The following is a 113,925-nucleotide window of genomic DNA, read 5'->3' on the forward strand; positions in this document are numbered from 1 at the left end:
TCCGCGTACTGGGCGTACGCGGGCGATCCCGACAACGCGGCGAGGCGCCGTGCCAGGCGTCGCGGGGCAGGCGGGACTTTCGAAACACGCCCTAGCCGTCCTCGCGCGTCGGGCGTACGGCGCTTACGCCGCACCCCCGGCGCGCCACCGCCAACAGGCCCGAAGCACCCCGCACGCCTGGCGTGGCCCCGCTGTGGCGGGCCACGCTGGGCCGGGGGGTGGACCGGGGGATGGCGATGCGCGGGAAATGGTCCGTGGGGGTGGCGGGCGCCCTGCAGGCGCTGCTCGTGGCTCTGCTGACGGGCTGCGGGCAGCCACCCGGATCCACGGGCGGCCAGGAGCGGGGCGGTGCCCCGGTCTCCGCGCGGCCCTCCGGTCACGGCGCGGTGTTCCTCGGCGTGGGCGAGTGCAGTTCCTTCGGCACGACGAGCTTCACCGAGGTGGCGTGCTCCGGCGGACGGGCGGCGGCCCGGGTGATCGCCCGCCGCGACGGCCGGCCCGGCGACGGCCCGCCCTGCCCGCTGGACACCGACTTCGTCCTGCACGTCGGCGCCCAGCCGGCCGCCCCCGGCCAGGAGGGCGGCGCGATCCCGCAGGGCTATGCCTGCATGCGCAATCTTCAGCCGCCGCACCCCGGCGCCCCCGGCGGCGGGGGCGGTCCGCGCACCGTCGTCGGCGACTGCCTCTACGGCTCCGGCCGCGGCCAGGTCCGGGAGACCGCGTGCGACGGCACGGGCGGGCAGAAGCCGGAGTACCGGGTGACGCGGGCGGTGCGCAGCCGCGACCAGTGCCCCGCGTCGACCGCCCTGTACGTCCGGCTGGGCGGCGACGAACCGGTGGGCTGCGCCCGGAAACTGTGACTCCGGGCGCAGCCCACCTGTGGGTCAGCGCCGCTCGATCAGCGCGTGCGGATCAGCGCGTGCGGATCAGCGCGTGCGGATCAGCGCGTCACGGCCTGAGCGCGGGCTCGCGCTCCACGTCCCGCACGTCCAGCTTGGCGTCGAAGCCGGCCAGCGGCTTGGCCACCGACGGGTTCGACTGGACCGCCGGGGTGGCGACTCCGGCCCACTCGAGGATCCTGGCCGTGGCGAGTGCCTTCTCGTCCGGCACGAGACCGGCCACGTTCGCCCCGTGGTTCATGCCGGGCGCCGTGAAGACGTAGGAGTCCCGCGCCCCGTTGCCGAGGCGGAACGGCTCCGCGCCCCACGGGTCGTTCTGCCCGTAGACGAAGAGCATGTGGTTCGCGTGCCGGCGCACCCAGGTGTCCACGTCACGCATCGCCGACGGCTGGAACCTCATCGGGATGGACCGCGGCACGAAGTTGCGCGGCGACTGGTAGCCGTAGCGGATCAGCTCCTTCTCGATGTACGGGAAGTGGATGGTCGGCGCGCCCAGCTCCGTACCCGCCTGGTAGTAGTACGGCGTGTAGGGCTCAAGGCCCTGGTCGGTGTAGAAGGAGAACTCGGAGATGTCGTCGACGGAGTCCCAGATCTGCTGGTCGGTGGCGTCCTCGGCGTCAGCCGGGATCGTGTCGCAGTCCTCCAGCCCGCCGTACTGCCAAAAGCCCCACACGTAGTCGAGGACGACGGCCTCGTACGCCTTGTCGAGGCTGCCGACGGTGGTGAAGGTGTAGCCCTTGTCGGCGGCTTCCTGGGCGTACTTGTCCTTCAGCCGCTCCCGGCGCACCAGCGCCTCCCGCTGCACCCCGTTCAGCCGGTCGCGGCACTCCTCGGTGCCGACGGTGGCGAAGAAGCGGTCGTAGGCGGAGTCCTCCTTGTTGACCACGTCGTTGGGGGCGACGTAGGCGACCACGCCGTCCATGTCCTGGGGGTAGAAGCGCTCGTAGTAGGTGGCCGTCATGCCGCCCTTGGAGGCGCCGGTGGCGATCCAGTTGTGGGTGTAGAGCGGCTTCAGGGCCTGGAAGATACGGTGCTGGTCGCTGGCGGCCTGCCAGATGTCGAGCTTGGACCAGTCGGCCGGGGACGGCCGGGACGGGGTGAAGAAGCGGTACTCCATGGAGACCTGGTTGCCGTCCACGATCTGGGTGGGCTCGCGGCGGCCCGGGTTCGTGGAGACGTGGTAGCCGCCGGTGTGGAAGACCGTCGGGCGGTCGACTCCCTTGTGCATCACGGTGATCCGCTGCTGGAAGGTGCCCTTCGACGGATCGTGGTGGTCGACCGGCTGGGTGTAGTTGAGGACGAAGAAGCGGTAGCCGGCGTAGGGCTTCTCCTGGATCAGGCTCATGCCCGGAATGGCCAGGAGCTGGTTCAGGATGTCGGTTTCCGTGCTGTTTGCGGTGCCGTTCGTGGCCTCCGGCGATGGGGGTACCCCCTGCTCGAGCGGAGCCGAGAGCTTGGGGGACGCGGTGGCCGCCCCCGCCGTGCCCAGCGTGCCGATGGACACCGTGAGCGCGAGCAGCCATCTGAGCGCCTTGCGCATGCACCCTCCCTGTGAAACAGATGTTCGCCGGAAGCTATCGGAGCAACTCGGATGCACACCAGGGGAGATGGGGAATTCCCTGCACGGATCCCGGGATTCAGCAGAGGATCCAGCCGCTGCCCACCAACTGCGATCCCACCGATCCGGCGACCCGCACGCACCGGTGGCCGGCGTGCACGGTGACCGGGCCGGCATGCCGGGAGTAGCGGCCCTTGTCGGTGACCGGGCGGTTGCCGCGGGCCTGCACGGTGACCGACATCGGCCGCTTGGTGCCGGGCTTCTTCGCTACGGTGAGGGCGCAGACGTAGCCGTCGCGCTTGTGGACGTGGACGGTGCCGGTGGCGAAGGGGAGCGTCCTGACCTCGCGGCCGGAGCAGGCGGCGGCTGCCGCCCGGGCGGTGCCGGGCGCGGCGAACGCCAGCAGCACCGCCCCGGTCAGCACGGCCACGACCGGCGCCCGCCTCCGGCGCATCGCACCACTGTCCACGGTCCCCCCTGACGGCAGCGTACAAGCGTACGGATGTACGGACGCGGCCCGTGGGCCGGATGGTTGCGCCCGCAGGCTCAGCGTGACGCGCTGACCGGCTCCTCCGTCTCCGGCGCGCCGACGAACGTCCGCCACAGCTCGGCGTACCGCCCGTCGCGGGCCAGCAGTTCCTCGTGCGTGCCGTCCTCGGCGACCCGGCCGTGGTCCATCACCACCACCCGGTCGGCGCGGGCGGCCGTCGTGAGCCGGTGGGCGACCACCAGCGTCGTACGGCGGCCCGCGAGCCGGTCGGTGGCCTGGTTGACCTGTGCCTCGGTGGCCAGGTCGAGCGCGGCGGTCGCCTCGTCGAGGAGCAGGACGTCGGGGTCGACGAGTTCGGCGCGGGCCAGCGCGATCAGCTGGCGCTGGCCGGCCGACAGGTTGCGTCCGCGCTCGGCGACCTCGTGCAGGTAGCCGCCCTCCAGGGTCGCGATCATCTCGTGCGCGCCGACCGCGCGCGCGGCGGCCTCCACTTCGGAGTCGGTGGCGTCGGGACGGCCGTAGGCGATGGCGTCGCGGACGGTGCCCGGGAAGAGGTACGCCTCCTGCGGCACGACCCCGAGCCGGTGCCGGTACGCGGTGAGGTCCAGCGCCCTGAGGTCCGTGCCGTCGACGGTCACCCGGCCGCCGGTCGGGTCGTAGAACCGGGCCACCAGCTTCACCAGGGTCGACTTGCCCGCGCCGGTCTCGCCCACGAAGGCGACGGTCTGCCCGGCCGGGATACGCAGGTCGACGCCGGTGAGTGCCGCTTCGCCCTCGTCGGCGGCGCCGTACCGGAAGTGCACGTCCTCGAAGGCGATCTCGCCGCGCAGGCCGGGCACGTCGAGGGGCTCGGCGGCGGACTTCGTGGACGTCGGCTCCCGGAGCAGTTCCTGGATGCGGCCCAGGGAGACGGTCGCCTGCTGGTAGCCGTCGAAGACCTGGGAGAGCTGCTGGACGGGCGCGAAGAACAGGTCGATGTAGAGCAGGTACGCCACCAGGGCGCCCGTGGTCAGCGTGGGCGCCTCCACCCGGCCCGCGCCCGCGATCAGCACCGAGGCCGCCGCGACCGAGGACAGGAACTGCACGAACGGGAAGTAGACCGAGATCAGCCGCTGGCCCCGGATCCGCGCCTGGCGGTAGCCGTCGCTGCGCCCGGCGAACCGCCGCCCGCCGTCCCGTTCGCGCCGGAAGGCCTGCACGATCCGCAGTCCGGCCACCGACTCCTGGAGGTCGGCGTTGACCACCGCCACCCGCTCACGGGCGAGTTCGTACGCCTTCACGCTCGCCCGGCGGAAGAAGAACGTGGCGACGGCCAGCGGCGGCAGCGTCGCGAAGACGACCAGCGCCAGCTCTACGTCGATCACCAGCAGGGCGACCATGATGCCGAAGAAGGTGACGACCGAGACGAACGCCGTGACCAGACCGGTCTGCAGGAACGTCGACAGCGCGTCCACGTCCGTGGTCATCCGGGTCATGATCCGGCCGGTCAGCTCGCGCTCGTAGTAGTCCAGGCCGAGCCGCTGGAGCTGGGCGAAGATCTTCAGGCGCAGCGAGTACAGCACCCGCTCCCCGATCCGCCCGGTCATCCGGGTCTCGCCGATCTGCGCCGACCACTGCACCAGCACGGCGAGCAGGGCGAGCAGCGAGGCCGCCCAGACGGCTCCCAGGGCCATCCGTGTGACGCCCTGGTCGATGCCGTGCCGGATCAGGATCGGCAGCAGCAGGCCCATGCCGGCGTCCACGGCGACGAGGCCGAGGCTGACCAGGAGCGGCAGGCCGAAGCCGCGCAGCAGGCGGCGCAGGCCGTAGGAGACCTCCGGGCGGACGGCCCGCCGCTCGTCGATGTCGGGGATGTCGGTCGCCGGCGGCAGCGCCGCGACCTGGGCGAGCAGTTCGGGGGTGGCGGGCATGCCGGCCATCGCCGTGTCCCGGGGCTCACGCTCCCCCGCCCACAACCTGGGCGTGATGCCGCGCTCGGCGTCGAACTCGGCGTCCAGCTCCGCACGGACGGAGATGTCCTCCGGGGGAGCGGCGGGCTGGGCGTGGCCCGGCGAGACGCCGCCGAGCTCGTCGGGGTCGGTGAGCAGGCTGCGGTAGAGGGCCGACCGCTCCTGGAGCTCGTCGTGGGTGCCGATGTCGGCGAGGCGGCCCTGGTCGAGGACGGCGATGCGGTCGGCGAGGTTCAGGGTGGAGCGGCGGTGGGCGATGAGGAGGGTGGTACGGCCCTCCATGACCTGCGCCAGGGCCTCGTGGATCTCGTGCTCGACGCGGGCGTCCACGGCCGAGGTGGCGTCGTCCAGGACGAGCAGGCGCGGGTCGGTGAGGATCGCGCGGGCCAGTGCGATGCGCTGGCGCTGGCCGCCGGAGAGGGTCAGACCGTGCTCGCCGACCTTGGTGTCGTAGCCCTCGGGCAGCTCGGCGACGAAGCGGTCGGCCTGGGCGGCGCGTGCGGCGGCCTCGATCTGCTCCCGGGTGGCGTCCGGGCGGCCGTAGGCGATGTTGGCGCGCACGGTGTCGGAGAACAGGAAGGAGTCCTCGGGCACCAGGCCGATCGCGGCCCTGAGCGAGTCCAGGGTCAGCTCGCGCACGTCGTGGCCGCCGACGAGGACGGCGCCGTGGGTGACGTCGTAGAAGCGGGGCAGCAGCAGGGAGACCGTGGACTTGCCGGAGCCGGAGGAGCCGACGACGGCCAGGGTCTCGCCGGGGCGGATCTCGAAGGACAGCCCCTGGAGGACGGGCCGGCCGTCCGCGTAGCCGAACGAGACGTCGTCGAATTCGACGGTGGCGGGCGCTTCGGCGGGCAGCTCCCTGGTGCCCCCGGTCAGGGTGGGCTCCGTGTCGATCAACTCCAGGACGCGTTCGGTGCCGGCCCTGGCCTGCTGCCCGACCGTGAGCACCACGGCGAGCATGCGGACCGGGCCGACGAGCTGGGCGAGATAGGCGGAGAAGGCGACGAACGTGCCCAGCGTGATGTGCCCGCGCACGGCGAGCCACCCGCCGAGGGCCAGCATGGCGACCTGGCCGAGCGCGGGGACGGCCTGGAGCGCGGGGGTGAACCTGGAGTTCAGCCGGATGGTGCGCAGCCGCCCGGCGAACAGCCTGCGGCCGACCTCGCGCAGCTTGGCGGTCTCCTGCTCCTCCTGTCCGAACCCCTTCACCACGCGTACGCCGCTCACCGCGCCGTCGACCACGCCGGCGACGGCGGCGGCCTGCGCCTGGGCGTACCAGGTGGCGGGGTGGAGCTTGGTGCGGCTGCGCCGGGCGATCCAGCCGAGGGCCGGGGCGACGGCGAGGGCGACCAGGGTCAGCGGCAGCGACAGCCAGGCCATGATCACCAGGGAGATCAGGAAGAGCAGTACGTTGCCGATGGTCATCGGCAGCATGAAGAGCAGACCCTGGATCAGCTGGAGGTCGCTGGTGGCCCGGCCGACCACCTGGCCGGTGGACAACTCGTCCTGGCGTCTGCCGTCGAGCCGGGTGATCGTCTCGTACATCTCCGTCCGCAGGTCGTGCTGGACGTCGAGGGCGAGCCGTCCGCCGTAGTAGCGGCGGATGTAGGTGAGGACGTAGACGACGAGCGCGGCGGCGATCAGGGCGCCCGCCCAGGGGACCATACGGCGGCTGTGGTCGCCGATCACGTCGTCGATGATCACCTTGGTGATCAGCGGCACCAGCGCCGTGACGGCCATGCCGGCCAGCGAGGCTCCGAGGGCGAGGACGACGTCCTTCGGGTAACGCCAGGCGTACCCGGCCAGTCTCCGCGCCCACCCCGGCTGCGCTGCCACGTCGGTGCCTCCCTCAAGACCTGATCTTCCGGAAGACACCAACGCTGGCGGCGGCGGATTTCATCCCTCCATGACGGCGCGCCCGGCGGCGCGGGGGTCACCCGCTCGGCGGGACCGCCACGAAAGCCTCCCTGGGCGTGGTGGTCGGCGTGTAGCGCACGGTGTTCGTCGTCGTGGGGACGAGGTCCTTGTGGATGACCTTGGCGATGTTCTGGATGGTGGTGACGCCGTAGTTCATGGTGCTGTTGTCCTGTGTCAGCACGGTGATCATGTAGTCGCGGCCGGCGCCGTTGAAGGTGCCGACGCTGTGCACCCGCCAGCCGTGGGTGGAGCGCGACAGCCATCCGTTCTTGACGTGCACGGCGACGGAGGACGGCGCCCCTGCGGGCGTGCCCCAGCGCTGGGAGGAGACGACCTGGCCCATGAGCTTGAGGATGTAGGCGCGGGAGTTGTCGCTCAGCACGGAGTTCTTCGCCGTGATCAGTCCGAGCAGCTTCTGCTCGTCGCGCACGGTGATCTGGGTCAGGCCCCAGTAGCCGTTCGCGCCGGGCTTGGTCTGGGTCATGCCGGCCGCGGTCAGGAAGCCCTTGACCTTCGTCACGCCCAGCTGCCTCCACAGGGTGGAGGTGGCGTTGTTGTCCGACTTGGTGATCATTGCTTTGGCGAGCGTGGACTCGCGCGTGGTGAGGTAGCGGTTGTGCTTCTTGGCGTCCCACAGCAGGGTGGCGAGGACGGTGACCTTGACCACGCTCGCCGAGTCGTAGGCGGTCGACTGCCTCAGCGTGCAGGTCGTGTTGGTGCCGCGGTCGCGCAGACCGACGGCGATGGTGCCCTTGCGGCCCTTCATGGCCGCGGTGATGTCCTTCTGCAACTTGGCTGCCAGGCCCGCCTTGCCGGACGTGCAGCTGACCGTGGGTGCGGCGGCCGCGGCAGGCGTCGCGGCGGCCACGCAGGGAATCAGCATCCCGGCGCCCACGCCCGCCGCGAGCACTCTGGCGCGTCGGGTTATCCAGTGAGTCATGCCCAGTTGACGTGCGAAGTGCGGCGGATGGTTGTGCGAGTTGGCGGAGATTTGACCCGCCGTTACCCACCCAGCGGTAGCCACGGCGGATCCCCCCTCCCTCGGCACACTGGTCGCCTTGACCGCAGGGTGTGTGGATATCACGTGGTTCATAGGCGAGTTGCCGCACCACTCTGGGCAGAAATCAGGCATGCCCGATCAGATGCCAAGCGATCACTTCGCGTCCGGACGCCTCCTCGCGGCGCTGTGGACGCTGCGCCTCCTCGGCGGCGATGGGGGAACCCCACCCGAACAGGACGGCTTCCTGGCGAAGAAGGTGCCCGCGGCGCTGCTGCGGGAAGAACTGGGGTCCCTGACGGACCACCTCTTCGCGGCGAAGAGCCGGGGCGGCGACCGCTGGGAGGCGGCCGTGAAGGTGTTCCGCGAGATACCGGACCTGCTTCCGTCGAAGAAGCTGCCGAGCACCACCATGGGTCCCGACGAACAGACGGCGTTCGCGAAGGGATACGCCAAGCAGCGTTCCCTGCACGCCAAGGAGTTCGGTCGGCTCCTGGAAACGTGACCATGCGATTCACCGGAGGCCGCCGACCAGCCGTCGCGCCCCCTCACCCGGGCGGGCCCGCGTCACGCAGGCCGAAGCAGCGGCGCTCCTTCTCCCGTACCAGACAGGCGCTGACGCCGTCCGGTCCGGCGCGGCCGAGGGCGATCATGGGGGTGGAGAGGGAACCCTTCGCGTCGTACTCGTCCTTGACCTCTGCCGACAGCGGAGCATGGCCCGGCATGCGGATCTCGACCCGATCGCCGACCTCCCCCAGGTCGATACGGGCCCACACGGCATGGCAGGCGGCACCGTGCCGGATCTTGACCACGGTCCGTCCGGGGAAGGCCTGCTGTCGAAGCGTCGTCGGCGGGGGTGTGACGTCGCACCCGTAACTCTCGGGGTTCTTGCCCGTGCAACCGCCGCCCTCACAGCCCGGCGACGCCGGGACCGTCAGGGCGGACGTCGCCGGAGAACCGCCCCGCTGCCAGTGACCGGCTCCGAAGGCACCGGCGGCGACGAGCGCTGCCGCGACAGCGACGGCGGCCAGACCGCAGAGCCCTCCGACGACCAACTCCCGGTGCACGCGCGGGTGTGGGAGCCGGCGAGCCGCGTGACCGGTCGCCTCGGACGCGGCGCCAAGGGACGCCGACGGGGCTGCGGCGCCGTCCTCAGCGGGCCCGGCGGTGTGGTCTCCCAAGGGCTGGGCGGTGCCGCTCTTCATGGGCCCGGCCTCCGCAGGGTCCGGAGGTGACGCCGGGCGGGGCACGGGGAGTTCGGCTCGGGCGGTCGGCGGTGCGGGCCGCGGCGGACGCCCGGCACGCCCGCTCCACACGGCCTCGGCCAGCTCCCACAGAGCCAGCGGTCTGCCGGGATCCTCACCCGCCAGGGCGCACAGCGCCTCGACGGCCTGTCGGGGCGGGACCGTCTTGCCGTTGAGGTAACGCTCCCAGGAAGACTTGCTGTACTGCGTCTTGTCCGCCAGTCCGGCCAGGCTCAGGCCGGTCCGGGCGCGCAGGCCGCGCAGGGTCCCGGCCAGCCGGTCGCATTCCAGGTGCCGGTCACCGGGCGTCATGCCGCAGCGCTCCCCAGGTGTCCTCGCCGATCACCCCGTCCACGACGATGTGCGCGTCCCGCTGCAGCCGCTCCACCGCACGCTCGGTGCCGCTGCCGAAGGCCCCGTCGGCGAGCCCCGGCGAGAAGCCGTGGTGCCGCAGCAGGCACTGCGCCTCGACGACGGGCCACTGCACGGATCCCATGCCGATCAGCTCCGTTCGGGTGTTGCTGTAACCGGCGTACAGCAGACCGTCCTTGTCCCTCCGGACCGAGCACGAGTAGTCCTTGCCCGCCTGGAACACGAACGGGTGCCCGACCTGATCCGTGACGGAACTCCCCGCCGCGACCGTCGGCCGGTCCCGCGCCCCGCCGTCGTCCCAGGGGGCGGCCACCAGCAGCGCGGTCAGGGCCGACAGGGCCGTGACGGACGCCGCCGCCAGGACCGCCACCCACGACCGCCGACCGCTCCCCGGCTCGCCGTCCCGCGTGTCCTTCCCGACGTCGGCCGGCTCCTCCGGCTCCTCGGGCCTCTCCGCCTCCTTGCTCCGTGTGTCCCCTACGGCGCCGCCCAGCGCCGCCGCGGCCACCTCGTGCAGGGCCAGCAGCCGGCCGGGGTCGGCGGCACAGGCGCGGGCGAAGGCGGCCACGGCCCGCTGGGGAGGCAGGGCCCGGCCGTTGAGGTACCGGTCCCAGGAGGAACGGCTGTACCCGGTTCTGGCGGCCAGTGCCTGCAGGCTGAGACCGCTGTGGTCCTTGACCCGGCGAAGTTGCAGGACCAGTTGGCGCATCCTCGGGTCGAGCGAGGTCGGCAGTTGCTTCCAAGGAGACATGTCCCCCACATCTCTTCCGTTTGCTAGCAACTCCTTACCGAAGATGCGGTGGGTTCTCGCTCCGGTTCCCCGGCGCCGTCCCCCGAAAGGGTGCTTTCAGCCGCCGCCCGGTGTGGCTCGCGTCCCGCCACTGCCTCGTCCTACGGCACGTCCCCGCAGGTCAGGCCGTGGGACGTCCCACGTGGGCAGCATTCCGGCTGCGGTTGTGGCCCGCCCTCGCGGCCGGCGGGCAATGTCGGTGGTGCACGGCGGGGCGGCGCGTTCGTCCGACGCGGCCCCCGCCCGGCATCGACAACCGACCCCAGCAAGGAAACGGGGAGCACCCATGACCATCGGCGCAACGCACAAGTCCCTCGGGATCGGTGTCGCCACGCTCGCCCTCCTGGGCGGCGTGGCCACCGCCGGCACGGCCCACGCGACCGGGAGCGTCACCACCCACTCCACCACGGCCGCGGCGCAGAAGTGCACGTACACGAAGAGCCTCGGCTACTACTGCGGCTACTACAAGGGCAACGGCACCGTCCGCAAGGGCAGCAAGGGCAACGCGGTACGGGAGGTCCAGGCGCTGATCAACCAGACGACCTCGTACAAGCCCAAGCTCAAGGTCGACGGCGACTTCGGCAAGAACACCAAGGCCGCCGTGATCTGGTTCCAGAAGAAGTACCACGTCAAGCCGTACGACGGCATCGTCGGCAAGAAGACGTGGAAGGAGCTGCGCCTGAAGTAGAGCCCTCCGAGGCGGGTGTGCCGTCCTCTCAGCCCAGGTGCGTGGGCGCGAACATCCGCAGCACCGCCGGGAGGACGACCACCGAGGGCCCCGGCTCGGAAAGGGCCTTCGCCAGGTCGGCCGCCAGGGTCTCGGGGGTCGTGCGGACGCCCGGGACGCCGAAGGACTCGGCCAGGGCCACGTAGTCGGGGCGGGTGAGCTCCGTCGCCGTGGCCTGGCCGAAGGCGTCGGTCATGTACTCGCGGAGGATGCCGTAGCCGCCGTCGTCGACGATCAGCCAGGTGACGTCGAGGTCGTACTGGCGGGCGGTGGCCAGTTCCGCGATCGAGTACAGCGCGCCACCGTCGCCCGACACCGCCAGGACCGGGCGGGTGCGGTCCGCGGCCGCGGCTCCCAGCGCCGCCGGGAAGCCGTAGCCGAGGCCACCGGCGCCCTGGGCCGAGTGCATGGCGTTCGGGGACTTCGCGTCGAAGGCCGACCAGGCCCAGTACGCCAGGATCGTCATGTCCCAGAAGGACGGGGAGCCGATGGGCAGGGCGCGGCGGACGGACGCCAGCACATGCTGTTCCAGGGCGAGTTCCTGCGCGGCTATCCGGTCGCGGACCTTGCCCAGCACCTCGCGTACGCGGTCGGCGGCGCCCTCGTCCGCGCGCTCCTCCACCGTCTCCAGCAGGGCCTGGAGCGCCAGGCGGGCGTCGGCGTGGATGCCGAGCGCCGGGTGGTTGGACTCCAGCTTGCCGAGGTCGGCCTCGATCTGGATCAAGCGGCCGCGCGGCTTGAACGTGTGGTAGTTGGAGGAGAGTTCGCCGAGGCCGGAGCCGATGACGAGCAGGACGTCGGCGTCCTCCAGGAAGTCCGTCGTGTGCCGGTCCTCCAGCCAGGACTGGAGGGACAGCGGGTGCTCCCAGGGGAAGGCGCCCTTGCCGCCGAAGGTCGTGACGACCGGCGCGTTCAGCCGCTCCGCAAGCGCCAGCAGCTCGCCGGAAGCGTCGGCGCGGACCACTCCCCCACCCGCGATGATCGCCGGGCGAGCGGCCCTCGACAGCACGTCGGCCGCCACCGCGGTGAGTTCGGGACGCGGGACCAGCTTCTCCGGGGTCGCGTCCAGCGCCGTCACCACCGGCAGGCTCGTCCGGTCCAGCAGCACGTCCTGCGGGATCTCCACCCAAACGGGCCCGTGCGGGACCGTCAGCGCCGACTTCCAGGCGGCCGCGATCGCGGAGGGGATCTGGGACTGGGTGCGGACCGTGTGGACCGACTTCACCACGCCGCGGAAGGAGGCGGCCTGGTCGGGCAGTTCGTGCAGGTAGCCGTGGCGGCCGCCGCCGAGCCCCGCCCTCGGGATCTGGCTGCTGATGGCCAGGACGGGGGCCGAGGCCGCCGCCGCCTCCTGGAGCGCGGCCAGCGAGGTCAGCGCTCCCGGTCCGGTCGACAGCAGCAGCGGTGCGGCCTCGCCGGTGATCCGGCCGTACGCGTCGGCGGCGAAGCCCGCGTTGTTCTCCACCCGCAAGCCGACGTACGCGAGGTCCGAGCGGCGCAGCGCGTCGAACATGCCGAGGGCGTGCTGGCCGGGCAGGCCGAAGACGGTCGTCGCGCCCAGCCCGGCCAGGGTCTCCACGACCAGGTCTCCGCCGTTGCGGCCAGTTGTCACGCGGCGCGAAGCACCTCCATGAGGGGTGGCGGCCGGGCGACGGGAGGGCGGATTGAGCGCGGCCCCCGTCTGCGCGGGTGTCGGGCGGAGAACCAGGTCGTGGTCGTGCGTCACTTCGCTTACGCGTCCTTCCGGGCCGCCGCGATCTGGCGGGTCATGATCGTGGTCAGTTCGTACGCCGTGTGGGAGGCGGCCACCGAGGTGATCTCGGCGTGGTCGTACGCCGGAGCCACCTCGACGACGTCGGCGGAGACCAGGTTGCAGGACGCCAGGCCGCGCAGGATCTCCAGCAGTTCGCGGGAGGTCATGCCGCCCGCCTCGGGGGTGCCGGTGCCGGGCGCGTGCGCGGGGTCGAGGCAGTCGATGTCGATGGAGATGTACAGCGGGCGGTCGCCGATGCGCTGCCGCAACTGGTCGGCCACCTCGTCGGCGCCACGGCGGTAGACGTCGGCCGAGGTGACGATGCCGAAGCCCATCTTCTCGTCGTCGCTGAGGTCCTGCTTGCCGTACAGCGGGCCCCGGGTACCGACGTGGGAGAGTGCCTCCGTGTCGAGGATGCCCTCCTCCACCGCCCGCCGGAACGGGGTGCCGTGCGTGTACTCGGCGCCGAAGTAGGTGTCCCAGGTGTCGAGATGGGCGTCGAAGTGGAGCAGCGCGACCGGGCCGTGCTTCTTGGCGACGGACCGCAGCAGCGGCAGCGCGATGGTGTGGTCGCCACCGAGAGTCATCAACCGGGCGCCGGTGCCGAGGAGTTCGTCGGCTGCGGCCTCGATGGTCTCGACGGCCTCGTTGATGTTGAACGGGTTCACGGCGATGTCGCCGCCGTCCGCGACCTGGGCGAGCGCGAACGGGGAGGCGTCCTGCGCCGGGTTGTAGGGGCGCAGCAGCCGGGACGCCTCACGGATGGCGTTGCCGCCGAAGCGGGCGCCCGGCCGGTACGAGACGCCGGAGTCGAACGGCACGCCCACCACGGCGACGTCGGTGGTGCCCACCTCGTCGAGGCGGGGCAGCCGGGCGAAGGTCGCGGGGCCGGCGTACCGCGGGACGCGGGAGGAGTCGACGGGACCGCGGGGCGTCTCGGTGCTGCTCATACTGAAATGCCTTCTTTCTTGCGCTTCGTCGCGTATGTGATGGCTCGTGATCGACTCTACTGGTGAGCGGGGGCCGGTTCGGAGGCGAGTTCGGGAGTGCGCCCGGCGAGCCGCTCGCGCCAGGCGGCGAGGACGGCCTCGTCGGTCGGCTTCGTCGCCAGGGAGACGACGACGTAGGCGGCCAGGGAGGACAACAGGCCGTAGTAGACGGGCTCGTTGGCGAGGATGCCGAAGGCCGCCATGAGGCCGATGACCGCGGCGCCGCCGACGATCACGGAGGCGAGGGCGCCCTGCGCGGTGCCGCGCTTCCACAGCAGCCCGCCGAGGATCGGCACGAGGAGCCCGCCGACGAGCAGGTTGTAGGCGACGGTCAGGGCCTCGACGACGTTGTTGAGCGCGATGGCGGTGCAGATCACGCCGACGCCCATGATCAGGATGAAGGCGCGGTTGCCCTTGACCTCGTCGTGCGCTTCCCCGTCACGGTGGACGACGCCGCGCAGCCGGGACCAGATGTCGTTGTTGGCGACGGTGGCGCAGGCGATCAGCGCGCCGGAGGAGGTGGACATCACCGCGGCCAGGGCGGCGGCGAGCACCAGGCCGCGAATACCGATGGGCAGGTCGTCCTTGACGATGGTGGCGAAGGCGTCGTCGGCGCTGCCGAGCTTGGGGTAGAGCACCTTGGCGGCGGTGCCGATGACCGCGCCGGCGATCGCGTAGACCAGGCAGTAGGTGCCGGCGACGGTGCCGCCCCACTTGGCGGTGGTGTCGCTGCGGGCGGTGAACACGCGCTGCCAGATGTCCTGGCCGATGAGCATGCCGAAGGTGTAGATCAGGACGTACGTGAAGATCGTCTCGCCGCCGATGCCCAGCGGGTCGAAGTAGGAGGTCGGCAGCTTGGCCTTCATCTCGCTGAAGCCGCCCGCCTTGACGACGGCGATGGGCAGCAGCAGGAGCAGCACGCCGATCGTCTTGACCACGAACTGCACCATGTCGGTCAGCGTGATGGACCACATGCCGCCGAGGGTGGAGTAGGCGACGACGATCGTGCCGCCAAGGATGATCGCGACGGTGCGGTTCAGGTCGAACAGGACGTCGAAGATCGTGGCGTACGCGATGGTGGAGGTCACCGCCAGCATCAGGGTGTACGCCCACATCACCACGCCCGAGATGACGCCCGCCCGGCCGCCGTAGCGCAGGTCGAGCATCTCGGAGACGGTGTAGACCTTCAGTCGGGCGATGCGGGCGGAGAAGAACACCGACAGGGCCAGCAGGCCGAGGCCGATGGTGAACACCATCCAGGCGCCGGAGAGGCCGTACTTGTAGCCGAGGCCGACGCCGCCGATGGTGGACGCGCCGCCGAGGACGATCGCCGCCATGGTGCCGGAGTACATCGCGGGGCCCAGGCGGCGGCCCGCGACCAGGAACTCGCTCTTGGACCTGGCACGGCGCATACCCCACCAGCCCATGGCCAGCATGCCGGCGAGATAGACGACGATCACTGTGTAGTCGACGGCCATGTGGGGCCCTCCTTCGCGCACATCCGGGTGGCGGTGTCGTGCAGATATTCGGGGTCGTGCAGATATGTGGGGGTTGGGCGTCGGCAAGGGCTCGCGGGGACATCGCCCGTACCCGTGGCTGCCGGTCTGCCTTGACACTAGGTGGCCGAAAAGCGACTGCGAAGTGTACTTTTCATCCATTCGAGTCGCGGCGGTATGGAAGGAATGCACATCATGCCGGACGCATCCGTGTCAGTGGCCCCGGCGGTCCCACCGACCCCACCGATCCCGCTGTCCGCGCTGCTGGCCCGGGAGGACCTCGCGCTGCGCCCGATCGCCGGCCCGGCCGACCGGGACACCGTGATCCACTGGGCGCACACCTCGGAGATGGCCGACCCCTACCCGTACCTGCTGGGCGGCGAACTGCTGCTGACGGCCGGCGTCCACGTCACCCCGGCGGACGCCACCGGTCCGTACTTCGACACCTACGTCTCCCGGGTGGCGGCGGCGGGCGGCGCGGCCATCGGCTTCGGTCTGGCTCCGGTGCACGACACGATGCCGCGCACCCTGGTGGCGGCCTGCGAGGCCCACGGCCTGCCGCTGCTGGAGGTCCCGCCGCAGACCACCTTCTCCGGCGTCGCCCGCGCCGTCTGGCAACTGATGGCCCAGGCCCGGCTGGCCGAACTGCGCCGCGTCACGGAGGCTCAGCAGAGCCTGGCGGCCGCATCCTCGCGCCCCGACCCCGTCCCCTCGGTCCTGCGCCAGCTGGCCCAGCGCCTGACCGGCTGGGCGGCCCTGTACGGCCCGGACGGCACGGAGATCGCCTCGGCGGGTCGGGCCCCGCACGACATCGCCCGCCAGGCGCTCGCCCACCTGACGGACGTGGTGCGCCCGGCCCCGGCGACCACGACGCCGACGACCACGACCCCGCCGGGCGCGGCCGTCCGGACGCCCCCGACCCCGACCGGCCGGCCCGCCACCGCAGCCGCCTCCGTCGCCCGGACCGCGCCCTCCTCCGCCACCGACACCGTGGCCGGCAGCCATCTCGCCGCCTACGCGCTCGGGACCGGGCAGGGTTTCGTGCTCGGGGTGGCCTCGCCGCGCCGTGAACCGGGGGACCACACCATCGCCTCCGTGGCCGCTGTGCTGCTCTCGCTGCTCACCGGGGAGCACCGCAGCGGTACGGGGGCGGCCCGGTCCTCGGCGCTGGTGCGGGTGCTGCTGGGCGCGGCGCCCGAGGAGGTGGCGCCACTGCTCGGGACCGGACAGTGGGTCGTCGTGCACGCGCGGCCGGACACCCAGGCGGCCGACTCCGTGGCCGCCTCCGCGCTCGGCGCCACGCTGGGCTCGGCCCTGGTCGACCTCACCGACGGGGTCGTACGGGCCCTCCTGCCCGCCGAGCGGGAGCCGGGACCCCAGCCCGGCTGGGCCCTCGGGGTGAGCACCGCCGTCGGCCCCGGCGACTGGGCGACGGCCGACGCCCAGGCGGCCCGCGCCCTGGCCCGTGCCCGCGCCACCCGCACCCCTCTGGTCGGCCACGGCACCCGCCCCGGTCTGACCGACCTGCTCCCGCGGGACGAGGCAGACGCCCACGCCCAGGCGCTGCTCGCCCCGCTCGGCGCGGCTCCCGCGCTCACCGGGACGCTGCGCACCTGGCTGTCCCTGCACGGCAGTTGGGACCGCACCGCGGTCGCCCTGTCCGTGCACCGCAACACCGTCCGCCAGCGCATCGCCCGCTGCGGCGCCCTCCTCGGCGCCGACCTGGATGACCCCGACGTCCGCATGGAGCTGTGGTTCGCCCTGCGGCGGGCGTGACCCGCGTCCCAGCGGCCGGGACACCGGCGACGCGGGCAGAGCGCTGCTCCACAATGGGAGCCATGCCGATATCCGGGACACCCAGCCGCGCCGAGCTCGTCGACCACCTCGTGAAGACCCGTATCGCCGGGGACGTCGCCACCCCTCGCGAGAACAACCTCTCCCACTACCGCAAGCTCGCGAACGGCGACCGCCACTTCTGGCTCGGTCTGGAGCTCGGCGACCGCTGGAGTGACGAGCAGGACGTGCTGGCGGTGATGGCGGAGCGCGTCGGCGTCAACGACGACCCGGAGCACCGCTACGGCCAGGACACCATCGACCCCGAGCTGACCGTCGACGCGCTGGAGCGGATGGCGGGCCGGCTGCGCAAGGCGGCCGACAGCCGTCAGCGGGTGCTGTTCGCCACCGGTCACCCCGGTGGCCTGCTCGACGTGCACCGCGCCACCGCCGCCGCCCTGCGCGCCGCCGGCTGCGAGATCGTGGTGATCCCGGACGGGCTCCAGACGGACGAGGGTTACGTCATGCAGTTCGCGGACGTGGCCGTCCTGGAACACGGCGCCACGCTGTGGCACACCCACTCCGGCGAGCCGATGCGGGCGATCCTCACCGGACTGGAGCGCGAGGGCCGCCCGCTGCCCGACCTGGTCGTCGCCGACCACGGCTGGGCGGGATACGCCGGGCAGCACGGAGTGGACTCGGTCGGCTACGCCGACTGCAACGACCCGGCCCTCTTCGTCGCCGAGGCCGAGGGAACCGTCCAGGTGACCGTGCCGCTCGACGACCACGTGGTCAGCCCCCGGTACTACGACCCGATGACGGCGTACCTGCTGGACCGGGCGGGCCTGGGCTACTAGGGCCTGTCGTCACATTCCCGTCGTCGCCCGAAGGGCGGCCCCACGGCGTCTGGTGCGTGCTCTGGGGGTCCCCTGCTCGGAGAGCTTGGGGGTGTGCCGGGCGGAGGTCCTCGCACCGGACGCCGCTCCTTGACGGGCGAACGTTGCCTGCCGCGGCAATACAACTAGGGCGTGTTTCGAAAGTAGCGCCGTCCGCCCGGAGGGCGGGCCCCGCGGCGTCCGGTGCGGTGCATCGCAAGGCGGAGGGTCGTCCGCGTACTGGGCGTACGCGGGCGATCCCGACAACGCGGCGAGGCGCCGTGCCAGGCGTCGCGGGGCAGGCGGGACTTTCGAAACACGCCCTAGTAGGGCGGCGACACGTCCGGGGACCGGGGCACGCGGACCACGCCCTCCTGGATCACCGAGATCGCCAGCCGGCCGTCCTGGGTGTAGATGCGGGCCTGGCCGAGGCCGCGCCCGCCGTGCGCGGAGGGGGACTCCTGGTCGTAAAGCAGCCACTCGTCGGCCCGGAACGGCCGGTGGAACCACATCGCGTGGTCCAGCGAGGCCCCGACCACGTCGCCGACCGCCCAGCCGCCGCGGCCGTGCGCGAGCAGCACGGAGTCCAGCAGCGTCATGTCGGAGACGTAGGTGGCGAGGACGACGTGCAGGAGCGGTTCGTCGATGTCGCCGTCGAGCTTGCCGTTGGCCCGGAACCACACCTGGGAGTGCGGCTCGCGCGGCTCGCCGAACCTGCCGTACGGCGGCTCGTCGGCGTAGCGCAGGTCGACGGCCTCGCGGGCCTCCAGGAACCGCTCCGCGACCTGGCGCGGAAGGTGGTCGTAGCCGCGCATCCGCTCCTGCGAGGTGGGCAGGGTCTCCGGGTCCGGGGCGGACGGCATGGGCGCCTGGTGGTCCAGGCCCTCCTCGTACGTCTGGAAGGACGCCGAGAGGTGGAAGACGGGCTGCCCGTGCTGGACCGCGACGACCCGCCGGGTGGTGAAGGAGCGGCCGTCGCGGATGCGGTCCACGGTGTAGACGATGGGCGCGCCCGGGTCTCCGGGGCGCAGGAAGTACGCGTGCAGCGAGTGCGCGTGCCGGTCCTCGGGGACCGTGCGCCCGGCGGCGACCAGCGCCTGCGCCGCGACCTGCCCGCCGAAGACGCGCGGGACGACCGCGTAGCGGGACTGGCCGCGGAAGATGTCCCGCTCGATCCGCTCCAGGTCGAGCAGATCGAGCAGGGACCGAAGTGCTGGGTTCATGCGGCGGCCGGCCCTTACAGACCCATGTCCTTGGCGATGATCGACTTCATGATCTCGCTGGTGCCGCCGTAGATGCGATTGACGCGGTTGTCCGCGTACAGGCGGGCGATGGGGTACTCGTTCATGTAGCCGTAGCCGCCGTGCAGTTGGAGGCAGCGGTCGATGACCCGGTGGGCGACCTCGGTGCAAAACAGCTTGGCGGAGGCGGCCTCGGCGGGGGTGAGCTCACCGGCGTCGAGGGCCTCCAGCGCGCGGTCGGCGACGGCCTGCGCCGCGTCCACCTCGGCCTGGCAGGCGGCCAGCTCGAACTTGGTGTTCTGGAAGTGGGCGACCGGCTTGCCGAAGACAGTGCGCTCCCGCACGTACTGCTTGGCGAACCGGACGGCGGCACTGGCCTGCGCGTAGGCGCCGAAGGCGATGCCCCACCGCTCGGAGGGCAGGTTGGCGCCGAGGTAGGAGAAGCCCTTGTTCTCCTCGCCGAGCAGGTCCTCGACCGGGACCTCGACGTCGGCGAACGCCAGCTCGGCGGTGTCGGAGGCCTTCAGGCCCAGCTTGTCGAGCTTGCGGCCCACCGAGTAGCCCTCGGACCGGGTGTCCACGGCGAACAGGGAGATGCCGTGGCGGCGGTCCTCGGCCGTCGGGGCGGCGGTGCGGGCGCAGACGATGACCCTGTCGGCGTGGACGCCGCCGGTGATGAAGGTCTTGGCACCGTTGAGGACGTAGTGCGTGCCGTCCTCGCTCAGCCGGGCGGTGGTCTTCATGCCGGCGAGGTCGGAGCCGGTGCCGGGCTCGGTCATCGCGATGGCCCACATCTCCTCGCCGGAGACGAACTTGGGCAGGTAACGCTTCTTCTGCTCGTCGGTGGCGAGCATCTTGAGGTAGGGCAGCGCGAGCAGGACGTGGACGCCGGAGCCGCCGAAGGTGACGCCCGCGCGGGCGGTCTCCTCGTACTGCACGGCCTCGAACCGGTGCGTCTGGAGTCCGGCGCCGCCGTACTCCTCGGGGACGTTGATGCCGAACAGGCCGAGCTCGGCGAGCCTGTGGTAGAACTCGCGCGGGACCTGGCCGGCGGCGCACCACTCGTCGTAGACCGGTACGACCTCGGCCTCGACGAAGGCGCGGAGGGTCTCCCGGAACGCCTCGTGATCCTCGCTGAACACCGTACGGCGCACGCCGCCACCTCCACAGACCCGGACTGTCTAAGCGCTTGCTCACACCAACGTACCGGCGAGTACGCGACGTCGTAAAGAGCAGCACGGGTAACGCAGGTCACGCGGACGGAGGGGAGAACGGGAAGGGGGACGGAGGCGGGGCGCGAGCCCCCGCCTCCGTCAGGGCCGCGGGGAACTGCCCGACCGACCCCCACGAACCCGCAGCCGACAACGGGGGCCCGGGGGCGAAGTCACCCGGGACGGGAAGGGCAGGGGCGGCGGGGGCGAAACCGAACGTCACGTCCCGGGGCACGGGACACAGCCCCGTCACAAGCCGGGACGCACCCACGAACCGGCGCTCAGCCCGCCGCGGGCGCCGACGCAAACGCCCCCCGAGCCATCCGATGCAACAACTCCGCCGTGGCCCCCCGCCCCGGCAGGGACCCGGCCCGCCCCAGATGCGGCGTGGAGTTCAGCAACCCGAACACCGAGTGCACGGCCGACCGCGCGGCCGGCTCGGCGAGATCCGGATGGACCTGGCGGACCACCTCCACCCACAGCTCGACGTACTGCCGCTGAAGCTGGCGCACCAGTTTGCGGTCACTGTCCCGCAGGCGGTCCAGCTCCCGGTCGTGCAAGGTGATGAGGGGACGGTCGTCGAGCGCGAAGTCGATGTGCCCCTCGATGAGGGAGTCGAGCACCGCCTCCGGTCCGGCCACCCCGTCGGCCTCGGCCAGACGCCGCTTCGCCCCCGTCAGGAGCTGACCGCTGATGCCGACCAGCAGCTCCGCGAGCATCGCGTCCTTGCCCGCGAAGTGCCGGTACAGACCCGGCCCGCTGATACCCACGGCGGCGCCTATCTCGTCGACGCCGACACCGTGGAACCCGCGTTCGGCGAAGAGCCGCGCGGCTTCCTTGAGGATCTGCTCGCGGCGGGTGGGGGCGTCGGTTCGCGTGGCCATGGAAGTAATTCTAGACAGGGAGGTTAGCGCTCGTTAACCTGGAGGGAAACGCGTTAACGCTCATTAACAGTCGGGCGCACCGCCACAGGGTGAGGGGACCGCAAGGATGCACGAGGCACCGGAGCTGACGAGCGCGGCCGATCCCGCGTCGGAGGCCTGGCGGGCCAACGAACAGGCACACCGCGCGCTCGCCGACGAGCTGCGCGGCAAGCTCGCCGCCGCACGGCTCGGCGGCGGCGAGAAGGCGCGCGCCCGGCACACCGCGCGCGGGAAGCTGCTGCCGCGCGATCGCGTGGACACCCTCCTCGACGCCGGGTCGCCCTTCCTGGAGCTGGCACCGCTGGCCGCCGACGGGATGTACGAGGGTCAGGCCCCGGCCGCCGGAGTCATCGCCGGTATCGGACGGGTCAGCGGCCGCGAGTGCGTGATCGTCGCCAACGACGCCACCGTCAAGGGCGGGACCTACTACCCGATGACGGTGAAGAAGCACCTGCGGGCCCAGGAGGTGGCCCTGGAGAACCGCCTGCCCTGCCTGTACCTGGTCGACTCCGGCGGCGCCTTCCTGCCCATGCAGGACGAGGTCTTCCCCGACCGGGAGCACTTCGGGCGGATCTTCTACAACCAGGCCCGGATGTCGGGCGCCGGGATCCCGCAGATCGCCGCCGTCCTCGGCTCCTGCACGGCCGGCGGGGCCTACGTCCCGGCGATGAGCGACGAGGCCGTGATCGTTCGCAACCAGGGCACGATCTTCCTGGGCGGGCCACCGCTGGTGAAGGCGGCCACCGGCGAGGTCGTGACCGCCGAGGAGCTCGGCGGTGGCGAGGTGCACTCCCGGATCTCCGGCGTCACCGACCACCTCGCCGAGGACGACGCCCACGCCCTGCGCATCGTGCGGAACATCGTGGCGACCCTCCCCGCGCGCGGCACCCTGCCCTGGCAGGTCACCGAGGCGGTCGAACCCAAGGTCGACCCCTCCGGGCTGTACGGCGCGGTGCCCGCCGACCCCCGCACCCCCTACGACGTCCGCGAGATCATCGCGCGCGTGGTCGACGGCTCCCGCTTCGCCGAGTTCAAGGCCGAGTTCGGGCAGACCCTCGTCACCGGCTTCGCCCGGATCCACGGCCACCCGGTCGGGATCGTCGCCAACAACGGCATCCTGTTCTCCGAGTCCGCCCAGAAGGGCGCCCACTTCATCGAGCTGTGCGACCAGCGCGGGATCCCGCTGCTGTTCCTGCAGAACATCTCGGGCTTCATGGTGGGCAAGGACTACGAGGCGGGCGGCATCGCCAAGCACGGCGCCAAGATGGTCACCGCGGTCGCCTGCACCCGCGTGCCCAAGCTGACCGTCGTGGTCGGCGGTTCGTACGGCGCGGGCAACTACTCCATGTGCGGCCGGGCCTACTCCCCCCGCTTCCTGTGGATGTGGCCGAACGCCAAGATCTCCGTCATGGGCGGCGAGCAGGCCGCCTCCGTGCTCGCCACCGTCAAGCGGGACCAGCTCGAAGCACGCGGCGAGGAGTGGCCGGCGCAGGACGAGGAGTCCTTCAAGGCGCCCATCCGCGCCCAGTACGAGCACCAGGGCAACGCCTACTACGCCACCGCCCGCCTCTGGGACGACGGCGTGATCGACCCGCTGGAGACCCGCCAGGTGCTGGGCCTGGCCCTGACCGCGTGCGCCAACGCCCCGCTGGGTGAGCCCCAGTTCGGCGTCTTCCGGATGTGAGGGGGGACCTCGTGACGATGTTCGAAACGGTTCTGGTGGCCAATCGGGGCGAGATCGCCGTCCGGGTCATCCGTACGCTCCGCGCGCTCGGCGTGCGCTCGGTGGCCGTCTTCTCCGACGCCGACGCCGGCGCCCGGCACGTCCGGGAGGCCGACACGGCGGTACGGATCGGCCCGGCACCCGCGGCCGAGAGCTATCTGTCCGTCGAGCGGATCCTGGAGGCCGCCGCCCGCACCGGCGCGCAGGCCGTCCACCCCGGGTACGGCTTCCTCGCGGAGAACGCCGGCTTCGCGCGCGCCTGCGAGGAGGCCGGGCTGGTCTTCATCGGCCCTCCGGCGGACGCGATCTCCCTCATGGGCGACAAGATCCGCGCCAAGGAGACGGTGAAGGCGGCCGGAGTGCCGGTCGTCCCCGGCTCCAGCGGCTCCGGGCTCACCGACGGTCAGCTCGCCGACGCCGCCCGCGGGATCGGCATGCCGGTGCTGCTGAAGCCGTCCGCCGGCGGCGGCGGCAAGGGCATGCGGCTGGTGCGGGACGCCGGCCTGATCGAGGAGGAGATCGCGGCCGCCCGCCGTGAGGCCCGTGCCTCCTTCGGCGACGACACCCTCCTGGTCGAGCGCTGGGTCGACCACCCCCGGCACATCGAGATCCAGGTCCTGGCCGACGGGCACGGCAACGTGGTGCACCTCGGCGAGCGCGAGTGCTCCCTGCAGCGCCGCCACCAGAAGATCGTCGAGGAGGCGCCGAGCGTTCTCCTCGACGAGGAGACCCGGGCCGCGATGGGCGAGGCCGCGGTCCAGGCGGCCCGCTCCTGCGGGTACCGGGGCGCGGGCACGGTGGAGTTCATCGTCCCCGGCGGGGACCCGGCGTCGTACTTCTTCATGGAGATGAACACCCGCCTCCAGGTGGAGCACCCGGTCACCGAGCTGATCACGGGCCTGGACCTGGTGGAGTGGCAGCTGCGGGTGGCGGCGGGCGAGCCGCTGGCGTTCGCCCAGGAGGACATCCGGCTGACCGGTCACGCGATCGAGGCCCGCCTGTGCGCGGAGGACCCGGCACGCGGGTTCCTGCCCTCGGGCGGCACGGTGCTCGGGCTGCGCGAGCCGCAGGGAGACGGGGTGCGCACCGACTCCGGGCTCAGCGAGGGCACGGAGGTCGGCAGCCTGTACGACCCGATGCTGTCCAAAGCGATCGCTTACGGCCCGGACCGGGCCACCGCGCTCAGGAAACTGCGGGCGGCCCTCGCCGGGACGGTCACGCTGGGCGTGCAGACCAACGCCGGGTTCCTGCGCCGGCTGCTGGCCCACCCGGCCGTCGTGGCAGGCGAGTTGGACACCGGGCTGGTGGAGCGGGTGGCGGACGAGCTGATCGCCGCGGAGGTGCCGGAGGAGGTCTACGAGGCCGCCGCGGCGGTACGGCTGGAGGACCTGCGTCCGAGAGGCGGGGGCTGGACCGACCCGTTCTCCGTGCCGAGCGGCTGGCGGCTGGGCGGGGAGCCGAAGCCGATGGCGTTCCCGCTGCGAGTGACGGGACTCGAACCCGTCACTCATCAGGCCCGCGGCACCCACACCGTCACCGACGACACGGTGTCCGTCACTCTCGACGGCGTCCGCCACACCTTCCACCGCGTCGCCGACTGGCTCGCCCGCGACGGCGACGCCTGGCACGTGCGCGACCACGACCCGGTGGCCGCCTCCCTCAGCCGCGCGGCCCACTCCGGCGCCGACTCGCTCACCGCCCCCATGCCGGGCACGGTCACGGTGGTGAAGGTCGCGGTCGGCGACGAGGTGGCCGCTGGGCAGAGCCTGCTGGTGGTCGAGGCGATGAAGATGGAGCACGTCATCTGCGCGCCGCACGCCGGCACCGTCACCGAACTGGACGTCACCCCGGGCACGACGGTCGCCATGGACCAGGTCCTGGCGGTCATCGCCCCCGCCGAGACAGCCCCGGCCGAAACCGCGCCCGTGGAGGAGGAGCCGGTATGAGCACCCCGGACGGCATGAGCACCTCGGACACCGGCCTCCCGATGGTGGTCCCGGCCCCCGACCTGCCCGCGCGGGTCAGGATCCACGAGGTCGGGCCGCGCGACGGACTGCAGAACGAGAAGGCGACCGTGCCGACCGAGGTCAAGGCGGAGTTCATCCGCCGCCTCGCCGACGCGGGCCTGACGACCGTGGAGGCCACCAGCTTCGTCCACCCGAAGTGGGTTCCCCAACTGGCGGACGCGGAGGCGCTCTTCCCGCAGGTCAAGGATCTGAAGGGGGTGCGTCTGCCGGTCCTCGTGCCCAATACGCGCGGACTGGAGCGCGCGCTCGCCCTGGGGGCGGACCGCATCGCCGTCTTCGCCAGCGCCACCGAGTCCTTCGCCAAGGCCAACCTCAACCGCACGGTGGAGGAGTCGCTCGCGGTCTTCGAGCCGGTCGTGGCCCGCGCGAAGGAGGAGGGCGCCCATGTCCGCGGCTATGTCTCCATGTGCTTCGGCGACCCCTGGGAGGGCGCCGTCCCGCTCCACCAGGTCGCCCATGTGTGCAGGGCGCTGCTGGACATGGGCTGCGACGAGCTGAGCCTCGGGGACACGATCGGCGTCGCCACCCCGGGACACGTCCTGGAACTGCTGGCCACGCTCAACGAGCAGCACGTGCCGACCTCCGCGCTCGGCGTGCACTTCCACGACACCTACGGCCAGGCCCTCGCCAACACCCTGGCCGCCCTCCAGCACGGCGTCACCACCGTCGACGCCTCCGCGGGCGGCCTCGGCGGCTGCCCGTACGCCAAGTCCGCCACCGGCAACCTCGCCACCGAGGACCTCGTGTGGATGCTGCGGGGTCTCGGCATCGAGACCGGAGTCGACCTCGGCCGCCTGACCGCCACCAGCGCGTGGATGGCCGATCAGCTGGGCCGCCCCAGCCCTTCCCGCACCCTCCGTGCCCTCTCCCACAAGGAGCAGTGATCGACGATGAACCACCGTCTCTCCCCCGAGCTGGAGGAACTCCGCCGTACGGTGGAGCAGTTCGCCCACGACGTAGTCGCCCCGAAGATCGGCGACTTCTACGAGCGGCACGAGTTCCCGTACGAGATCGTCCGGGAGATGGGCCGTATGGGTCTGTTCGGGCTGCCGTTCCCGGAGGAGTACGGCGGCATGGGCGGCGACTACCTGGCGCTGGGCATCGCGCTGGAGGAGCTGGCCCGGGTGGACTCCTCGGTCGCCATCACGCTGGAGGCCGGGGTCTCGCTCGGCGCCATGCCGGTCCACCTCTTCGGCACCGAGGAGCAGAAGCGCGAGTGGCTGCCGCGGCTGTGCTCCGGCGAGATACTGGGCGCCTTCGGCCTCACCGAGCCCGACGGCGGCTCGGACGCGGGCGCGACGCGCACGACGGCCCGGCTGGACCCGGACACCGACGAGTGGGTGATCAACGGCACCAAGTGCTTCATCACCAACTCGGGCACGGACATCACCGGGCTGGTGACGGTGACGGCGGTGACCGGCCGCAAGCCCGACGGGCGCCCGCGGATCTCCGCGATCATCGTCCCCTCCGGCACGCCCGGCTTCACGGTGGCGCCCGCCTACTCGAAGGTCGGCTGGAACGCCTCCGACACCCGTGAGCTGTCCTTCGCGGACGTCCGCGTGCCGGCGGCGAACCTGCTGGGCGAGGAGGGCCGCGGTTACGCGCAGTTCCTGCGGATCCTCGACGAGGGCCGGATCGCCATCGCGGCGCTGGCGACCGGGCTGGCGCAGGGCTGTGTGGACGAGTCGGTGAAGTACGCCAAGGAGCGCCACTCCTTCGGCAAGCCCATCGGCTCCAACCAGGCCATCCAGTTCAAGATCGCCGACATGGAGATGAAGGCCCACACCTCCCGCCTCGCCTGGCGCGACGCCGCCTACCGCCTGGTGGCCGGCGAGCCCTTCAAGAAGGAGGCCGCCCTCGCCAAGCTCTACTCCTCGACGATCGCCGTCGACAACGCCCGCGACGCCACGCAGATCCACGGCGGCTACGGCTTCATGAACGAGTATCCGGTGGCCCGCATGTGGCGCGACTCCAAGATCCTCGAGATCGGCGAGGGCACGAGCGAGGTGCAGCGGATGCTGATCGCGAGGGAGCTCGGCCTGACGAGCTGACGCCCCGTCAGCGCACGGGCCGCCGACCGGCACGGACACGGCGGCCCGCCCCGCCGACCGACACGGACGCGGCGGCCCCCCTGGACAGGAACTGAGGTTAGGCTAACCTACCTTCGAACCTGTCCGGCGGGCGCTCCGCCCCGTTCGAAAGCAGTCACACCCATGCCCAACGCCCGTGCCACCCACCTCTCCCGCCGCGGCATCCTCGCCGCGGGCGGCGCCCTCGGCCTCGGCGCCGTGCTCGCAGCCTGCGGTGACGACGAGGCGAAAGACGGCGGCTCGGGCGGCAAGGCGGCGGCCGGCGCGTCCGGCCCCTGGTCCTTCAAGGACGACCGCGGGCAGACCGTGAAGGCCGACAAGGCCCCCTCGCGCATCGTCGCCTTCATCGGGGTCGCCGCCGCGCTGCACGACTACGGTGTCCGGGTCGAGGGCGTCTTCGGCCCGACGACGACCAAGGACGGCAAGGCCGATGTGCAGGCCGGCGACATGGACGTCAGCAAGGTGACGGTGTTCGGCAACGAGTGGGGCCAGTTCAACATCGAGAAGTACGCGTCCCTCGCCCCCGACCTGCTCGTCTCCACCATGTTCGACGACGCGGGCACCCTCTGGTACGTCCCGGAGGAGTCGAAGAGGAAGATCCTCGCCGTCGGCGCCCCCACCGTCGGGATCTCCGTCCACGACCGGCAGCTGACGGAGCCGCTGCAGCGCATGCTTGCGCTGGCCAAGTCGCTCGGCGCGGACGTCACCGGCGACAACGTGAAGCAGGCCAGGAAGCGGTTCGAGGACGCGGCCGCCCGGCTGCGCGCCGCCGCCCGGTCGAAGCCGGACATCAAGGTGCTGGCGGGCTCCGCGAGCCAGGACCTGTTCTACGTCTCCGGCACCAACCTCTCCATCGACCTGGAGTACTTCAAGGCCCTCGGCGTGAACTTCGTCGAGCCCCCGGAGAGCGCCAAGAAGCAGGGCGGCGGCTGGTACGAGTCCCTGAGCTGGGAGAACGCCGACAAGTACGCCGCGGACATCATCATGATGGACAACCGCACCTCGGCCATCCAGCCCGCCGACATCACCCAGGGCACCTGGAAGAAGCTCCCCGCGGTCAGGGCGAACCAGGTCATCGCCCGCGATCCCGAGCCGATCCTGTCGTACGACAAGTGCGCCCCGCTGCTCGAGGACCTCGCGAAGGCCATCGAGACGGCGAAGAAGGTCGCCTGACCCGACCCGCCCCGCACACGCACCACCCCCCACACACACAAGCACCCTGACGATGACTCAGGAGCACCCATGACGACGGCCGTGGCCGCCCCGTTCCGCTTCTTCTCCCTCCAGGTCGTACGGACGAGGCGGCTCGGCCCGTCTCTCGTCCGGATCACGTTCGCGGGACCCGAGCTGCACGCCTTCCACTCCGACGGACGCGACCAGTCCCTCTCCCTGTTCCTGCCGCACCCGGGCCAGTCCGAGCCGGTGGTGCCGCTCGAACTCGGCTGCGGGTCCCCCCGCTCGAGCGAAGCCGAGAGTGGGGGAGGCTGGTGGCAGGGATGGCGCGAACTCCCCGACGACGTACGGGCGGTGATGCGCTCGTACACCCTGCGCTCCCTGCGCCGTGGACCCGACGAGATCGACATCGACTTCGCCCTGCACGGCATGGAGCCCGGCGCCGCGGTGCCCGCCGGCCCCGCCTCCCGCTGGGCCGCCCGTGCCACGCCGGGCGACCGCGTCCTGCTGCTCGGCCCGGTGGTCGCGGACAACCGGGCGATCCGCTTCCGCCCGCCCGAGGACACCGATCTGGTGGTGATGTGGGGCGACGAGACCGCCGTGCCCGCGGCGACCGCGATCCTGGAGTCGCTGCCGGCCGGCACGCGGGTGCGCGCCTGGCTGGAGGTGGGGCACGCGGGTGACGTCCAGGACGTGGCGACCGACGCCCACGCCGAGGTCACCTGGCTGGTGCGTGACCCGGGCCGTCCGGAGCGGTCCCCGATGGCGCTCGACGCCCTTCGCGGCGCCCAATTCCCCGCCGGTGCGCGGCCGTACGTCTGGCTCGCGGGAGAGTCCGGGAGCGTCCGGGCGCTGCGCCGGCACTTCGTCGGCCAGCGCGGGACCGACCGGCGCCGCGTCACCTTCGTGGGCTACTGGCGGCACGGTCTGAGCGAGGAGCAGTTGCGCGCGCAGGAGTGACACCGGTCATGGCAGGGGCGACACTCGGTCGATCGATTAGGTTAGGCTAACCTAAGTTGACCGGGCGAACGGTGCCGCTTTCCCGTCCCGCACGGACCGTCCCCACCTCACCGGAGGACCCCCCACATGCGCTCACACCTGCTCAATGACCTGACCGCGGAGCACTACCGGCGGTCCGTGAAAGAAGGAGTGGAGCGGGTGGCCGCCCGACTGGCCACCACCGACCGGCCGTTCACGGGCGTGACCGCCGACGTCCTGGCCCCCCGCATCGAGCGGATCGACCTGGACCGGCCGCTGAACGACACCACGGCGGCCCTCGACGAGCTGGAGGAGGTCTACCTCCAGGACGCCGTCTACTTCCACCACCCCCGCTACCTCGCCCACCTCAACTGCCCGGTCGTCATCCCGGCGGTGCTCGGCGAGGCCGTTCTGTCCGCCGTCAACTCCTCCCTCGACACCTGGGACCAGTCGGCGGGCGGCACCCTGATCGAGCGCAAGCTCATCGACTGGACGGCCGCCCGCATCGGCCTCGGCACCGACGCCGACGGCGTGTTCACCTCCGGCGGAACCCAGTCCAACCTCCAGGCGCTGCTGCTGGCCCGCGAGGAGGCCGCGAGCGGCGCCCTGTCCGAACTGCGGATCCTCACCTCCGAGGCGAGCCACTTCAGTGTGCGCAAGTCCGCGCGACTGCTCGGCCTGGGACCCGAGTCGGTGGTCTGCGTCCCGGTCGACCACGACAAGCGCATGCAGACCCTCGCGCTCGCCCACGAACTGGAGCGCTGCCGCCGCGACGGACTGGTCCCGATGGCCGTGGTCGCCACCGCCGGCACCACCGACTTCGGCTCCATCGACCCGCTGCCCGAGATCGCCGGACTGTGCGAACGGTTCGGCACCTGGCTGCACGTCGACGCGGCCTACGGCGGTGGCCTGCTGGTCTCCCCCACCCGGCGCGAGCTGCTTGCCGGCATCGCACGCGCCGACTCGGTCACCGTCGACTACCACAAGTCCTTCTTCCAGCCGGTGAGTTCCTCCGCCGTGCTGGTCCGGGACGCCTCGGTCCTGCGGCACGCCACCTATCACGCGGACTACCTCAACCCGCGTCGCGCGGTGACCGAGCGCATCCCCAACCAGGTCGACAAGTCCCTACAGACCACCCGCCGCTTCGACGCCCTCAAACTGTGGATGACCCTGCGCGTGATGGGCGCCGACGGCATCGGACAGCTCTTCGACGAGGTGTGCGACCTGGCCGCCGCGGGCTGGAAGCTGCTCGCCGCCGACCCGCGCTTCGACGTCGTCGTCGAGCCGGCGCTGTCCACCCTGGTCTTCCGCTACATCCCGGCGGGCGTCACCGACCCGGCCGAGATCGACCGCGCCAACCTCTACGCCCGCAAGGCCCTGTTCGCCTCCGGCGCCGCCGCGGTCGCGGGCACCAAGGTCGCCGGCCGCCACCACCTGAAGTTCACCCTGCTCAACCCCGAGACCACGACCGGCGACCTCACCGCCGTCCTCGACCTGATCGCCGGCCACGCCGAGCAGTACCTGGGAGAGTCCCTTGACCGCGCGTCCTGAAGCGACCGAAACCCCCGAAGACCCCGAGGTCCCGGAACGGCCCCGGACCGCCTACGACTTCGTGGGCATCGGCCTGGGCCCCTTCAACCTCGGCCTGGCCTGCCTCGCCGAGCCGATCTCCGAACTGAACGGCGTCTTTCTGGAGTCCAAGCCCGACTTCGAGTGGCACTCGGGCATGTTCCTCGACGGCGCCCACCTGCAGACCCCGTTCATGTCGGACCTGGTCACCCTGGCCGACCCGACCTCCCCGTTCTCCTTCCTCAACTACCTGAAGGAGAAGGGGCGCCTGTACTCGTTCTACATCCGGGAGAACTTCTACCCGCTGCGCGTCGAGTACGACGACTACTGCCGCTGGGCGGCGTCCCGGCTGAGCAGCGTCCGCTTCGGCACGACGGTCACCGAGGTGACGTACGACGAGGGCGACGAGCTGTACACCGTGCGGACGCACAGCGAAGACGCGTACCGCGCCCGCCGCCTGGTGCTCGGCACGGGCACGCCCCCGTACCTCCCCGAGGCCTGCCGCGACCTGCCCGGCGACTTGCTGCACAACTCCAGCTATCTGGAGCACAGGGCGGCGCTCCAGCGCAAGGAGTCGATCACGCTGGTCGGCAGCGGCCAGTCCGCCGCCGAGATCTACCTCGACCTGCTCGGCGAGATCGACGTCCACGGCTACCGGCTGAACTGGGTCACCCGCTCCCCGCGCTTCTTCCCGCTGGAGTACACCAAGCTCACGCTGGAGATGACCTCCCCGGAGTACATCGACTACTACCACGCGCTGCCGGAGCAGACCCGCTACCGCCTCACCGAGCAGCAGAAGGGCCTGTTCAAGGGCATCGACGGCACTCTGATCGACGAGATCTTCGACCTGCTCTACCAGAAGAACCTCAGCGGCCCGGTCCCCACCCGCCTGCTCACCAACTCCGCGCTCACCGGGGCGACCCACCGCGACGGCGCGTACACCCTCACCTTCCGTCAGCAGGAGCAGGGAAAGGACTTCGAACTGCGCTCCGACGGCCTGGTCCTGGCCACCGGCTACCGGTACACGGAACCGGAGTTCCTGAAGCCGATCCGGGACCGGCTGCGCTACGACTCCCACGGCAACCACGACATCGGCCGCGACTACGCCATCGACGTCACCGGCCGGGGCGTCTTCCTCCAGAACGCCGGCGTGCACACCCACAGCATCACCAGCCCCGACCTGGGCATGGGCGCGTACCGCAACAGCTGCATCATCCGCGAGCTGCTCGGCACCGAGCACTACCCGGTCGAGAAGACCATCGCTTTCCAGGAGTTCGCCGTATGACCTTCACGATCCGTCCGCTCGACCCGCTGAAGGACGCCGAGCTGCTGCACGGCTGGGTCACCCACCCCAAGGCGACGTTCTGGATGATGCAGGACGCGAAGCTCACGGACGTCGAACGCGCCTACATGGAGATCGCCGCCGACCGCCGCCACGACGCCTTCCTCGGCCTGCACGACGGCGAGCCCGCCTTCCTGATGGAGAGGTACGACCCGGCCCACCGCGAGCTGGTGGGGCTGTACGAGCCGGAACCGGGGGACGTCGGCATGCACTTCCTGGTCGCGCCGACCGACACACCCGTGCACGGGTTCACCCGGGCCGTGCTCACCGCCGTGATGCGGCACCTGTTCGAGGATCCGGCGACGCGCCGGGTCGTGGTGGAGCCCGACGTGCGCAACACGGCCGTGCGGGCGCTGAACACGGCCGTCGGGTTCGTGCCGGAGCGCGAGATCCGGAAACCCGAGAAGACGGCGCTGCTGAGCTTCTGCACCCGGGAGCAGTTCACCGCGGCGACGGGGGTGACGGCATGATCCTCGCCGACGCCGTGTCCCACCTCTCCCCGGAGCGCTGGGAGACCGCCAACCGCCTGCTCATACGCAAGGCGCTCGCCGAGTTCACCCACGAGCGGCTGCTCGCTCCCCGGCCGGACGGCGACCACTACGTCGTCCACACCGACGACGGCCGCACCCACTACCGCTTCACCGCCGTCCGCCGCGCCCTCGACCACTGGCAGGTGGACCCGGACTCGATCACCCGCCGGCGTGACGGCGTCGAACTGCCGCCGGCCGCACTGGACTTCTTCATCGAGTGCAAGGCGTCGCTGGGGCTGAGCGACGAGATCCTCCCGATCTACCTGGAGGAGATCTCCTCCACCCTGGCGAGCACCTGCTACAAGCTCGCCAAGCCGCGGGTCACCTCCGCCGAGCTGGCGAAGGGCTCCTTCCAGGACATCGAGAGCGGCATGACCGAGGGCCACCCCTGCTTCGTCGCCAACAACGGGCGGCTCGGCTTCGGGGTCCACGAGTACCTGTCGTACGCCCCCGAGACCGCGAGCCCCGTCCGGCTGGTGTGGGTGGCCGCGCACCGCTCACGGGCGGCGTTCACGGCAGGCGTCGGCATCGAGTACGAGGCCTTCCTGCGCGAGGAGCTGGGTCCGGAGACCGTCGAGCGCCTCCACGCCCGGCTCACCGGCCAGGGCCTCGACCCCGCCGACTACCTGCTCATGCCCGTCCACCCCTGGCAGTGGCGGAACAAGCTCACCGTCACCTTCGCCGCCGAGATCGCCCGCCGGCACCTGGTCTGCCTGGGCGAGGGCGACGACGAGTACCTGGCCCAGCAGTCCATCCGGACCTTCTTCAACCGCACGAACCCGCACCGGCACTACGTCAAGACGGCGCTGTCCGTGCTCAACATGGGCTTCATGCGTGGACTGTCGGCCGCGTACATGGAGGCCACCCCGGCCATCAACGACTGGCTGGCCCAGCTCATCGCCGACGACCCGGTGCTGAAGGCGACCGGCCTGACGATCATCCGCGAGCGGGCGGCCGTCGGCTACCGGCACCTGGAGTACGAGGAGGCGACGGACCGCTACTCGCCGTACCGGAAGATGCTGGCCGCGCTGTGGCGCGAGAGTCCGGTGCCCTCGCTGCGCGACGGCGAGTCCCTGGCCACCATGGCCTCGCTGCTGCACGTGGACCACGAGGGCGCGTCCTTCGCGGGTGCGCTGATCGAGCGCTCCGGGCTGTCCCCGAGGCAGTGGCTGCGCGGCTGTCTGCGCGCCTACCTCACTCCGCTCCTGCACAGCTTCTACGCCTACGACCTGGTGTTCATGCCGCACGGCGAGAACGTGATCCTGGTGCTGGAGGACGGCGAGGTGCGGCGGGCGATCTTCAAGGACATCGCCGAGGAGATCGCGGTGCTGGACCCGGACGCCGCGCTGCCGCCCCAGGTGCGGCGGATCCGGGTGGATGTCCCGGAGGACAAGAAGCTGCTGTCCCTCTTCACGGACGTCTTCGACTGTTTCTTCCGCTTCCTGGCCGCGGGCCTCGCCACCGAGGGGATCCTGGAGGAGGACGACTTCTGGCGGACGGTCGCCGAGGTGGTCCGCGAGTACCAGGAGTCGGTGCCCGAACTCGCCGGGAAGTTCCGCCAGTACGACCTGTTCGCCCCCGAGTTCCCGCTGTCCTGCCTCAACCGCCTCCAGCTGCGGAACAACCGGCAGATGGTGGACCTAGCGGACCCCTCCGGAGCGCTCCAGCTGGTCGGGACCCTGCGCAACCCCCTCGCGGGGCGTTGAGCCCCCACCCAGACGGACGGGCACCCCGGAGTACGGTCCTCCGGGGTGCCCGTCAGCGCATCGGCCCGAGTCCCGCCCGACGGGCGACAGGACCTGACCGGACCTATTGCGCGGGCCAGGGCACCTGTGGGGAGCGGTAGTACCCGATCCCGAGCGCGTCCCAGCGCGGCGCCTGGGCCGCGAGGCGCGCCTTGTAGGTGTCCCAGTCGTGCGTGGCCGCGGGCGACCAGCCGAGTTCGGCGACGCCGGGCAGCCGGGGGAAGGCCATGGTGTCGATGTGGGCGGAGGTGGACAGGGTCTCCGACCACAGCGGGGCCTCGACACCGCGGATCGCGGAGGCGGGCGCGCCCGGCACGTAGCTGCCCGGATCCCAGTCGTAGGACCGCCGCACCTCGACGTAGCCGGCCCAGGCCAGTCCGAGCGGGGTGTCCTTGGTGTACTTCATGTCGAGGTACGCCCGGTCGGCCGGGGACAGGATCAGCCCGGTGCCGTTCTGCGCGGCCTGCGCGACCTGGGCCTTCTCCGCCGCGCTGGTGGAGTCGAGGCCCCAGTACTGGGCGAGCGCGCCCTTGGCCGGCGTGGCACCGGTCAGCTGGTGCCAGCCGATCACCGTCTTGCCGTACTCGGCGACGATCGGCTGCACCCGGTCCATGAACTTCACATAGTCCTCGTGGCTCGTGGAGTGCGCCTCGTCACCGCCGATGTGCAGGTACCGGCCGGGGGTGAGGGCGGCCAGCTCGCGGATGACGTCGTCCACGAAGTCGTACGTGATCTCCTTGGACACGCACAGCGAGCTGAACCCGACCTTGGTGCCGGTGTACAGCGGGGGTGCCACCCCGTCGCAGTTCAGCTCCGCGTAGGAGGCGAGGGCCGCGTTGGTGTGGCCGGGCATGTCGATCTCGGGCACGACCTCCAGATGGCGGGAGGCGGCGTAGCGGACGATCTCCTTGTAGTCGGCCTTGGTGTAGTGGCCGCCCGCGCCGCCGCCGACCTGCGTCGAGCCGCCGTGGGTCGCCAGGCGCGGCCAGGAGTCGATGGCGATGCGCCAGCCCTGGTCGTCGCTCAGGTGCAGATGCAGCTTGTTGATCTTGTAGAGGGCGAGTTCGTCGATGTAGCGCTTGACCTGCGCGACGGTGAAGAAGTGCCGGGAGACGTCGAGCATGGCGCCCCGGTAGGCGTAGCGCGGGCTGTCCTGGATGGTGCCGCCGGCGACCAGCCACGGGCCCGGCTGCACGGACTTCCTCTCGACGGCCGGGGGCAGCAGCTGCCGCAGGGTCTGCACACCGTGGAAGAGGCCGGCCGGCTCCCGGGCGCTGATCGTCACCCCGCTCGCCGCGCTGTCCAGCCGGTAGCCCTCGGCGCCGTACGACCCCTGGGCCAGCCGCAGGCGGATGCCGCCGTGGCCCTGTGTGGTCAGCGGCAGGCGGTAGCCGGTGGAGGGCCGCAGGATGTCCGCGAGGTACTCGCCCACCTGGCGCGCCTCACGGGAGTCGTCGACGCGGATGCGGGTGCCCGCCGTGATGCGGTACGGGGTTCCGCCCGCGTGGACGGAGGCGGGGGCCGGGACCACCTGGCCCAGCGGCGTCGCGGCCTGCGCGGACGCCGCATTGCCGGCGGGCGCGGCGCCCACGGCGAAGGCCCCGGCGGCCGCCACGAGCAGCAGCGAACCCAGGGCTCGGGTCGTCCTGGGCATCCGGATTCTGGGGGGAGTCGTGCTGTGGTGCCGTCTCACATGCGCTCCCTTCGTTCGGTTCGGGGACTCGAGGAGCCCCGTCCGTATAGACCACTCTCCCGCAAATGCGGTGAAACAATCTCCCCATGACGGAAATCACACAGAGCGACGGCACCTGGGTCCTGGACGGCGACGCCCTGAGACTGACCCCGGGACGGGACAAGAACGTCGGTCTGCTGCGCCGCACCCTGGGTGAGATCCGCGTACCGCTCGCCGCTCTGGCGGGCGTCTCGTTCGAGCAGGGCAAGCGGGCGGGGAGACTCAGGCTGCGGCTGCGCGACGGCGCCGATCCGCTGCTGCACGCGACCGGGGGCCGGCTGGCCGAGCCGCACGACCCCTATCAGCTGCTCGTGGAGTCCGAGCGCCACGGGGTCGCCGAATACTTCGTCGACGTGGTCCGTGACGCCCTGCGGCTGGAGCAGGTGTCCTCCGGCCCGGTGACGGAGTACCTGCTGCCCGGCCCCGCGCTGCCGCTGTCGGTGTCGGCCGGGGACGGCACGGCGAGCTTCGACGGCGAGCGGGTGCGTCTGGAGTGGAACTGGAAGACGGAGGACGCCAAGGCCGCGGGCGGGGCCCGCACGCTCGCGCTCACCGACATCACCGCGGTGGAGTGGCTGCCCGCCGCCGGGCTGGAGAACGGCTGCCTGCGCCTCACGGTGCGGGGCGCGCCCGCCGACGTCCCGCCCAAGCACGACCCGAACGCCGTGGAGCTGTGGGGCTTCAAGAAGGACCCGCTGATGGCGCTGGTCGCGGCGGCCGTGCAGGCCCGGCTGCCGCATCCGGCCGCACCCGCGGACGGGGCCGTGTGCGGCGGGTCCGCGCCGGTGGAGGCCGCGGCCCCCGACCGGAGCGCGGACGGCACCGAGGAGGACCACGACGCCCTGCTGCGGCGGCTGCGCGAGCTGGGCGATCTGCACCGCACGGGCGTGCTGACCGACGAGGAGTTCACCCTGGCCAAGAAGGCGGTCCTCAGACGCATGTGACAACCGTCCGGGCGACACCGCGTCCCGCCCCCCGCCCAACCCCACCGACACCCCCTGCCCGAAATCGGGCAGGTTTCTTGCGAAAGCCCGCCCGTTACTCCAGAATCCACCGGGTGCACGACGAACTTGTTGATCACCTGACACGGTCCACGCCCCTGAACCGGGGCGAGGCACTACGGGTGGTCCAGGACGTGCTCGCCTACTTCGACGAGACGACCGAGGAGTTCGTCCGTCGCCGCCACCGCGAGTTGCAGGCCCAGGGCCTGGTGAACGCGGAGATCTTCGAACGGATCGGGGCGGACCTGAAGTACCGCGCGGTGGCACCGCCGGAACTCTCCCTCCGGCAGCTGCGCCGGATCGTCTACGGCTGAGGGGTACCTGTACATGTGCGGAATCGTCGGATACATCGGGAAGCGTGACGTCGCGCCGCTGCTCCTGGAAGGCCTTCAGCGCCTGGAGTACCGCGGCTACGACTCCGCGGGCATCGCCGTCACCTCGCCGAAGACGGCCGGCCTGAAGATGGTCAAGGCCAAGGGCCGGGTCCGCGACCTGGAGGCCAAGGTCCCGGCGCGCTTCAAGGGCACCACCGGCATCGCCCACACCCGCTGGGCCACCCACGGCGCCCCCTCCGACGTGAACGCCCACCCGCACATGTCGGCCGACAACAAGGTCGCCGTCGTGCACAACGGCATCATCGACAACGCCTCCGACCTGCGCCGCAAGCTTCAGGCGGACGGCGTGGAGTTCCTCTCCGAGACCGACACCGAGGTACTCACCCACCTCATCGCCCACTCCGAGGCCGAGACGCTGGAGGAGAAGGTCCGCGCCGCCGTCCGCATGGTCGAGGGCACCTACGGCATCGCCGTCCTGCACGCCGACTTCCCCGACCGCATCGTGGTGGCCCGCAACGGCTCGCCGGTCGTGCTCGGCATCGGCGAGAAGGAGATGTTCGTCGCCTCCGACATCGCCGCGCTGGTCACCCACACCCGGCAGATAGTCACCCTCGACGACGGCGAGATGGCCACCCTCAAGGCCGACGACTTCCGTACGTACACCACCGAGGGCACCCGGACCACCGCCGAGCCGACCACCGTGGAGTGGGAGGCCGCCTCCTACGACATGGGCGGCCACGACACCTACATGCACAAGGAGATCCACGAGCAGGCCGAGGCCGTGGACCGGGTGCTGCGCGGCCGGATCGACGACCGGTTCGCCACCGTGCACCTCGGCGGCATCAACCTCGACGCCCGCGAGGCGCGCGCGGTGCGCCGGGTGAAGATCCTCGGCTGCGGCACCTCGTACCACGCGGGCATGATCGGCGCCCAGATGATCGAGGAGCTGGCCCGCATCCCCGCCGACGCCGAGCCGGCCTCCGAGTTCCGCTACCGCAACGCGGTGGTCGACCCCGACACGCTGTACGTCGCGGTCTCCCAGTCCGGTGAGACGTACGACGTGCTGGCGGCCGTGCAGGAACTCAAGCGCAAGGGCGCGCGGGTGCTCGGCGTCGTCAACGTGGTGGGCTCCGCCATCGCCCGCGAGGCGGACGGCGGCATCTACGTCCACGCCGGGCCCGAGGTCTGCGTGGTGTCCACCAAGTGCTTCACCAACACCTGCGTCGCCTTCGCGCTGCTCGCCCTGCACCTGGGCCGCATCCGCGACCTGTCGGTGCGCGACGGCAAACGGATCATCGAGGGCCTGCGCAAGCTGCCGACGCAGATCTCCGAGATCATGAAGCAGGAGGAGGAGATCGAGCGGCTGGCCCGGGACTACGCCGACGCCCGCTCGATGCTCTTCATCGGCCGGGTCCGGGGCTACCCGGTGGCCCGTGAGGCCTCCCTGAAGCTCAAGGAGGTCTCCTACATCCACGCCGAGGCCTACCCGGCCTCCGAGCTCAAGCACGGCCCGCTGGCGCTGATCGAGCCCGCCCTGCCGACGGTGGCGATCGTGCCGGACGACGACCTGCTGGAGAAGAACCGCGCGGCCATGGAGGAGATCAAGGCCCGCAGCGGCAGGATCCTCGCCGTCGCCCACCAGGAGCAGGAGAAGGCCGACCAGACGATCGTCGTGCCCAAGAACGAGGACGAACTGGATCCCATCCTCATGGGCATCCCCCTCCAACTGCTCGCCTACCACACGGCATTGACCCTGGGCCGGGACATCGACAAGCCCAGGAACCTCGCCAAGTCGGTAACGGTGGAGTAACAGGGCGCCCCGAAGGGGCGCACAAGGGGCGCGGGGAACTGCGCGACCAGCCCCAACGCACCCGCACAGGCAAAACAACAAAACGGACCCCCACGTGTGCCACCCATCACGCGGGGGTCCGTTTTCATCCGCCGGGGAGCAACCCCCCGGCCTGCGCAGCTAACCGGTGGCCGTCACCCCCCGGCCGGCAGCGCGTCGCGGAAGTTCCGTGGGCCAGTGGGCGAGAGCCGCCGTCGCCGCGTACCAGGCGACCGCGCCCGCCGCCACGGCGAACCAGCCGCCCACCTTCGCCAGGCCGCCGTTGTCGGCGAAGCGCGCGATGGCGAGCAGTACCAGGGAGACGAAGAACAGCCCGTAGGTGCCCTGCCCGAGTACGTCGCCGCCGGCGAGCGTCAACGTCAGGGCCACGAGGGCGAACAGGAGCAGGAAGAGCCCCGCGCCGTTGCCGGAGACCTGGTTGCCGGCCGAGACGGCCCAGGTGAACCAGAGGGCGCCGAGCGCGCAGTAGGCCGTACCGGTCGCTGTGTCGCGATCACGGAAGGCCAGCAGTCCGGCGACGAACAGCGCGACGCCGCCCACATAGTGAGCGAGCGTCACCGAGTCGTTCGCCGTCACTCCGTTGATGACTTCGGTGTACCCGAGGCCGAAGGCCAGCAGGGTGACACCGAGGGCGAGTCGGCCGAGGATGGTGGTCGTGGTGCTTCCCGCAGAGACGTCGTTGGCCACGGCAAGCTCCCTTCATGCCTGCGCAGTTGTGCGGTGACCGGTATATGCCCTTCACAAAGGCACAAACACCTCTACGTGCGAGTAGTTTCGCGGAAAGTACACGGGCCGGAGAGGGAAGTCGGCCGACGTGGGCCCGGCTGGGCGGAACCGGCTAAGGGATGACGACGACCGGCCGCTGCGCACGCTTGGCGAGCCGGCCGGCGACCGAGCCGAACAGGCGCCCCACGAGCCCGTGCGTGGAGCCGACGACGATCGCGTCGGCCTCGTACTCCTTGCCGACCTCTTCGAGCTCGTGGCAGATGTCGCCGCCGCGCTCGACGAGGATCCACGACACCTCCGCCAGATACTCCGCGCAAGCCAGTTCGAGACCGAGGACCTCGGTGCGGTGGTCCGGCACGTCGACGAAGACGGGGGGCTCGCAGCCCGCCCACACCGTGGTGGGCAGCCGGTTGGCGACGTGCACGATGATCAGGCCCGAGTGGGTGCGCTGCGCCATGCCGATCGCGTAGGCGAGGGCGCGCTCGCTGGAGGTGGATCCGTCGAAGCCGACGACGACGCCGTGCTTGAACGCCGGATCGCAGGGATGGCGTGGTTCTTGCGCCGCCAGGGGATCGGCCGCCGTGGGGTCGGCGACCGGTCGCTTGCGGTCCGCGGGTTCGAAGAATTCGTGACCGGCCATGGCTGTCTCGGCGTTGTGATCCTTTGTCGGGGACGACAGTCTGCGGCGAAGCTGTGTCCGGGAATGGTCTTCCCGTCCCCATACCCCCAAGGGTACGGCGGCACGCCTCCTTAGCCCAGATCCCGCGCACTCTCCGTGGCGGTTCACCGGAGCATGCACGAGCCACGCCCGTAACGCAATGGTTGCTGCCCCGTACAGGCGGTTTGTACGGGATTCACTTTCCGCGACGGGCGGTGTCGCGGTAGCGGCGGGGCACCACCGGGCGCCCACGCCGAACCCGCGCCGGCGCCGCACAGTGACCGACCGATCGAACAGGCGTTGAACCCGGAGAACCGCCGCCGTAGGGAGCACGCCGTGTCCGGACCCCGTACCGTCCCCGACCGACGCCCGTCCCCCGCACACGACACCGCACTGGGCATCGCACAGGAGACCGGGCAGGGCGCCGCGGGGGACACCGCGGGCGAGGTGGTGCGCTGGGCCGTCTTCAGTTGCGCGCTCGTCCCCGCGGTCCTGCTCTGGTACGGCACGTCGTTCGCCGGCGCCGTCGGCGCCGCCCTGGGTCTCGCGGCCGTCACCGGGGCCTGCCGCGTCCTGCTGCGCCACTCCGAGCGCGAGGCGGCCCGGCTGCGCGCCGAGGAGCTCGCCCCGCACCGCGGCCACCACCGAAGGACGGGGACCGGAGCGCACCGGGGCGGTCGGCACCCGGGCGGAACGGCACCGGTCGGCTGACCGGTTTCTGCGCACACGACCGTAGCTTTTCAGCCAACTTCTCGTATCCGTGCATTCCCCGGCCGAAGCACCCCTCACCCACCGTTCCACCTGCACGGAAAGGGCCTCCGCGGCACCGCGCACCCTACGGGGATTGGCCACCGCGACAAGGCGCACTTCCCTGCGCGCTCCCCGAGTGCAACGCTTCGTGATCGAATGCTTCACGCCAAGTTGCCATGTCGACAATGTGCCGGGTGACGAACTGGTCAACACGGCACGGCGGGACGCAGTAGATTCGATCTTGACTGTCTTACGGCGGGGGACTCGTGCAGGACCGAGGGGAAACGTGCAGGAGCGACACAACCGAGGAGCCGCGACCACCGAGGGGGGCTTAGCAGTATGAGCCACGACTCCACTGCCGCGCCGGAAACCGCGGCCCGGAAGCTTTCCGGGCGACGCCGCAAGGAGATCGTCGCGGTGCTGCTGTTCAGCGGCGGCCCCATCTTCGAGAGTTCCATACCGTTGTCGGTGTTCGGGGTTGACCGCCAGGACGCCGGAGTACCGCGCTACCGACTGCTGGTGTGCGGCGGCGAGGAAGGCCCGCTGCGGACCACAGGGGGCCTGGAACTCACCACACCGCACGGCCTGGAGGCGATCTCACGCGCGGGCACGGTCGTCGTACCGGCCTGGCGCTCGATCACCTCGCCGCCGCCGGAGGAGGCGCTCGACGCGCTGCGCCGGGCGCACGAGGAGGGCGCCCGCATCGTGGGCCTGTGCACCGGGGCGTTCGTACTCGCCGCGGCGGGCCTGCTGGACGGCCGGCCGGCGACCACGCACTGGATGTACGCGCCGACGCTGGCCAAGCGCTATCCGTCGGTGCACGTGGATCCCAGAGAGCTGTTCGTCGACGACGGCGACGTGCTGACGTCGGCGGGTACGGCGGCCGGGATCGACCTGTGCCTGCACATCGTGCGCTCGGACCACGGCAACGAGGCGGCGGGCGCGCTGGCCCGGCGGCTGGTGGTCCCGCCTCGCCGGAGCGGAGGCCAGGAACGCTACCTGGACCGCTCTTTACCCGAGGAGATCGGCGCCGACCCGCTCGCCGAGGTCGTCGCCTGGGCGCTGGAGCACCTCCACGAGCAGTTCGACGTGGAGACGCTGGCGGCGCGGGCGTACATGAGCCGGCGCACGTTCGACCGCCGCTTCCGCTCCCTGACCGGGAGCGCGCCGCTGCAGTGGCTGATCACCCAGCGGGTGCTCCAGGCGCAGCGGCTGCTGGAGACGTCCGACTACTCGGTCGACGAGGTGGCGGGCCGCTGCGGCTTCCGCTCCCCCGTGGCACTGCGCGGCCACTTCCGGCGGCAGCTGGGCTCGTCCCCGGCGGCGTACCGGGCGGCCTACCGGGCGCGGCGGCCGCAGAACGAGCGGCAGGGCGACGGTGACCTCCCCTCGGGGACGGCCGGCGTGCCGGGCGGCCCGGGACCGCACTCCGCGGCTGCCTCGGCCGGTCCGGCGTCGGCGCCGCCCTCCTTCCATCCGGAGGGCCAGGTGCCCCACCAGGCCCGCCGCACGGCGGCCCTGTCGGCGAGCGTTCCGGGCCAGCGCGGCGGCTCCTGACCCACGACGGGCGGGCGGACGGGCCTCCTGGTCCCGTCCGCCCGCCCGTCCCGGCCCCGGCCGGTGTCCGGCAAGGGCGCAGCACGGCCGGTCCGGGCCGCGGCGGGGCGCCGTAAGGTGAGACACATGAACGATCGCATGGTGTGGATCGACTGCGAGATGACCGGCCTCTCGCTGTCCGACGACGCGCTCATCGAGGTGGCCGCCCTCGTCACCGACTCCGAGCTGAACGTACTCGGCGAGGGAGTCGACATCGTCATCCGGCCGCCGGACTCGGCGCTGGAGACGATGCCGGAGGTGGTGCGTGAGATGCACACCGCGTCCGGCCTGCTCGCCGAGCTGGCCGGCGGCACGACGCTCAAGGACGCCGAGGAGCAGGTCCTGGCCTACGTACGGGAGTACGTCAAGGAGCCCGGCAAGGCCCCCTTGTGCGGAAACTCGGTCGGCACCGACCGCGGCTTCCTGCTGCGCGACATGCCGACGCTGGAGGGCTATCTCCACTACCGGATCGTGGACGTGTCCTCGATCAAGGAGCTGGCCCGGCGCTGGTACCCGCGGACGTACTTCAACAGCCCGGAGAAGAACGGCAACCACCGCGCCCTGGCCGACATCCGCGAGTCCATCGCGGAGTTGCGCTACTACCGCGAGGCCGTCTTCGTGCCGCAGCCCGGTCCCGACTCCGACACCGCCAAGGCGATCGCGGCGAAGCACGTCCTGCCCGCTCAGCAGGCATAGCGGGGGTCTCGCGAAGGGGCGCCGCGAAACCCGTGCGCGAGCACCCCTTCGGACCCTGTAGACTTCTTCTCGGCCGGTCGGGGAAACCACCAAGTCCCCTGTGACCGGTCATGGTGGGTGTAGCTCAGCTGGTAGAGCACCTGGTTGTGGTCCAGGATGCCGCGGGTTCGAGTCCCGTCACTCACCCTCTGAGAGGGAGCCCCTCACTTGCGGAAGCGCTTGTGAGGGGCTTTTCCCGTTCCCTGGCCTGACCGAACGACGGCCCGCGCCGTCTCGTGCTCCGGCTCCGGCTCCGGCTCCGGCTCCGGCTCCGGCTCCGGCTCCGGCTCCGGCTCCGGCTCCGACCCAGATATCCATGAACAGGCGGCAGCGCAGGCCGTAGCGCACGGCCTGGCCCGCCGCCAGGCAGCCGAGGCCGAGAGCGGCCGCGGCCGCACGCTGCCGGGCCGTGCGGCCGACGGCGAGGCCTCGCAGCGGCCATGCTGGGCGACGCCGCGCGGGTGAAGGCGCTGCTCCGGGCCGGCGCCGATCCGGAGGGTGCGGACGGCGAGGACACCACCCCGGTGTACACGGTGTCCGTTCAGGGAGAAGCCGAGATCGCGCGCCTGCTTCTCGCGGCCGGGGCCTGCCCGGACGCCGAGAGCGGGCACGGATCGGAGGGCACGCCCCTGTGCGCGGCCGCCTGCTGGGGGCACACCGAGACCGTGCGCGAACTGCTGACGCACGGTGCCGACCCGAATCTTCGTGAGGATCACGGCACGGGCCGCTCTGCCCTGGAGTGGGCGGTCAACGAGGCCCATTGCGAAACCGTCGCCCTTCTCATCGCGGCGGGAGCCACCCTCCACGGCGGGCCGGGGCCGGCTACGACGACGTCCGCACCACCAGTTCCGTAGGCAGCACGAGTTGCCGCCGCTCCAGCTCCCTGGACACCGCCGGGCGGCGGTCGGCGATCTCGGTCAGCAGGAGGTCGATCATCGCGCGGCCCATCTCCTCGATGGGCTGGCGGACGCTGGTCAGGGGCGGATCCATGTGGCGGGCGATGGCGGAGTCGTCGTAGCCGACGAGAGCCACGTCGTCGGGGATGCGGCGGCCCGCCTCGCGAAGCACCTGGCGGGCACCGGCCGCCGTGACGTCCGAGGCGGCGAAGACGGCGTCCAGGTCGGGACGGTGCTCCAGCAGGCGCGTCATCGCCCGGCGGCCGCCGGCCTCGGTGAAGTCCCCCTGGGCCACGAGGAGTTCGTCGACCTCCTGGCCCGCGTCCCGCAGGGCTTCGCGGTAGCCGTCGACGCGGCGCTGGGCGCCGTAGACGTCCATGTGGCCGGTGATGTGGGCGATGGTGCGGCGGCCGCGGGCCAGCAGGTGCTCCACGGCGGAACGGGCGCCGCCGTAGTTGTCGGAGTCCACCGAGGTCAGGGTCTCGCCCGCCGACCGCGGACCGCTGATCACGGCCGGAATCTCCAGCTGGGCCAGCATGTCCGGCAGCGGGTCGTCCGCGTGCACCGAGACCAGCAGGACGCCGTCGACCCGGTGCGCCGCCAGGTACTGGGCCAGCCGCTGCCGCTCCCGGTCGCTGCCGGCGAAGATCAGCAGCAACTGCATCTCCGTGTCCGACAGTCCGGCGCCGACACCCCGCAGCATGTCCGAGAAGTACGGCTCGGCGAAGAAGCGGGTCTCGGGCTCGGGCACGACGAGGGCGATCGCGTCGGTGCGGTTGGCGGCGAGGGCGCGGGCGGCTGTGTTGGGGACATAGCCGAGTTCGGCGACCGCCGCCTCGACGGCGGCCCGGGTGGCGTCGCTGACCCGGGGCGAGCCGTTGATCACCCGCGAGACGGTGCCGCGGCCGACGCCGGCCCGCGCGGCGACCTCTTCGAGGGTCGGCCGACCGCCGCTCCGGCCCCGCGCTCCGTGGCCTGTCATTGGCTCCGCCCTTCCGCCGTCGAAACCGCCTTGGCCTGGAATCTAACAGTCTCCCGAGCGCGGACGCCGTGACCGGGGGCCGCCGGGGCGGCCCCCGGGGACGGAGCGGCTCCGCATGCCCGGGGCGAAAACCCGGGGCGAAAACCTTCCCCTCCCGCGTCAGCTAACAGGCCGATAACCGAACGCATTTGTCCTCGCTCACACCCTTGACACCCCCGCTCGGACCCGCGACTCTTCAACCCATCACCTGTGGGAGCGCTCCCACAGTACCTGACACATACACAACCCGCACGTTCCCCGCCCGAGCCGCAGCGAGTACAAAACGGGTCCCACATGCAGTTGGCCGGGGGGTCGGCACGTCAGGGCAACAGGAGGACGCAATGCGAGCACCTTTCCTCCCCCATTCTCGGCTTCGCTCGAGTGGGGGGACCCCCATCGCCCGCAAGGCGGTGGTCCTGGCGGCAGCCGCGTCGCTCGGCGCCGGGCTGCTGGCCGGCTGCGCCAACGACAGCGGAGACAAGTCCGGCTCGTCCGACGGCGGCGGCAACGGCGGCGGTGGCAAGGTCACGATCAAAATGGGGCTCTTCGGCACCATGGGCTTCAAGGAGGCCGGCCTCTACGCCGAGTACGAGAAGCTGCACCCCGACATCAAGATCCAGGAGAACGTCACCGAGCGCAACGAGAACTACTACCCGGCGCTCGTCAACCACCTCACCACCAACAGCGGCCTGATGGACGTCCAGGCCGTCGAGGTCGGCAACATCGCCGAGGTCGTCGCCACCCAGGCGGACAAGTTCGAGGACCTCTCCAAGGCCTCGGGCGTGGACAAGGGCAACTGGCTGGACTGGAAGTGGCAGCAGGCCACCACCAGGGACAACCAGACCATCGGCCTCGGCACCGACATCGGCCCGATGGCGATCTGCTACCGCAAGGACCTCTTCGAGCAGGCCGGTCTGCCCACCGACCGCGAGGCGGTCGGCAAGCTGTGGGCGGGCGACTGGAACAAGTTCGTCACGGCGGGCGAGACGTTCAGGAAGAAGGCGCCCAAGGGCACCTACTTCATGGACTCCCCCGGCGGTCTGATCAACGCGATCCTCAGCAGTGAGAAGGAGCGGTTCTACGACGCCTCCGGCAACGTCGTCTACAAGACGAACCCCGCCGTCAAGGCCGCCTTCGACCTGACCGCCAAGGCCGCCCAGGAGGGACTGGTCCAGTCGCAGACGCAGTTCCAGCCGGCCTGGGACCAGACGATCGCGAACAACAAGTTCGCCACCGTCGCCTGCCCGCCGTGGATGCTCGGCACCATCAAGGGCAAGTCGAAGCCGGACGCGGCCGGCAAGTGGGACGTGGCCGTGCCGCCCAAGGGCGGCAACTGGGGCGGTTCCTTCCTGGCCGTGCCCAAGAGCGGCAAGCACGTGAAGGAGGCGACGGCGTTCATCACCTGGCTGACGGCTCCCGAGCAGCAGGCGAAGCTGTTCGCCGTCCAGGGCAGCTTCCCGAGCGCGCCGGGCGCCTACTCCATGCCGTCGGTGACCGACGCGAAGAACGAGATGACCGGTGACGCGCCCATCGGCCAGATCTTCGCGGAGGCCGCCAAGTCCATCCCGGTCCAGACGATCGGCCCGAAGGACCAGATCGTCCAGCAGGGCCTGACGGACAACGGGGTCATCTTGGTGACCAAGGGCAAGTCCCCGGAGGCAGCTTGGGCCACGGCCACCAAGACCATCGACAACAACCTGGAGAATTGACCCCTCCCCCGACCGGAAGCAAGGGAATTCCTGGCTCACGCCGCTCGGCCACTCAGCAAGTGATCGAGTCTTACGCGATCAACACCAGCCGGGCTGGAACCAGCCCGGTCCACATCGACATCAAGGACCCAGCCGCATGCCTGGTTCTCGCAACGCATCGAGCACAGTTCACCCGATCGTGTGGACGACCCCCGGGCCCCGGTCTGAAGGCCGCCACCTACTCGGAGACATCAGGTGACCGGAACGGCACCCCGGCACGACACCGCCGCGCCCCCCGGGAAGGAGGGGGGCGCGGCCCCGGGCCGCCCGGCGGGGACCGAGACCGCCGACGCGGAGCACCGGCGCCGGGCGCGGCTGTCCCGCCGCTGGCAGCGGGACATGCGGTGGAGCCCGTACGCGTTCGTCTCGCCGTTCTTCCTGCTGTTCGTCGCCTTCGGGCTGTTCCCGCTCCTCTACACGGCGTGGGCCTCGCTGCACACGGTGGAGCTGACGGCGCCGACCGACATGGAGTGGGCGGGGCTGCGCAACTACACCCGGATCTTCGACGACGACTTCTTCTGGAACGCGGCGAAGAACACCCTGACCATCGGCATCATCTCCACGGTCCCGCAACTGCTGATGGCGATGGGCCTGGCGCACATCCTGAACTACCGGCTGCGCGCCTCGACCTTCTACCGGGTCGCGATGCTCGCGCCGTACGCGACCTCGATCGCCGCCGCATCCCTGGTCTTCGTGCTGCTCTTCGGGCGCGACTACGGCATGATCAACTGGGTGCTGCACTCGGTCGGCTTCGACCACGTCGACTGGCAGAACGACAAGTGGCCCTCCCGGACAGCCGTCTCCACGATCATCATCTGGCGCTGGACGGGCTACAACGCGCTGATCTACCTCGCGGCGATGCAGGCCATCCCGAACGACCTGTACGAGTCGGCGGCCCTGGACGGCGCCAACCGGTTCCGGCAGTTCTTCCACGTCACACTGCCGCAGCTGCGTCCGACCATCCTGTTCACCGCCGTGGTGTCGACCATCGGCGCCGGCCAGGTCTTCGGCGAGCCGCTGCTGTTCGACGCCAACAAGGGCGCCTCCGGCGGTGCCGAGCACCAGTTCCAGACGCTGGGTCTCTACCTGTACGAGCAGGGCTGGGTGAACCAGCACCTGGGCCGGGCCTCCGCGATCGCCTGGACGATGTTCCTGATCCTGATCGTGATCGGCGTGGTCAACTACGTCATCTCGCGCCGGCTGCGCGCCAGTGGTTAAGGAGTACCGGCCGTGACGACGACCCTGACCGAACCCGAGACCCCGACCGCCGCGCCGCGCCGGGCGCGCCGGCCCAAGGCCGCCCGCGCCGGCGGGCAGCTGCATGCCGGCCCGATCGCGTACGTGATCCTGGCACTGTTCACCATCGGATCGCTGTTCCCGCTGGTGTGGACGGCGATCGCCGCGTCCCGGGACAACAACCGGCTGGCGCGGACCCCGCCGCCCTTCTGGTTCGGCTCGAACCTGATGCACAACCTCCAGGTCGCCTGGACGGACGCCAACCTGGGCAAGGCGTTCCTGAACACAACGATCGTGGCGGGGATATCGGCGGCGACGGTCGTGTTCCTGTCCACGATCGCGGGCTTCGCCTTCGCCAAGCTCCGCTTCAAGGGCCGCGGCGCGCTGATGCTCGTCGTGATCGGCACGATGATGGTGCCCCCGCAGCTCAGTGTGATCCCGCTGTACATGATGGTGGCCAAGCTGGACTGGACCGACCAGTTGCAGGCGGTGGTCCTGCCGTCGCTGGTCAGCGCGTTCGGTGTGTTCTTCATGCGGCAGTACCTGCTTCAGGCGCTGCCGGACGAGATCATCGAGGCCGCCCGGGTGGACGGCGCGAGCAGCTGGCGCGTGGTGTGGCACGTGGTGTTCCCGGCCGCGCGGCCGGCGATGGCCGTGCTGGGAATGCTGATGTTCGTGCAGACCTGGAACGACTTCCTGTGGCCCTTCCTGGTGCTGACCCAGACCGGCAACCCGACCGTGCAGGTCGCCCTCGCGGGCCTGGGGCGCGGCTACACCCCCGACCAGTCCCTGATCATGGCGGGCGCGCTGCTCGGCACGCTGCCGCTGCTGCTGGTCTTCGCGATCTTCGGCAAGCAGATCGTGGGCGGCATCATGCAGGGCGCGGTCAAGGGCTGACGCCCGCGGCCCGTCCTCGTCCGCGCGGCGGCCCGGCCGCCGCGCACCCCCGGCCTGTCCGGGGGCCGGGTCACCGTGGTACCGGCCCCTTGTCCGCCCCTGTCCACCCCGTCGATCCCTGCCCACCCTCCCCTTTCGAACCGTCGGTCTTTCACGACCCTCCATGGGAGCGCTTCCATGCCTGATTCTGCACAGCCGGTGACCCCGGTGACCTTTCCGCCCGCTTTCCTCTGGGGCGCCGCGACCTCCGCGTACCAGATCGAGGGGGCGGTGCGGGAGGACGGCCGTACGCCCTCGATCTGGGACACCTTCAGCCATACCCCGGGCAAGACCGCCGGTGGCGAAACCGGTGACATCGCTGTCGACCACTACCACCGCTACCGCGACGACGTGGCTCTGATGGCGGACCTGGGCCTGAACGCCTACCGCTTCTCCATCTCCTGGCCGCGCGTGCAGCCGACCGGCCGGGGCCCCGCCGTCCAGGTGGGCCTGGACTTCTACCGCCGTCTCGTGGACGAGCTGCTGGACCGCGGGATCAAGCCGGCGGTCACCCTCTACCACTGGGACCTGCCGCAGGAACTGGAGGACGCGGGCGGCTGGCCGGAGCGGGAGACCGCGCTGCGCTTCGCGGAGTACGCGCAGATCGTCGGTGAGGCGCTCGGCGACCGGGTGGAACAGTGGATCACCCTCAACGAGCCGTGGTGCAGCGCCTTCCTGGGCTACGGCTCCGGGGTGCACGCGCCGGGCCGCACCGAGCCCGCGGCCACGCTGCGCGCGGCCCACCACCTGAACCTGGCCCACGGCCTGGGCACGCAGGCGCTGCGCTCGGCGATGCCGTCCCGCAACTCGGTCGCCGTCAGCCTCAACTCCTCGGTGGTCCGCGCGGTCTCGCAGAACCCGGCGGACCTGGCGGCGGCCCGGAAGGTCGACGACCTGGCCAACGGGGTCTTCCACGGCCCGATGCTGCACGGGGCGTACCCGGCCACGCTGCTGGAGGCGACCTCGTCGGTCACGGACTGGTCCTTCGTCCTGGACGGCGATCTGCGCACCGCCCACCAGCCGCTGGACGCGCTCGGTCTCAACTACTACACGCCGGCCCTGGTGTCGGCGGCGGACGCGGCGCAGGAGAGCCCGCGGGCCGACGGTCACGGGGCGAGCGCGCACTCGCCGTGGCCCGGCGCGGACGACGTGGCGTTCCACCAGACGCCGGGCGACCGCACGGAGATGGGCTGGACGATCGACCCGAGCGGCCTGCACGAGCTGATCATGCGCTACTCCCGGGAGGCGCCGGGGCTGGCGCTGTACGTCACCGAGAACGGCGCCGCCTACGACGACAAGGTGGACGCCGACGGCCGCGTGCACGACCCGGAGCGTATCGCCTACCTGCACTCCCACCTGGCGGCGGTGCGCCGGGCCGTCACGGACGGCGCGGACGTCCGCGGCTACTACCTGTGGTCCCTGATGGACAACTTCGAGTGGGCGTACGGGTACGGCAAGCGGTTCGGCGCGGTCTACGTCGACTACCCCACCCTCGCCCGGATCCCGAAGTCCAGCGCCCACTGGTACGGAAGGGCGGCCCGCACCGGAGAGCTGCCGCCGCCGGACGCCGCCTGACGGCCCGTCCGGCCCACAGCGCGCCCCGGCCGGATGGGGGTGAACCGGCCGGGGCGCTTTCCCGCGCGCGACGCGGGTGCTCAGGGAAGGGACCGGGGACGGCCGAGGCGCGCGGCCGATCCGCCCGGTCGACGACGGCGCACCGCTCCCCGGTGACCCGAGCGCACCAGGGAGCGCGCGTCGAGCTGGATCCGGATCCGCACCTCCGTGCCGCCGAGCACGGAGGAGCCGATCCGGACGTCCCCGCCGGTGGACTCCACTGGCCGGCGCACGATGTCCAGGCCGAGCCCCGTGGAGCCGTCGTTGCCCGATCCGCACCCACGCAGCTTCGCCGCGTCCGGATCGGGTACGCCCGGCCCGGCGTCGGAGACCAGCACGATCACCGCGTCGTCGCCGTTGTGTTACGTCGACCGCGAACGCCGTGCCCTCGGCGGTGTGCCGGAAGACGTTGCCGAGCAGGGCGTCCAGCGCGGCCGCGAGGTCGGCGCGGGCCTCGGATATGCGCACCGGCCGCTCGACCCCGGCCACCCGCCAGTTGCGGCCCTCGTCCTCGGCGAGCGCCGACCAGAACTCCACCCGCTCGCGGACGACTTCGGCCGCGTCGCACCCGGCGCCCGGACCGGCAGGCGCCGTCTGCGGCTCGGCCTCCCGGGCGGTGCGGATGATCGTGTCGACCTCGCGCTCCGGCTGGGCGACCGCCGTCCGGGTCTGCTCGGCGGCCGGCCCGGCTCCGAGCGAAGGCCGCGTTCAGCCGCAGCACGGTCAGCGGCGTACTACGACACCGAGGGCGGCCGGGTGGTCCTCGACCTCGGCGAGGTCTCGGCGAACCTGGTCTCCGCGACGCCGGGCACGGGCTGGTCGATGCAGGTGTGGGGGATGGAGACCTGGATCCGCGTGGAGTTCGCCCCGGAACCGGACCGGGTGTCGGTCATCTGCGCCCGGCACGACGGACCGCCGCACCTGGAGATCGGCAACTACTGGAGCGCCCCGGCTGGTTCGGCTCGCGCGGTACGCCCGGTTGCGCCCACGGGGCCGGCCGGTTCAACGGAAGGCGGACGGCGGCGGGGCCGGTGAGGCGACCGCCGCGGTGTCGGTGACCGGTGCGGCCCCTCCGGTGAAGTCGGTGAGGGCGCGGCCGTGTTCGACGCGGCCCGGGTGCGGGTCGGTGGCGGCCCGGCGGGTCAGTTCGGCGACCGGCAGCGGAAGGTCGGAGGCCACGAGCACGGCGTTGCCGAAGCGCTTGCCGCGCAGCACGGTCGGGTCGGCGACCAGCGCGAGCTCGGTGAACCGGGCGGCTGCGGTGGCGATCTGGCCGCGCAGATGGGCCAGCGGCGGGCCGTCGGCGAGGTTGGCGGCGTAGACACCGCCCGGCTTGAGGACCCTGCGCACCCCGTCGAGGAACTCCGTCGAGGTGAGGTGGGCGGGCGTACGGGCGCCGCTGAACACGTCCGCGATGACCAGGTCGGCCCAGCCGTCCGGCACCTTGGCGAGGCCCTCGCGGGCGTCCACCGACCGCACCCGGAGACGGGCTCCGGAATCCAACGGCAGCTCACGGCGAACCAGTTGGACGAGGGCCGCGTCACGTTCGACCACCTGCTGGGTGGAGCGGGGCCGGGTGGCGGCGACGTACCGGGCGAGGGTGAACGCCCCTCCGCCGAGGTGCACGGCGTGGACGGGCCTGCCGGCGGGTGCGGCGAGGTCGATCACGTGCCCGAGCCGCCGCTGGTACTCGAAGGAGAGGTACGCCGGGTCGTCGAGGTCGACGTAGGACTGAGGGGCGCCGTCGATCAGCAGGGTCCAGCCCCGCGCCCGCTCCCGGTCGGGTATGAGCTGTGCGAGCCCGCCGTCGACCTGTTCGGTGACGGCTTCGACGGCTCCTCGCCCGCGGCGGGGGCTCCTGGACCTTCCCATCGGCCCATTGTCGCAAGCGGTGCGGTGCGCCACCCACGGGAGGCGGGGGCCGTGGGCGGGCGTCCGGGCGGGCGGGGCCCCGGGGTCAGCAGCAGCTGTCCGCAGCCTCGATCATCCGGGCCGCCTCCCCCAGCGCCCGCCGCAGCACAGCGGGGTCCGTCGCGAGGTCGGCCTCCTCGGGCGGGACCAGCCAGTCCGAGCCCTCCACCGGCGGCTCCGGGGCCAGCCGCAGGCCCCGTCCGTCGGTCTCGGTGCAGGTGCTCCCCGGCACGTCCCAGGCCGCGGCCGTGCCCGCCGGCACCACGAAGCCGAGTGTGCCGCCCCCGTCGTCGTGCAGCACGGGACCCACCGCGTCCCCCGGCCCGCGGCGCAGGATGTCGACCGCCTCCAGCCCCTGGCGGGCCGGCACCGTGACCACGTCGCACGGGGACTGCGTCCAGGGATCGGCACTCCGCGGGGTTTCCATCCCGGCCTCCATCACGAAAATCCCTCCTCGTGAACGAGCGGGTCGGGAGTCTGGCCGGCTCCCGGTCCACGGGGTTCAACGCGGCAGGGCGTCAACGGCTACGGGCGAAGTCCGCCATGAAGAGTGGCACTTCATGGCAGATCACGGATGAGATATCCGGTTTGTAGCCAAACACAGCGTGTCCGGGCGGACACAGCAGGTACTTTCTTGCTCGCCGGAAACAGGGCGTCCCCCGGACGACCGGGGCGACTCGGGCGGCGGGTGACTCGCCGACCGGGTGACTCGGGCAGCTTCCCCTGCGTCCGGCATGGTTCGACGGTTCGCACGAGAGGGCCCGGCCATGACGTCGTCGACGGTGACCTCGTCTCAGTCCCCCCGCCCGCCACGGCCGAATCTCGCCTTCCGGCGGCTGCGCGGACAGCGCTCGCCGGCCGAGTTCGCCGCGGCGGTACGGCGGGCCGCCCACGAGATCGGTGAGCGGGTCAGCTGTGACGCGCGCTACATCGGCCGGGTGGAGGCGGGTGAGATCCGTTGCCCCAACTACGCCTATGAACGTGTGTTCTTGCACATGTTCCCGGGCCGCACGCTGACCGACCTGGGTTTCGCACCCCGGTCGGCTGTTCGGGGACGTGCCTCGCGCGCCTCACACGAGGCACCGGAGGCGGGCGACCCGAACTCCCCGGATCACCACTCGCCGGACCCGCACGACCCGTACCACCCGCACGAAGACCACGAGAACCACGAGGAGAGCGACGTGCTGCGTCGCGCATTCATGACCCGCGGGGGCGCCACGGTGGCCGCCGCCTCGCTGGGCCCCCTGGGCCCCGCCTTCGACGCCTCGGCCACGGACCGCCCAGCGCGCCGCGCCGGCGCGAGCGACGCCGGGGCCCTCGAAGAGGCCGTCCGCAGGATCCGGTTGCTCGACGACCGGCACGGAGCGGACGGTCTCTACCGCCGCGCGGCCGCGCCGCTGCGCGCCGCCTACGCGCTGCTCGACGCCGGCGCGACCCGGCAGACCACCGCCGACCGGCTGCACTCCGGCGCCGGTGAACTCGCCATTTCGGTGGGCTGGCTGGCCCACGACTCCGGGCGGTTCGACGACGCGCGCTCGCACTACGCCGAGGCACTGGCCACCGCGCGCATGACCGGGGACCAGGCCCTGGAGGCGCACGCCTTCTGCAACACCGCGTTCCTCGCGCGGGACGCGGGACGGCCCCGCGAGGCGGTGCGGGCCGCGCAGGCCGCACAGCGCGTCGGACGCGGGCTGGGCTCGGCGCGGCTGATGTCGCTGCTCGCGCTGCGCGAGGCGGGCGGCTGGGCCGGGCTCGCCGACCGCGCCGGCTGCGAGCGGGCGCTCGCGCGGGCGCAGGCCCTGTACGAGCGGGGTGCCTCGGACGCCGACCCCGAATGGATGAGCTTCTACGGCGAGGCCGAGCTGGCGGGGCTCGAGGCGCAGTGCTGGTCCACGCTGGGCGACTGGCCCCGGGCGGCCCGGCACGCGCGGCGCGCCGCGCATCTGCAGGATCCCCACTTCATGCGCAACATCGCGCTCTACACGGCCGAGCTGGCCGACGACCTCGCGCGCGGGGGGCGGCCGGACGAGGCGGCCGCCGCCGGAATGCGGGTGCTGGACCTGCTCGACCAGGTCCAGTCGTCCCGGATCCAGACGATGCTGGCGGGAACGGCGCGGGTGCTGCTGCCGCACCGCCGGGCGAGCGGAGTGTCCGCATTCCTGGAGAGGCACGCGAGCGCCCCTCGGACGATGTGACGCGACCGCGGGCCGGCCGGGCGCCCGGCGTCGCGTCGCGGACGGGTTCGCCGAGCCGCACCGCGCGGTGCCTCCTCCGACCCTTCAGGCGAGGGCCCACACCGCGGGTCGGCCGGCCGGGCGCCCGGCGCCGTGCCGTCGGGGCGGACGCGCCCACCCGCACCGCCCGATCCCTCCCACGGCCCTTCGGGCGGAGAGCCCACCCCCCTGCCGCCCCGGCGGCAGGGGGCCGACGGGTCACGAGAGGTGGCCCACGTCGTTCCAGTTCTCGAGGGCCGGCTCTCCGTACGCCCAGCCCAGTACCGAAAGCGACGTGGGGTTGAGGCGGATACGCGCCGCGAAGTCGAGCGGCAGGCCCAGCCACCGCGCGCCGATCGACCGCAGGATGTGCCCGTGCGCGAAGACCAGCACGTCACGGTCCTCGCCGAGCGCCCAGGCCACCACCCCGTCGGCACGGGAGGTCACCTCGGCGAGCGTCTCCCCGCGCGGGACGCCGTCCCGCCAGATCAGCCAGCCGGGCCGCTCGGCCTGGATCTCCTGCGGCGTCAGGCCCTCGTACGCGCCGTAGTCCCACTCGATCAGCGCGTCCCAGCACATCGCGCGGTCGCCGAACCCGGCGAGCTCACACGTCTCACGCGCGCGTGCCAGCGGGCTGGTGCGGACCTCGACGCCGGGCAGGCCGTCGAACGGCGCCCGCTGCAGCCGCTCCCCGAGCAGCTTGGCGCCGCGCCGGCCCTCCTCCAGGAGGGGAACGTCGGTCCTGCCGGTGTGCCTGCCGGACAGCGACCACTCGGTCTGTCCGTGCCGGGCCAACAGGATGCGCGGTGCCATGGAGAACCTTCCGGAAAAACTCAGGTCTTCGGACGGAATCCCTCCATCATCGCGCACCCTGTCCGAGGGCAACCCGGGGGGCGGTTGCTGCGTCTATCAGGGCCGGGGGCACCCCGAGGTGGTCGGGTCGGGCACCGTAAAGTGGCACGACCGTCCGGGGCCACCGCCGGGCAGCGCAGCGATGAAGGGGGAGGGGCATCGGATGCCGCAGACCGAGGCACCGGCACGGCGCACCGAGACGGCCCCGCGCACCCGCCTGCGCTGGTGGACCGAACTGCCGCTGATCCTGCTGGTGTACGGCTGCTACTCGGCGGGCCGGCTGCTGGCCCGCGGCGACGTCTCCACCGCAGTCGACCACGGCCTGGCGATCCTGCGCATCGAGAAGCTGCTGCGCCTCAACGCGGAGCACCCCCTCAACCGCCTGTTCACCCGCGAGCCGTGGCTGGGCGTCCCCGCCGACTTCTGGTACGCGTCGCTGCACTACCTGGTGACCCCCGTGATCCTGGTGTGGCTGTTCAGAGCGCGCACCACGCACTACCGGGCGGCCCGCACCTGGCTGATGACGTCCACGTTCATCGGCCTGGTCGGCTTCACCATGCTGCCCACCTGCCCGCCCCGCCTGCTCTCCCCGGACCACGGGTTCGTGGACACGATGGCCCAGTACAGCTCGTACGGCTGGTGGGGCGGCGAGGCCAGCGCGCCGCGCGGCCTGGGTGGTATGACCAACCAGTACGCGGCGATGCCGAGCCTGCACGTGGGCTGGGCCCTGTGGTGCGGAGTGATGCTGTGGCGCCACTGCGGCACGCGTGCGGCGAAGGCGGCGGGCGTCGCCTATCCGCTGGTGACCGCGCTGGTCGTGATGGGCACCGCCAACCACTACCTCCTGGACGCGGTCGCGGGCGTGGCCGTCATGGGGATCGGGATGCTGCTCGCGCCGTTCGTGATGCGGGGCGTGGACCGTGCCAAGGCACTGCTGACACCCCGCGCCACGGCCGTCACAGGGGACTCCGACGGCGCGGGTTCCCCGATTGTCAGTGGCGGATGCCAGACTTCGGCGGGTGAGCGAATTCCACGTCAGCGCGAAGCACGGATCGGTCCCGGAGCCGAACCGGGTGCCGTCCCCGAGGACGCGGGAGACGGCGCTCCAGCCTGGGGTCTTCCCCGCCCGAGCGAAGTCGAGAGCTTGGGGAAGGCTCGCTGAGCTGCGCGGTCCCGGCGTACCGGCCCGGGCGCTGGACGCCCGTGCCCTGGCCGCGCTGGCCGCGAACCCCGGCTGCGGACGGCGCGCGGTCCTGGACGGCGCGGGCGTGGACAAGGCGGCGCTCGCCAAGGCGCTGGGCGCACCCGCGGTCTTCGGTCAGTCGCAGTTCGCCTTCATGCGGGGCAACGCGTTCGAGGCCCGGGTCAAGGCGGACGGCGGCGCCGAGCTGCTGCGGCTCGCGCGCACCACGCTGGACCCGGGCGCCGAACCGCCGCAGGAGGGCCGGGTGCCCGACCTGAGCGCCGTCGGCCCCGAGGGGCGTACGGCGCGTACGGCGCTGGCGCTGCGCGAGGCCACGCAGGCGGGCGCCTGGACGCTCCTCGACCATCCGATGCTCGCCCTGGAGGTGGCGGGCTCGCCCGCCTACCTGGAGCCGGACGCGGTGGTGGTGCACCCGGACGGCAGCTGGACGGTGGTGGAGATCAAGTCCTTCCCGATGCTGGACGGCTCCGCCGACCCGGCGAAGGTGGGCGCGGCCGCCCGGCAGTCGGCGGTGTACGTGCTGGCGCTGGAGGACGTCGCCGCGCGCCTCGACCCCGTCCCGCGGGTACGGCACCGGGTGCTCCTGGTGTGCCCCAAGGACTTCTCCAACCTGCCCACCGCGTCCGCCGTCGACGTCCGCAAGCAGCGCGCGGTGACCGCCCGCCAGCTGACCCGGCTGACCCGCGTCGAGGACATCGCCGGCACCCTGCCCGAGGGCGTGTCCTTCTCCCCCGAGCTGTCCTCGGAGGAGCTGACGGCCGCGGTGGAGGCGGTCCCGGCGACGTACGCGCCGGAGTGCCTGGCCACGTGCGAGCTGGCCTTCCACTGCCGTGCGCGGTCCCGCGAGCAGGGCGCGGTGACCGCACTGGGCCGCTCGGTCCGCGCCGAGCTGGGCGGGCTGTCGACGGTCGAGGACGTGCTGGCGGCCGCCCACGGCGAGGCGGGCGACCCGGACGACCCGGCGGTGGCGGCTCTGCGCCGGGCCGCCGCGCTGCGGGCCGAGGTACTGGAGCCGGCCGTGCGGGAGGCGGCGTGTCGCTGATCGCCACCCTGGGCCGTCTGGAGGCCGTGCGGACCGGGCGGGCCCAGCCCGCCTCGACCGTCCGGCATCGGCATCTGTCCGAGCGGCCGCTGGTGTTCGTGCCGCTCACCACCGCCGGTGAGGCGGGCGCCCCGCTCGGCGCGCTGGTCGGCACGGACCGTGACGCGCCGCGGCTGCTGGCCGTGCCGCAGCCGCGCGACCGCGACCTGCGGTTCGCGTTCCTCGCCGAACTGGCCGATGTGGTCCTGCCGTACATCGACTCCTGTGCCGACACCGTCGAGCCCGCCGAGCGCAACGAGACCGACCCGGAGAGCGGCAAGCGGGTCAAGGTCGAGGTGGAACTGTGCGCGGACGCGCCCCAGCTGATCGTGCCGAGCCGCGCGGGCATCGACTTCGTACGGCTGCTCGGACGCTCCATGCGCTTCCGCCGCACCGCGGAGCAGGACCCGGAGACCCCCCACCCGGCGCCGCCCAGGGTGCCGTTGCTCGGCCGGTGGCTGACCCACTTCGGGGAGCGGGCCCGGGTGCCCGGCTCCTCGCTGCTGCCGGCGATGACCGACCTGCTGGCCCAGCACTGGACGACCGGCCAGTCCAGCCTGGAGGACCAGCACCTGGGAGCGCTGCTGGCGTGGATCGCCCCGCCGGACGGCGTGCCGGGCGCCGAGGCCGCGCTGCGGGCCGAGCTCGCCCGCACCGCCGACGGCCAGTTGGAGTGCCCGCCCGCGGGCCCCGCCACCGACCCGGCCTTCGACAACAAGCTGCTGGCACCCGCGATCGAGCGCTACGACCGCGCCCGGACCGCCCTCGCGGCCGCCGAGGACGGCCTGGACGCCGACGAGCGGATGGGCGCCCTCACCGCGGCCGAGCAGGGGATCCGCGACCTGGTCGCGAAGTGCGCCCTCCCCACTTGGGAGAACGTCTGGCGCGGCCTGGACCTGCTGCGGGCGCTGCCCGAGGGCGCGCACGTCGAGGAGCGCTGGACGCGCGACCGCTGGTCGTTCACCGGCCACCGCGACCGTGTGCGGGCCGGAGAACCGCCGCAGCCGCGCCGTGACGACGCGGTCACCGCGGCGAACAAGCTGGCCACGCGCGAGCGGGAGCAGGCCCGCCTGGAGGCCCAGGAGGCACTGGACGACCCGCTGGTCATGGCGGGGCGGCGGCTGGCCGGGGAGGCGTTCGCGGGCGAGGTCACGGACGTCGTCCCGGCCTACAGCGAGGGCAAGCGGCCCAGTCCGCGCCCGCTGGTCACCGTGCGCACCGACGACCGTCCGCACCTGGGCGAGCGGGCCAGGGCGTACCGGTCGCTGGACGGCAAGCCGCAGTCGGCCGAGTTCGTCGCCTGCGAGGAGGACGGCGCCGAGGGAACTCTCGTCGTCCTGCGGATCCTGGACAGGATGGGCCGCGGCAAGGAACCTGCGGCCGGTTCCGTGCCGGAGAAGGGCGACCGCGTGTGCTTCACGCTCTTCGAGCACGAGCAGCGCGGCGGCGCGAAGCTGCCCGACCCGGAGCAGACCCCATGGACGCACGGCGGCCCGCCGGGCGAGGCGGGCGCCGTGCCTGAAGCTGCCGACCCCGTGACCGAGGAGGACCTGCTTTGAACCCTCCCCCTCGGTGAACGAGAGGGATTCCTGGCTCACGCCGCTCGATCGCTCGGCGAGCAGTCGAGTCTTCCGCGATCAGCACCAGCCGGGTTGGAACCAGCCCGGCTTCCCCAAAGATTGGAGATTGCTGTGCCAGCTTGGTTCTCGCTCAACACGCGCCAATACTACGATCTGTCACGGAGTTGGAACCTTCGGTGACCACATCTGCCCCGGAGACCGCCTTCGACCCCGGCGCCGCGGCCGCCCGCGCGACCGACGCGATCCTCCGCGACACCCTGCACGGCTCGCACCGCGGTGTCGTCGTCGACTCCCCGCCCGGCGCCGGTAAGTCGACGCTGGTCGTGCGCGCGGCGCTGGAGCTGGCCGCCGCCGGACGGCCGCTGATGGTGGTCGCGCAGACCAACGCCCAGGTCGACGACCTGGTGCTGCGACTGGCGGAGAAGAACCCCGAACTGCCCGTGGGCCGGCTGCACAGCAGCGACACCGACCCGTACGACAAGGCGCTCGACAGTCTGCCGAACGTACGGAAGTCGGCGAAGGCCGCCGACCTCGCCGGACTCGACGTGGTCCTGTCGACCGCCGCGAAGTGGGCGCATGTGAAGGCCGACGAGCCGTGGCGGCACGCGATCGTGGACGAGGCGTACCAGATGCGCTCGGACGCCCTGCTCGCGGTTGCCGGGCTGTTCGAGCGGGCGTTGTTCGTGGGCGATCCGGGTCAGCTGGACCCGTTCGCGATCGTCGGCAGCGAGCAGTGGGCGGGCCTGTCCTACGACCCGTCGGCGTCCGCGGTGACGACCCTGCTGGCCCACAACCCGCAGCTGCCCCAGCACCGGCTGCCGGTGTCCTGGCGGCTTCCGGCGTCGGCGGCGCCGCTGGTCTCCGACGCGTTCTACCCGTACACGCCGTTCCGCAGCGGCACGTCGGCCGGGGACCGGCGGCTGACGTTCTCGGTCCCCTCGGACGGCTCGGGTCCCGACCGGGTGCTCGACGAGGCCGCCGAGTCCGGCTGGGGCCTGCTGGAGCTGCCCGCGCGGCACACTCCACGCACCGATCCGGAGGCGGTGCGGGCGGTGGCGGCGGTCGTACGGCGGCTGCTGGAGCGGGGCGGTGCGGCCGTCTCGGAGCGGTCGCCGGACCCGGCACCGCTGACCGCCGAACGGATCGCGGTCGGCACGGCCCACCGCGACCAGGCGGCAGCCGTACGCGCGGCGCTGGCGGAACTGGGCGTGCCGGATGTCACCGTGGACACGGCGAACCGCCTCCAGGGCCGTGAGTTCGACGTCACGGTCGTCCTGCACCCGCTCTCCGGCCGCCCCGACGCCACCGCCTTCCACCTGGAGACCGGCCGCCTGTGCGTCCTCGCCTCCCGCCACCGGCACGCCTGCGTCGTGGTCTGCCGCGCGGGTGTGACCGACCTCCTGGACGACCACCCGTCGACGGAACCGGTCCGGCTGGGGGTCACGGTGAAGTTCCCGGACGGCTGGGAGGCGAACCACGCGGTACTGGCCCACCTGCGGGAACACCGGGTGCCCTGGCGACCGTGACCGGCACTCGGCCCCCCTCCCCCCGCCTGACGGAGTCCGGCACGCCGCCCGGGACGGCCGAGGAACACAGCCCCGGCTGGGAGGCGAACCACGCGGTACCGGCCCACCTGCGGGAACACCGGGTGCCCTGGCGACCGTGACCGGCACTCGGCCCCCCTCCCCCCGCCTGACGGAGTCCGGCACGCCGCCCGGGGCGGCCGAGGAACACAGCCCCGGCTGGGAGGCGAACCACGCGGTACCGGCCCACCTGAGAGAACACCGGGTGCCCTGGCGACCGTGACCGGCACTCGGCCCCCCTCCCCCGCCGGACGGAGTCCGGCACGCCGCCCGGGGCGGCCGAGGAACACAGCCCCGGCTGGGAGGCGAACCACGCGGTACTGGCCCACCTGAGAGAACACCGGGTGCCCTGGCGGCCCTGAGGAGTTGACGAGTGGGGCGGGGCGGGCCGCCCCCTTGCGTTCGCGGGAGACAATGGAGGGTGGCCCTTCCACAGGGCGGTGTCATCCGAACCGTACGAGGAGGTCGAGACATGGCGGAGCCAACGCCGCGTCGTGACGAACCGCGGCTACGCCCCGCGCCCCTGCTCTTCGAGCCGGCCGAGGCGGCCGCCGACCCCGAGCACTTCTTCGACCTGGAGTCGATCGACGATCCGCGGGCGCTGCTCGCGCGGGCGACGGAGCTGACGCTCGCGTTCCGCGCGGCCGCCGACCGGGCGGTGGAGTTCCAGGCGATCGCGGCGGCGCAGCTCGCCGACCCGCGGCGGTTCGACCGGCTGACCCCGGCGGCCATCGCCGAGCGGGCGGACTGGACCGAGGACTACGCCAAGAAGATGGTGGAGTTCGGGCGGGATCTGCTGAGCGGAGCCGAGGGCGGCGTCCACGCCAACCCGGCCGACCCCGTCTGACCGCCGCGCTTCACGCCTCCCCCGGCTCTGGCATATGCCGAGCGCGCAAGATACCGCCGTCCACCCGCCCCTGTCCCGATTTCCCGCAACTCTGAGGGGTCATCCGCTCACAGTCTGTAGATGTATCTGCCATGAGCCGCACAGGGAACGAACCCTTCGTCGACCACCTCGACCGGTGGGCAGGCCACCGCTCCGACACCTCGGGCGTCACCGCGGACGGCGCCGCCTGGCTGGCCTCGGCGGGCGCGTATCCCCGCAGCACGCTCGCCCTCTGGCGGGAGCGGCCTGACGCACCGCTCGTACTGCCCTGCGGCACCGTCTTCGACGCGGTGAACGTGCCCGCGATCTTCGGCCGCCGGATGCTGGACCGGCTGTGGGACGAGGGCCCGGGGTCGGGCCCGGTGGCCGTCCACCGGGGACGGATGCTGCTCTTCGCCGCGCCGGGCACCGCGCACCGGCTGCCCTGGCTGCTGGAGTGGGAGGAGTGGGGGTGCCGGGGCCGGGAGGCCGGCTGCAAGGAGGGCATCCCGCCCCTGCTGTGCCACGGCAACGGCGACGCGGTGACCCTCCCGGCCCTGTCCGACGACACCCTCCGCGTACGGCCGGCCTCCCGCTGGCTCGTCGCCCCGGACACCCGCCACCCCTGGCTGCCGGGCCCGGAGGTCATGCTCTGGGCGGCCGTGCGGGCCGCCCGCGCGGCGGTGCGGATATCGATTTTTCCTCCCAGCGACCAGGATGCTAAGGTCTACGACGTCAGCAGGCGCCGCTAGCTCAGTTGGTTAGAGCAGCTGACTCTTAATCAGCGGGTCCGGGGTTCGAGTCCCTGGCGGCGCACGACGACGATGGCGGGACAGGGTCGCGGAGAGCGAACCGGTCTCGCCGTCGCTGTGTGTGCGGCAGGCGTCACGCCGAGGTGATCTTGACGGTGTACGCGCCGGACGCCGTACGGTTCTCCACCTCCACCCGGACCCCGTCGCCCGGCACCGTGAAGCTCTCCCCCACGTCGATCGGGGCGTCGGCGAGCGCGGGCTGGACCGAGGCCCCCTCGCAGGCCTCGGTGTGCGGATGGGCGTCGATCACCTCGATCGGGCCGCCACCGGACTCCGCCCCGCTGCGCACCCGGTACACCAGCACCCCCTGCCGGCACCCGGTCACGTCGTTGCCGATCGACGCCCGCGCCTCGATGGCCAGCACGCTGTCGCTCCCGGTGCGCACCACCACCAGCTTCGTTCCGCTGCCGAGCCCGAACAGCGGGGACCCGGCGGCGGACGTCACCGAAGGGCCCGCGCCCGCCGGGCCCACCTCCACCGGCTCCAGGGTCAGCCGGGTCGGCCCCCTTCCCCACAGGCAGGTCACCTGGCGGGCATCCAGCCACCCGAGCTTCCACTTGTGCCAGGCGAACAGGTCGGGTGACAGTCCGAACTGGCTGCCCATCAGGTCCCAGTCCCCGACGTAGGTGTCCCAGTCGCCCTTGCCGTCCGCGGGCCGGTGGTACAGGTCGGGCAGGTCGAAGACGTGCCCGGACTCGTGGGCGAGCACCAGCCGGTCCGGCGGGTGCCGTTCGAAGACGGTCACCACCCGCCGGATCTCCTTGCCGTCGGCCCGCAGCGGGGCGTCCAGGTTGACGACCTTCGTCGCGTCCGAGTCGACGCCGGGCGCGTCCGGGTCGGCGACGAAGTAGACGATGTCGTAGCGCGAGAAGTCGACCTCGGGGTCGGCCGCGGCGAGCGCGTCCCGCAGATACGCGGTGCGGTCCCGGGCGTTCCAGTCCCGGTGCATGGCGTACGCGGTGGACGGGCGCGGCATCCGGATCCAGCGCCGCAGCGGGTGGGGGCGCAGGGTGAATCTGCCGTACGACGCCTGTTCGAAGTACCCGCTGGTGGCCGGGAAGTGGTCGGCGGTGAGTTCGGCGGGGGTGGTCCGCGGGGTGGAGTCCGGGAAGGACAGGAACACCATGACGGCGTCCCGCGTGCGGGTCGGCCGTACGTAGGAGGGGTTCCAGGTGTCCAGTCCCTCCGAGTGGTGGGCGTCCGTGCGTTGCAGGGCGCAGGGCGCGGTGGAGAACGGCTCGGCGACCGACGGCCCGCCCAGGATCGAGGTGGCGGCGACCGCCGACATGGTGGTGCACACGGCCGCGGTGCTGCGCAGCCGGGGGCGCGCCCCGGCCCGGTTCAGCACCCTGAGGACGTCATGGCCGAGCGCCTTCAGGGGCAGCTGACACGGCACGGGGACCTCCGGGGCGTTTCGCGGGACACCGCACCCAGCCTGTGGGAGTTTGTAGGGGTACGCCCTGTTTGTCTGCACCGGAAGGGTGAGGGACGCGAGTTCACGGCAGGACGGCCGGGCGCGGGTCCGGGGAAATGACGCCCCCGAATCGCTCACGGAACGTCACGAGTGGTCAGCCATACAAAGAACTCGTCCAGGTGTGATCGAAAACGATCCTGGTGAGCCGCCGGTCGCCGCGCGGAACCGGCGAGTGGCTGGAAGGGGCTCGCCGACGGCATCTATGATCGACACACTTTCCCTGCACTTTCCTGCGCGGACACGGGCCGGGCCGCCGTCCACCACCCGGCCGGCCACCCGACGAGACCGATAAGAAGACCGAGTGCACTGCGGGAGCGAGCGGTGAGCGGAACGTCCGAAGGGCCGACGCCCGCGGCAGACCTCATCCGACCTACTGTCACGGAGAGTGACGCCACGAGGCCTCCGGGTACGGACCCGGTCGCGGCCGCCGCCGCCGAGCGGGCCGTCGCCCCCACCGCGCCCACGCCCTCCGGCACCGGTCCCGCCGAGTTCCTGTCCACCCACGGCCTCACCCCGATGGCGGAACCGGCTCCCGCCGCCCACCGATTCACCGTCCTGGCCGAACCCGCGCCCGCTGTCGTGGACCTGCTCGGGTCCGCACCACCACCGGCCTGCACCGCCCCGGAGCCAGCCCCGGAATCCCTCCCGGAACCGGTCCCGGCCTCCGCCCTGGAACCGGCCGCCGAATCCACCCTGAGCGCCGCCCCGAACGCCGTTTCGGAATCCGGCCCGGCCACCGGGGCGGAGCGCCCCTTCCGTTCCGCCTTCTCCGCGGCGCCGCTGGCGATGGCCGTCGTCGACCACGAAGGCCTGGTCGTCAGCGCCAACGACACCTTCGGCGCGCTCCTCGGCGCCGGACCCGACGAGCTGGCCGGGCAGCCCGCCGCCGATCTGGTGGACCTGGCCTCCGACGCCCGCACCCGGCACGCCTACGCCGAGGTGCTGCGCGGCCGGCAGGCCCGGCTGCGCTGCGCCCGCAGGCTCAAGCACCCCGACGGCCACCGGCTGTGGGTCCAGGTCACGGTCGCACCCCTGACGCCCGGTTCCCCGGGCGTGCTGCTGTCCGTGGCCGACATCAGCGCCCGACGTGAACTCCAGGCCCGGCTGCGGCACTTGAAGAACCACGACCCGGTGACCCGGCTGCCCAACCGCACCCTGTTCTTCGAGCGCCTGTCGGCCGCGCTGGAGACGGAGTCGTACGAGCGCGGCGGGAACGGCCGGGTCGGCCTGTGCTACCTGGATCTCGACGGCTTCAAGGCGGTCAACGACACCCTCGGCCACCGCGTCGGCGACCGGCTGCTCGCCGCGGTGGCCGAGCGGCTGACCCGGTGCGCGGACGACGCCGGTCACGGCCGGACGAGCACGCCGCTGGTGGCCAGGCTCGGCGGCGACGAGTTCGCGCTGCTCGTCGAGGACTCGACCGGCACCGAGCAGCTCGCCGAGCTGGCCGAGTCGGTGCTCTCGGCCCTTCAGGAACCCTTCGATGTCGCCGGCCGGCGCCTGTCGGTGTCCGCGTCCATCGGCGTGGTCGAGCGGCACGCGGCCGGGTCGTCGGCCACCGCGCTGATGCAGGCCGCCGACACGACGCTGTACTGGGCGAAGGCGGACGGCAAGGCCCGCTGGACCCTGTTCGACCCCGAGCGCAACGCGCACCGGATGACCCGTCAGGCCCTGGTCTCCACGCTGCGCGCGGCCGTCGAACGCGGCGAGTTCGCCCTGGAGTACCAGCCGCTGGTCGGCATGGAGGACGGGCGGCTGCGCGGGGTCGAGGCCCTCGTCCGCTGGCGCCACCCGCAGTTCGGCACGCTGACGCCGAATCGGTTCATCGCGCTGGCGGAGGAGGACGGCTCGATCGTGCCGCTGGGCCGCTGGGTCCTGGCCACCGCCTGCGGCCAGGCCCGTCGCTGGCAGCTGGACCACCCGGACGAGCCGCCGATCTTCGTCAGCGTCAACGTGGCCGTCCGCCAGGTGTGGGACTCCGACCTGGTCGCGGACGTGGCCGAGGTGCTCGCCGAGACCGGGCTGGCACCGCACCTGCTCCAGCTGGAGCTGACCGAGTCTGCCGTGATGGGCTCGGCCGGCCGGCCGCTCGAGGCCCTACGGTCCCTGAGCGACATGGGCGTGCACATCGCCATCGACGACTTCGGCACCGGGTACTCCAACCTCGCCTACCTCAGCCGCCTGCCGGTGTCGGCGCTGAAGCTGGACGGCTCCTTCGTACGGGGGTTCCAGCACGAGGAGCCGGAGGGCGCGGCAAGCCGGCCGAGCCCCGCGGACGAGGTCATCGTCGAGGCGATGATCCAGCTCGCCCACCGGCTGGGGCTGACCGTCACCGCGGAGTGCGTGGAGACGTCCGACCAGGCGAGCAGGCTGCGCCGGATCGGCTGCGACACCGGGCAGGGGTGGCTGTACTCCCGGCCGGTGTCGCCCGACCGCATCTCCGAGCTGCTGGACGGCCGAGCCTGCGGGCGGGGCTGAACCCGCTCAGCCGGCCGGAGCTGAACGCGCTCAGCCTGGCCGGAGTCGAGTTCGCTCAGTCGCGGGGCAGCGGCTGGGCGTTTGCCGGCAGTCCGTAGGCGTCCGCGATGAGTTCGTAGCTGCGCAGGCGTACGGCGCCGCTGTGCGCGTTGCTTGTGATCATCAACTCGTCGGCGCCGGTGCGCTTTTGCAGGTCGTCGAGGCCGGAGCGGACCTCGTCGGGGGTGCCGTGGACGACGTTGGCGTTCCAGGATTCGACGAACTCCCGCTCCGTCGGGCTGAATTCGTACGCCTCCGCCTCCTCGGGGGTGGGCACGAGGCCGGGGCGGCCGGTGCGCAGCCGGACCATGTTCAGAGCCGCGGCCAGCACCTGGCGGCGCGCCTCGCGCTCCTCCTCGGTGGCGAGGGCCGCGACGCCGATGAGGGCGTACGGCGCGTCCAGCACCGCGCTCGGGCGGAACGAGTCGCGGTAGAGGTCGAGGGCCGGGATGGTGTTCTGCGCGGAGAAGTGGTGGGCGAAGGCGAACGGCAGGCCGAGCGTTCCGGCCAGGCGGGCGCTGAAGCCGGAGGAGCCGAGCAGCCAGACCGGCGGGCGGTGCCGGGACTGCACGCCACCCGCAGAGGTGGCCTGGACCGGGCCGGGGACGGCGTGGATGCGGCGGTAGGGGTGGCCGTCCGGGAAGTCGTCGTCCAGGAAGCGGATCAGCTCGGCGAGCTGCTGGGGGAAGTCGTCGGCGCTCCGGTCGAGGTGGTCGGTGCGGCGCAGGGCGGCGGCGGTGGCGCCGTCCGTGCCGGGGGCGCGGCCGAGGCCCAGGTCGACACGGCCGGGCGCCATGGCCTCCAGGGTGCCGAACTGCTCCGCGATGACCAGCGGGGCGTGGTTGGGCAGCATGACGCCGCCGGAGCCGAGGCGGATGCGGTCGGTGTGGGCTGCGAGATGGGCGAGGATCACGGCCGGTGAGGAGGAGGCGACGCCCGGCATCGAGTGGTGCTCGGCGACCCAGTAGCGGTGGTAGCCGCGGGTCTCCGCGGTCCTCGACAGGGCGACGCTGGTGCGCAGCGCGTCGGCGGCGGTGTGCCCCGCGCCCACGGTCACCAGGTCCAGTACGGACAGGGGTACCGGGGCGGTCCCGTGTGCCGTGCCCCTGATCTCGTCTCCCGCCACGGGTGCCTCCAGCTGGTTGACCGTTCACTTTCCTGACCGGCGTCAACAGGGCACCGCTGTCGTTTGTTCCTCTCCCACCCACCCGTCTCGCTCACACGAGGCGAGCCGCCGCAGGGCTCCGCCCCGGACCTCGGGGGAGTCCGGGGCGGAGGTTCCCTGCGACGGCTTGTCTCGGCCCGCGCTCACGCCGCGAGCGCGTGGCCCGGATGCAGGACCACCTTGGTGTAGCCCTCGATCCGCTTGTCGAACTTCTGGTACGCCTGGGGCGCCTGGTCCAGCGGCAGCTCGTGGGAGACCACGAAGCTGGGCTTGGCGCGCCCGGCGATGATCAGATCGCGCAGCTGGCGGTTGTACTGCTTCACATTGCACTGGCCCGTGCCCATCTGCTGCCCCTTCTCGAACATCTTGCCGATGGAGACCAGCAGCTGGCCATGCTTGGCGTGCTCGTCGGGTCCGCCCGGGTCGGAGGGCACGTACAGCCCCGGTATGCCGAGCAGGCCGGTGGGCCGTACCGTCTCGACGAGCGTGTTGAGGACGACGGCGGGCTCCTCGTGACTGACGTCCTTGTGCGACTGGGCCTGGTAGCCGACGGCGTCCACACCCTTGTCGGTGCCCTCGCCGTTGGTCATCTCCTTGATCTGCTCGCTCGGGTCGCCCGCGGTGAAGTCGATGGGGATGGCCCCGATCTCCTCCGCCTTGGCGAGCCGCTCGGGCACCCGGTCGACCGAGAACACCATCGACGCGCCGCGCAGCAGCGCCGAGTAGGCGGCCATCAGACCCACCGGACCGGCACCGAAGACGGCGACGGACTCACCTGGCGACACCTTGGCGAGCTCGCACCCGTGGTAGCCGGTCGGGAAGATGTCGGCGAGCAGCACGAAGTCGGTCTCGAACTCGTCACCCGGCGGCAGCTTCAGACAGTTGAAGTCGGCGAACGGCACCCTCAGCCGCTCGGCCTGGCCGCCGGTGTAGGGGCCCATCGCCACGTATCCGTAGGCGCCTCCCGCGAAGCCGGGGTTCACCGTCAGGCAGAACCCCGTCTTCCCGGCGAGGCAGTTCTTGCAGAACCCGCAGGCCACGTTGAACGGCATCACGACCCGGTCGCCCTGGGACAGCGACGTCACGCCGTCGCCGACCTCCTCGACGATGCCGAGGTTCTCGTGGCCGAAGACGATGCCCGCCTTGGCGGCCGTGCGGCCCTCGTACATGTGCAGGTCGGAACCGCAGATCGCGGTGGACGTGACCCGTACGATCACATCGTTCGGGTGCTGGATCCGAGGATCGTCGACGTCCCTCACCGTGACGTTGAAGGGCTTTTCGTAGACGACGGCTTTCACCTGGGTCACCTCCGCGTCGAACGCTGGACGACGGCGGCGACGACGGGCCGTTGCCGGGGGACACCAACCAGGGGGATGACACAGGTGGGCGGGGGCGTCGGTCGTCCCGGGCCCCGGGCGTTCTCGCTGCACCGCCGGACACTTCCAGGGTCCGCCCGCGCGACGGGGACCGCAACCGCGCCGGTGTCACACCTGGACGATCGGCTCCCGCGTGAACAGCGCGCCCAGAGCGGGCGCGTTGACACGGCGGTCGGTGAGCCGCAGCGCCTCCCAGACGGTCACCTGGTTCGCCGTGAGGACGGGCTTGCCGAGGTGCTTCTCCAGGGCGGGCAGGTGGGACGCCGTGTGCAGGGCGGTGTCGGGCAGCAGGACCGCGTCCGCCTCGGGGACGTCCGCGTCCCGCGCCAGGGCCAGGATCTCCGGCTCGCCCCAGGTGGCCACCTCGGCCGCGGTGACGATCCCGGCGCTGCGGGCGGCGGCCACCTCCACCCGCCCGGCGTGCAGGAAGTCCGTGAACAGGCTGGTGACGTCCTTGGGGTAGGTCGCCGCGACCGCGACCCGGCGGGCACCGATCTCGGCCGCCGCGTGTACGAAGGCGAAGGAGGTGGAGGAGGCCGGCATGCCCGCCGCCCGGGCCAGCGCGCGGACCTGCTCGTGCGCGCCCTGCCAGCCGCGTACGAAGCTGCCGCTGGTGCACGCCCACACCACCGCCTCCACTCCGGACAGCCGCAGCCCCTGCACGCCCTGTGCGAGCCGCTCGGGCGCGCCCATCTCGTACAGCGCGTCCACCCGGTGCGCGTCCTCGCCGATGTCGGTGTGGACCAGGTCCACCCGGATGTCGCTGCCCAGGAGCTGCTCGATGCGCGGATAGTCGTCCTCTGCGGAGTGGCCCGGGTAGAGGAATCCGAGTGCGGTCATGGCCTGCCTTCCTGCTGTTCGTCGGACAGTACGGGCCAGGCGCCGCCGGCACCCTCCCGCGGCCTGGGCGGCTCGGGAGGCACACCGGCCGCCAGCGCCTGGTACGGCCCCACGGCTCGGGTACCCAGCCGGCGCAGGGCAGCCCACATCGTGACCTGGTTGGCCGAGATCACCGGTATGCGCAGTTCGGCCTCCAGCTGCGGGATCACGTCGTAGGTGGGCAGGTTCGTGCAGGACAGGAAGAGCGCCTGCGGGTGGTTGCGGCGCGCGGCCCGGCGCGCCATGTCGACCACACCGCGGTACGGCACCTTCCAGATGTGCCGGGTCAGCCCCATGTAGGCGTATCCGGTGACGGTGACGCCCGCCTCGGCCAGAAAGTCCTGCAGCGAGCGTGTCAAGGACACCGTGTACGGGGTCACCAGCGCCACCCGCCGGGTGCCGAGTTCCGCGAGCGCCTCCAGCAGTGCCCCGGACGTGGTCACCGCGGCGACCGCGCCCGCCCGTGTCATCGCCGCGCACATGGCGCGCTCGCCGGCGATCCCGCCGACGAAGCTGCCCGAGGCGCAGGCGTAGGCGACGACCTCGGGCGCGACGGCGGTCAGGGTGCGCACCGCGGCGTCGAGCGTCTGGTGCTCGCTGACCAGCCGCGCCAGGTCCAGGCTCACCTCCACCGGCACGAACGGCGTCCGGGTCAGATGGAGCGAGACCTCGTCCGGCACCCAGCGCCACAGCTCGCGGTCCAGCGCGAAGTCGAAGGGGGCGACGACCCCGACACCGCGCTGTGGGCACGGGCCGCCGAGGAAGGAGATCCCCATGCCGTTCATGTCGTTCGTGGCGTCCATGGCAGACACCTGCCTCACGGGAGGGAGACGGATGGGCGGCACTGACGGCAAGGTGAACGACACGGTGGGACAGCACTGATCAACCGTCCGTACGGGCGCCCGTGTTGACGAAGGTAGGTTCGGGTGCGAGCGTGGTCAATCCGTGCACGTCAGACGGCCGCCCCTTACGAGAAACGGCTCGCCATGAGTGTCCCCGTCCTGCTCGTCCTGGACGCCGATCCGCCGCCGCGTCTGGGCCGGCTCACCGGCCGCGCCCGGATCGTGCGCACGGACGCGGCCGGGCTGGCCGCGCGGCTGCCCGAGGCGGACGTGCTGCTCGTGTGGGACTTCACCTCCACCGCGGTGCGGGAGGCCTGGCCGGGCGAGGGGCCGCGGCCGCGCTGGGTGCACACGGCGAGCGCGGGCGTGGACCATCTGATCTGTCCTGAGATCGCGGCGTCCGGCACGGTGGTGACCAACGCGCGGGGCGTGTTCGACGAGCCGATCGCCGAGTACGTCGCCGCGCTCGTCCTCGCCATGGCCAAGGACCTGCCGCGGACCCTGGAGTTCCAGCGTGAGGGGCGGTGGCGGCACCGCGAGTCGCAGCGGGTGGCCGGTACGCGCGTGTGTGTCGTGGGCTCCGGGCCGATCGGCCGGGCGATCGCCCGCACGCTGGGCGCGCTGGGGGTGCGGGCGGCCGTCGTCGGCCGCGCCGCGCGCGCCGGAGTGCACGGCCCGGAGGACCTGGACCGGCTCGTCGCCCGCGCCGACTGGGTGATCGCGGCGGCCCCGCTGACCGAGGAGACCTGCGGCATGTTCGACGCCCGCCGGTTCGGCCTCATGCAGCCCTCGGCACGCTTCGTCAACGTCGGCCGGGGGCAGCTCGTCGACGAGGAAGCGCTCGTCCGGGCGCTCACGGACCGCTGTATCGCGGGCGCCGCCCTGGACGTCTTCCAGTGCGAACCCCTCACCCCCGACAGCCCGTTGTGGCGGGTGCCGGGCCTGGTCGTGTCCCCGCACATGAGCGGTGACACGGTCGGCTGGCGGGACGAACTGGCGGCCCAGTTCGTCGATCTGTACGGCCGCTGGGAGGCGGGCGAACCGCTGCCGAACGTCGTCGACAAACGGCGCGGATACGTACCGGGACACTGACCCCTGTCTGGAGGTGCGATGACCGAGCTCACCGAGCTGACCGCGGGAGAACTGCTCGACGGCTACCGCAAGGGCGAGTTCAGCCCAGTGGAGGCCACCCGGGCGGCCCTGGAGCGGGCCGAGCGGGTCCAGCCGGAGGTGAACGCGTTCGTCCGGATCACCGCCGAGGACGCCCTGGCACGGGCCCGGGAGTCGGAGGACCGGTGGCGGCGCGGAAGGCCGGCGGGGCTGCTGGACGGGGTGCCGGTCACCGTCAAGGACATCCTGTTGCTGCGCGGCCACCCGACCCTGCGCGGTTCCAGGACCGTGCCGGAGGAGGGCCGTTGGGAGGAGGACGCCCCTTCGGTGGCCCGGCTGCGCGAGCACGGCGCGGTCTTCCTCGGCAAGACCACGACCCCCGAGTTCGGCTGGAAGGGCGTCACCGACTCCCCGCTGACCGGCGTCACCCGCAACCCGCACGACCGGACCCGCACCGCCGGCGGCTCCAGCGGCGGCAGCGCGGCGGCCGTGGCGCTCGGCGCGGGCCCGCTGTCGCTGGGCACGGACGGCGGCGGCAGTGTGCGCATCCCGGCCGCGATGTGCGGGATCTTCGGGCTGAAGCCCACGTACGGCCGGGTCCCGCTGTATCCGCCCAGCGCCTTCGGCACGCTGTCGCACGTGGGGCCGATGACCCGGGACGCGGCGGACGCGGCGCTGCTGCTCGACGTGATCGGTGTGCCCGACGCGCGGGACTGGTCGGCGCTCGGCCCGGCCCCCGGCTCGTTCACGGAGGGCCTGGCGGGCGGGGTACGGGGGCTGCGGGTCGCCTACTCGCCGTCCCTGGGCGGCCAGGTGCCGGTACGCCCGGCGGTCGCCACGGCGGTGCGCCGGGCGGTGGCGGGGCTGGCGGACCTCGGCGCGTACGTCACCGAGAGCGACCCCGACTTCGCCGAACCGATGGAGGCCTTCCACACCCTGTGGTTCAGCGGCGCGGCCCGTGTCGTCCAGCATCTGGGGCCCCACCGGAGGGAGTTGCTCGATCCGGGGCTGCGGGAGGTCTGCGCGGCCGGTGCCCGGCTGTCGGCGCTGGACTACCTGGCCGCCGTGGACGTGCGCATGGAACTCGGCCGCACCATGGGCCACTTCCACGAGAGCTACGACCTGCTGGTCACGCCGACCCTGCCGATCACGGCGTTCGAGGCGGGCGCGGAGGTGCCGAGGGGTTCGGGGCACCGGCGCTGGACCGGGTGGACACCGTTCACGTACCCGTTCAACATGACCCAGCAGCCGGCGGCGTCCGTGCCCGTGGGCAGGGACGAGGACGGTCTGCCGGTCGGCCTCCAGATCGTGGCCGCGCGGCACCGCGACGACCTGGTGCTGCGGGCGGCCCACGCGTTGTACGAGGCGGGGTTGGCGACCCGGCTCACGCCCGCCGGAAAGTGAGGGTCTCCCCCGCCGCGCCGGAGCGCCACAGGTCGTTGCAGGCCTGGGCCATGGCGTCCAGGCCCTCGGTGACCCGGCCCCAGACGATGCCGGGCACCCAGCCGACGTCCCCGTTGAGCAGGAGGTTGTTGCGCTCGTAGAACAGGGCGAGGTCCACGACCGTCGGCCCGGCGCCGGGGACACGGTCGTAGCCGTAGGCCTGCGTGCCCAGTTCGGCGCCGGCGAACGAGAAGTAGCACAGATCGCCCGGGATCGGAGTGACCGTCGGGTTCTCCAGCGGTGGCTCCGCCCGGGCGAACGGCGCGAAGAGGGCGTAGATCTCGTTGCGCGCGTACTTCGCGTGGTAGACGTCCCCGCTCAGCGGGAGCGCGTCCCAGACCGCGGCGCAGGTGAGCGGCGCCCGGTCGTCGAGCAGCCGTGCCGTGCACCGGATTCCGCGCTTTTCCAGCGCGACTTCGACGTGGCGTTCCGCCATGGCGCCTCCTCGCAGCTCTGGGGCCTGTCTGCCCTGAGGCACGGGAGTTCACACCCGCCCCGCACCTCTCCGTCCGGACACGGAACGGTCTCCCCCGGGACACCGTTGGATTACATCCCCAAGTCCACCCGCATAGACGACGGAGAGCGGGCAGGCGCCACCACTATCCGCAAAGGGCCTGAGCCGACGAGGCTCTCTTGGAGGGTGAGTGTCCATGTCCGAGTTCCCAAACCTGTCCCGCCGGGGCTTTCTGACCAGGACGGCGGCCGTGGGCGGCATGCTCACCGTCCCCGGGCTGCTGGCCGCGTGCAGCAAGACCGACGGCGGCGACGGCAAGGGCTCGAAGCTGGAACAGCTGAAGAAGCAGGGCTATGTGAAGGTGGCCTACGCCAACGAGGCGCCGTACGGCTTCGAGGAGGGCGGGCAGCTCAAGGGCGAGGCACCGACGCTGCACAGGGAGATCTTCAAGGCCCTGGGGGTGGACGAGCTGCGGCCGACCTTCTCCGAGTGGGACGGGCTGATCCCCGGACTCCAGGCCGGCAAGTACGACGTGATCAGCGCGGGCATGGCCATCATCCCGGAGCGCTGCCGAAAGGCCCTGTTCTCCGAGCCCGAGTTCGTCTCGCCCACCGCGATGATGGTGAAGAAGGGCAACCCGAAGAAGCTGACCGACCTCGCCTCCGCCAAGGCGGCCGGGGCGGCCATAGGCGTGATGTCGGGCGCGGTGGAGAAGGGCTACGTCACCGCCGCCGGGATCTCCGAGAGCGGCATACGGACGCTGCAGAAGCCGCAGGACGGCGCGGACGCGGTCGCGCAGGGCAGGATCGACGCCTTCGTGCTGACGGGCATCTCGCTGCGCTGGCTGGCCAGGACCAACCCGAAGGTGGAGGTCACCGAGTCCTTCGTGCCGGTGGTCGACGGCGTGAAGCAGTACAGCCCGGGTGGCGCCGTCTTCCGCAAGGGCGGCGAGGAGCTCCGCGACGCCTTCAACGAGCAGCTGAAGAAGATCACCTCGGATCCGGGCCGGTACGTGCGGCTCGTCGGAGAGTACGGATTCGGCAAGGACACGATCCCGCCGGCGGACCTGAAGACCGCCGACCTGTGCAAGGGCTGACGGGGACGCCTGTCCATGGGTGACTTCTACACGTACTTCTTCGACCACATCTCCGACGTGTGGTCGGGGCTCCTTGTGACGGTCGAGGCCACGGTCCTCGGCTCGGCCGTCGCGCTCGCCCTGTCCTTCGTGTTCGGCTTCGCCGCGAACAGCAGGCTCCTGCTCGCGCGGGGTGTCTCACGGGTGGTCGTGGAGTTCCTCCGCGGCACCTCGCTCTACGTCCAGCTGTTCTGGCTGTACTACGCGTTCCCGCTGCTGTCCGGGTACGAGCTGTCACCGCTGTTCTGCGGTGTGGTGGCGTTCGGCATGAACTACGGCGCCTACGGATCCGAGGTGGTGCGCGGCGCGCTGAACGCCGTGCCCAAGGCGCAGTGGGAGGCCGCCGTCGCGCTGAACATGACGCCGCTGCAACGCATGCGCCGGGTGATCCTGCCGCAGGCGTGGGTGCAGATGATCCCCTCGTTCGCGAACCTGCTGATCCAGCTGCTGAAGTGCACCCCGCTGCTGTGGCTGATCTCCGCGGCCGACCTGACGACGGTGGTCCAGCAGATGCGTGACCGCACCGGCGCGACCACGTGGGCCTATCTGACCCTGCTGGTGATCTACTTCGTCCTCGCCTACGCGCTGACCCTGCTGATGAACGCCCTGGAGCGGCACGCCAAGGCCCGGCTCGGCCTGCGGACGGACCCGCGCTCCCTGTTGCGCCGCCGCAGCGCCGAACCGGAGCGCGAACCCGAGATGGCGGGAGGTGCGTCGTGAGCTACGACTGGGACTGGGGCGCGGTCCGCGACTCGCTGCCGCTGCTGTGGCACGGCTTTCTGACCACGCTGCTGGCCACGGTCCTCGGCACCGCGGTGGCCGCCGTCCTCGGCCTGCTCGTGGCCGTGGCCGGACGGGTGCCGGCCCGGCTGGTCACCGTGCCGGTGCGGGCGGTCACCGAGTTCGTGCGGTCCACCCCGCTGCTGGTGCAGCTGGTCGGCGCCTACGCGGTCTTCAACACGGTGGACCCGCTGACCATCGGCGTCGCGGTGCTCGGCATCCACTACGCCTCCTACCTGTCGGAGGTGTACCGGGCGGGCATCGACGCCGTGCCGAAGGGCCAGTGGGAGGCCTGCCGGGCGCTGTCCATGTCGCCGCGCCGCACCTGGCAGGCGGTGATCCTGCCGCAGGCGGTGCGCAAGGTGCTGCCGGCGCTGGGCAACTACGGCATCTCGATGTTCAAGGAGACCCCGTTCCTGGCCGTCATCACGGTCCAGGAGATGGTCGCCAAGGCCCGCGAGTACGGCGCGGACCACTTCACCTACGCCGAGACGTTCACCCTCGCGGGCCTGTTCTTCCTGGCGGCAAGCTACCCGACCTCGCTTCTGATGAGAAAGCTGGAGAAGCGCCTTGGCCACTGACCCTTTGCAGAAGACGCCGCCGCAGGCGCCCGAGAACGTGACCCCGGACGCGCCGCCCGCGGATCTGGTGCGCTTCGACCAGGTGGTCAAGCGCTTCGGCGATCATGTCGTGCTCGACCGGCTGGACTTCGCCCTCCAGCGCGGTGAGCACGTGACGCTGATCGGGCCGAGCGGCTCGGGGAAGACGACCATCCTGCGGCTGCTGATGACGCTGGAGCGCGTCAGCGACGGCGTGATCCACGTGGACGGCGAGCCGCTGTCCCACATGCCCGGCCCGGACGGGACCCTGCGGGTGGCGAACGAGAGGCACCTGCGCAGGATCCGCAGGAAGATCGGGATGGTCTTCCAGCAGTTCAACCTGTTCCCGAACATGAAGGTGCTCCAGAACATCACGGAGGCGCCCGTCAACGTGCTCGGCCTCGGCCGCGAGGAGGCGGAGGAGCGGGCACGTGAACTCCTCGACCTCGTGGGGCTGGCGGACAAGATCGACGCCCATCCGGCGCAGCTGTCCGGCGGCCAGCAGCAGCGGGTGGCGATCGCCCGGGCACTCGCCATGCGGCCGGAGATCCTGCTCCTCGACGAGGTGACCTCGGCCCTGGACCCGGAGCTGGTGGCCGGAGTGCTCGACCTGCTGAGGGAGATCGCGCACACCACCGACATCACGCTGCTGTGCGTGACCCACGAGATGAACTTCGCCCGGGACATCTCCGACCAGGTGCTGATGTTCGACTCGGGCCAGGTGATCGAGTCCGGACCGCCGGAGAAGCTCTTCGGCGACCCCGACCACGAGCGCACCCGGGAGTTCCTGGGCGCCGTTCTGTAGGGGCCGCTCCGGGGGCGCCGGCGGCCTTCCGGGCCACCCCGGCGCCCCCGGCCTCCGGGGTGGTCGAAGCACCCCCGGGGACCAGGTAGTATTTTCTTTGTCGTCGGCCGCGGGGAGCGGACGGCGGGATTCATGCGCCGCTAGCTCAGTTGGTTAGAGCAGCTGACTCTTAATCAGCGGGTCCGGGGTTCGAGTCCCTGGCGGCGCACAGATGAAGGGGCCTTCGTGATCACGAGGGCCCCTTCGGCCTGTTCCGCACGCGGTCACACGCGGGCCATCTCGTCGTACGTGATCACGAAGCCGACGCCGAAGCCCACGACCAGGCCGAGGAACGCCAGGGTGGCGGCCAGTCCGGCCGCGTCGCGGGCCACGTTCGGCGGGCGGGCGGTGGCGAACACCTCGCGGCCGTCGGTGTGGTACACCGGCACGATGTCGCCTTCGACGACCGCCGCCGGGCCGTTTTGCTCCTCGACCGGGACCTGGCGGCCGTCACGGGCGGTGAACTCGTACACGTGGTGCAGGCGGGTGCGGACGTGGGAGTCACCGCCGTCGCGCGCCGTGGTGAACATCCGCAGGCAACGCGTCGGCGGTCAGCCCGCTCCGCCAGGCGCGCCTGAGCCGCAGCGTGTGGCGGACGGCCACGAATGCCATGGTCAGGGCCACGGCCATGATGGAACCGGGCACGACGTAGAACATCGCTTCCATGAGGTCCCCGAACTCCGGCGCCGCCGTGACCGGCCGGCGTGGGGGGAATCCCCCACGCCGGCCGGTCCAGTGGCTCGGGGGGTGCTCAGACCCACGCTCAGAACGTGACGTCGGAGCAGGCGTAGAACGCGTTGCCCGTGTCGGCGATCGTCCAGACCGCGAGGATGACGTGGTGGCCGCTCAGCCCGGGGGGCAGGGTGCCGCTGTGGCTGAGGGTGGCCGGCGGGCGCTGTCCGCCGTAGGGCACCGTCAGGAACGGGGTCGTGTCGAGGTCGGCGCGGGTCAGGGCGTGGTTCTGGTTCCAGCCCTGCTTGGTCACGTAGTACTTGAAGTCCGTCGTGGCGTGCATGGCCGTGAACTGCCAGCGGAAGGTGTAGCTCTGGCCGCCGTCGACCTCGGTGGTCGGCCATGCGCCCCCCGAGGGGGTCCTGGGGCTGTCGAGCTGGCTGAACCGGGTGTTGTTCCCGGAACAGAGCTGCCCGTCTGCCGCCCCGGAGGCCGGGAAGCCCTTCGGGCCCTCGACGCTCTGCGGCTCCCACTGGATGGCGCCGCAGTCGGCGACGGTTCCGTTGGCGCAGAGCTTCTGCCGGCTGATGGGCAGGTCGGTGTAGCCGTGGCTGCTCGCGCCGCCGGTGGAGAGCACGAAGGCTCCGGCGGTCGTGAGCCCGAGCACGGCTGCGGAGATCTTGGCCTTGGTGCGCATACTGCCGCTCCTGGAGACGTGGGGGAGGTTCAGTGAGCTGTGCAGGTCTAGACCAAGTTCAGGCTATTGCCGTTACTTGAACATGTCCATACCAAAGACACGCCCTCCCCCGTCCCCGTCACGGCCCCGGTTCCCGGCCTCCCGCGCAGAACGCCACCGTCAAGTCCCGCACCAGCAGCTTGCGTTCGTAGTCGTCGAGGTCGACCAGACCCCTGGTGGTCAGCCGGGTCACCGTGTCCTCCACCGAGTCCACCACCGAGGTCAGCATGCTCGCCCGGTGCTGCGCGTCCAGTGCGGCGACGCTGCGCCGGTGCATGGCGGCGGCGACCTCCGGCGCGTACTCGACCCGGACCGGCTGGACCGAGAACACCTCGAGCCCGACCGGCGCCACCTCCCGCGTCACCAGCCGGGTCAGCGTGTCCGCGGTGCCGGTCGCTTCCCGCGCACCGCCCGGCGGGTCCACCGGCACCCGGGCCAGCGCCGCCTCGACGCACCCGCGCAGGTACCTCTCGTGGTCGTCGATCCCGAGCGTGGCCCGCGCGGTGTCCCGCACCCGCCACACCACCAGCACCACCACCCGCAGCGCGACCCCGCCCGCGGCGGCGGCCGGCATCGGCTCGCTGCGCCAGTGCCGCAGCCGGACGTCGATCCGGCGGCGCGGCATCAGCGGGTTGAGCCACAGCAGCCCGGTGCGCCGGACGGTCCCCCGGTAGCGGCCGAACAGGCCGAGCACCCAGGCCCGCCCGGTCCGGCCCCGGGCCAGCCCGCCGAAGCCGAACAGGGCGAGCGCTCCCGCCCCGGCGTAGGCGGCCCACTGCGCCCCGCCGAGTCCGGTGCCCGCGGACGCCGGCAGCCGCAGCGCCTCAGCCGCGATGTCCGGCAGCCCCCCGGCCCACCACGAGGTGAGCACACAGCCCGCCGCCCCGCAGGCCCCCGCCAGCACCCCGGCCGCCCCGGGCAGCACCGGCGCCGGGTGCTCCACCAGGTCGGGGTCCATCTCCGGCACCGGGCGGGCCGGCGCGGGAGCCCGGCGCCCGCGCCCCGGCCGCGGCTGCTCGCCGGTGCCCCTCCTGCTGCCCACCACCGCGGACCGGACCGGCACGGGGGCCGGTTGGGGTTCGTCACGGAACAGCAGGTGGACGGGGATCTCCTTGGTCACCTCGTTCTGGATGAGCCGGGGGCCGCAGCGGACCGCCCGGACGTCGATGGGGATCGTGGCCTCGCACCCGTCGGATTCGGGTGAGGGGGACGTGGTCGTAGTCATACCTGTCTCCAGCCTCCGCGCCAGATGGTTCAGACGTTTGTACGGTGGGTCGGCGGCCCTGCCGGGACCGCGGTCATGCGAAGAGCCGGCGCCAGGTCTCGGGCCCCGGCCGGCCGTCCGCCGCGCCGCCCCGCCAGCCCTGGGCGCGCTGGAAGGCCTCGACGGCCCGCCGGTCCGCGTCCGACCAGCGCGGCCCCGGCCCGTTCGGGTAGAACCGGCCGTACCCCTTCTTCACCAGCTGCCGGCCCAGCTCGGTGACGTACCGGTTGTCGGCGCCGGGCCGGAACATCCCCCGTCCCGGGTAGCCGGGCACCCCGTGCGAGGCGGGGGCCGCGGCCCTGATGTCCTTGCCCTTCCCGGTCACCAGCAGCCGCCACGTCCCCGGCCCCGGCAGCCCGTCCGCGGCCGCCCCGGTCCAGCCCTGGGCCCGCTGGAAGGCCTGGGTGGCCCGCCGGTCCGCCTCCGACCAGCGCGAGCCGGGCCCCTTGGCGTAGTAGGAGGCGCCGCCGCGGGCGGCGAGCATCCGGCCGAGCCGGGTGACATGGGGGTTGTTGGCGCCGGGGCCGAAGTACGCCGCTCCCGGGTACGCCGCGGACGACGCCGCGGCGGGACCGGCCGCGCCCCGGGTCAGGCCCTTGTAGCGGTAGGGGACGTACCGCTTGGAGTTGGTCCAGTAGGCGTACGGGGTGGCCTTGCGGCGGGTGTGCCGCGGCACCTGCTCGTAGGCGATGTAGGAGGTGTGCCGGTGGTCGGTCCAGCCGCCGAAGAGCACCACGTGTGAGCCCTTCTGAGGGTTGTCGGGGTTGTGGAAGAGCAGGATGTCGCCGGGTTGGAGCTGCTCCCTGGTGATCCGCACCGCGTACCGGCCGAGGCTGCCGGTCCACTCGTTGCGCGGCAGGTTCCAGGCCATCGAGACGAACCCCGAGCAGTCCTGGCGGTATCCGTCGCGCCAATAGCGGTTCATGTTGTACGGCACCCGGGCGTCCAGCCACTTCTTGGCCCGGCCGACGATCTGGGACCGGGTGATGGCGCCGATCGCGGCCTGCTCCCCCGCCTCGGCCGGCTCCGGCCCGCCCGGCCCGAACAGCGCGCCCACCTCGCCCTGCGGGGTCTCGGGCTCGCCGGCCGGGGGCTCGTCGGCCGATGGCCCGGGCGGCCGGTCGGCGGTGTGGGTGGCTGCCGCCGCCGGTACCGCCTGGCCCGCGCCGAGGGCCACGGCGGTGACGGCCGCCACGACCAGCGCGCGGTGCGCGGCGGCCGGACGGACCGGGGTGCGGGCGGCCGGGGAGCAGGACAGGCCACGCCCGCGCGCGCACCCGGGGCAGTCGCAGTCGCTCACGGGGTCGATTTCCTCGAACACCGGAGACTTCATGCGATCTCCCTCACACTTCATAGGTACATATCCGGATCTGTGCACGTTGATCATTGCCACAACTGTCCACCGGGCGCGAACATTGACGGTCCGAATGATGTACAAGGCGGCTCCGCCGGCCCCGCCCACCAGGCGCGGGCGGTCGGGCGGCCCCCTGAGGTCATGTAAAGTGAACGGTGTCAGCAGGCGCCGCTAGCTCAGTTGGTTAGAGCAGCTGACTCTTAATCAGCGGGTCCGGGGTTCGAGTCCCTGGCGGCGCACCATGACGAAGGCGAGCCCGGTCCTGTGGACCGGGCTCGCCTTCACCGTTTGGGCGTGCTCCCCGCCCCGGCTGAACGCCTCTCCCGTCTCAGCCGTACAGAAGAGCGGGCGGCGCGGGGTGTCGAACCCCTCGGCGCACCCCCTCTCCGCAATGCGCGCGTATGGCCGGTAAACTCCGAGTTTCGCGTCTTGCGATCATGCTGAACACCGTAGAACCCTGGATGTCAAGCTGCCGCCCATTGGCGGCACTTGGGGGGTGTCGGGGACGTTGGGGGGTGTTGGGGGGTTGTAGCAGCCGGTTGCCCGGCAGTGCGGTGAGTCGTGGCTCCCGCGCGTCGACGGCCGCCACGGGGGCAGCCGTGCAACCGGCGGGCCGCGGTGCCGTGTCTCCGAGGTGGGACCGACCTGGTGACCCGCGGCCGGCACGCAAACGTCTGTGAAGCGGCCGAGGGGGGCCTCCAACGGACGAAGGAATCGACGAACACGCGCTCGCATGCGTGTGGGGGGATGAGTCATGACGTCGACGCCGACGGGCGCCCGGCACGAATCCGATCCTTCTGAGACGACCCGGTTACGAGTGCCGGGACACCGCACCGGCACCACGGGGACGTTCCGCAGAATCAAGAAGTCCCTGCCGAAATACGACTACGAGCACTACAGCCGGCTCGCCGGCCCCCTCACCGAGCCCGACCCGGACAAGCCGTACACGGTGCAGTACCGCTCGCTGATCTCGCAGGAGCCGCACCGCATCCGGGTCGCGCTGATGCTCGCGGCCGCGCCGCTGCTGTCGCTGGTCCTGCTGGCCTGGCTGCTCCAGCCCAAGCACTGGACCGAACGCGACTACCGGGCCTACGACTTCCTGCCGGCCCTCGACATGGTGATGCTGGTCTCGATCGGCCTGATCGAGTTCTTCCGCTGCATGAACGTGCTGTCCAACGCGCACGCCACCCTGGTCGCCCAGGACCCGGTCCCGGTGGTGCCGCAGTCCGGCACGCGGGTCGCGTTCCTGACCTCCTTCGTGCCCGGCAAGGAACCGCTGGAGATGGTGACCAGGACCCTGGAGGCCGCCGTACGGCTGCGCCACCGGGGCCTGTTGCACGTCTGGCTGCTCGACGAGGGCGACGACCCCGAGGTGAAGGCGGTCTGCGCGCGCCTGGGCGTGCACCACTTCAGCCGCAAGGGCGTCGAGCGCTGGAACCAGGCCAAGGGCCCGCACCGCGCCAAGACCAAGCACGGCAACTACAACGCCTGGCTCCAGGCGCACGGCGACGAGTACGACTTCTTCGCCTCCGTCGACACCGACCACGTGCCGCTGCCCAACTACCTGGAGCGGATGCTGGGGTACTTCCGCGACCCCGACGTCGGCTTCGTGATCGGCCCGCAGGTCTACGGCAACTACGACACGTTCGTCACCAAGGCGGCCGAGTCGCAGCAGTTCCTCTTCCACGCCCTGATCCAGCGGGCCGGCAACCGCTACGGCGCACCGATGTTCGTCGGCACCTCGAACGCCGTGCGGATCAAGGCGCTCAAGCAGATCGGCGGCCTGTACGACTCGATCACCGAGGACATGGCCACCGGCTTCGAGATGCACCGCGCCAAGAACCCGGCGACCGGCCGCAAGTGGAAGTCGGTGTACACCCCGGACGTGCTCGCGGTCGGCGAGGGCCCGAACGCCTGGACGGACTTCTTCACCCAGCAGCTGCGCTGGTCGCGGGGGACCTACGAGACGATCCTCAAGCAGTACTGGAAGGGCTTCGGCACACTGCCGCCGGGCAAGCTCTTCAACTACACGATGATGATCATCTTCTACCCGATGTCCGCCCTCAACTGGATCCTGGCGGCACTGAGCTGCGCGCTGTTCCTGGGGCTCGGCGCCTCGGGCGTGAACATCGACCCGACCGTGTGGCTGATGCTGTACGGCAACGCCTCGGCGCTCCAGATCGGCCTGTACGTCTGGAACCGCCGGCACAACGTCTCCCCGCACGAGCCGGAGGGCTCCGGCGGGGTGGCCGGCATGGTGATGTCGGCGCTGTCGGCGCCCGTCTACGCGCGCTCGCTGATGGACGCCGCGCTGCGACGCAAGAGCAAGTTCGTGGTGACCCCGAAGGGCGAGTCGGCGAGCCCCGACACGCTGTTCGGGACGTTCCGCATCCACTGGTTCTTCATCCTGGTCTTCGGCGGCTCGCTCGTCGCGGGTTTCGCCCTCGGGCACTCCCACCCGGCGATGATCACCTGGGCCACGTTCGCCATGCTCATCACCGCCGCACCGATCTTCGCCTGGCGGTGGTCGCTGCGGCAGGAGCGGACCAGGCAGGCGTCCGCGGCCGCCGCGCCGGAGCCGCGGGACGCGGTCCCGGCGCACCCGCACCGGGCGCACACACCGGCCCAGGGGATGCCGGTCCCGGTGGCGGAGGTACCGCCGGGACACGCGCCGGGCAGCGCGGGGCAGCAGGGGCCGGGTTGGGCCGCAGCCGAAGGAACGACGGGCGAGCACACCATGCAGATCGCCCTCGGTGGACTGGGGGGACGTAAGGAATGAAGGACCAGGCCGGCCTCCGCCGCGCCCGACGGCTCGGGATCGGCGCGGTGGTGGTAGTCGCTCTGGCCGGGATGAACGGGCCGTGGCTCTACCGCTTCGGCACGGAGCGCTATCACCAGTACAAGATCGACAAGCCCGAGTACAAGGCCGAGAACGGCCACTGGGAGATCGTCGAGTTCCCCGAGGAGTACCGGCAGAACACCATCCACGCCGTGCTGCTGCACACGGGCAAGGTGCTGATGGTCGCCGGCTCGGGCAACAACAAGAAGAACTTCGACGCCCGGCAGTTCGACACCCGTGTCTGGGACCCGGTCAAGGGCACCATCAAGAAGGTGCCCACGCCCGAGGACCTGTTCTGCACGGGCCACACCCAGCTCGCCGACGGCAACATCCTGATCGCCGGCGGCACCAAGCGGTACGAGAAGCTCCAGGGCGACGTCACCAAGGCCGGCGGCCTGATGATCGTCCACAACGAGAACCCCGACAAGCCGATCACGCTGCCCGCGGGCACGAGGTTCACCGGCAAGGCGAACGGCAAGACGTTCGTCTCCAAGGACCCGGTGCTGGTGCCGCGTGCCAAGAAGAACTTCGACAAGGCGGGCAGGTTCCTGGGCAACACCCCGGGCCTGGGCCGCATCTATGTCGAGGCGCGCAAGAGCGGCGCCCGGTACGAGACGGGCACCCAGGACAACTACGGGATCCAGGGCCTGTCCGGCGACGACACCCGCAACACCTACGGCATCGCGGAGAAGCTCGCCCTGGACAAGAAGGACTTCCAGGGGATCCGGGACGCCTACGAGTTCGACCCGGTCGCCGAGAAGTACATCAAGGTCGACCCGATGAACGAGGCCCGCTGGTACCCGACGCTCGCCACCCTGGGCGACGGGAAGATCCTCAGCGTCTCCGGCCTCGACGACATCGGCCAACTGGTCCCGGGGAAGAACGAGATCTTCGACCCCAAGACCAAGAAGTGGACGTACACGCCGAAGACCCGTCAGTTCCCCACCTACCCGGCGTTGTTCCTGCTGCGGAACGGCAAGCTGTTCTACTCCGGCTCCAACGCGGGTTACGGACCGGCCGACGTGGGCCGCGACCCGGGCATCTGGGACGTGGACAGCAACGAGTTCACCAAGCTGCCCGGCCTGAGCGACGCGCAGATGATGGAGACCTCCGGCACGGTCCTGCTGCCGCCCGCGCAGGACGAGCGGTTCATGGTGATCGGCGGCGGCGGGGTCGGCGAGTCCCAGCTGGCCAGCAGGAAGACCCGCATCATCGACCTGAAGGCGAAGAACCCGCGCTTCACGGACGGTCCGACGCTGGAGAAGGGCACCCGCTACCCGCAGTCCTCGGTCCTGCCCGACGACTCCATCCTGGTCTCGGGCGGTTCCGAGGACTACCGGGGCCGCGGCGACTCCGACATCCTCCAGGCCCGGCTCTACGACCCGGGGACCAACACCTTCAAGCGGGTCGCCGACCCGCTGGTGGGCCGCAACTACCACGCCGGCTCGATCCTGCTGCCGGACGGGCGGGTGATGTTCTTCGGCTCCGACTCGCTCTTCGGCGACAAGGCCAACACCAAGCCCGGCACATTCGAGCAGCGCGTCGAGATCTACACACCGCCGTACCTGTACCGGGACGCGCGGCCCTCCCTGTCGGGCGGCCCGCAGACCATCGCCCGGGGCGGCTCCGGCACATTCACCTCGCAGCACGCCGGCACGATCAAGAAGGTCCGGCTGATCCGCCCGAGTGCCTCCACGCACGTCACGGACGTCGACCAGCGCTCGATCGCGCTGGACTTCACCGCGTCCGGCGACAGGATCACGGTGACGGTGCCGCGGAGCCGGAACCTGGTGCAGTCGGGGTGGTACATGCTGTTCGTCGACGACGACCAGGGGACGCCGAGCAAGGCGCAGTGGGTGAAGGTCCCGTAGCGGGCGGGGCCCGGGAGCAGTCCCGTGGCCGCATGTACTCGGGGCGCTCTCCGTTCGGGGGTGCCCCAAGTCATGTCCCGGCGCCTCTACTTGCTGGCCCTCGCCAGCTTCAGCGCGTAGTCGGCCCACCAGTCCCCCGCCTTCGGGCCGCCCTTGCAGCTGCCGTCGGACTCGCCGGGCCGCTTGATCCACAGGTAGGCGTCGGCCAGCGGGTCGGCCGTCCTGGTCGTGGGCGTCTCACCGAGCGCCCGGCCGGGCGGGTTGCACCAGCGCTCGCCCGGATCCCCGCCCTCGTAGGGACCGTTGCCGTTGCGGCTGGTGTCGACGACGAAGTGCTTGCCGCCGAGCTTGGCGGACAGCTGCTTGCCGTAGGCGAGGGAGTCCTGGGTGGAGTAGAAGTTGGAGACGTTGACCGCGAAGCCGTCGGCCCGGTCCACGCCCGCGCGGCGCAGCGGCTCGAAGATCTGGTCGGAGTTACCCCAGCCGGCGTTGCCCGCGTCCACGTACACCTTGGTGCTCTTCAGGGACTTGAGCCGTTCGACCGCGCCCTTGAGCAGGTCGTAGCGCTCGTCCTGGAACTCCTCCGGGGTGCAGCCGTCCACCAGGTGCAGCACGGCGTCCGGCTCCAGGATCACCGTGGCGGGGCGGTCGCCGATGCCCCGGGCCACGCCGTCCACCCAGGCGCGGTAGACGTCCCCGTCGGCGGCGCCGCCCTGCGAGTACTGGCCGCAGTCGCGGTGCGGGATGTTGTAGAGGACGAGCAGCGCGGTGCGGCCCGCCTCGTCGGCGGCCTCGGTGAAGCCGCGGGCCTCCTTCTCGGGGTTCTCCGGGCCGATCCACTCGCCGGTCGGCTGCCCGGCGATCTTCCGGATCTGCTCGGCGTCGTCCTTCTTCCCGGCCTTGAGGTAGGCGGCGACCTGACGGGCCGCCCTGCTGTCCGGGTTGACCCAGAACGGGTCTGCTTCCTTGGGCTGTTGGGTGATCCCGGCGCCGTCGTCCTCGTCCCCGCCCCCGGAGGTGCACCCGGCGGCCAGCAGCGCCGCCCCCAGCACCGCCACGGACGCCCGGACCCCCGCCGCACGGGCACGCGAGAGGGTCCCCCTCATGCCGTACATGCCTTCCCCCTTGGTGCGCTCGGCCACGTCCCATGCTGTCACAGGTCACAGGTCGCCCGGGGCCTCAAGTTCTCATGGGGAGCGGTGCGTTGGCGGGGCCGGGTGGCGGTGGCGGATTCGGCGGTGGCCGGCGGCCTCACGGGCCGTGGTCTCACGGGCCGGTGGTCTCACGGGCCGGTGCCCGTGAGGTACGCCGACACGACCACGTGCGCGGTGCAGCCGCGGCTCACCCCGTCGGCGGCGCCGCCGCAGCCGATCAGCCGCAGCTCGGCGCGGCCCGGCTTCCGCGCCCCGGACGCCTGGCGGACGTCGAGCTGGTCGCCGGTCAGGACCGTGACGTCGTCGACGGTGAAGTCGGCGACGCTGCCGTCGTCCCGCACCACCCGGACCGCCTCGCCGGGCCGCAGCGAACCGATCCGGCCGAACGCCCCTGGCCGGCTCCCGGCGCCGAGGTCGCCCACCAGCAGCGCGGTCCCGGACGCCCCCGGTTTCACTCCTGCGCCGTACCAGCCGACCGTGCCGGCCTGGTCCGGCGGCGGTTCGACCGCGCCCCGCGCGTCCGGGCCACGGGCCACCACCGGCGCCCGCACCCCCAGGTCGGGGATTTCCAGGCGCCGCGGCGGGGCGTCGGTCAGCGAGTCGGTCGCCGCGGCCGGCCGCTCCGCGGAGGGCCGGCCGGCCGCGGCCATATCCCCGGTGGCCGACGGGGCCAGGGACTGCCGTACGTCGCTCAGGTCGCGTCCCCACAGCCACAGCCCGAGCAGGAGCACCGCCCAGGCCAGGCCGGCCAGGAGGCGGCCGGTGCAGCGGGAGCGGGTGCCGTCGTGGTCGGACATGACGATCCCGCCCTCAGTGCGATCCACGGCCGCGGCGGCCGGGCCGGCCGTCCCCGGCGCGGCCCGTGCCGCGCGCCCGGGGAAGGAGGAGGACGGCCGCCCCGGCGGCACCCGCGAGCACCAGCCCGGTCACCGCGTGCGCCGCGCCGGGCGCGGGCGGACTCGCGGGCGAGGGCGCGGCGGTGGCCCCGGGGGGCCGGGTGGCCGGAACGAACGGTGCGGGTGGCGTGCGTCGCGGGCTCGGGGAAGCAGAGGCCGTGGGCGGCCTCGACGACGGTACGACGGCTAGGGTTCCCGGGGCGGCCGGGGTACCGGGCAGGACCGGACCGCCCGTGCCCGTTCCGTCCACCCCGTCGGCCGCGGGGACGAGAGCGGCGGCCGCCAGAAGTCCCGTGCAGAGTGTGAGGCGCAATGGACCCATCGTGAAACCTCCGCTATCAGGAGACTCCCGACGGGCCAGGGACGCATCCGCTGCGGAACCGCGCTGCTCCGAATGGGTGAGAAGGGGTTTGCGGACGGGAGTGGCTTGTGAAGGGCGGTCTCAGATCCGCTCGACGAGGTCCGCGATCGAGTCGACGACGTGGGACGGCCGGAACGGGTAGCGGTCGATGTCCTTCGCCTGCGTGACACCGGTGAGGACCAGGAACGTCCGCATCCCGGCCTCCAGGCCCGCGAGCACATCGGTGTCCATACGGTCGCCGATCATGGCGGAGGTCTCCGAGTGGGCCCCGATCGCGTTCAGCCCGGCGCGCATCATCAGCGGGTTGGGCTTGCCGATGAAGTACGGCTTCCTGCCGGTCGCCGCGGTGATGAGGGCGGCGACCGAGCCGGTGGCGGGCAGGGCGCCCTCGGCGGACGGGCCCACGTTGTCCGGGTTGGTGGCGATGAACCGGGCGCCGTCGTTGATCAGCCGCACGGCCTTCGTCATGGCCTCGAACGAGTACGTCCGGGTCTCCCCCAGGATCACGAAGTCGGGCTCGTGGTCGGTCAGGATGTAGCCGATGTCGTGCAGCGCGGTGGTCAGGCCGGCCTCGCCGATGACGTACGCGCTGCCGCCGGGCCGCTGGTCGTCGAGGAACTGGGCGGTGGCCAGGGCGGACGTCCAGATGTTCTCCATCGGCACGTCCAGGCCCATGCGGTGCAACCGGGCGTGCAGGTCGCGCTGGGTGTAGATGGAGTTGTTGGTCAGCACCAGGAACGGCCGGCCGGACTCACGCAGCTTCTTCAGGAAGGCGTCGGCACCGGGGATCGGAACACCCTCGTGGATCAGGACACCGTCCATGTCGGTGAGCCACGATTCGATGGGCTTGCGGTCTGCCATGTGCTTCGGCCTCCTGCCGTACGCGCTCCTGCGTGAGTCCAGCCTAGCCAGTGGCCGGATCTTGCCGGAGATCGGTTCAGCTTCCGGTGGCCTGCTTCCACGCCTCGACGTACGTCGTGAGGTTCTTTTCGATGTCGCTCCAGTCCGGCGTGAACACCTCCACGCCGTCCATCAGCTTCTTCAGGGCCGTCGCGTTGGCGTCGTCGGCCTTGACGTCCTGGCGGACGCTGAAGCCGCCGCCGATCTCACTGACCTGCTGCTGCGCCTGCCGGCCGAGCATGAAGTCCAGGAGCTTCCTGCCGTTGGCGTCGTGCGGGGCGTGGCTGACCAGTCCGGCGGCGTACGGCAGGGCGAAGGTGGTCGGCTTCCCGCCCTGCCTGGCCGGGAACCAGATGCCGAGGTTGGGCATGGACTTGGACTGGGCGAAGTTCATCTGGACGTCACCGTTGGCGACGAGCAGCTCGCCCTTGTCGACCTTGGGCGCGAGCTTGCCGGTGGAGGCGGACGGTCCGACGTTGTTGGCCTGGAGCTTCTTCAGGTACTCGAGCGCCGCGTCCTTGCCGCCGAAGTCGTGCATGGCCTTGACGAGCACGGCGGTGCCGTCGCCGGCGACACCCGGCGTGGAGTACTGGAGCTTGTTCTTGTACCGGCCGTCGAGGAGCTGCTCCCAGGTGGTGGGGGCCTGCTTGAGCTCCTTGGTGTTGTAGACGAAGCCGAAGTAGTTGTTGACCACGGAGGTCCAGGTGCCGTCGGCGGCCTTGTCCTCGCCGGCTACCTGGTCGGCGCCCTGCGGCGCGTACTTCTGCAGCAGGCCCTTGCTGTCCGCCTGCTGGATGAACGGCGGCAGGGTGACCAGCACGTCGGCCTGCGGGTTGCCCTTCTCGCGGACGGCGCGCTGGACCATCTCGCCGGAGCCGCCCTCGACGTACTTGACCTTGATGCCGGTCTCCTTCTCGAAGTCCTTGAAGACGCGGTCGTACCAGCCGTCACCGTTCTCGCCCTTGAGGCCGTCGGCGCTGTAGACGGTGACGACCTTGGCGTCGGCGGCGGAGGAGTTGCCGCCGCAGGCGGTGAGCGGGGCGGCGAGAAGACAGACGGCGGTGGCGATCTTGAGCGTGTTCTTGCGCATGGCGAGGTGAACTCCTTGCTGGGTGGGGCGATTCGGGGGGGAAGGCAGGTGGGTGGGAACGGTCGGGAACGGTCGGGGGCGGGAGGGAGCGGTCGGAGGGCGGCATGGGAGCAGCCGGCGCCCCCGGCCTAGCGGTGGGCGGCCCTGGTGCGGATCCGGGAGACGGCGAGCAGGACCAGCAGGGTCGCCGCCATGAGGACGACGGCGAGGGCGGAGCCCGCGAACAGGGAGCCGCGGTCGGTGGCCGCGTAGATCAGGACGGGCAGCGGGGTCCAGTCCGGCGGGTAGAGCATCATCGTGGCGCTCAGCTCGCCCATGGACAGGGCGAAGCAGAGGCCGGCCGCGGCGGTGAGCGAGGGCAGCAGCAGCGGCAGCCGCACCCGCCACAGCACCCGGGCGGGTCCGGCGCCGAGGGAGGCGGCGGCCTGTTCGTAGGCCGGGTCGAGGCGGCGCAGGGCGGCGGAGACCGACTGGTACGCGAAGGCCGTGACCAGCACGGTGTGCGCGAGGACGACGATCCACCGGGTGCCGTTGAGCAGCACCGGCGGCTGGGAGAACGCGACCAGGACCGCCAGGCCCACCACCACGGAGGGGACGGCGACGGGCAGCACGAACAGGGCGTCCAGCACGGCGCGTTGGCGCCGCTCGAGTCCGGCGGCCGCGAGCGCGGCCCAGGTGCCGACGGTGAGCGCGAGCAGGCTCGCGGCCAGGGCGGTGAGCAGGCTGGTGGTGAGCGCCTGCAACGCCTCGCCGTGGGCGGCCGCCTCGTAGTGGGCGGTGGTGAGGCCGGAGGGCAGCACGCTCGACCAGTTCGTGGCGAAGGAGGCCGCCAGGATCACCAGCAGCGGCAGCGCGAACAGAGGCAGGAAGAGGACGAAGAACAGGACGGCGGCGGCCCACCTGCCCTTGCGGCTATGCACCAGCACGGCGGCTCACCACCCGGTAGAGGCCGTAGAGGCCCACGGAGATCAGGACGTTGACGACGGCGACCACGCACGCGCCCGGGTAGTCGGACTCCAGGATGGCCTTGCTGTAGACGAGCATGGGCAGGGTCGTGACTCCTTTCGCCCCGGTGAACAGCACGATCCCGAACTCGTTGAGGCACAGCACCAGGACGAGGCTGCCGCCGGCCGCCAGCGCGGGCAGCGCCTCGGGCAGGATCACGCTGCGGATGATCCGGGGCGCGCGGGCCCCGAGCGAACTGGCCGCCTCCAGCTGCGCGGTGTCCAGCTGGGAGAAGGCGGCGAGCAGTGGCCGCATCACGAACGGGGTGAAGTACGTGATCTCGGCCAGCAGCACGCCCCACGGCGTGGTCAGGAACTGGAAGGGTCCGTTCGCCGCCCCGGTGAGGTCCTGCCACAGCCCGTTGGCCATGCCGACCGTGCCGTAGACGAAGAGCAGGGCGAGGGTGATCAGGAAGGAGGGGAAGGACAGGAAGACGTCGACGAACCGGGCGACCGCCTTCGCGCCGGGGAACGGTACGAAGGCGATGACGAGGGCGAGCAGGAAGCCGAGCACGAGGCACCCGGCGGTGGCGCCGAGCGCCAGCCACACGGTCGTCCACAGGGCCTCGCCGAACGCGGCGGAGGCGAAGACGTCGGCGTACGGCCGCAGGGAGGTGCCGCCGGTGTCCGGCTGGACGGACTGCCGCAGGACGAGGGCGAGAGGGTAGAGGAAGACGAGGGCGAGCACGGCGACGGGCGGCGCCGCCCACAACAGGCGCCTAGTCATGCCGGGGACCGTTCACGGCGGGCGCCGGGTGCTGAGCCCGATCCTGGCCGGGTGTGTTCGCAGCGGGCGCCTGTTCCCGACGGGCGCCGTTCACGGCGGACGCCCGGTCGTGAGGGGGCCCGGGCGGCAGCAGCACCGCGTCCTCGGAGGCGAAGTGCACGGTCACCCGGTCGCCGAGGGCCGGCGGTTCCCTCAGTTCGGCGAGGTCCGCCATGACCCGGTGGCCGGCGACGTCGACGTAGAGCCGGTGCGTGGCCCCGCGCCACTGGACCTCGCAGACGGTTCCGGTCAGCCCGTTGGGCCCGTCGCCCAGACGCACCAGGTGCGGCCGTACGCACAGGGTGGCATGGGAGCCGCGCGCCGCACCCGCCGTCGCCACGGCCAGCTCCTGCCCGGCGAAGAGCACTCCGCGCTCCCCGACCGTCACCGGCAGCAGGTTGGCGCTGCCGACGAAGGACGCCGTGAACTCGTTCGCGGGCGCCCGGTACAGCTCCCGCGGTGTGCCGCAGGCCTGCAACCGCGCCCGGTCCATGACCGCGATCCGGTCGGCCAGGGTCAGCGCCTCGTTCTGGTCGTGGGTGACGTAGAGGATCGACACCTCCGGCAACTCCCGGTGCAGCCGGGCCAGTTCGGCCAGCATTCCGGAGCGCAGCCGGGCGTCCAGCGCGGACAGCGGCTCGTCGAGCAGCAGCACGCCCGGCCGGATGGCGAGCGCCCGCGCGATGGCGACGCGCTGTTGCTGGCCGCCGGACAGCTCCCGGGGGTGGCGGCGCGCGTAGTCCGCCATGCCGACCATCTCCAGCGCCTCGCGGACCCGCTCGCGGACCTCGCTCCGGGCGAGTGAGCGCGCCCGGAGGCCGAAGGCCACGTTGTCCTCGACCCGCAGGTGCGGGAACAGGGCGTAGCTCTGGACGACCATCCCGATGCCCCGCCGGTGGGGCGGCAGGTCCGTCACATCGCGTCCGCCGAGGTACACCCGCCCGGAGGCGGGCCGCACGAACCCGGCGACCGCCCGCAGGGCGGTGGTCTTGCCGGATCCGGACGGCCCGAGGAGCGCCATGACCTCGCCGGGCTCGACGGTGAGGTCGAGGGCGTCCAGGACGGCCGTGCCGTCGTAGGCGACGGTGACGGAGTCGAAGCGGATGCCCATCAGTCGGCTCCCCTGAGCAGGGCGGGCAGGTCGGCCACGGAGCCGAGGACGTCGGTGGCGCCGGCGTCGTGGAGGTCCCGCGCGCCGTGCGCCCCGGTCAGCACTCCGGCGACGACGCCCGCTCCGGCGCGGACGCCGCTGAGCACGTCGTAGGAGGTGTCGCCAACGACGGCCGTCTGGTGCACGCCGTCGGCCGCCTTCGTGCGGACGAACGCCTCCAGCACCATGTCGGGATAGGGCCGGCCGCGCCCGCCGGCGTCGGCCGGGCAGAGGGTGAGCGGCACGAGGTCGCGCCAGCCGAGCGCGTCGAGGATCGCGTCCTGGGTGACGCGTGCGAAGCCGGTGGTCAGCACGACCGTGCGGCCGTCGGCCCGCAGCTCCTCGATGGCCTCGCGGGCGCCGGGGACCGGGGCGACGAGGCCGCCGTCGACGAGGCCGCCGTACGCCTCCTCGAAGGCGGCGTTGGCCCGCTGGGCCAGGTCCTCGGCGCCGAACAGGTGCCGGAAGACGGAGATCTTGGACTCGCCCATGGTGGCGCGGACGTAGGCGAGCTTGTCGGCGTGGTCGGCGGAGCCGGGCTCGACGCCCAGTTCGGCGGCGGCCGTGGCGAAGGCGCGCTCGACCAGGCCGCCGTCGGCGACGGTGGTGCCGGCCATGTCCAGGACGACGAGGCGGATGTCGGTGGTGGTCGTCAGGTCGGTCATCGGTTCCTCACCAGCCCAGTTCGTCGGCGGTCTGCTCGGCGATCGCGGGTGCGCAGGTCATGCCGCGCCCGCCGGGCCCGGTGACCAGCCACACCCCGTCGCGGACCTGCTGGCGGTGCACCACCCGGCCGGGGTCGGTGCACTGCGCGTACACGCCGGCCCAGCGGCGCCGGACCTTCGGCAGCGGGCGGCCGAGGAGGGATTCGACGACCCGGGTGAGGTGGTCGTAGGGGTCCTCGACGGTGTCGAAGGCGAAGGGGTGCTCGTACTCATGGGTGTCGCCGATGGTGAGTCCGCCGTCGGCGCGCTGCACCATGAGCAGCTGCATCCGGTGGGCGGCGGCGATCTCGGCCTGCGCCCGGCCGGCGTTGAGCTCGTCCAGGGCCTCGGACGCGTACGCGGGGTAGTACCGGAAGCTGTCGGCGTCCGCGACCGAGGTCGGCAGCGGCTCACCGAGCGGGTCGGTCTGCATCATCTGCAGCCGGACGCGGCGGACCGGCAGGTCGGGGCCGGCGAGTTCGCGTACGAGTCCGCCGAGCCAGGCTCCCGTGCACAGCACCACCGCGTCACCGGTGTGGACGTCGCCGTGGTCGTCGCGGACGGCGCCCTCGCCGACGACGTCGCGGACCTCGCGCCCGGGCAGGAAGGTGTAGTTCGGGTGCCTGAGCAGTTCGGCGCGCAGGGCCAGCTGGGCGGTGCGCGGCTCGACGGCCGCGTCGCGCTCGCAGTACAGGGCCGCGTCGAACTCCCCGCGCAGGGCGGGGTTGAGGGCGCGGGCCTCGGCCGGGGTCAGCAGCTTGCGACCGCGGACGGCGGCGTCCGGGCGGGCCACGGCGGCCTCGGCGACGGCGCGTTCGAGGTCGCCGCGGACGGGGGTCAGGGAGCCGTTGGCGCGGAAGCCCAGCGCGGGCACGCGGCCGCCGATCTCCTCCCACAGCTCCCGGGCGCGCAGTGCGGTCTCGAGTTCCTGGCCGGCCGCGCGGCCGCTGACCCAGATCTGCCCGAAGTTGCGCAGCGAGGCGCCGCGGGCCTCCGCCTCTCGCTCGATCTGTACGACCTCATGGCCGCGTTCCACTGCTTGCCAGGCGTGCATGGTGCCCACCACGCCGGCTCCTACGACTGTCACTCTCACGAAGTCCACGCTCCTCCCGGACGGGGAACCGGAAGGGTCCTGCCGACAACGGGAGGTTGAACGAGCCGTCAAAATTGGGCTAGACCCGTTACCTTTTCGTGACCAAAGAGGGTTGGCCGGGTCCTGGCGTCAGCGGCGCAGGTGGGCGTCGAGCGTCCTCAGCCGCGCAGGTGGGTGGTGAAGGAGAACCGGTCCCCTCGGTACAGGCTCCGCACCCGCTCCAGCGGGCGCCCTTCCGTGTCCCGTGAGACGCGGTGGATCAGCAGCATGGGCACCGCCGGCGGGGTGCCGATGAGCAGGGCCTCACGCGGGGTGGCGAGCACCGTCTCGATGCGCTCGTCGGCGTCGCCGAAGGCGATGCCCAGCCCTTGCAGGTAGGCGTAGAAGGAGGAGTCGGGGTCGAATCCGGTGTCCAGGTGCGGCACGCGGGCCACCGCCACGTAGGTGCTCTCCAGGCCGACCCGCTCGTCGTCCGCGAGGAGCACGCGCTCCAGGTGCCAGACGGGCTCGCCGCGGGTGAGTCCCGTCTCGGCGGCGAGGGGATCCGGGCAGGGAAAGCGGTCCAGGGTGACGAGGGAGCGTCCGGGAGTGCGGCCCTGCCGCCGTACGCCTTCGGTGTAGCTGACCAGGGACAGCGGCTGTTCCAGCTTGGGCCCTGCGACGACCGTGCCGCGGCCCCGGCGCCTCAGCTTGCCCTCCAGGACCAGCTCGCGCACCGCCTGCCGCACGGTCTCGCGGGCGACTCCGTACTCCTCGGACAGATCGCGCTCGGTCGGGATCGGCCGGTCCTCCCCCAGTTCGCCGATGAGGTCGTCGATCCTCGCCTTCACCGCGTAGTACTTGGGGATCCGGCCGTGCTCCGGGATGCCGGAGCGCACCGGGGCGCCGGGTGCCTGGTCGTTGGGGTAGTCCACGCGGAGATCGTCGCAGATCCGCCCGACGGCCTCAGCGGCGCCTCCGGCTCAGCGTCGGCGCGCCGGCGGCGGCGAGCAGTGCGGCGGCTGCCGTGATCACGGCCCGCCGGGCCCGTGCGGGCGAATCCCTCGGCGTGCGGGTGCCGACCGCCTGGGACGTGGGGCCGCCGGGCGGCCTCGGGGTGTGCGGGGCGGTGCCGGCGGCTTCGGGGTCCGTGCCGATGCGGAACGGGTAGTCGTCGGACTGGCCGACCTGGGGCGTGTCGTCACATTCCCGTCTCCCTCGCGACGCCTGGCACGCTCCCCCGAGCTCTCCGAGCAGGGGGCCCCCACTCGCCGCACCGGGCGAAAGCCCAAGTACGTCCAGTACGAGGACTTCCGCACGGCACTCCCCCCAAGCTCTCCGAGCAGGGGGACCCCCAGAGCATGACCCCCAGAGCACGCACCAGACGCCGTGGGGCCGCCCCCGTCCTTCGGGCGACGACGGGAATGTGACGACAGGCCCCAGCCACCGTCGTGGTGCCCCCGCGCCACGGCGGCCGCCGCGGTGGCCTCGTCGGCCACGGCGTCGGAGTTGATCGCCGGCCGGGGCCACGCCGAGCACCCGTCACCCGTCCCCCCGCCCGAACATCGGCGCGAGCAGCAACTGCGCCGCGCCCTCCGCGACCCCCGACTCCCCTCCCGGCGCGATCCGGACCGGCACCGCATCGCCCGGCGCCCCCTCCCGCCGCGCCCGCGCCGCGAGCACCTCGGCCACGCCCGCCACGAACACCTCCGGCGCCGCCGCCACCGTACGACCGCCGAGCAGCACCAACTCGATGTCCAGCAAGCCCACGAGGTTCGCGGCCCCGGCCCCCAGAACACGGGCCGCCTCCGCGATCTCCCCCCGTTCCACGGCCGCCAGGCACAGAGCCTCGACACACCCCCGGTCCCCGCACCCGCACAGCGGCCCGTCCAGCTGGATCACCTGGTGCCCGAACTCCCCCGCCCCGGTCCGCGCCCCCCGGTGCACGCTCCCCCCGATCACCAGCCCGGCCCCGAGCCCGGTACCGAGGTGGAGGTACGCGAACGAACGGCCCTCCCCCGCGACCGCGAGCCCCAGCGCCGCCGCGTTGGTGTCCTTGTCGACCACGACGGGCACCCCGAGCCGCCGCGCGAGCGCGTCCCGCAACGGAAACCCGTCCCACTCCGGAAACCCGGTCACCCGATGCAACACCCCACACCGATGATCAAGCGGCCCGGGCAACGCCACCCCGACCCCGACGAGCGGACCGACATCGGCGAGTACGGGCCGGGCCCCTTCGACCTGGGTCACCCCAGCCGGGGCGGCACCGATCCGGGCCCCTGCGGCACCGGCCCCTCCAGCCTCGGCCACTCCAGCCAGCGCCGTCCCGCCCTGGGCCACCCCTGCCGACGACGACCCGGCCCAGTCCACCCCGGCCTGCGACGACCCGGCCCGGTCCACCCCGGCCTGCGACGACCCGGCCCGGTCCACCCCGGCCTGCGCCGTCCCACCCTGGGCCACCCCTGCCGACGACGACCCGGCCCAGTCCACCCCGGCCTGCGACGACCCGGCCCGGTCCACCCCGGCCTGCGACGACCCACCCTGGGCCACCCCGGCCCAGTCCACCCCGGCCTGCGACGACCCACCCTGGGCCACCCCGGCCCCGGGCACCCCGGCGCCCAGCAGCTCCCCCACCAGCCCTTCCACCTCGCGCGCCACCGTCGTCACGACGGACTCCGCGCCCGCTCCGAGGTCCAGTGGGCGGCGGCGCTCGCCGATCACGGTGCCGTTCAGGTCGACGACGACCACCCGGAGTTCGTCGCGGTCGATGTGCGCACCCACCGCGTGCCCCGCCTCCGGCACCAGTCGCAGCACCGTGCGCGGTTTGCCTCCCGTGGACGCCCGCCGTCCGGCCTCCGCCGCGAGGCCCTGCCGGCGCAGCCGCGCCGTGATCTTGCTGACCGCCTGCGGGGTCAGCCCGGTCCGCTCGGCGAGTTCCAGTCGGCTGATCCCCTCCGCGCCCGCCCCGCGCAGCAGGTCGAGCACCAGCGCGGTGTTGTGGCTGCGCAGGGCCAGCAGGTTCGCCCCCGCCGTCCCCCTGCCCGTCACTCCCGAGACCGTCACCGCGTCCGCTCCGCCCTTCCCACTGCTCACGTCGCCATTCTGCCCCGCGCTTGCACTTCGGCAACAGCGTTGCGAAAGTAGGGGCCATGACTGGCACCCCCCTCCGCGTCGGCCTCGTCGGCTACGGCCTCGCCGGCTCCGTCTTCCACGCCCCGCTGATCGCCACGACAGAGGGCCTGGCCCTGGACACGGTCGTCACCTCGAACCCGCAGCGGCAGGAACAGGCCCGCGCGGAGTTCCCGGACGTCCGTCTCGCCGCCGGCCCGGACGAGCTGTTCGCCCGCGCCGGCGAGCTGGACCTGGTCGTCCTCGCATCCCCGAACAAGACGCACGTCCCGCTCGCCACGGCCGCCTTGAAGGCGGGCCTGCCGGTCGTCGTGGACAAGCCGATCGCCGGGACGGCGGCCGAGGCCCGTGACCTCGCCGCCCTGGCCGACGAGCGCGGGCTGCTCCTGTCCGTCTTCCAGAACCGCCGCTGGGACAACGACTTCCTCACCCTGCGCCGGCTGATCGCCGAGGGAGAACTGGGCGACGTATGGCGGTTCGAGTCCCGTTTCGAGCGCTGGCGTCCGCAGCCGAAGGGCGGCTGGCGCGAGTCCGGCGACCCCGCCGAGATCGGAGGTCTGCTGTACGACCTCGGCAGTCATGTGGTCGACCAGGCCCTGGTGCTGTTCGGCCCGGCCACCCTGGTGTACGCCGAGTCGGTGGTGCGCCGCGCGGGCGCCGAGGCGGACGACGACACGTTCATCGCGCTCACCCACGCCAACGGTGTCCGCTCCCACCTCCATGTCTCCGCGACGGCCGCCCAGCTCGGCCCCCGCTTCCGGGTGCTGGGCTCCCGGGCGGGCTACGTGAAGTACGGCCTGGACCCGCAGGAGGCCGCGCTGCGGGAGGGCACGCGCCCGGGTACCAGGGCCTGGGGCGTCGAGGACGAGGCCCTGTGGGGCCGCGTCGGCGCCGGGGGTCCCCCCTCCGGGGGAGACCCGCTGACCGGCGGCGGCCGCCCCGTACCGACCCTGCCCGGCGACTACCCGGCGTACTACGCGGCCGTGACCGCCGCCCTGCGCGACGGCGCCCCGAACCCGGTGACGGCGCGGGAGGCCGCCGCCGCCCTCGACGTCCTGGAGGCGGCCCGCCGCTCGGCCCGCGACGGCGTGGCGGTGCGGCTGTGACGAACGACGTGCGCCCGGCCCCCGAGACCACCCCGGGCATCGAGGAACTGGAGGCGCAGGAACGCCGCCTGGTCCTCCCCCGCTTCACGTACGACGACGCCTGGGCGCTGGGCTCGCTGCTGGTGGAACTGGCACGGGAGCGGCAGGCCCCGGTCGCCGTCGACATCCACCGCGCCGGCCAGCAGCTCTTCCACGCGGCCCTGCCCGGCTCGACCCCCGACAACGACGCCTGGATCGCCCGCAAACGCCGCGTGGTGGAGCGCTACGGCTGCGCCTCCTACCTGGTCGGCGCCCGCTTCCGGGCCAAGGGCACGACCTTCGAGTCCTCCTCCCGCCTGGACCCGGACCTGTACGCGGCCCACGGCGGCTCCTTCCCGCTCCACGTCGAGGGCGCGGGCGTGATCGGCGCGGTGACGGTCTCCGGACTGCAGCAGCTCGAGGACCACCGGATGGTGGTGGAGGCACTGGAGCGGTTCCTGGGGCATCGTTAGTGCTCTCGGGGGAAGCCGGGGGCCACCCCGGGACGCCCTCCGGTGGGGGCCTGCCGGACGTATGACGATCGGGGCACAGGCAACCCCGTCCGGAGGGATCGGAACCGATGAGCGACACCACAGGCCCCGCGCGCCCCTTGCCGGAGACCATCGGCCGGTACGGCATCTGGAGCCTCGGCCTCCGCTCGGAGAACGCAACCCGGAGCAGCGAACTGGCCGAGGCCGCGACCGAGCTGGAGGAACTCGGCTACGGAGCCGTCTGGTTGGGCGGCAACAGCACCGCCCGCAACGCCGCCCCGCTGATCGAGGCGACCGGGCGGATCGTCGTCGCCACCAGCATCCAGAGCGTCTGGCAGCAGGACGCCGCCGACAGCGCGGCGGAGTTCACCGAGCTGGAGGCCGCCCACCCCGGCCGCTTCGTGCTCGGCCTCGGAGTGAGCCACGGCCCGCGCGTGCAGCAGTACCGGAAGCCGTACTCGACGATGGTCGGCTACCTGGACCGGCTCGACGAGCTCGACCGGTCCGGCGAGGGCGGCGTGCCCGCCGGGCGCCGCGTACTGGCCGCCCTGGGCCCCAGGATGCTGCGGCTCGCCCGGGACCGGGCGGCCGGCGCGATCCCGTACCTGGTCACGCCGGACCACACCGCGCAGGCCCGCGAGATCCTGGGCGGGACGGCGCTGCTGGCACCGGAGTTCAAGGTCGTCCTGGAGACCGACCCGGCCCACGCCCGCGCGGTGGCCCGCGGGTACCTCGCCCCCTATCTGGAGCTGCCGAACTACACCGACAACTTCCTGCGCCTCGGCTTCACCGACTCCGACGTCGCCGGCGGCGGCAGCGACCGCCTGATCGACGCGGTGTTCGCCTGGGGCGAGGAGTCCCGGATCCGCGAGCGGATCGAGGCGTTCCACGCGGCGGGCGCCGACCACGTGGCGCTCCAGGTGGTCGCCGACGGCCCACGCGACGCCCTGCCGCGGGAGGAGTGGCGCAGGCTGGCCTCCCTGCTGGCGTGAGCGGACCGGGTCAAGGGCGCGGGGCTGTGACGATATGCGGCTTCGCCGCGCGGGCGCGACGAGCCACGACGGCGCCGCGGACACGAGACCACCCGCGGTTCCCCGACCCCGCCGGCGGAGCGCCTACGCGTCCTTGAGCTCCTGCCGCTGCCGCCCGAGTCCTTCGATCTCCAGCTCGACCACGTCCCCGCCCCGCAGGTACGGCTTGGGCTCGGGCTGCCCCAGGGCCACACCGGCCGGCGTACCGGTGTTGATGACGTCACCGGGGTACAGGGTCATGAACTGGCTGACGTAGCGCACGACTTCGGCGACGGGGAAGATCTGGTCGGCGGTCGTCCCGTCCTGCTTCAGCTCGCCGTTGACCCACAGGCGCAGCGGCAGCGCCTGCGGGTCGGGGACCTCGTCGGCGGTGACCAGCCAGGGGCCGAGCGGGTTGAACGTCTCGCAGTTCTTCCCCTTGTCCCAGGTCCCGCCGCGCTCGATCTGGAACTCCCGCTCGGAGACGTCGTGCGCCACCGCGTACCCGGCGACGTGCGCGAGCGCCTCCTCGTGCGACTCCAGGTAGCGGGCCGTACGGCCGATGACGACCGCCAGCTCCACCTCCCAGTCGGTCTTGGCGGAGCCGCGCGGCACGAGCACGGTGTCGTTCGGCCCGACCACGGTGTCCGGCGCCTTGAAGAAGATCACCGGCTCGGCGGGCGGCTCGGCGCCGGTCTCGCGGGCGTGGTCGTGGTAGTTCAGCCCGATGCACACGATCTTGCCGATCCGGGCGAGCGGCGGCCCGATCCGCGACGCGGCCGCGTCCGACCCGGCCCCGTCCAGCGCGGGCAGCTCCCCCGCGGCGGCGGCGTCGCGGATCCGGCCGAGCGCCGCGTCGTCGGCGAGCAGAGCGCCGTCGATGTCCGGGACGATGCCCGACAGATCCCGCAGGACCCCGGTCGCGTCCAGCAGCGCGGGCCGCTCCGCACCCGCCGTACCGACTCGCAGCAGCTTCATGTGTCCCAACTCCCTCGATCGCGGGCGCCCGGCCGATGAAGGCGAACTGGGTGCGGCAGACGCAGCCATCGGAGGACTGGTCGATCGTCCAAGGTGAACCTCCACTCCGCAAGAGCGCGTTCACGTACTGGACCGTAGCCCCGGGGCGGGAGTGCGGCCGTACACGTGCTCACCGGTACAGCAGGAACCGCTCGACCGCGCTCCACGCCGTACTGGTCACCACGTGCAGCGCGGCGGCCGGCGGCACCACCGCCACGGTGACCAGCGTGACGGTGCCCTACACGGTGGTCGCCGGAAGGGCGCGCCCGGGTGCCCGGGGCCGCGGCCGGCCCGCGGCGCCGGGATCGCGCTGCGGCAGGGAGGCCGTACGGCGGTCCCGGTCCCGGACGGCCGTACGCACCCGGGTGGGCGGCGCGGCGGGTGCGCAGCGGGAGGCGAGCACCGCGCGGGCGACGAGCGCGGAACCGGCGGCGGCGGTCGCGGCGAGCGCGACGGCCACGGTTCCGGGCAGAGCGCCGGTGTCGAACAGGACGACCGGAAGCAGCAGGAGGAGGGGCAGGAGCAGCGGCACGGCGGCGGGAGGCGTGGCGACGCGATCGCGGATCACGTCAACTCCCTCCCCCTGAATGTGCGTTGCGGTGCTCTGGTGCCGACGGGCGGCTTCGGCTCACCGTACCGGTGTGCAACTCGTTACACAGGATCGATCTCGAGCGGTTGCAGCAGCCGCCTCGGCTCGAGCAGTGCCCGGCTGACCGGATCCGCGGGGTCCGGATCGAGTCCGGGTCCCGGCTCCATGAGGACGTCCTCGACCGGTACGACGGTTGCACAGGCGGGGCACTCGCCGTACGGCCCGAGTTCGGTGCCGCACTCCGCGTGCCGGAAGTAGCGCAGCTGGACCTCGGTGAAGTGCTCGCGCCCCCACAGGCCGAGCGCCCGCAGGATGGGCCACAGCGCGATCCCGCGCTCGGTGACGACGTACTCGTCCCGGGGCGGCGAGTCCTGGTACCGCCGCTTCTCCAGGATCCCCTCCGCGGTCAGCGTCTGGAGGCGGGCGGCGAGGACCGCGCGGGGGATGCCGAGGTGGACCAGGAAGTCGTTGTACCGCCGGACGCCGTACAGCGCGTCGCGAATGACCAGGAGCGTCCAGCGCTCCCCGATGATCTCCAGCGCGCGGGCGATCGAGCACTCCTGTGTCGCGTAGTCCTTGCCCAGTGCCATGCCGTCCACTGTAGCCACTTTCCGAGAACTTGGTTCAATGAGCGAACCGAGTGGTACGGTTCAGGAGGCAGGTCGGTTCAATGACCGAACCCATGCGATGCATCTTCTCCGCTCAGCCCCCGGAAGGACGGGCCCATGACCGGGCTGAACTCCCCCGCCACCTCCACCGCGGCGGTCACCACCCGCACCTCCGTCCCACGCCTCAAGCGCCGGGACGGGCCCCCGCACCCGCGGGCCACCCTGGCCGTGACCAGCACGGCCACCGCCGTGGCCCTGATGACGTACACGGCACCGATGGTCACCCTCCCCGGCACCGCGGCCGCCCTGCACACTCCCCTCTCCGCCCAGGCATGGCTGCTCAACGGCACCCCGCTGGGCCTGGCCGCCCTCCTCCTGATCGCCGGCAGCCTGGCCGACGACTACGGGCGCCGCCGCGTCTTCCTCACCGGCACGCTGACCCTGGGCCTGACCACCGTGCTGGGCGCCCTGGCGACGACGACCTGGCAGTTCACGCTGGCCCGCATCGCCCAGGGCGCGGCGAGCGCGGCCCTGCTGGCCAGCAGCCTGGGCCTGCTCGTGCACGCCTTCCCCGCCCCGCGCGGCCGGCTCCACGCGACCGGCGTCTGGGGCGCCTTCGTCAGCGGCGGCATAGCGGTCGGCCCGCTGGTCACGGGTGCCCTGCCGAACTGGCGGGCGGCCTACGGCGTCCTGGGCGCCGCCGCCCTGGTCGCGGCCGCCCTCGGCACCCGCGCGCTGTCGGAGTCCCGCGCGCCGAGGGGCGGCCGGCCGGACGTCCTCGGCGCGCTGACCTTCGGGCTGGCCCTGGTGGCCCTGGTGGCCGCCCTGACCCTGGGCCGGGACGGCTGGCTGCGGGCGCCGGTGGGACTGCTGCTCGCGGCGGCCGTGGCGCTGCTCGGGGTTTTCGCGCTGCTGGAGCACCGTACCGGCACACCGATGATCGACCTGTCCCTGCTGCGCCGCCCCCGCTTCCTGGCCTCCTCGGCGGGCGGACTGTTCACCGGCCTGGCGGTGATCGGCCTCTTCAGCTTCCTGCCCGCACTGCTGCAGCAGACGCTGAAGATGTCGCCGATGACCACCGCCTGGCTGTTGCTGCTGTGGTCCGGCACGGGCTTCACGGTGGCCCTCCAGGCCAAGCGTCTGGCGGGACGGGTGCCGCCGCGCCGGCAGCTGGTCCTGGGCTTCGTCCTCCACGCGGCCGGCGTCCTGACGATGCTCGGCGCGATCGGCTCCGGCTCCTGGATCCGCCTGCTGCCGGGCCTGCTGGTGGGCGGCGTGGGCAGCGGCCTGCTGAACGCCGCGCTGCCCCTGCTGTCGGTGGAGTCGGTCCCGCCGGACCGCGCGGCGATGGGTTCCGGCGCCCAGCAGACCCTCCGCTACATCGGCTCCTGCGCGGGAGTCGCCCTGACCATCGCCCTCGCCACGTCGACGGGCAGCCTGGCGCGGGGCGCCGACGTGGCGATGGTGATGTCGGCGGGGCTGGCGCTGGTGGGCGCGGTGAGCGTGGGGGTGTCGCGGGAGCGGGGGTGAGGGCACGGGACGGGGCGTGTGCACGGGGGCGGAGGGCGTGGAACGGGCGTGGGGGCGTACGTACGGGGGGTGGGGGCGTACGTACAGGGGTGAGGCCCTGGCCTGCAGATACCTCACGTTTGTCAGTGTCCGGCAGTACGGTGTCCCCCATGCGCCCCGCCACTCCCGCCGAAGACGCCGACCACGCCACCGAAGCGGCCCGCCTCGAGCGGACCGCCGATCTGTACCCCGAGGACGCCGAGGCCCTCCTCCTCCAGGCCGCGGCCCACCGGGAACTGTCCGGCGACCGCCCCGCCGCGACGACCCTCTACGACCGCCTGCTGACCTCCCCCGCCGACCTGGAGAACCCCCACCTGGTCCGGGCCCTCAAAGCCGCCAACCTCTGGGAGTACGGCCACGAGGCGGAGGCGAGAGCGATCATCGAGGGTGTCCGTTCCACGGCCCCCCGCGACCCGGCCCCCTGGGTGATCGTCGCGGAGTCCCTGGAGGCCCACGACGAACTCGAACCAGCGCACGAGACGTTCACGCAGGGCGTGGAACTGCTACTCGCGGACGCCCAGGAACCCCCGCACGCCACCCACCCCCTCCTCTTCGGCCGCCACCGCGTCCGCCGCATGCTGGGCTCGGCCCACGACGACTGGGACGTGCTGGCCGACACCCTCCACACCTCCCCGGTCCCCCTGGACGAACTCCACGACCCGAAGCGCGTCTGGTCCCTCGGCTCGGAGAACCCGGCCGAGCTGAGAGCGGAGATCACCCGCCTGCGCGCCGAACTCGGCGCCTACCGCGCGGCCCTCTCCCGCCCCTTCCCGGTGGCGGTCCTCCACTGGCCGGCGGAAGAACTGTCCGAACTCCTCACGGCCTACGCCGGTCTCACCTCCGAATACCCCTCCCACGAGGCCCACTTGGCGACGATAGAGGCGTCCCTGCGCGAACTGGCCTCCTCCGGCACCCCCAACCTGGGCATCGTCACGGGCACGGTCCCCTCCTACGAGGCCTTCGCCGCCTCGGAGGCCGCCTCCCCGTCCGACCCGACCCTGCTGCCCCAGTACGCGACGACCCTGGCGGCCCGCGGCCGGGCGGTCCCCTGGCCACCGCAGCGGGGGGCGCAGTGCTGGTGCGGGTCGGGGCGGGCGTACGGGGAGTGCCACGGGGTGACCGAGCCCGCCGAGCCCGCCGGAACCGTCTGAGCGCGTACTGCGCGCTTTCCCCCGGCCGCCCGGCCGCGGACGCACCGACCCGCACCCGCCGCATCGACACCATCGACGTCCACGGCACCGTCGCCACCGCGTCCATGACACTCCGACACGGCCCGGACACGGCACGCCCAGTCGATCCAGCAGCGGGCTCGTCAGCCCCACGACCGCGAGATTGACGGCGAGGCCGACCACACCCGCGTAGACCTGGAAGTCCACCTGGCCGAACGACAGCCGGACCAGGGGGGAGAACCCTCCGTGGTTCACCAGGGCGGTGCCGACCAGCATGCCCAGCAGCCAGCCGGTGAGCAGAGAGACGCGGTGGGGCGTGCGGCGCAGCAGCCCCAGCACGATCACCGGCAGGATCTGCAACACCCACACCGCTCCGAGCAGGTGCAGATTGATCGCGGCCTGGTCGCGCAGCCCCAGCGCGAACACGAGTGCCCCGACCTTGACGACCAGCGACATCAGCCGGGCCATCCGGGTCACTTGGGCCGCCGTCGCCATCGGATTGACGAACTCCAGGTAGACGTTCCTCGCGAACAGCGTCGCCGCGCCGATCGACATCACGGCGGCCGGCACGAGCGCCGCGACGATGACGGCGCCCAGCAGGAGTCCGGCCGCCCACCCCGGTGCGAGGTCGAGGACGAGCAGGGGGATCGCCAGTTCACTGCGTCCCGGCGGAGGCCGGACGCCCGCCGCGACTGCCGCGACACCGAACAGCGCGAACAGTCCGAGCATCACCGTCCAGCCGAACAGGGTGACGGACGACCTGCGCAGTACGTCGCCCGTGCGGGCGGAGAAGGCCACCAGGAGCATGTGCGGGAAGGCGAACAGGGCGAGCGCCGAACCGATGGCGAGGGACAGGTACGCCGGTGCCAGCGAGGGCTCCGGCACGAGCGCGGCGACGCCGTCGGTCACCGCGAACGCGGCGTCGGCGCGGGCCTGATGCCCGGGGCGGACCGGGGATCTCCGTCCCGGACGGCGGCGGAAAAGCCCTCGGGGTGGAAACCCGGCCGCGCGGTAAACCCTCGTGGGTCCACACGCAACTACCGGACGTAGACCCCGTGCCGGGAGGCCGTCGTCAGGCCGGATCAGTCATCAGTGCGGAGAGGAACTCGCCCCTGACCGTTGTGGAGTGAACCACGCAATCCAGCCAAAGAACAGACCGGTGACGTCGAGATGTTTACGCGCGCAGCGGGGCCACCAGCTGCCCGAACGACGTTCGCGATGAGAAGGGAAGAGGTGTTGGCGCATGGCTGAAGAACGGCCTTCCGCGGCCGGGCCGACGACGGCGGTTCGACCCGTCGGCCACGCTGCCGCCGCACGCGTGGCCGGCCGACTGTGCCTGGCGGCGGTGTTCGTCGGACCGCTGCTCGCCCCTCTGTACATGAGGGCGGAACCGCGGCTGCTCGGCTGGCCCTTCTTCTACTGGTACCAGTTCGCATGGGTACTGCTGGGCCCCCCCACTGGTCCTGGGCGCCCTCGCCTTCCGGCGGCTGGGAAGGGAACAGCAGCGTCCCACGGCCAACGGCAACTCCCTCTCGAACTCCTGAACATCACTTCCCGTGACGTACGAGAGTCGTCCCCAAACCCCTGGAGCCCCTGTGTCCGTCAACGGCGCCCGCAGCACCACGCGCCCCACCCCGAAAACGATCCTCACATGGACGGGCGTCGCTCTGGTCGGCGCCGTCGCCTGGGGCTTGATCGCCCTGGCCAGGGGCGAGGAGATCTCAGCCATCTGGCTGGTCGTGGCAGCGGTCGGCTCATACGCGATCGCCTACCGTTTCTACTCGCGCTTCATCGCCCGCCGTGTCCTGGAAGTCGACGACCGCCGCGCCACACCCGCCGAGCGCATCGATGACGGGATCGACTTCCAGCCCACCGACCGGCGTGTGCTGTTCGGCCACCACTTCGCCGCCATCGCGGGCGCCGGGCCGCTCGTGGGTCCCGTCATGGCGGCGCAGATGGGCTACCTCCCGGGCACGATCTGGATCGTCGTCGGCGTGATATTCGCCGGAGCCGTCCAGGACATGGTGGTGCTCTTCGTCTCCATGCGGCGGGACGGGAAGAGCCTCGGCCAGATGGCCCGCGAGGAGATCGGCCGGGTGGGCGGCGCCGCGGCGCTGATCGCCGTCCTGGCCATCATGATCATCCTGCTGGCCGTGCTGGCCCTCGTGGTCGTCAACGCGTTGGCGTCATCGCCCTGGGGCACCTTCTCGGTGGCCATGACGATCCCCATCGCCCTGTTCATGGGCTTCTACCTGCGTTACCTGAGGCCCGGCCGGGTGATCGAGACCAGCCTCATCGGCGTCGCCCTCCTGCTGCTCGCGATCGCCGGCGGCGGATGGGTCGAGAACTCCTCCCTCGCTGACACCTTCACCTGGGCGCCGACCACCCTGGTCTTCTGCCTCGTCGGCTACGGTTTCGTCGCCTCCGTGCTGCCCGTGTGGATGCTGCTGGCACCGCGCGACTACCTGTCGACGTTCATGAAGGTCGGCACGATCGTGCTGCTCGCGGTCGGCGTCGTGTTCACCGCACCGATGCTGAAGAACGACGCCGTGAGCCCCTTCGCCTCGTCGGGGACCGGGCCGGTGTTCGCCGGGGCGCTGTTCCCGTTCCTGTTCATCACGATCGCCTGCGGTGCCCTGTCCGGCTTCCACGCCCTCGTGTCCTCCGGCACCACCCCCAAGCTCATCCAGAAGGAATCGCAGGTCCGGCTCATCGGCTACGGCGCGATGCTCATGGAGTCGTTCGTCGCCGTGATGGCACTCGTCGCGGCGTCCGTGCTCGACCCCGGCCTGTACTACGCGATGAACGCCCCGGCCGGTCTGCTGGGCACCACGGTGGAAAGTGCCTCCCAGGCAGTGGCGAACCTCGGCTTCACCATCAGCCCGGACGCCCTGGCGGCGGCCGCCCACTCGGTGGAGGAGCAGACCCTGATCGCCCGTACCGGTGGTGCGCCGACCCTCGCCTTCGGCATGGCGGAGATCTTCTCCGGAGTGTTCGGCGGGCACGCCATGAAGGCGTTCTGGTACCACTTCGCCATCATGTTCGAGGCGCTGTTCATCCTCACCACGGTGGACGCCGGCACCCGGGTCGGCCGCTTCATGCTCCAGGACATGCTCGGCAACGTCTGGAAGCCGATCGGCCGGGTCACCTGGAAGCCGGGCATCTGGATGACCAGCGCCGTCATCGTCGGCCTGTGGGGCTACTTCCTCTATGTCGGCGCCACGGACCCGCTCGGCGGGGTCAACCAGCTCTTCCCGCTGTTCGGCATCGCCAACCAGCTTCTCGCGGCCATCGCGCTGGCCGTGGGCACGACCCTCCTCATCAAGGCGGGCAAACTGCGCTGGGCCTGGGTCACGGGCGTCCCGCTGGTGTGGGACGTGGCCGTCACGTTCAGCGCCGGCTGGCAGAAGATCTTCGACAGCAACCCGAAGATCGGTTTCTTCGCTCAGCGCCGGCTGTACGCGGACGCGATCGACGACGGGAGGATCCTCGCCCCGGCGAAGTCGCTCGACGACATGAAGACGGTGGTGCTCAACTCCACGGTGGACGGTGTCATCATGGCCGTCTTCCTCGTCCTGGTCGCGCTGGTGATCGGCCACGCGGCCGTCGTCTGCGTCCGGGCCGTACGCTCCGCGCAGCCGCTGCCGACGACGGAGACCCCGTACGTGGAGTCCACGATCACCGTCCCCACGGCCGACTCCAGGATGCTGGCCGGAGCGTCCGCGGGGCAGGCCGACCGGGAATGAGCGCGGACAGCAGAACGGCGGCACTCCTCGGTCCCCTGACCCGGCTGCTGCGAGGCGTCCGCTGGTACCTGAGGGAGATCTCGGGCACGGCGGACTACGAACGCCACTGCCGGCGGTTCGAGGAGCAGCACCCCGGCGAACCGGTGCCGACCCGCCGGGCCTACGAACGCCACCGCTCCCGCCACCGCGAGGCGAACCCACAGAGCCGCTGCTGCTGAGTGACCCCGGGCCCCCGGGGCAACGGCCTACCGGCCTTTGCCCCGGGGGCGGTTCATCTCCGGCGGCCCGTTTCGGGTGCGCCCGTACGAACTGGGGGGCATGCAGTGCTTTGGTCGACTCCCCATCCGTCAACGTGCCGTGGGGCTGCGGAGCCCGGGCGCTGGCGAAGGCCCCGATGTGTCCTCGGCAACGGACTTCCTTGCCTGGTACGAGCGGTGGCTCGACCATACGCCCCAAAGCCTGAACAACCGGGGGCTAGGACTACCTCACCGGGACTCCGCAGCCACCAAACCGGCATCGACTCCTCCCACTCTCCGTAGGAGCGGTACAGAAGATGAGTCAGCGCCCGTTTTCGCGGGCAAAGCCGCTTCCACGTATGTCGCTGTCAGTAGGTCCTGTTAGAACAGAGCCATTAACTTTCACCAGGGGGCAAGGTGGCAAAGGCACGGGACCTGGAGCAGCCGACCGCGGGCGTGTACGAGAAGCTGATCACTGAGGACGTACGCAATGAGCTGGGACAGCTCGAGGCCACGGGGTGGAGGGCCATCGACGCCGAGGTCAGCAAGGAGTCCTCGCCTCACGTTCTGGCTCGGCACGTCGGTGAAGTGGTCGCCCGCACCCTCACCCAACTCCCCTCCGATCAGCGGGTCCCCTTCGTCAACAAGATCCTGGAATCTCTGACCACCGCCACCACCGGCCAGACCGGCACCGAGCCCATAAGCACGGTCGTCGAAGGTCCCCGCCAGTTGCTCGCCCTCGCCGAGCAGGAGGCGCCGGGCGCCTACGCAATCCGGCCCCTCACTCCGTTGTCCGAGACCTCGCTGCTCACGAACTCGCCGGAGGACCTCAGCCTGGGTGCCGAGCTGCGGGCCGAGCTCGCGACCGCGGACCGTATCGACCTGCTCTGCGCGTTCGTGAAGTGGTACGGCATCCGGGTCCTGGAGGACGCTCTTCGCGCCGCCAAGGAGCGCGGCGTACAGATTCGGGTCATCACGACCACGTACATGGGGGCCACCGACCGTCACGCACTCGACCGGCTGGTGCGGGACTTCGGCGCGACCGTCAAGATCAACTACGAGATCCGCTCCACACGCCTGCACGCCAAAGCCTGGCTGTTCCGGCGCAAGACGGGCTTCGACACTGCCTACGTCGGCAGCTCGAACCTGTCCAGAGCCGCACTGCTCGACGGCCTGGAGTGGAACGTACGGCTGTCGTCCGTCGCCACCCCCGCCGTACTGGACAAGTTCGAGGCGACATTCGACGCGTACTGGAACGACACGGCTTTCGAGACGTACGACCCCGATCTCCACGGTGAACGCCTCGATGGAGCGCTGGCCCAGGCAAGTGGCACCAGCTCCACCGCCGACATGAAGATCAACCTTTCCGGCCTCGAGGTACGCCCCTTCCCGCACCAGCGGGACATGCTGGAGCGGCTCACCGTCGAGCGGGAGCTCCGTGGGCGGCACCGGAACCTGCTGGTCGCAGCCACCGGTACCGGAAAGACGGTCATGGCTGCCCTCGACTACCGCAACCTGTGCCGAGAGGCGGACGGCGGCCGGCCGAGGGTGCTGTTCGTGGCCCATCGCAAGGAGATCCTCAAGCAGTCTCTACGCACCTACCGGGAGGTGCTGGACGACGCGTCGTTCGGGGAGCTGCTGTACGCGGGGCAAGACCCGCGCGACTGGAACCACGTCTTCGCCAGCGTCCAATCGCTCAATGTCCAGCGCCTCGAGCAACTCGCTCCCGATCACTTCGACATCATCGTCGTCGATGAGTTCCATCACGCCACCGCGACCACGTACAGGCGGGTCATCGACCACTTCACGCCCAAGGAGCTCCTCGGTCTGACGGCGACCCCCGAGCGGATGGACGGGCTCAACGTCCAGGACGAGTTCTTCGAAGGCCGGATCGCTGCCGAGATGCGGTTGTGGGAAGCTCTGGAAAACGACCTGCTGTGCCCCTTCCACTACTTCGGCATCCCTGACGGCACCGATCTGACGAACCTGGGCTGGCAAAAGGGCTCATACGCCGACCAAGAGCTCGGCAACGTCTACACGGGCAACCACGCCCGCGCCCGGATCGTGGTGAAGCAGATCCGGGACAAGGTCTCCAACCCGGGAGCCATGCGCGCGCTCGGGTTCTGCGTGACCAAGGCGCACGCACACTTCATGGCGGACTTCTTCCGCGAGGCCGGTTTCAAAGCCGTGGCGCTCGACAGCGACTCACCCCCTGACGTGCGCGCCCAGGCCTTGTCTGACCTGCGCGACGGAAACCTCCAGGTGCTCTTCTCCGTCGACCTGTTCAATGAAGGCCTGGACATTCCTGACGTCGACACGCTGCTCCTCCTACGCCCCACCAACAGCGCCACGATCTTCCTCCAGCAACTGGGCCGGGGGCTTAGGCGCACCGAGACGAAGCCGGTGCTCACGATTCTCGACTTCATCGGACAGCACAGGGCGGAGTTCCGCTTCGAGGAGCAGTTCCGGGCACTGACCGACCTCTCGCGGAACCGGCTCGTCGATCACATCGAGCACGACTTCCCGCAACTGCCGTCCGGCTGCCAGATCATCCTGGAGGGCAAGTCCAAGGACCTCATTCTCGACAACATCCGGGCCCAAGTGAACGCCACGGTGAAGACGTTGGTGAAGGAGGTCAAGGCCTACAGCACGCCGCGCCTTGCCGACTACCTCAGGGAGAGCCGTCGGGAGATCAAGGAGCTCTACAGGAGGGAAAACTCCTGGACGACCGTCCTGCGCCGTGCCGGCCTGATCGAGGAGCCGGCGCCAGCCGAGGAAGCGACACTACTCAAGCGGGTCCACGCCTTTCTCCACGTGGACGACCCAGAGCGCGCAGATGCCTATCTCCGCCTCCTCCAGGATGGCGCTCCACCGTACGAGGAACTGAGCTACACCGATCAGGCGTACGCCCGCATGCTCTTCTTCAACCTATGGGACAACGCGGGAGGCTTCACGAGCTTCCAGGAAGGTCTCGAAACCCTTCGCTCTCAGCGGGTATTCCGTGACGAGCTCAGGCAGCTGCTGTCGTACGTCATTGAGCGGGCCGACCACTTCCCCATCCCGCTGCCCGGTCGTCTCGGCCACGTCCCGCTGAAGATCCACAGTGCGTACAACCGTTCCGAGATCCTTGCTGCGCTCGGTGTGGCACGCTTCGGCGGCCAGATGCCCCTGTTCTGGAGCCAGGGCGTGCAGTGGGTCGAAGAGCTTCAGACAGACGCTCTGTTCATCACGTCGGAGAAGAACGAAAAGGACTTCTCGCCAACCGTCCGTTACAAGGACTACGCGCTGAGCCCAACACTCTTCCACTGGGAGTCGCAGAACACCACGGAGGCCAACTCCCGCACAGGCACGCGCTACCAGCAACACGACCAGCGCGGGAGTCAAGTCCTGTTGTTCATACGGCGATACAAGAACACCGACATAGGGAAACCCCAACCGTGGATGCTCCTCGGCCCGGCGACCTACCAATCC

Annotated in this window: 95 protein-coding genes, 4 tRNA genes and 4 pseudogenes (1 of these 103 only partly in view); 57 read left to right on the forward strand and 46 right to left on the reverse strand. The window is 71.9% G+C overall.

The annotated features are described in order from the left end of the window. Positions 1-236 precede the first annotated feature (236 nt). Positions 237-860, forward strand: coding sequence for a hypothetical protein (locus tag ACFY4A_RS10380; RefSeq protein WP_390828998.1), 624 nt, complete (start codon positions 237-239; stop codon positions 858-860). An 88-nt stretch (positions 861-948) separates the two neighbouring features. Here ACFY4A_RS10380 and ACFY4A_RS10385 read toward each other — a convergent pair whose 3' ends face one another. The 4 genes from ACFY4A_RS10385 to ACFY4A_RS10400 all read right to left on the reverse strand — a co-directional run bounded on the left by ACFY4A_RS10385 (position 949) and on the right by ACFY4A_RS10400 (position 7,753). Next, positions 949-2,439 (reverse strand): S28 family serine protease, encoded by a 1,491-nt coding sequence (locus ACFY4A_RS10385; RefSeq protein WP_390828999.1) that lies wholly within the window; start codon positions 2,437-2,439, stop codon positions 949-951. 97 nt (positions 2,440-2,536) lie between these two features. Then, a complete protein-coding gene (locus tag ACFY4A_RS10390; RefSeq protein WP_390829000.1) occupies positions 2,537-2,911 on the reverse strand; it encodes a hypothetical protein in 375 nt (124 codons plus the stop codon). Positions 2,912-3,003: 92 nt separating this feature from the next. Continuing rightward, positions 3,004-6,732: an ABC transporter ATP-binding protein gene (locus tag ACFY4A_RS10395; RefSeq protein WP_390829001.1), complete on the reverse strand. Its 3,729-nt coding sequence runs from the start codon at positions 6,730-6,732 to the stop codon at positions 3,004-3,006. Between the two features lie 97 nt (positions 6,733-6,829). Beyond that, positions 6,830-7,753 carry a serine hydrolase gene (locus ACFY4A_RS10400; protein WP_390829002.1) on the reverse strand — a complete coding sequence of 308 codons (924 nt, stop codon included), beginning with the start codon at positions 7,751-7,753 and terminating at the stop codon, positions 6,830-6,832. A 190-nt stretch (positions 7,754-7,943) separates the two neighbouring features. Here ACFY4A_RS10400 and ACFY4A_RS10405 point away from each other — a divergent pair, with 190 nt between their 5' ends. Continuing rightward, entirely contained in the window at positions 7,944-8,315 is a 372-nt protein-coding gene (locus ACFY4A_RS10405) for a hypothetical protein (protein ID WP_390829003.1), read from the forward strand. 43 nt (positions 8,316-8,358) lie between these two features. On the opposite strand, the gene ACFY4A_RS10410 is transcribed toward ACFY4A_RS10405, so the two are convergent. Both ACFY4A_RS10410 and ACFY4A_RS10415 read right to left on the reverse strand, forming a co-directional pair. Continuing rightward, positions 8,359-9,366, reverse strand: a complete 1,008-nt coding sequence (locus ACFY4A_RS10410; protein ID WP_390829004.1) for a helix-turn-helix domain-containing protein — start codon at positions 9,364-9,366, stop codon at positions 8,359-8,361. Next, positions 9,353-10,177, reverse strand: a complete 825-nt coding sequence (locus tag ACFY4A_RS10415) for a helix-turn-helix domain-containing protein (protein ID WP_390829005.1) — start codon at positions 10,175-10,177, stop codon at positions 9,353-9,355. Before ACFY4A_RS10415 ends, ACFY4A_RS10410 begins: the two co-directional genes overlap by 14 nt. Positions 10,178-10,502: 325 nt before the next feature. Between ACFY4A_RS10415 and ACFY4A_RS10420 the strand changes: the two genes are divergently transcribed. Further along, a complete protein-coding gene (locus tag ACFY4A_RS10420; RefSeq protein WP_390829006.1) occupies positions 10,503-10,904 on the forward strand; it encodes a peptidoglycan-binding protein in 402 nt (133 codons plus the stop codon). A 28-nt stretch (positions 10,905-10,932) separates the two neighbouring features. On the opposite strand, the gene ACFY4A_RS10425 is transcribed toward ACFY4A_RS10420, so the two are convergent. The 3 genes from ACFY4A_RS10425 to ACFY4A_RS10435 are packed head-to-tail and all read right to left on the reverse strand — an operon-like array spanning position 10,933 to position 15,163. After that, positions 10,933-12,669, reverse strand: coding sequence for a thiamine pyrophosphate-binding protein (locus tag ACFY4A_RS10425; protein WP_390829007.1), 1,737 nt, complete (start codon positions 12,667-12,669; stop codon positions 10,933-10,935). A 5-nt stretch (positions 12,670-12,674) separates the two neighbouring features. Beyond that, positions 12,675-13,646 (reverse strand): agmatinase, encoded by a 972-nt coding sequence (gene speB / locus ACFY4A_RS10430; protein WP_390829008.1) that lies wholly within the window; start codon positions 13,644-13,646, stop codon positions 12,675-12,677. A 56-nt stretch (positions 13,647-13,702) separates the two neighbouring features. Then, on the reverse strand, positions 13,703-15,163 hold the full coding sequence (locus tag ACFY4A_RS10435; RefSeq protein WP_390829009.1) for a sodium:solute symporter: 1,461 nt from the start codon (positions 15,161-15,163) through the stop codon (positions 13,703-13,705). A gap of 213 nt (positions 15,164-15,376) precedes the next feature. Here ACFY4A_RS10435 and ACFY4A_RS10440 point away from each other — a divergent pair, with 213 nt between their 5' ends. Continuing rightward, on the forward strand, positions 15,377-16,957 hold the full coding sequence (locus ACFY4A_RS10440) for a PucR family transcriptional regulator ligand-binding domain-containing protein (RefSeq protein WP_390829010.1): 1,581 nt from the start codon (positions 15,377-15,379) through the stop codon (positions 16,955-16,957). A 62-nt stretch (positions 16,958-17,019) separates the two neighbouring features. After that, the gene (locus ACFY4A_RS10445; protein WP_390829011.1) at positions 17,020-17,811 is read left to right on the forward strand and encodes a phosphatase; all 792 of its coding nucleotides are present in this window, start codon (positions 17,020-17,022) and stop codon (positions 17,809-17,811) included. Between the two features lie 341 nt (positions 17,812-18,152). Here the strand turns inward: ACFY4A_RS10445 and ACFY4A_RS10450 are convergent, their stop codons facing one another. The 3 genes from ACFY4A_RS10450 to ACFY4A_RS10460 all read right to left on the reverse strand — a co-directional run bounded on the left by ACFY4A_RS10450 (position 18,153) and on the right by ACFY4A_RS10460 (position 21,165). After that, the gene (locus ACFY4A_RS10450; protein WP_390829012.1) at positions 18,153-19,052 is read right to left on the reverse strand and encodes an acyl-CoA thioesterase; all 900 of its coding nucleotides are present in this window, start codon (positions 19,050-19,052) and stop codon (positions 18,153-18,155) included. Between the two features lie 14 nt (positions 19,053-19,066). After that, positions 19,067-20,224 carry an acyl-CoA dehydrogenase family protein gene (locus ACFY4A_RS10455; RefSeq protein WP_390829013.1) on the reverse strand — a complete coding sequence of 386 codons (1,158 nt, stop codon included), beginning with the start codon at positions 20,222-20,224 and terminating at the stop codon, positions 19,067-19,069. Positions 20,225-20,562: 338 nt separating this feature from the next. Then, a complete protein-coding gene (locus ACFY4A_RS10460) occupies positions 20,563-21,165 on the reverse strand; it encodes a TetR/AcrR family transcriptional regulator (RefSeq protein WP_390829014.1) in 603 nt (200 codons plus the stop codon). 106 nt (positions 21,166-21,271) lie between these two features. On the opposite strand from ACFY4A_RS10460, the gene ACFY4A_RS10465 reads away from it, so the two are divergent. From ACFY4A_RS10465 to ACFY4A_RS10510, 10 genes are all read left to right on the forward strand, one after another. Then, positions 21,272-22,888: a carboxyl transferase domain-containing protein gene (locus ACFY4A_RS10465; protein WP_390829015.1), complete on the forward strand. Its 1,617-nt coding sequence runs from the start codon at positions 21,272-21,274 to the stop codon at positions 22,886-22,888. A gap of 17 nt (positions 22,889-22,905) precedes the next feature. Next, positions 22,906-24,873 (forward strand): biotin carboxylase N-terminal domain-containing protein, encoded by a 1,968-nt coding sequence (locus ACFY4A_RS10470; protein ID WP_390829185.1) that lies wholly within the window; start codon positions 22,906-22,908, stop codon positions 24,871-24,873. Further along, positions 24,870-25,838 (forward strand): hydroxymethylglutaryl-CoA lyase, encoded by a 969-nt coding sequence (locus ACFY4A_RS10475; RefSeq protein ID WP_390829016.1) that lies wholly within the window; start codon positions 24,870-24,872, stop codon positions 25,836-25,838. Before ACFY4A_RS10470 ends, ACFY4A_RS10475 begins: the two co-directional genes overlap by 4 nt. A gap of 6 nt (positions 25,839-25,844) precedes the next feature. Beyond that, positions 25,845-27,005: an acyl-CoA dehydrogenase family protein gene (locus ACFY4A_RS10480; protein ID WP_390829017.1), complete on the forward strand. Its 1,161-nt coding sequence runs from the start codon at positions 25,845-25,847 to the stop codon at positions 27,003-27,005. 162 nt (positions 27,006-27,167) lie between these two features. After that, a complete protein-coding gene (locus tag ACFY4A_RS10485; protein WP_390829018.1) occupies positions 27,168-28,217 on the forward strand; it encodes an ABC transporter substrate-binding protein in 1,050 nt (349 codons plus the stop codon). 69 nt (positions 28,218-28,286) lie between these two features. After that, on the forward strand, positions 28,287-29,177 hold the full coding sequence (locus ACFY4A_RS10490) for a siderophore-interacting protein (RefSeq protein ID WP_390829019.1): 891 nt from the start codon (positions 28,287-28,289) through the stop codon (positions 29,175-29,177). Between the two features lie 126 nt (positions 29,178-29,303). Next, positions 29,304-30,746, forward strand: a complete 1,443-nt coding sequence (locus tag ACFY4A_RS10495; protein ID WP_390829020.1) for a pyridoxal phosphate-dependent decarboxylase family protein — start codon at positions 29,304-29,306, stop codon at positions 30,744-30,746. A 61-nt stretch (positions 30,747-30,807) separates the two neighbouring features. Continuing rightward, on the forward strand, positions 30,808-32,049 hold the full coding sequence (locus tag ACFY4A_RS10500; protein ID WP_390829186.1) for a lysine N(6)-hydroxylase/L-ornithine N(5)-oxygenase family protein: 1,242 nt from the start codon (positions 30,808-30,810) through the stop codon (positions 32,047-32,049). Then, positions 32,046-32,576, forward strand: coding sequence for a GNAT family N-acetyltransferase (locus ACFY4A_RS10505; RefSeq protein WP_390829021.1), 531 nt, complete (start codon positions 32,046-32,048; stop codon positions 32,574-32,576). The genes ACFY4A_RS10500 and ACFY4A_RS10505 overlap by 4 nt, the downstream gene beginning before the upstream one ends. Then, positions 32,573-34,342: an IucA/IucC family protein gene (locus ACFY4A_RS10510; protein ID WP_390829022.1), complete on the forward strand. Its 1,770-nt coding sequence runs from the start codon at positions 32,573-32,575 to the stop codon at positions 34,340-34,342. Before ACFY4A_RS10505 ends, ACFY4A_RS10510 begins: the two co-directional genes overlap by 4 nt. A gap of 103 nt (positions 34,343-34,445) precedes the next feature. Here the strand turns inward: ACFY4A_RS10510 and ACFY4A_RS10515 are convergent, their stop codons facing one another. After that, a complete protein-coding gene (locus ACFY4A_RS10515; protein WP_390829023.1) occupies positions 34,446-36,035 on the reverse strand; it encodes a beta-N-acetylhexosaminidase in 1,590 nt (529 codons plus the stop codon). Positions 36,036-36,160: 125 nt separating this feature from the next. On the opposite strand from ACFY4A_RS10515, the gene ACFY4A_RS10520 reads away from it, so the two are divergent. The 3 genes from ACFY4A_RS10520 (at position 36,161) to glmS (ending at position 39,259) form a co-directional block, all read left to right on the forward strand. Beyond that, positions 36,161-37,057, forward strand: coding sequence for a DUF4429 domain-containing protein (locus tag ACFY4A_RS10520; protein ID WP_390829024.1), 897 nt, complete (start codon positions 36,161-36,163; stop codon positions 37,055-37,057). Between the two features lie 113 nt (positions 37,058-37,170). Next, positions 37,171-37,428 (forward strand): hypothetical protein, encoded by a 258-nt coding sequence (locus ACFY4A_RS10525; RefSeq protein ID WP_189705630.1) that lies wholly within the window; start codon positions 37,171-37,173, stop codon positions 37,426-37,428. A gap of 13 nt (positions 37,429-37,441) precedes the next feature. Further along, positions 37,442-39,259, forward strand: a complete 1,818-nt coding sequence (gene glmS, locus ACFY4A_RS10530; protein WP_390829025.1) for a glutamine--fructose-6-phosphate transaminase (isomerizing) — start codon at positions 37,442-37,444, stop codon at positions 39,257-39,259. Between the two features lie 159 nt (positions 39,260-39,418). On the opposite strand, the gene ACFY4A_RS10535 is transcribed toward glmS, so the two are convergent. After that, positions 39,419-39,985 carry a GPR1/FUN34/YaaH family transporter gene (locus tag ACFY4A_RS10535; protein WP_382616684.1) on the reverse strand — a complete coding sequence of 189 codons (567 nt, stop codon included), beginning with the start codon at positions 39,983-39,985 and terminating at the stop codon, positions 39,419-39,421. 151 nt (positions 39,986-40,136) lie between these two features. Continuing rightward, complete coding sequence (locus ACFY4A_RS10540; protein WP_390829026.1) at positions 40,137-40,664, reverse strand: universal stress protein; 528 nt, start codon at positions 40,662-40,664, stop codon at positions 40,137-40,139. A gap of 354 nt (positions 40,665-41,018) precedes the next feature. Here ACFY4A_RS10540 and ACFY4A_RS10545 point away from each other — a divergent pair, with 354 nt between their 5' ends. From ACFY4A_RS10545 to ACFY4A_RS10565, 5 genes are all read left to right on the forward strand, one after another. After that, complete coding sequence (locus tag ACFY4A_RS10545) at positions 41,019-41,393, forward strand: hypothetical protein (protein WP_390829027.1); 375 nt, start codon at positions 41,019-41,021, stop codon at positions 41,391-41,393. Between the two features lie 378 nt (positions 41,394-41,771). Then, positions 41,772-42,989, forward strand: coding sequence for a helix-turn-helix domain-containing protein (locus ACFY4A_RS10550; protein ID WP_390829028.1), 1,218 nt, complete (start codon positions 41,772-41,774; stop codon positions 42,987-42,989). 126 nt (positions 42,990-43,115) lie between these two features. Further along, complete coding sequence (gene orn, locus ACFY4A_RS10555; RefSeq protein WP_390829029.1) at positions 43,116-43,724, forward strand: oligoribonuclease; 609 nt, start codon at positions 43,116-43,118, stop codon at positions 43,722-43,724. Positions 43,725-43,837: 113 nt separating this feature from the next. Then, positions 43,838-43,910: transfer RNA gene (locus ACFY4A_RS10560), tRNA-His, on the forward strand. Positions 43,911-44,203: 293 nt separating this feature from the next. Beyond that, complete coding sequence (locus ACFY4A_RS10565) at positions 44,204-44,617, forward strand: ankyrin repeat domain-containing protein (protein ID WP_390829030.1); 414 nt, start codon at positions 44,204-44,206, stop codon at positions 44,615-44,617. Here the strand turns inward: ACFY4A_RS10565 and ACFY4A_RS10570 are convergent. Next, complete coding sequence (locus tag ACFY4A_RS10570; RefSeq protein ID WP_390829031.1) at positions 44,586-45,641, reverse strand: LacI family DNA-binding transcriptional regulator; 1,056 nt, start codon at positions 45,639-45,641, stop codon at positions 44,586-44,588. The two genes, ACFY4A_RS10565 and ACFY4A_RS10570, sit on opposite strands and share 32 nt — an antisense overlap. Before the next feature lie 380 nt (positions 45,642-46,021). On the opposite strand from ACFY4A_RS10570, the gene ACFY4A_RS10575 reads away from it, so the two are divergent. The 4 genes from ACFY4A_RS10575 to ACFY4A_RS10590 all read left to right on the forward strand — a co-directional run bounded on the left by ACFY4A_RS10575 (position 46,022) and on the right by ACFY4A_RS10590 (position 51,175). After that, entirely contained in the window at positions 46,022-47,389 is a 1,368-nt protein-coding gene (locus tag ACFY4A_RS10575) for an ABC transporter substrate-binding protein (RefSeq protein WP_390829032.1), read from the forward strand. A gap of 234 nt (positions 47,390-47,623) precedes the next feature. Then, the gene (locus ACFY4A_RS10580; RefSeq protein ID WP_390829033.1) at positions 47,624-48,646 is read left to right on the forward strand and encodes a carbohydrate ABC transporter permease; all 1,023 of its coding nucleotides are present in this window, start codon (positions 47,624-47,626) and stop codon (positions 48,644-48,646) included. A 12-nt stretch (positions 48,647-48,658) separates the two neighbouring features. Next, the gene (locus ACFY4A_RS10585) at positions 48,659-49,561 is read left to right on the forward strand and encodes a carbohydrate ABC transporter permease (RefSeq protein ID WP_390829034.1); all 903 of its coding nucleotides are present in this window, start codon (positions 48,659-48,661) and stop codon (positions 49,559-49,561) included. Between the two features lie 177 nt (positions 49,562-49,738). Continuing rightward, positions 49,739-51,175 (forward strand): GH1 family beta-glucosidase, encoded by a 1,437-nt coding sequence (locus ACFY4A_RS10590; protein WP_390829035.1) that lies wholly within the window; start codon positions 49,739-49,741, stop codon positions 51,173-51,175. 80 nt (positions 51,176-51,255) lie between these two features. Here the strand turns inward: ACFY4A_RS10590 and ACFY4A_RS10595 are convergent. Beyond that, positions 51,256-51,947, reverse strand: a pseudogene (locus ACFY4A_RS10595) (sensor histidine kinase); the annotation flags it as partial. On the opposite strand from ACFY4A_RS10595, the pseudogene ACFY4A_RS10600 reads away from it, so the two are divergent. After that, positions 51,947-52,249: pseudogene (locus ACFY4A_RS10600) on the forward strand (hypothetical protein); the annotation flags it as partial. The pseudogenes ACFY4A_RS10595 and ACFY4A_RS10600 overlap by 1 nt on opposite strands. On the opposite strand, the gene ACFY4A_RS10605 reads toward ACFY4A_RS10600, so the two are convergent. Together ACFY4A_RS10605 and ACFY4A_RS10610 are read right to left on the reverse strand one after the other, a co-directional pair. Beyond that, positions 52,217-53,086, reverse strand: a complete 870-nt coding sequence (locus tag ACFY4A_RS10605) for a spermidine synthase (protein ID WP_390829036.1) — start codon at positions 53,084-53,086, stop codon at positions 52,217-52,219. The pseudogene ACFY4A_RS10600 and the gene ACFY4A_RS10605 overlap by 33 nt on opposite strands. Positions 53,087-53,171: 85 nt before the next feature. Continuing rightward, entirely contained in the window at positions 53,172-53,552 is a 381-nt protein-coding gene (locus tag ACFY4A_RS10610) for a hypothetical protein (RefSeq protein WP_390829037.1), read from the reverse strand. 340 nt (positions 53,553-53,892) lie between these two features. Between ACFY4A_RS10610 and ACFY4A_RS10615 the strand changes: the two genes are divergently transcribed. After that, entirely contained in the window at positions 53,893-55,320 is a 1,428-nt protein-coding gene (locus tag ACFY4A_RS10615; RefSeq protein ID WP_390829038.1) for a hypothetical protein, read from the forward strand. A 237-nt stretch (positions 55,321-55,557) separates the two neighbouring features. Here the strand turns inward: ACFY4A_RS10615 and ACFY4A_RS10620 are convergent, their stop codons facing one another. Next, positions 55,558-56,151: a histidine phosphatase family protein gene (locus tag ACFY4A_RS10620; RefSeq protein WP_390829039.1), complete on the reverse strand. Its 594-nt coding sequence runs from the start codon at positions 56,149-56,151 to the stop codon at positions 55,558-55,560. Positions 56,152-56,353: 202 nt separating this feature from the next. Here ACFY4A_RS10620 and ACFY4A_RS10625 point away from each other — a divergent pair, with 202 nt between their 5' ends. The 7 genes from ACFY4A_RS10625 (at position 56,354) to ACFY4A_RS10655 (ending at position 63,319) form a co-directional block, all read left to right on the forward strand. Then, on the forward strand, positions 56,354-57,352 hold the full coding sequence (locus tag ACFY4A_RS10625; protein WP_390829040.1) for a phosphatase PAP2 family protein: 999 nt from the start codon (positions 56,354-56,356) through the stop codon (positions 57,350-57,352). Then, positions 57,264-58,436 (forward strand): hypothetical protein, encoded by a 1,173-nt coding sequence (locus ACFY4A_RS10630; protein WP_390829187.1) that lies wholly within the window; start codon positions 57,264-57,266, stop codon positions 58,434-58,436. Before ACFY4A_RS10625 ends, ACFY4A_RS10630 begins: the two co-directional genes overlap by 89 nt. Next, complete coding sequence (locus tag ACFY4A_RS10635; RefSeq protein ID WP_390829041.1) at positions 58,427-60,034, forward strand: hypothetical protein; 1,608 nt, start codon at positions 58,427-58,429, stop codon at positions 60,032-60,034. The genes ACFY4A_RS10630 and ACFY4A_RS10635 overlap by 10 nt, the downstream gene beginning before the upstream one ends. Positions 60,035-60,231: 197 nt before the next feature. Beyond that, on the forward strand, positions 60,232-61,581 hold the full coding sequence (locus tag ACFY4A_RS10640; RefSeq protein WP_390829042.1) for an AAA domain-containing protein: 1,350 nt from the start codon (positions 60,232-60,234) through the stop codon (positions 61,579-61,581). A gap of 529 nt (positions 61,582-62,110) precedes the next feature. Further along, positions 62,111-62,485 (forward strand): hypothetical protein, encoded by a 375-nt coding sequence (locus tag ACFY4A_RS10645; protein ID WP_365425239.1) that lies wholly within the window; start codon positions 62,111-62,113, stop codon positions 62,483-62,485. Between the two features lie 131 nt (positions 62,486-62,616). Further along, on the forward strand, positions 62,617-63,255 hold the full coding sequence (locus ACFY4A_RS10650) for a bifunctional DNA primase/polymerase (RefSeq protein WP_390829043.1): 639 nt from the start codon (positions 62,617-62,619) through the stop codon (positions 63,253-63,255). Continuing rightward, positions 63,246-63,319, forward strand: a tRNA-Lys gene (locus ACFY4A_RS10655). The genes ACFY4A_RS10650 and ACFY4A_RS10655 overlap by 10 nt, the downstream gene beginning before the upstream one ends. Positions 63,320-63,388: 69 nt before the next feature. Here ACFY4A_RS10655 and ACFY4A_RS10660 read toward each other — a convergent pair. Beyond that, on the reverse strand, positions 63,389-64,711 hold the full coding sequence (locus ACFY4A_RS10660; RefSeq protein ID WP_390829044.1) for a M6 family metalloprotease domain-containing protein: 1,323 nt from the start codon (positions 64,709-64,711) through the stop codon (positions 63,389-63,391). Between the two features lie 399 nt (positions 64,712-65,110). Between ACFY4A_RS10660 and ACFY4A_RS10665 the strand changes: the two genes are divergently transcribed. Beyond that, the gene (locus tag ACFY4A_RS10665; protein WP_390829045.1) at positions 65,111-67,267 is read left to right on the forward strand and encodes an EAL domain-containing protein; all 2,157 of its coding nucleotides are present in this window, start codon (positions 65,111-65,113) and stop codon (positions 67,265-67,267) included. A 55-nt stretch (positions 67,268-67,322) separates the two neighbouring features. Here ACFY4A_RS10665 and ACFY4A_RS10670 read toward each other — a convergent pair whose 3' ends face one another. The 4 genes from ACFY4A_RS10670 to ACFY4A_RS10685 all read right to left on the reverse strand — a co-directional run bounded on the left by ACFY4A_RS10670 (position 67,323) and on the right by ACFY4A_RS10685 (position 71,502). Beyond that, positions 67,323-68,432, reverse strand: coding sequence for an LLM class flavin-dependent oxidoreductase (locus ACFY4A_RS10670; protein WP_390829046.1), 1,110 nt, complete (start codon positions 68,430-68,432; stop codon positions 67,323-67,325). A gap of 182 nt (positions 68,433-68,614) precedes the next feature. After that, positions 68,615-69,769: a glutathione-independent formaldehyde dehydrogenase gene (locus tag ACFY4A_RS10675; RefSeq protein WP_390829047.1), complete on the reverse strand. Its 1,155-nt coding sequence runs from the start codon at positions 69,767-69,769 to the stop codon at positions 68,615-68,617. A gap of 186 nt (positions 69,770-69,955) precedes the next feature. Beyond that, positions 69,956-70,687, reverse strand: coding sequence for an aspartate/glutamate racemase family protein (locus tag ACFY4A_RS10680; RefSeq protein ID WP_390829048.1), 732 nt, complete (start codon positions 70,685-70,687; stop codon positions 69,956-69,958). Then, positions 70,684-71,502 carry a decarboxylase gene (locus ACFY4A_RS10685; RefSeq protein ID WP_390829188.1) on the reverse strand — a complete coding sequence of 273 codons (819 nt, stop codon included), beginning with the start codon at positions 71,500-71,502 and terminating at the stop codon, positions 70,684-70,686. Before ACFY4A_RS10685 ends, ACFY4A_RS10680 begins: the two co-directional genes overlap by 4 nt. A gap of 210 nt (positions 71,503-71,712) precedes the next feature. Between ACFY4A_RS10685 and ACFY4A_RS10690 the strand changes: the two genes are divergently transcribed. Together ACFY4A_RS10690 and ACFY4A_RS10695 are read left to right on the forward strand one after the other, a co-directional pair. Continuing rightward, a complete protein-coding gene (locus ACFY4A_RS10690; RefSeq protein WP_390829049.1) occupies positions 71,713-72,660 on the forward strand; it encodes a D-2-hydroxyacid dehydrogenase in 948 nt (315 codons plus the stop codon). A gap of 18 nt (positions 72,661-72,678) precedes the next feature. Beyond that, positions 72,679-74,082 carry an amidase gene (locus ACFY4A_RS10695; RefSeq protein WP_390829050.1) on the forward strand — a complete coding sequence of 468 codons (1,404 nt, stop codon included), beginning with the start codon at positions 72,679-72,681 and terminating at the stop codon, positions 74,080-74,082. Here the strand turns inward: ACFY4A_RS10695 and ACFY4A_RS10700 are convergent. Beyond that, positions 74,063-74,557 carry a DUF3830 family protein gene (locus tag ACFY4A_RS10700; RefSeq protein WP_390829051.1) on the reverse strand — a complete coding sequence of 165 codons (495 nt, stop codon included), beginning with the start codon at positions 74,555-74,557 and terminating at the stop codon, positions 74,063-74,065. The two genes, ACFY4A_RS10695 and ACFY4A_RS10700, sit on opposite strands and share 20 nt — an antisense overlap. A gap of 214 nt (positions 74,558-74,771) precedes the next feature. Between ACFY4A_RS10700 and ehuB the strand changes: the two genes are divergently transcribed. From ehuB to ACFY4A_RS10725, 5 genes are all read left to right on the forward strand, one after another. After that, positions 74,772-75,671: an ectoine/hydroxyectoine ABC transporter substrate-binding protein EhuB gene (ehuB, locus tag ACFY4A_RS10705; protein WP_390829052.1), complete on the forward strand. Its 900-nt coding sequence runs from the start codon at positions 74,772-74,774 to the stop codon at positions 75,669-75,671. Positions 75,672-75,686: 15 nt separating this feature from the next. Next, positions 75,687-76,430: an ectoine/hydroxyectoine ABC transporter permease subunit EhuC gene (ehuC, locus tag ACFY4A_RS10710; RefSeq protein ID WP_390829053.1), complete on the forward strand. Its 744-nt coding sequence runs from the start codon at positions 75,687-75,689 to the stop codon at positions 76,428-76,430. Beyond that, complete coding sequence (ehuD, locus tag ACFY4A_RS10715) at positions 76,427-77,071, forward strand: ectoine/hydroxyectoine ABC transporter permease subunit EhuD (RefSeq protein ID WP_390829054.1); 645 nt, start codon at positions 76,427-76,429, stop codon at positions 77,069-77,071. The genes ehuC and ehuD overlap by 4 nt, the downstream gene beginning before the upstream one ends. Further along, positions 77,061-77,894: an ectoine/hydroxyectoine ABC transporter ATP-binding protein EhuA gene (gene ehuA / locus ACFY4A_RS10720; RefSeq protein WP_390829055.1), complete on the forward strand. Its 834-nt coding sequence runs from the start codon at positions 77,061-77,063 to the stop codon at positions 77,892-77,894. The genes ehuD and ehuA overlap by 11 nt, the downstream gene beginning before the upstream one ends. Positions 77,895-78,028: 134 nt before the next feature. Next, positions 78,029-78,102 (forward strand) — tRNA-Lys (locus tag ACFY4A_RS10725). A gap of 55 nt (positions 78,103-78,157) precedes the next feature. Here the strand turns inward: ACFY4A_RS10725 and ACFY4A_RS10730 are convergent. From ACFY4A_RS10730 to ACFY4A_RS10750, 5 genes are all read right to left on the reverse strand, one after another. Further along, positions 78,158-78,463, reverse strand: coding sequence for a hypothetical protein (locus ACFY4A_RS10730; protein ID WP_390829056.1), 306 nt, complete (start codon positions 78,461-78,463; stop codon positions 78,158-78,160). Further along, positions 78,435-78,599, reverse strand: a complete 165-nt coding sequence (locus ACFY4A_RS10735; RefSeq protein ID WP_390829058.1) for a hypothetical protein — start codon at positions 78,597-78,599, stop codon at positions 78,435-78,437. The genes ACFY4A_RS10730 and ACFY4A_RS10735 overlap by 29 nt, the downstream gene beginning before the upstream one ends. Before the next feature lie 97 nt (positions 78,600-78,696). Beyond that, complete coding sequence (locus tag ACFY4A_RS10740; protein ID WP_390829059.1) at positions 78,697-79,302, reverse strand: lytic polysaccharide monooxygenase; 606 nt, start codon at positions 79,300-79,302, stop codon at positions 78,697-78,699. A 118-nt stretch (positions 79,303-79,420) separates the two neighbouring features. Then, a complete protein-coding gene (locus ACFY4A_RS10745; protein ID WP_390829060.1) occupies positions 79,421-80,566 on the reverse strand; it encodes an SPFH domain-containing protein in 1,146 nt (381 codons plus the stop codon). A 73-nt stretch (positions 80,567-80,639) separates the two neighbouring features. Then, entirely contained in the window at positions 80,640-81,938 is a 1,299-nt protein-coding gene (locus ACFY4A_RS10750) for a peptidoglycan-binding protein (protein ID WP_390829061.1), read from the reverse strand. Positions 81,939-82,124: 186 nt separating this feature from the next. Here ACFY4A_RS10750 and ACFY4A_RS10755 point away from each other — a divergent pair. From ACFY4A_RS10755 to ACFY4A_RS10765, 3 genes are all read left to right on the forward strand, one after another. Next, positions 82,125-82,201, forward strand: a tRNA-Lys gene (locus ACFY4A_RS10755). Positions 82,202-82,713: 512 nt separating this feature from the next. After that, a complete protein-coding gene (locus ACFY4A_RS10760) occupies positions 82,714-84,738 on the forward strand; it encodes a glycosyltransferase family 2 protein (protein ID WP_390829062.1) in 2,025 nt (674 codons plus the stop codon). Continuing rightward, positions 84,735-86,669 carry a galactose oxidase-like domain-containing protein gene (locus ACFY4A_RS10765; protein ID WP_390829063.1) on the forward strand — a complete coding sequence of 645 codons (1,935 nt, stop codon included), beginning with the start codon at positions 84,735-84,737 and terminating at the stop codon, positions 86,667-86,669. The genes ACFY4A_RS10760 and ACFY4A_RS10765 overlap by 4 nt, the downstream gene beginning before the upstream one ends. A gap of 86 nt (positions 86,670-86,755) precedes the next feature. Here ACFY4A_RS10765 and ACFY4A_RS10770 read toward each other — a convergent pair whose 3' ends face one another. The 11 genes from ACFY4A_RS10770 to ACFY4A_RS10820 all read right to left on the reverse strand — a co-directional run bounded on the left by ACFY4A_RS10770 (position 86,756) and on the right by ACFY4A_RS10820 (position 98,859). Continuing rightward, positions 86,756-87,784 (reverse strand): glycoside hydrolase family 6 protein, encoded by a 1,029-nt coding sequence (locus tag ACFY4A_RS10770; protein WP_390829189.1) that lies wholly within the window; start codon positions 87,782-87,784, stop codon positions 86,756-86,758. Positions 87,785-87,951: 167 nt separating this feature from the next. Continuing rightward, positions 87,952-88,620, reverse strand: a complete 669-nt coding sequence (locus tag ACFY4A_RS10775) for a sortase domain-bontaining protein (RefSeq protein WP_390829064.1) — start codon at positions 88,618-88,620, stop codon at positions 87,952-87,954. A 541-nt stretch (positions 88,621-89,161) separates the two neighbouring features. Beyond that, entirely contained in the window at positions 89,162-89,941 is a 780-nt protein-coding gene (locus tag ACFY4A_RS10780; RefSeq protein WP_390829065.1) for an HAD-IIA family hydrolase, read from the reverse strand. 76 nt (positions 89,942-90,017) lie between these two features. After that, positions 90,018-91,070 (reverse strand): 2-aminoethylphosphonate ABC transporter substrate-binding protein, encoded by a 1,053-nt coding sequence (locus tag ACFY4A_RS10785; protein WP_390829066.1) that lies wholly within the window; start codon positions 91,068-91,070, stop codon positions 90,018-90,020. A gap of 128 nt (positions 91,071-91,198) precedes the next feature. Next, on the reverse strand, positions 91,199-91,996 hold the full coding sequence (locus ACFY4A_RS10790; RefSeq protein WP_390829067.1) for an ABC transporter permease: 798 nt from the start codon (positions 91,994-91,996) through the stop codon (positions 91,199-91,201). Beyond that, entirely contained in the window at positions 91,983-92,801 is an 819-nt protein-coding gene (locus tag ACFY4A_RS10795) for a 2-aminoethylphosphonate ABC transporter permease subunit (RefSeq protein ID WP_390829068.1), read from the reverse strand. Before ACFY4A_RS10795 ends, ACFY4A_RS10790 begins: the two co-directional genes overlap by 14 nt. Then, a complete protein-coding gene (locus tag ACFY4A_RS10800) occupies positions 92,794-93,951 on the reverse strand; it encodes an ABC transporter ATP-binding protein (RefSeq protein ID WP_390829069.1) in 1,158 nt (385 codons plus the stop codon). Before ACFY4A_RS10800 ends, ACFY4A_RS10795 begins: the two co-directional genes overlap by 8 nt. Next, positions 93,951-94,655, reverse strand: coding sequence for an HAD family hydrolase (locus ACFY4A_RS10805; protein WP_390829070.1), 705 nt, complete (start codon positions 94,653-94,655; stop codon positions 93,951-93,953). Before ACFY4A_RS10805 ends, ACFY4A_RS10800 begins: the two co-directional genes overlap by 1 nt. 7 nt (positions 94,656-94,662) lie before the next feature. Beyond that, positions 94,663-95,748 (reverse strand): TIGR03364 family FAD-dependent oxidoreductase, encoded by a 1,086-nt coding sequence (locus tag ACFY4A_RS10810; protein WP_390829190.1) that lies wholly within the window; start codon positions 95,746-95,748, stop codon positions 94,663-94,665. Between the two features lie 197 nt (positions 95,749-95,945). Further along, the gene (locus tag ACFY4A_RS10815) at positions 95,946-96,701 is read right to left on the reverse strand and encodes a GntR family transcriptional regulator (protein ID WP_390829071.1); all 756 of its coding nucleotides are present in this window, start codon (positions 96,699-96,701) and stop codon (positions 95,946-95,948) included. A gap of 607 nt (positions 96,702-97,308) precedes the next feature. Continuing rightward, a complete protein-coding gene (locus ACFY4A_RS10820; RefSeq protein WP_390829072.1) occupies positions 97,309-98,859 on the reverse strand; it encodes an ROK family protein in 1,551 nt (516 codons plus the stop codon). A 56-nt stretch (positions 98,860-98,915) separates the two neighbouring features. Here ACFY4A_RS10820 and ACFY4A_RS10825 point away from each other — a divergent pair, with 56 nt between their 5' ends. From ACFY4A_RS10825 to ACFY4A_RS10835, 3 genes are all read left to right on the forward strand, one after another. Next, the gene (locus ACFY4A_RS10825; RefSeq protein ID WP_390829073.1) at positions 98,916-100,001 is read left to right on the forward strand and encodes a Gfo/Idh/MocA family oxidoreductase; all 1,086 of its coding nucleotides are present in this window, start codon (positions 98,916-98,918) and stop codon (positions 99,999-100,001) included. Further along, positions 99,998-100,492 (forward strand): heme-degrading domain-containing protein, encoded by a 495-nt coding sequence (locus ACFY4A_RS10830; protein ID WP_390829074.1) that lies wholly within the window; start codon positions 99,998-100,000, stop codon positions 100,490-100,492. Before ACFY4A_RS10825 ends, ACFY4A_RS10830 begins: the two co-directional genes overlap by 4 nt. A gap of 107 nt (positions 100,493-100,599) precedes the next feature. After that, positions 100,600-101,502 (forward strand): LLM class F420-dependent oxidoreductase, encoded by a 903-nt coding sequence (locus ACFY4A_RS10835; RefSeq protein ID WP_390829075.1) that lies wholly within the window; start codon positions 100,600-100,602, stop codon positions 101,500-101,502. A 123-nt stretch (positions 101,503-101,625) separates the two neighbouring features. Here the strand turns inward: ACFY4A_RS10835 and ACFY4A_RS10840 are convergent, their stop codons facing one another. The 3 genes from ACFY4A_RS10840 to ACFY4A_RS10850 form a co-directional block, all read right to left on the reverse strand. After that, the gene (locus tag ACFY4A_RS10840; RefSeq protein ID WP_390829076.1) at positions 101,626-102,498 is read right to left on the reverse strand and encodes a fumarylacetoacetate hydrolase family protein; all 873 of its coding nucleotides are present in this window, start codon (positions 102,496-102,498) and stop codon (positions 101,626-101,628) included. A 277-nt stretch (positions 102,499-102,775) separates the two neighbouring features. Beyond that, on the reverse strand, positions 102,776-103,105 hold the full coding sequence (locus ACFY4A_RS10845) for a DUF6412 domain-containing protein (protein ID WP_390829077.1): 330 nt from the start codon (positions 103,103-103,105) through the stop codon (positions 102,776-102,778). 83 nt (positions 103,106-103,188) lie between these two features. Then, positions 103,189-103,716 carry a winged helix-turn-helix transcriptional regulator gene (locus tag ACFY4A_RS10850; RefSeq protein WP_390829078.1) on the reverse strand — a complete coding sequence of 176 codons (528 nt, stop codon included), beginning with the start codon at positions 103,714-103,716 and terminating at the stop codon, positions 103,189-103,191. Between the two features lie 135 nt (positions 103,717-103,851). Between ACFY4A_RS10850 and ACFY4A_RS10855 the strand changes: the two genes are divergently transcribed. The 3 genes from ACFY4A_RS10855 to ACFY4A_RS10865 all read left to right on the forward strand — a co-directional run bounded on the left by ACFY4A_RS10855 (position 103,852) and on the right by ACFY4A_RS10865 (position 106,639). Beyond that, positions 103,852-105,264, forward strand: a complete 1,413-nt coding sequence (locus ACFY4A_RS10855; protein ID WP_390829079.1) for an MFS transporter — start codon at positions 103,852-103,854, stop codon at positions 105,262-105,264. A gap of 149 nt (positions 105,265-105,413) precedes the next feature. Then, positions 105,414-106,454 carry an SEC-C domain-containing protein gene (locus tag ACFY4A_RS10860; RefSeq protein ID WP_390829080.1) on the forward strand — a complete coding sequence of 347 codons (1,041 nt, stop codon included), beginning with the start codon at positions 105,414-105,416 and terminating at the stop codon, positions 106,452-106,454. Then, a complete protein-coding gene (locus ACFY4A_RS10865) occupies positions 106,409-106,639 on the forward strand; it encodes a nuclear transport factor 2 family protein (protein WP_390829081.1) in 231 nt (76 codons plus the stop codon). Before ACFY4A_RS10860 ends, ACFY4A_RS10865 begins: the two co-directional genes overlap by 46 nt. A gap of 211 nt (positions 106,640-106,850) precedes the next feature. Here the strand turns inward: ACFY4A_RS10865 and ACFY4A_RS10870 are convergent. Then, a pseudogene (locus ACFY4A_RS10870) lies at positions 106,851-107,279 on the reverse strand (sodium:solute symporter); the annotation flags it as partial. Between the two features lie 436 nt (positions 107,280-107,715). Between ACFY4A_RS10870 and ACFY4A_RS10875 the strand changes: the two are divergent. The 4 genes and pseudogenes from ACFY4A_RS10875 to ACFY4A_RS10890 all read left to right on the forward strand — a co-directional run. Then, positions 107,716-107,910, forward strand: a pseudogene (locus ACFY4A_RS10875) (DUF3311 domain-containing protein); the annotation flags it as partial. 157 nt (positions 107,911-108,067) lie between these two features. Then, the gene (locus tag ACFY4A_RS10880) at positions 108,068-110,218 is read left to right on the forward strand and encodes a carbon starvation CstA family protein (protein ID WP_390829082.1); all 2,151 of its coding nucleotides are present in this window, start codon (positions 108,068-108,070) and stop codon (positions 110,216-110,218) included. Then, a complete protein-coding gene (locus ACFY4A_RS10885) occupies positions 110,215-110,436 on the forward strand; it encodes a YbdD/YjiX family protein (RefSeq protein WP_390829083.1) in 222 nt (73 codons plus the stop codon). The genes ACFY4A_RS10880 and ACFY4A_RS10885 overlap by 4 nt, the downstream gene beginning before the upstream one ends. Before the next feature lie 435 nt (positions 110,437-110,871). Next, positions 110,872-113,925 carry the 5' portion of a DUF3427 domain-containing protein gene (locus tag ACFY4A_RS10890; RefSeq protein WP_390829084.1) on the forward strand. 93 nt of this gene lie beyond the right edge of the window, so only the first 3,054 of its 3,147 coding nucleotides appear in the window; its start codon is at positions 110,872-110,874; its stop codon lies off the right edge, out of view.

Source organism: Streptomyces sp. NPDC001292 (genome assembly GCF_042896465.1).
Classification (GTDB): Bacteria; Actinomycetota; Actinomycetes; order Streptomycetales; family Streptomycetaceae; genus Streptomyces.

Bases quoted from the DNA above. Each gene is read 5' to 3' on its own strand.
- ACFY4A_RS10435 (WP_390829009.1), bottom strand. From the start codon at position 15,163: ATGGCCGTCGACTACACAGTGATCGTCGTCTATCTCGCCGGCATGCTG.
- ACFY4A_RS10415 (WP_390829005.1), bottom strand. From the start codon at position 10,177: ATGTCTCCTTGGAAGCAACTGCCGACCTCGCTCGACCCGAGGATGCGC.
- ACFY4A_RS10590 (WP_390829035.1), top strand. From the start codon at position 49,739: ATGCCTGATTCTGCACAGCCGGTGACCCCGGTGACCTTTCCGCCCGCT.
- ACFY4A_RS10740 (WP_390829059.1), bottom strand. From the start codon at position 79,302: ATGCGCACCAAGGCCAAGATCTCCGCAGCCGTGCTCGGGCTCACGACC.
- ACFY4A_RS10460 (WP_390829014.1), bottom strand. From the start codon at position 21,165: ATGGCCACGCGAACCGACGCCCCCACCCGCCGCGAGCAGATCCTCAAG.
- ACFY4A_RS10520 (WP_390829024.1), top strand. From the start codon at position 36,161: ATGACGGAAATCACACAGAGCGACGGCACCTGGGTCCTGGACGGCGAC.
- ACFY4A_RS10565 (WP_390829030.1), top strand. From the start codon at position 44,204: ATGCTGGGCGACGCCGCGCGGGTGAAGGCGCTGCTCCGGGCCGGCGCC.
- ACFY4A_RS10410 (WP_390829004.1), bottom strand. From the start codon at position 9,366: ATGACGCCCGGTGACCGGCACCTGGAATGCGACCGGCTGGCCGGGACC.
- ACFY4A_RS10470 (WP_390829185.1), top strand. From the start codon at position 22,906: ATGTTCGAAACGGTTCTGGTGGCCAATCGGGGCGAGATCGCCGTCCGG.
- ACFY4A_RS10770 (WP_390829189.1), bottom strand. From the start codon at position 87,784: ATGTACGGCATGAGGGGGACCCTCTCGCGTGCCCGTGCGGCGGGGGTC.
- ACFY4A_RS10420 (WP_390829006.1), top strand. From the start codon at position 10,503: ATGACCATCGGCGCAACGCACAAGTCCCTCGGGATCGGTGTCGCCACG.
- ACFY4A_RS10810 (WP_390829190.1), bottom strand. From the start codon at position 95,748: ATGCACGCCTGGCAAGCAGTGGAACGCGGCCATGAGGTCGTACAGATC.
- ACFY4A_RS10785 (WP_390829066.1), bottom strand. From the start codon at position 91,070: ATGCGCAAGAACACGCTCAAGATCGCCACCGCCGTCTGTCTTCTCGCC.
- ACFY4A_RS10445 (WP_390829011.1), top strand. From the start codon at position 17,020: ATGCCGATATCCGGGACACCCAGCCGCGCCGAGCTCGTCGACCACCTC.
- glmS (WP_390829025.1), top strand. From the start codon at position 37,442: ATGTGCGGAATCGTCGGATACATCGGGAAGCGTGACGTCGCGCCGCTG.
- ACFY4A_RS10570 (WP_390829031.1), bottom strand. From the start codon at position 45,641: ATGACAGGCCACGGAGCGCGGGGCCGGAGCGGCGGTCGGCCGACCCTC.
- ACFY4A_RS10450 (WP_390829012.1), bottom strand. From the start codon at position 19,052: ATGAACCCAGCACTTCGGTCCCTGCTCGATCTGCTCGACCTGGAGCGG.
- ACFY4A_RS10680 (WP_390829048.1), bottom strand. From the start codon at position 70,687: ATGACCGCACTCGGATTCCTCTACCCGGGCCACTCCGCAGAGGACGAC.
- ACFY4A_RS10685 (WP_390829188.1), bottom strand. From the start codon at position 71,502: ATGGGGATCTCCTTCCTCGGCGGCCCGTGCCCACAGCGCGGTGTCGGG.
- ACFY4A_RS10490 (WP_390829019.1), top strand. From the start codon at position 28,287: ATGACGACGGCCGTGGCCGCCCCGTTCCGCTTCTTCTCCCTCCAGGTC.
- ACFY4A_RS10625 (WP_390829040.1), top strand. From the start codon at position 56,354: ATGCCGCAGACCGAGGCACCGGCACGGCGCACCGAGACGGCCCCGCGC.
- ACFY4A_RS10465 (WP_390829015.1), top strand. From the start codon at position 21,272: ATGCACGAGGCACCGGAGCTGACGAGCGCGGCCGATCCCGCGTCGGAG.
- ACFY4A_RS10805 (WP_390829070.1), bottom strand. From the start codon at position 94,655: ATGACCGACCTGACGACCACCACCGACATCCGCCTCGTCGTCCTGGAC.
- ACFY4A_RS10575 (WP_390829032.1), top strand. From the start codon at position 46,022: ATGCGAGCACCTTTCCTCCCCCATTCTCGGCTTCGCTCGAGTGGGGGG.
- ACFY4A_RS10380 (WP_390828998.1), top strand. From the start codon at position 237: ATGCGCGGGAAATGGTCCGTGGGGGTGGCGGGCGCCCTGCAGGCGCTG.
- ehuB (WP_390829052.1), top strand. From the start codon at position 74,772: ATGTCCGAGTTCCCAAACCTGTCCCGCCGGGGCTTTCTGACCAGGACG.
- ACFY4A_RS10405 (WP_390829003.1), top strand. From the start codon at position 7,944: ATGCCCGATCAGATGCCAAGCGATCACTTCGCGTCCGGACGCCTCCTC.
- ACFY4A_RS10620 (WP_390829039.1), bottom strand. From the start codon at position 56,151: ATGGCACCGCGCATCCTGTTGGCCCGGCACGGACAGACCGAGTGGTCG.
- ACFY4A_RS10795 (WP_390829068.1), bottom strand. From the start codon at position 92,801: ATGACTAGGCGCCTGTTGTGGGCGGCGCCGCCCGTCGCCGTGCTCGCC.
- ACFY4A_RS10505 (WP_390829021.1), top strand. From the start codon at position 32,046: ATGACCTTCACGATCCGTCCGCTCGACCCGCTGAAGGACGCCGAGCTG.
- ACFY4A_RS10885 (WP_390829083.1), top strand. From the start codon at position 110,215: ATGAGCGCGGACAGCAGAACGGCGGCACTCCTCGGTCCCCTGACCCGG.
- ehuC (WP_390829053.1), top strand. From the start codon at position 75,687: ATGGGTGACTTCTACACGTACTTCTTCGACCACATCTCCGACGTGTGG.
- ACFY4A_RS10730 (WP_390829056.1), bottom strand. From the start codon at position 78,463: ATGTTCACCACGGCGCGCGACGGCGGTGACTCCCACGTCCGCACCCGC.
- ACFY4A_RS10745 (WP_390829060.1), bottom strand. From the start codon at position 80,566: ATGACTACGACCACGTCCCCCTCACCCGAATCCGACGGGTGCGAGGCC.
- ACFY4A_RS10695 (WP_390829050.1), top strand. From the start codon at position 72,679: ATGACCGAGCTCACCGAGCTGACCGCGGGAGAACTGCTCGACGGCTAC.
- ACFY4A_RS10550 (WP_390829028.1), top strand. From the start codon at position 41,772: ATGAGCCACGACTCCACTGCCGCGCCGGAAACCGCGGCCCGGAAGCTT.
- ACFY4A_RS10610 (WP_390829037.1), bottom strand. From the start codon at position 53,552: ATGGAAACCCCGCGGAGTGCCGATCCCTGGACGCAGTCCCCGTGCGAC.
- ACFY4A_RS10765 (WP_390829063.1), top strand. From the start codon at position 84,735: ATGAAGGACCAGGCCGGCCTCCGCCGCGCCCGACGGCTCGGGATCGGC.
- ACFY4A_RS10775 (WP_390829064.1), bottom strand. From the start codon at position 88,620: ATGTCCGACCACGACGGCACCCGCTCCCGCTGCACCGGCCGCCTCCTG.
- ACFY4A_RS10385 (WP_390828999.1), bottom strand. From the start codon at position 2,439: ATGCGCAAGGCGCTCAGATGGCTGCTCGCGCTCACGGTGTCCATCGGC.
- ACFY4A_RS10510 (WP_390829022.1), top strand. From the start codon at position 32,573: ATGATCCTCGCCGACGCCGTGTCCCACCTCTCCCCGGAGCGCTGGGAG.
- ACFY4A_RS10495 (WP_390829020.1), top strand. From the start codon at position 29,304: ATGCGCTCACACCTGCTCAATGACCTGACCGCGGAGCACTACCGGCGG.
- ACFY4A_RS10690 (WP_390829049.1), top strand. From the start codon at position 71,713: ATGAGTGTCCCCGTCCTGCTCGTCCTGGACGCCGATCCGCCGCCGCGT.
- ACFY4A_RS10750 (WP_390829061.1), bottom strand. From the start codon at position 81,938: ATGAAGTCTCCGGTGTTCGAGGAAATCGACCCCGTGAGCGACTGCGAC.
- ACFY4A_RS10475 (WP_390829016.1), top strand. From the start codon at position 24,870: ATGAGCACCCCGGACGGCATGAGCACCTCGGACACCGGCCTCCCGATG.
- orn (WP_390829029.1), top strand. From the start codon at position 43,116: ATGAACGATCGCATGGTGTGGATCGACTGCGAGATGACCGGCCTCTCG.
- ACFY4A_RS10835 (WP_390829075.1), top strand. From the start codon at position 100,600: ATGAGCGACACCACAGGCCCCGCGCGCCCCTTGCCGGAGACCATCGGC.
- ACFY4A_RS10840 (WP_390829076.1), bottom strand. From the start codon at position 102,498: ATGAAGCTGCTGCGAGTCGGTACGGCGGGTGCGGAGCGGCCCGCGCTG.
- ACFY4A_RS10485 (WP_390829018.1), top strand. From the start codon at position 27,168: ATGCCCAACGCCCGTGCCACCCACCTCTCCCGCCGCGGCATCCTCGCC.
- ACFY4A_RS10780 (WP_390829065.1), bottom strand. From the start codon at position 89,941: ATGGCAGACCGCAAGCCCATCGAATCGTGGCTCACCGACATGGACGGT.
- ACFY4A_RS10515 (WP_390829023.1), bottom strand. From the start codon at position 36,035: ATGCCCAGGACGACCCGAGCCCTGGGTTCGCTGCTGCTCGTGGCGGCC.
- ACFY4A_RS10440 (WP_390829010.1), top strand. From the start codon at position 15,377: ATGCCGGACGCATCCGTGTCAGTGGCCCCGGCGGTCCCACCGACCCCA.
- ACFY4A_RS10800 (WP_390829069.1), bottom strand. From the start codon at position 93,951: ATGGGCATCCGCTTCGACTCCGTCACCGTCGCCTACGACGGCACGGCC.
- ACFY4A_RS10860 (WP_390829080.1), top strand. From the start codon at position 105,414: ATGCGCCCCGCCACTCCCGCCGAAGACGCCGACCACGCCACCGAAGCG.
- ACFY4A_RS10850 (WP_390829078.1), bottom strand. From the start codon at position 103,716: ATGGCACTGGGCAAGGACTACGCGACACAGGAGTGCTCGATCGCCCGC.
- ACFY4A_RS10400 (WP_390829002.1), bottom strand. From the start codon at position 7,753: ATGACTCACTGGATAACCCGACGCGCCAGAGTGCTCGCGGCGGGCGTG.
- ACFY4A_RS10650 (WP_390829043.1), top strand. From the start codon at position 62,617: ATGAGCCGCACAGGGAACGAACCCTTCGTCGACCACCTCGACCGGTGG.
- ACFY4A_RS10855 (WP_390829079.1), top strand. From the start codon at position 103,852: ATGACCGGGCTGAACTCCCCCGCCACCTCCACCGCGGCGGTCACCACC.
- ACFY4A_RS10645 (WP_365425239.1), top strand. From the start codon at position 62,111: ATGGCGGAGCCAACGCCGCGTCGTGACGAACCGCGGCTACGCCCCGCG.
- ACFY4A_RS10760 (WP_390829062.1), top strand. From the start codon at position 82,714: ATGACGTCGACGCCGACGGGCGCCCGGCACGAATCCGATCCTTCTGAG.
- ACFY4A_RS10700 (WP_390829051.1), bottom strand. From the start codon at position 74,557: ATGGCGGAACGCCACGTCGAAGTCGCGCTGGAAAAGCGCGGAATCCGG.
- ACFY4A_RS10390 (WP_390829000.1), bottom strand. From the start codon at position 2,911: ATGCGCCGGAGGCGGGCGCCGGTCGTGGCCGTGCTGACCGGGGCGGTG.
- ACFY4A_RS10480 (WP_390829017.1), top strand. From the start codon at position 25,845: ATGAACCACCGTCTCTCCCCCGAGCTGGAGGAACTCCGCCGTACGGTG.
- ACFY4A_RS10540 (WP_390829026.1), bottom strand. From the start codon at position 40,664: ATGGCCGGTCACGAATTCTTCGAACCCGCGGACCGCAAGCGACCGGTC.
- ACFY4A_RS10825 (WP_390829073.1), top strand. From the start codon at position 98,916: ATGACTGGCACCCCCCTCCGCGTCGGCCTCGTCGGCTACGGCCTCGCC.
- ACFY4A_RS10605 (WP_390829036.1), bottom strand. From the start codon at position 53,086: ATGGGAAGGTCCAGGAGCCCCCGCCGCGGGCGAGGAGCCGTCGAAGCC.
- speB (WP_390829008.1), bottom strand. From the start codon at position 13,646: ATGAGCAGCACCGAGACGCCCCGCGGTCCCGTCGACTCCTCCCGCGTC.
- ACFY4A_RS10615 (WP_390829038.1), top strand. From the start codon at position 53,893: ATGACGTCGTCGACGGTGACCTCGTCTCAGTCCCCCCGCCCGCCACGG.
- ACFY4A_RS10735 (WP_390829058.1), bottom strand. From the start codon at position 78,599: ATGGAAGCGATGTTCTACGTCGTGCCCGGTTCCATCATGGCCGTGGCC.